General features: G+C 65.3%; 107 protein-coding genes, 12 tRNA genes and 1 other RNA gene (2 of these 120 running past the window's edge). 90 read left to right on the forward strand and 30 right to left on the reverse strand.

Annotated features, from left to right (window positions below; all coding sequences use genetic code 11):
* The 35 genes from rplL to EDF74_RS01160 all read left to right on the forward strand — a co-directional run.
* A protein-coding gene (gene rplL, locus EDF74_RS00990; RefSeq protein ID WP_019186119.1) for a 50S ribosomal protein L7/L12 crosses the window boundary here: on the forward strand, positions 1–122 show its end. Its footprint begins 247 nt before the window's first position; the window shows 122 of its 369 coding nt (coding positions 248–369); the start codon falls outside the window, past its left edge; it ends in the stop codon at positions 120–122.
* Positions 123–418: 296 nt separating this feature from the next.
* Positions 419–4,573: a DNA-directed RNA polymerase subunit beta gene (rpoB, locus tag EDF74_RS00995; protein WP_123728447.1), complete on the forward strand. Its 4,155-nt coding sequence runs from the start codon at positions 419–421 to the stop codon at positions 4,571–4,573.
* Between the two features lie 89 nt (positions 4,574–4,662).
* Entirely contained in the window at positions 4,663–8,913 is a 4,251-nt protein-coding gene (gene rpoC / locus EDF74_RS01000) for a DNA-directed RNA polymerase subunit beta' (protein ID WP_123728448.1), read from the forward strand.
* Between the two features lie 367 nt (positions 8,914–9,280).
* Complete coding sequence (gene rpsL / locus EDF74_RS01005; RefSeq protein ID WP_017356008.1) at positions 9,281–9,655, forward strand: 30S ribosomal protein S12; 375 nt, start codon at positions 9,281–9,283, stop codon at positions 9,653–9,655.
* A 12-nt stretch (positions 9,656–9,667) separates the two neighbouring features.
* Positions 9,668–10,135, forward strand: a complete 468-nt coding sequence (gene rpsG / locus EDF74_RS01010) for a 30S ribosomal protein S7 (protein WP_019186122.1) — start codon at positions 9,668–9,670, stop codon at positions 10,133–10,135.
* A gap of 136 nt (positions 10,136–10,271) precedes the next feature.
* Entirely contained in the window at positions 10,272–12,413 is a 2,142-nt protein-coding gene (fusA, locus tag EDF74_RS01015) for an elongation factor G (protein ID WP_123728449.1), read from the forward strand.
* Between the two features lie 52 nt (positions 12,414–12,465).
* Complete coding sequence (tuf, locus tag EDF74_RS01020) at positions 12,466–13,656, forward strand: elongation factor Tu (RefSeq protein ID WP_123728445.1); 1,191 nt, start codon at positions 12,466–12,468, stop codon at positions 13,654–13,656.
* A gap of 333 nt (positions 13,657–13,989) precedes the next feature.
* Positions 13,990–14,301, forward strand: a complete 312-nt coding sequence (rpsJ, locus tag EDF74_RS01025; RefSeq protein WP_010341589.1) for a 30S ribosomal protein S10 — start codon at positions 13,990–13,992, stop codon at positions 14,299–14,301.
* A gap of 11 nt (positions 14,302–14,312) precedes the next feature.
* Positions 14,313–14,963 carry a 50S ribosomal protein L3 gene (rplC, locus tag EDF74_RS01030; RefSeq protein WP_019186145.1) on the forward strand — a complete coding sequence of 217 codons (651 nt, stop codon included), beginning with the start codon at positions 14,313–14,315 and terminating at the stop codon, positions 14,961–14,963.
* Positions 14,964–14,975: 12 nt separating this feature from the next.
* Positions 14,976–15,581, forward strand: coding sequence for a 50S ribosomal protein L4 (gene rplD, locus EDF74_RS01035; RefSeq protein WP_019186146.1), 606 nt, complete (start codon positions 14,976–14,978; stop codon positions 15,579–15,581).
* Positions 15,578–15,877: a 50S ribosomal protein L23 gene (gene rplW / locus EDF74_RS01040; protein WP_019186147.1), complete on the forward strand. Its 300-nt coding sequence runs from the start codon at positions 15,578–15,580 to the stop codon at positions 15,875–15,877. Before rplD ends, rplW begins: the two co-directional genes overlap by 4 nt.
* 10 nt (positions 15,878–15,887) lie before the next feature.
* Positions 15,888–16,715 (forward strand): 50S ribosomal protein L2, encoded by an 828-nt coding sequence (gene rplB / locus EDF74_RS01045; RefSeq protein WP_038690292.1) that lies wholly within the window; start codon positions 15,888–15,890, stop codon positions 16,713–16,715.
* A gap of 6 nt (positions 16,716–16,721) precedes the next feature.
* Positions 16,722–16,991, forward strand: coding sequence for a 30S ribosomal protein S19 (rpsS, locus tag EDF74_RS01050; RefSeq protein ID WP_019186148.1), 270 nt, complete (start codon positions 16,722–16,724; stop codon positions 16,989–16,991).
* 12 nt (positions 16,992–17,003) lie between these two features.
* Complete coding sequence (gene rplV, locus EDF74_RS01055) at positions 17,004–17,339, forward strand: 50S ribosomal protein L22 (RefSeq protein WP_017355410.1); 336 nt, start codon at positions 17,004–17,006, stop codon at positions 17,337–17,339.
* Between the two features lie 17 nt (positions 17,340–17,356).
* On the forward strand, positions 17,357–18,091 hold the full coding sequence (gene rpsC, locus EDF74_RS01060) for a 30S ribosomal protein S3 (RefSeq protein ID WP_121042874.1): 735 nt from the start codon (positions 17,357–17,359) through the stop codon (positions 18,089–18,091).
* Between the two features lie 5 nt (positions 18,092–18,096).
* Positions 18,097–18,510, forward strand: a complete 414-nt coding sequence (gene rplP / locus EDF74_RS01065) for a 50S ribosomal protein L16 (RefSeq protein ID WP_019186150.1) — start codon at positions 18,097–18,099, stop codon at positions 18,508–18,510.
* The gene (rpmC, locus tag EDF74_RS01070; RefSeq protein WP_019186151.1) at positions 18,510–18,695 is read left to right on the forward strand and encodes a 50S ribosomal protein L29; all 186 of its coding nucleotides are present in this window, start codon (positions 18,510–18,512) and stop codon (positions 18,693–18,695) included. Before rplP ends, rpmC begins: the two co-directional genes overlap by 1 nt.
* Before the next feature lie 11 nt (positions 18,696–18,706).
* A complete protein-coding gene (rpsQ, locus tag EDF74_RS01075) occupies positions 18,707–18,976 on the forward strand; it encodes a 30S ribosomal protein S17 (RefSeq protein WP_121042876.1) in 270 nt (89 codons plus the stop codon).
* A gap of 13 nt (positions 18,977–18,989) precedes the next feature.
* A complete protein-coding gene (gene rplN, locus EDF74_RS01080) occupies positions 18,990–19,358 on the forward strand; it encodes a 50S ribosomal protein L14 (RefSeq protein WP_017355415.1) in 369 nt (122 codons plus the stop codon).
* A 16-nt stretch (positions 19,359–19,374) separates the two neighbouring features.
* Positions 19,375–19,692: a 50S ribosomal protein L24 gene (gene rplX / locus EDF74_RS01085; RefSeq protein WP_017355416.1), complete on the forward strand. Its 318-nt coding sequence runs from the start codon at positions 19,375–19,377 to the stop codon at positions 19,690–19,692.
* Positions 19,693–19,703: 11 nt separating this feature from the next.
* Positions 19,704–20,246: a 50S ribosomal protein L5 gene (gene rplE, locus EDF74_RS01090; protein ID WP_019186154.1), complete on the forward strand. Its 543-nt coding sequence runs from the start codon at positions 19,704–19,706 to the stop codon at positions 20,244–20,246.
* An 18-nt stretch (positions 20,247–20,264) separates the two neighbouring features.
* Positions 20,265–20,570, forward strand: coding sequence for a 30S ribosomal protein S14 (gene rpsN / locus EDF74_RS01095; RefSeq protein ID WP_121042878.1), 306 nt, complete (start codon positions 20,265–20,267; stop codon positions 20,568–20,570).
* Positions 20,571–20,812: 242 nt separating this feature from the next.
* Positions 20,813–21,211 (forward strand): 30S ribosomal protein S8, encoded by a 399-nt coding sequence (gene rpsH / locus EDF74_RS01100; RefSeq protein WP_019186156.1) that lies wholly within the window; start codon positions 20,813–20,815, stop codon positions 21,209–21,211.
* An 18-nt stretch (positions 21,212–21,229) separates the two neighbouring features.
* Positions 21,230–21,757, forward strand: coding sequence for a 50S ribosomal protein L6 (gene rplF / locus EDF74_RS01105; protein ID WP_123728450.1), 528 nt, complete (start codon positions 21,230–21,232; stop codon positions 21,755–21,757).
* Between the two features lie 31 nt (positions 21,758–21,788).
* Positions 21,789–22,142, forward strand: coding sequence for a 50S ribosomal protein L18 (gene rplR / locus EDF74_RS01110; protein ID WP_123728451.1), 354 nt, complete (start codon positions 21,789–21,791; stop codon positions 22,140–22,142).
* A gap of 158 nt (positions 22,143–22,300) precedes the next feature.
* Positions 22,301–22,840 carry a 30S ribosomal protein S5 gene (rpsE, locus tag EDF74_RS01115; protein WP_121042884.1) on the forward strand — a complete coding sequence of 180 codons (540 nt, stop codon included), beginning with the start codon at positions 22,301–22,303 and terminating at the stop codon, positions 22,838–22,840.
* Positions 22,833–23,024, forward strand: coding sequence for a 50S ribosomal protein L30 (rpmD, locus tag EDF74_RS01120; RefSeq protein ID WP_121042886.1), 192 nt, complete (start codon positions 22,833–22,835; stop codon positions 23,022–23,024). The genes rpsE and rpmD overlap by 8 nt, the downstream gene beginning before the upstream one ends.
* A gap of 4 nt (positions 23,025–23,028) precedes the next feature.
* Complete coding sequence (gene rplO / locus EDF74_RS01125) at positions 23,029–23,472, forward strand: 50S ribosomal protein L15 (protein WP_019186161.1); 444 nt, start codon at positions 23,029–23,031, stop codon at positions 23,470–23,472.
* Positions 23,473–23,475: 3 nt separating this feature from the next.
* Positions 23,476–24,831, forward strand: coding sequence for a preprotein translocase subunit SecY (gene secY, locus EDF74_RS01130; protein ID WP_019186162.1), 1,356 nt, complete (start codon positions 23,476–23,478; stop codon positions 24,829–24,831).
* A gap of 345 nt (positions 24,832–25,176) precedes the next feature.
* Positions 25,177–25,533: a 30S ribosomal protein S13 gene (gene rpsM, locus EDF74_RS01135; RefSeq protein ID WP_019186163.1), complete on the forward strand. Its 357-nt coding sequence runs from the start codon at positions 25,177–25,179 to the stop codon at positions 25,531–25,533.
* Between the two features lie 12 nt (positions 25,534–25,545).
* The gene (gene rpsK, locus EDF74_RS01140) at positions 25,546–25,935 is read left to right on the forward strand and encodes a 30S ribosomal protein S11 (protein WP_017355427.1); all 390 of its coding nucleotides are present in this window, start codon (positions 25,546–25,548) and stop codon (positions 25,933–25,935) included.
* A gap of 14 nt (positions 25,936–25,949) precedes the next feature.
* Positions 25,950–26,579 carry a 30S ribosomal protein S4 gene (gene rpsD, locus EDF74_RS01145; RefSeq protein WP_019186164.1) on the forward strand — a complete coding sequence of 210 codons (630 nt, stop codon included), beginning with the start codon at positions 25,950–25,952 and terminating at the stop codon, positions 26,577–26,579.
* Positions 26,580–26,633: 54 nt separating this feature from the next.
* Entirely contained in the window at positions 26,634–27,632 is a 999-nt protein-coding gene (locus tag EDF74_RS01150) for a DNA-directed RNA polymerase subunit alpha (protein WP_123728452.1), read from the forward strand.
* A 201-nt stretch (positions 27,633–27,833) separates the two neighbouring features.
* Positions 27,834–28,220, forward strand: a complete 387-nt coding sequence (gene rplQ, locus EDF74_RS01155) for a 50S ribosomal protein L17 (RefSeq protein WP_123728453.1) — start codon at positions 27,834–27,836, stop codon at positions 28,218–28,220.
* Between the two features lie 393 nt (positions 28,221–28,613).
* Positions 28,614–29,123 carry a disulfide bond formation protein B gene (locus EDF74_RS01160; RefSeq protein WP_123728454.1) on the forward strand — a complete coding sequence of 170 codons (510 nt, stop codon included), beginning with the start codon at positions 28,614–28,616 and terminating at the stop codon, positions 29,121–29,123.
* 117 nt (positions 29,124–29,240) lie between these two features.
* Here the strand turns inward: EDF74_RS01160 and EDF74_RS01165 are convergent, their stop codons facing one another.
* Positions 29,241–31,367 carry a TonB-dependent receptor gene (locus EDF74_RS01165; RefSeq protein ID WP_123728455.1) on the reverse strand — a complete coding sequence of 709 codons (2,127 nt, stop codon included), beginning with the start codon at positions 31,365–31,367 and terminating at the stop codon, positions 29,241–29,243.
* A 214-nt stretch (positions 31,368–31,581) separates the two neighbouring features.
* Between EDF74_RS01165 and EDF74_RS01170 the strand changes: the two genes are divergently transcribed.
* Together EDF74_RS01170 and EDF74_RS01175 are read left to right on the forward strand one after the other, a co-directional pair.
* Positions 31,582–32,970, forward strand: coding sequence for a class II 3-deoxy-7-phosphoheptulonate synthase (locus EDF74_RS01170; protein WP_123728456.1), 1,389 nt, complete (start codon positions 31,582–31,584; stop codon positions 32,968–32,970).
* A gap of 65 nt (positions 32,971–33,035) precedes the next feature.
* On the forward strand, positions 33,036–34,220 hold the full coding sequence (locus EDF74_RS01175) for a mechanosensitive ion channel family protein (protein ID WP_184997005.1): 1,185 nt from the start codon (positions 33,036–33,038) through the stop codon (positions 34,218–34,220).
* Positions 34,221–34,298: 78 nt separating this feature from the next.
* Here EDF74_RS01175 and EDF74_RS01180 read toward each other — a convergent pair whose 3' ends face one another.
* From EDF74_RS01180 to typA, 3 genes are read right to left on the reverse strand one after another with little or no spacing between them, the layout of a single operon-like run.
* Positions 34,299–35,915 carry an amidase gene (locus EDF74_RS01180; RefSeq protein ID WP_123728457.1) on the reverse strand — a complete coding sequence of 539 codons (1,617 nt, stop codon included), beginning with the start codon at positions 35,913–35,915 and terminating at the stop codon, positions 34,299–34,301.
* A gap of 55 nt (positions 35,916–35,970) precedes the next feature.
* Entirely contained in the window at positions 35,971–36,456 is a 486-nt protein-coding gene (locus tag EDF74_RS01185) for a DUF2127 domain-containing protein (RefSeq protein WP_121042900.1), read from the reverse strand.
* Between the two features lie 14 nt (positions 36,457–36,470).
* A complete protein-coding gene (gene typA, locus EDF74_RS01190; RefSeq protein WP_121042902.1) occupies positions 36,471–38,318 on the reverse strand; it encodes a translational GTPase TypA in 1,848 nt (615 codons plus the stop codon).
* Positions 38,319–38,588: 270 nt separating this feature from the next.
* On the opposite strand from typA, the gene EDF74_RS01195 reads away from it, so the two are divergent.
* The 5 genes from EDF74_RS01195 (at position 38,589) to EDF74_RS01215 (ending at position 44,016) form a co-directional block, all read left to right on the forward strand.
* Entirely contained in the window at positions 38,589–39,083 is a 495-nt protein-coding gene (locus EDF74_RS01195) for a peptidylprolyl isomerase (protein WP_121042904.1), read from the forward strand.
* 63 nt (positions 39,084–39,146) lie between these two features.
* Positions 39,147–40,133, forward strand: a complete 987-nt coding sequence (locus EDF74_RS01200) for a malate dehydrogenase (RefSeq protein ID WP_121042906.1) — start codon at positions 39,147–39,149, stop codon at positions 40,131–40,133.
* A 161-nt stretch (positions 40,134–40,294) separates the two neighbouring features.
* The gene (gene prpE, locus EDF74_RS01205; protein ID WP_123728458.1) at positions 40,295–42,172 is read left to right on the forward strand and encodes a propionate--CoA ligase; all 1,878 of its coding nucleotides are present in this window, start codon (positions 40,295–40,297) and stop codon (positions 42,170–42,172) included.
* A gap of 215 nt (positions 42,173–42,387) precedes the next feature.
* Complete coding sequence (locus EDF74_RS01210) at positions 42,388–42,882, forward strand: hypothetical protein (RefSeq protein WP_123728459.1); 495 nt, start codon at positions 42,388–42,390, stop codon at positions 42,880–42,882.
* Positions 42,883–42,954: 72 nt separating this feature from the next.
* Positions 42,955–44,016 (forward strand): suppressor of fused domain protein, encoded by a 1,062-nt coding sequence (locus tag EDF74_RS01215; protein ID WP_123728460.1) that lies wholly within the window; start codon positions 42,955–42,957, stop codon positions 44,014–44,016.
* 80 nt (positions 44,017–44,096) lie between these two features.
* Here EDF74_RS01215 and EDF74_RS01220 read toward each other — a convergent pair whose 3' ends face one another.
* The 5 genes from EDF74_RS01220 to EDF74_RS01240 all read right to left on the reverse strand — a co-directional run bounded on the left by EDF74_RS01220 (position 44,097) and on the right by EDF74_RS01240 (position 49,420).
* Entirely contained in the window at positions 44,097–44,708 is a 612-nt protein-coding gene (locus EDF74_RS01220) for a glutathione S-transferase N-terminal domain-containing protein (RefSeq protein WP_123728461.1), read from the reverse strand.
* Between the two features lie 89 nt (positions 44,709–44,797).
* Entirely contained in the window at positions 44,798–45,256 is a 459-nt protein-coding gene (locus EDF74_RS01225; RefSeq protein ID WP_088435200.1) for a cell wall hydrolase, read from the reverse strand.
* Positions 45,257–45,546: 290 nt separating this feature from the next.
* Positions 45,547–47,580 carry an NADPH-dependent 2,4-dienoyl-CoA reductase gene (locus EDF74_RS01230; RefSeq protein ID WP_123729675.1) on the reverse strand — a complete coding sequence of 678 codons (2,034 nt, stop codon included), beginning with the start codon at positions 47,578–47,580 and terminating at the stop codon, positions 45,547–45,549.
* Between the two features lie 104 nt (positions 47,581–47,684).
* Positions 47,685–48,296, reverse strand: a complete 612-nt coding sequence (locus tag EDF74_RS01235; protein ID WP_123728462.1) for a YczE/YyaS/YitT family protein — start codon at positions 48,294–48,296, stop codon at positions 47,685–47,687.
* Between the two features lie 98 nt (positions 48,297–48,394).
* Complete coding sequence (locus EDF74_RS01240; RefSeq protein ID WP_123728463.1) at positions 48,395–49,420, reverse strand: zinc-binding alcohol dehydrogenase family protein; 1,026 nt, start codon at positions 49,418–49,420, stop codon at positions 48,395–48,397.
* A 371-nt stretch (positions 49,421–49,791) separates the two neighbouring features.
* On the opposite strand from EDF74_RS01240, the gene EDF74_RS01245 reads away from it, so the two are divergent.
* The 4 genes from EDF74_RS01245 to EDF74_RS01260 all read left to right on the forward strand — a co-directional run bounded on the left by EDF74_RS01245 (position 49,792) and on the right by EDF74_RS01260 (position 53,177).
* Positions 49,792–50,883, forward strand: coding sequence for an OmpA family protein (locus tag EDF74_RS01245; protein ID WP_123728464.1), 1,092 nt, complete (start codon positions 49,792–49,794; stop codon positions 50,881–50,883).
* A gap of 477 nt (positions 50,884–51,360) precedes the next feature.
* Positions 51,361–51,870, forward strand: a complete 510-nt coding sequence (locus EDF74_RS01250) for a hypothetical protein (protein WP_123728465.1) — start codon at positions 51,361–51,363, stop codon at positions 51,868–51,870.
* Positions 51,871–51,889: 19 nt separating this feature from the next.
* Positions 51,890–52,741 carry a pseudouridine synthase gene (locus EDF74_RS01255; RefSeq protein ID WP_123728466.1) on the forward strand — a complete coding sequence of 284 codons (852 nt, stop codon included), beginning with the start codon at positions 51,890–51,892 and terminating at the stop codon, positions 52,739–52,741.
* Positions 52,742–52,832: 91 nt separating this feature from the next.
* Positions 52,833–53,177: a hypothetical protein gene (locus EDF74_RS01260; RefSeq protein WP_123728467.1), complete on the forward strand. Its 345-nt coding sequence runs from the start codon at positions 52,833–52,835 to the stop codon at positions 53,175–53,177.
* Between the two features lie 60 nt (positions 53,178–53,237).
* Here EDF74_RS01260 and kbl read toward each other — a convergent pair whose 3' ends face one another.
* Positions 53,238–54,449 (reverse strand): glycine C-acetyltransferase, encoded by a 1,212-nt coding sequence (gene kbl, locus EDF74_RS01265; protein ID WP_123728468.1) that lies wholly within the window; start codon positions 54,447–54,449, stop codon positions 53,238–53,240.
* Positions 54,450–54,642: 193 nt separating this feature from the next.
* Between kbl and EDF74_RS01270 the strand changes: the two genes are divergently transcribed.
* Positions 54,643–55,344: a TorF family putative porin gene (locus EDF74_RS01270; RefSeq protein WP_123728469.1), complete on the forward strand. Its 702-nt coding sequence runs from the start codon at positions 54,643–54,645 to the stop codon at positions 55,342–55,344.
* A gap of 186 nt (positions 55,345–55,530) precedes the next feature.
* Here EDF74_RS01270 and tdh read toward each other — a convergent pair whose 3' ends face one another.
* Positions 55,531–56,553 carry an L-threonine 3-dehydrogenase gene (tdh, locus tag EDF74_RS01275; protein ID WP_123728470.1) on the reverse strand — a complete coding sequence of 341 codons (1,023 nt, stop codon included), beginning with the start codon at positions 56,551–56,553 and terminating at the stop codon, positions 55,531–55,533.
* A 221-nt stretch (positions 56,554–56,774) separates the two neighbouring features.
* On the opposite strand from tdh, the gene EDF74_RS01280 reads away from it, so the two are divergent.
* The 7 genes from EDF74_RS01280 to EDF74_RS01310 all read left to right on the forward strand — a co-directional run bounded on the left by EDF74_RS01280 (position 56,775) and on the right by EDF74_RS01310 (position 65,499).
* Positions 56,775–58,937 carry a S46 family peptidase gene (locus EDF74_RS01280; protein WP_123728471.1) on the forward strand — a complete coding sequence of 721 codons (2,163 nt, stop codon included), beginning with the start codon at positions 56,775–56,777 and terminating at the stop codon, positions 58,935–58,937.
* Positions 58,938–59,241: 304 nt separating this feature from the next.
* Positions 59,242–59,886, forward strand: coding sequence for a histidine phosphatase family protein (locus EDF74_RS01285; protein ID WP_123728472.1), 645 nt, complete (start codon positions 59,242–59,244; stop codon positions 59,884–59,886).
* 51 nt (positions 59,887–59,937) lie between these two features.
* Positions 59,938–61,215 (forward strand): bifunctional tetrahydrofolate synthase/dihydrofolate synthase, encoded by a 1,278-nt coding sequence (gene folC / locus EDF74_RS01290; protein ID WP_123728473.1) that lies wholly within the window; start codon positions 59,938–59,940, stop codon positions 61,213–61,215.
* A 98-nt stretch (positions 61,216–61,313) separates the two neighbouring features.
* Positions 61,314–62,342, forward strand: a complete 1,029-nt coding sequence (locus EDF74_RS01295; RefSeq protein WP_123728474.1) for an SPOR domain-containing protein — start codon at positions 61,314–61,316, stop codon at positions 62,340–62,342.
* Positions 62,343–62,400: 58 nt separating this feature from the next.
* Positions 62,401–63,132 carry a CvpA family protein gene (locus EDF74_RS01300; protein WP_123728475.1) on the forward strand — a complete coding sequence of 244 codons (732 nt, stop codon included), beginning with the start codon at positions 62,401–62,403 and terminating at the stop codon, positions 63,130–63,132.
* A gap of 30 nt (positions 63,133–63,162) precedes the next feature.
* Positions 63,163–64,629 (forward strand): amidophosphoribosyltransferase, encoded by a 1,467-nt coding sequence (purF, locus tag EDF74_RS01305; RefSeq protein ID WP_019185825.1) that lies wholly within the window; start codon positions 63,163–63,165, stop codon positions 64,627–64,629.
* Between the two features lie 9 nt (positions 64,630–64,638).
* Positions 64,639–65,499: a ferritin-like domain-containing protein gene (locus EDF74_RS01310; protein ID WP_123728476.1), complete on the forward strand. Its 861-nt coding sequence runs from the start codon at positions 64,639–64,641 to the stop codon at positions 65,497–65,499.
* Here EDF74_RS01310 and EDF74_RS01315 read toward each other — a convergent pair.
* Positions 65,472–66,959, reverse strand: coding sequence for a T6SS phospholipase effector Tle1-like catalytic domain-containing protein (locus EDF74_RS01315; RefSeq protein WP_123728477.1), 1,488 nt, complete (start codon positions 66,957–66,959; stop codon positions 65,472–65,474). The genes EDF74_RS01310 and EDF74_RS01315 overlap by 28 nt on opposite strands.
* Before the next feature lie 235 nt (positions 66,960–67,194).
* Here EDF74_RS01315 and EDF74_RS01320 point away from each other — a divergent pair, with 235 nt between their 5' ends.
* Positions 67,195–68,451 carry a zinc-dependent metalloprotease gene (locus EDF74_RS01320; protein WP_123728478.1) on the forward strand — a complete coding sequence of 419 codons (1,257 nt, stop codon included), beginning with the start codon at positions 67,195–67,197 and terminating at the stop codon, positions 68,449–68,451.
* 43 nt (positions 68,452–68,494) lie between these two features.
* Here EDF74_RS01320 and lpxH read toward each other — a convergent pair whose 3' ends face one another.
* The 9 genes from lpxH to EDF74_RS01365 all read right to left on the reverse strand — a co-directional run bounded on the left by lpxH (position 68,495) and on the right by EDF74_RS01365 (position 81,849).
* Positions 68,495–69,238 (reverse strand): UDP-2,3-diacylglucosamine diphosphatase, encoded by a 744-nt coding sequence (gene lpxH / locus EDF74_RS01325; RefSeq protein ID WP_123728479.1) that lies wholly within the window; start codon positions 69,236–69,238, stop codon positions 68,495–68,497.
* Positions 69,239–69,325: 87 nt separating this feature from the next.
* Positions 69,326–69,859 (reverse strand): phosphatase PAP2 family protein, encoded by a 534-nt coding sequence (locus EDF74_RS01330; protein WP_123728480.1) that lies wholly within the window; start codon positions 69,857–69,859, stop codon positions 69,326–69,328.
* Entirely contained in the window at positions 69,840–70,979 is a 1,140-nt protein-coding gene (locus EDF74_RS01335; protein ID WP_123728481.1) for a glycosyltransferase family 4 protein, read from the reverse strand. The genes EDF74_RS01330 and EDF74_RS01335 overlap by 20 nt, the downstream gene beginning before the upstream one ends.
* 147 nt (positions 70,980–71,126) lie before the next feature.
* Positions 71,127–74,036 carry a TonB-dependent receptor plug domain-containing protein gene (locus tag EDF74_RS01340; RefSeq protein ID WP_123728482.1) on the reverse strand — a complete coding sequence of 970 codons (2,910 nt, stop codon included), beginning with the start codon at positions 74,034–74,036 and terminating at the stop codon, positions 71,127–71,129.
* Between the two features lie 229 nt (positions 74,037–74,265).
* Positions 74,266–75,792, reverse strand: coding sequence for an exopolyphosphatase (gene ppx / locus EDF74_RS01345; RefSeq protein ID WP_123728483.1), 1,527 nt, complete (start codon positions 75,790–75,792; stop codon positions 74,266–74,268).
* Positions 75,793–75,868: 76 nt separating this feature from the next.
* A complete protein-coding gene (gene ppk1, locus EDF74_RS01350) occupies positions 75,869–77,950 on the reverse strand; it encodes a polyphosphate kinase 1 (protein WP_123728484.1) in 2,082 nt (693 codons plus the stop codon).
* Positions 77,947–79,287 (reverse strand): phosphate regulon sensor histidine kinase PhoR, encoded by a 1,341-nt coding sequence (phoR, locus tag EDF74_RS01355; RefSeq protein WP_123728485.1) that lies wholly within the window; start codon positions 79,285–79,287, stop codon positions 77,947–77,949. Before phoR ends, ppk1 begins: the two co-directional genes overlap by 4 nt.
* 98 nt (positions 79,288–79,385) lie before the next feature.
* The gene (gene phoB, locus EDF74_RS01360; protein ID WP_123728486.1) at positions 79,386–80,075 is read right to left on the reverse strand and encodes a phosphate regulon transcriptional regulator PhoB; all 690 of its coding nucleotides are present in this window, start codon (positions 80,073–80,075) and stop codon (positions 79,386–79,388) included.
* A 133-nt stretch (positions 80,076–80,208) separates the two neighbouring features.
* Complete coding sequence (locus EDF74_RS01365) at positions 80,209–81,849, reverse strand: M48 family metalloprotease (RefSeq protein ID WP_123728487.1); 1,641 nt, start codon at positions 81,847–81,849, stop codon at positions 80,209–80,211.
* A gap of 142 nt (positions 81,850–81,991) precedes the next feature.
* Between EDF74_RS01365 and grxC the strand changes: the two genes are divergently transcribed.
* The 5 genes from grxC to EDF74_RS01390 all read left to right on the forward strand — a co-directional run bounded on the left by grxC (position 81,992) and on the right by EDF74_RS01390 (position 85,988).
* On the forward strand, positions 81,992–82,291 hold the full coding sequence (grxC, locus tag EDF74_RS01370; RefSeq protein WP_123728488.1) for a glutaredoxin 3: 300 nt from the start codon (positions 81,992–81,994) through the stop codon (positions 82,289–82,291).
* Positions 82,288–82,680, forward strand: a complete 393-nt coding sequence (locus EDF74_RS01375) for a carboxymuconolactone decarboxylase family protein (RefSeq protein ID WP_019185812.1) — start codon at positions 82,288–82,290, stop codon at positions 82,678–82,680. The genes grxC and EDF74_RS01375 overlap by 4 nt, the downstream gene beginning before the upstream one ends.
* Positions 82,681–83,085: 405 nt before the next feature.
* Positions 83,086–84,093, forward strand: coding sequence for an isocitrate dehydrogenase (locus tag EDF74_RS01380; RefSeq protein ID WP_121042973.1), 1,008 nt, complete (start codon positions 83,086–83,088; stop codon positions 84,091–84,093).
* Positions 84,094–84,302: 209 nt separating this feature from the next.
* A complete protein-coding gene (locus EDF74_RS01385) occupies positions 84,303–85,001 on the forward strand; it encodes a cysteine hydrolase family protein (protein ID WP_123728489.1) in 699 nt (232 codons plus the stop codon).
* A gap of 63 nt (positions 85,002–85,064) precedes the next feature.
* A complete protein-coding gene (locus EDF74_RS01390) occupies positions 85,065–85,988 on the forward strand; it encodes a LysR family transcriptional regulator (RefSeq protein ID WP_123728490.1) in 924 nt (307 codons plus the stop codon).
* A gap of 47 nt (positions 85,989–86,035) precedes the next feature.
* Here EDF74_RS01390 and EDF74_RS01395 read toward each other — a convergent pair whose 3' ends face one another.
* Positions 86,036–86,794: a Bax inhibitor-1/YccA family protein gene (locus EDF74_RS01395; protein ID WP_123728491.1), complete on the reverse strand. Its 759-nt coding sequence runs from the start codon at positions 86,792–86,794 to the stop codon at positions 86,036–86,038.
* Positions 86,795–86,972: 178 nt separating this feature from the next.
* Between EDF74_RS01395 and EDF74_RS01400 the strand changes: the two genes are divergently transcribed.
* The 17 genes from EDF74_RS01400 (at position 86,973) to EDF74_RS01480 (ending at position 97,772) form a co-directional block, all read left to right on the forward strand.
* Positions 86,973–87,049, forward strand: a tRNA-Pro gene (locus tag EDF74_RS01400).
* A 45-nt stretch (positions 87,050–87,094) separates the two neighbouring features.
* Positions 87,095–87,171, forward strand: a tRNA-Arg gene (locus EDF74_RS01405).
* 35 nt (positions 87,172–87,206) lie between these two features.
* Positions 87,207–87,283, forward strand: a tRNA-His gene (locus tag EDF74_RS01410).
* 80 nt (positions 87,284–87,363) lie between these two features.
* Positions 87,364–87,439 (forward strand) — tRNA-Lys (locus EDF74_RS01415).
* Positions 87,440–87,599: 160 nt separating this feature from the next.
* Positions 87,600–87,675, forward strand: a tRNA-Lys gene (locus EDF74_RS01420).
* 197 nt (positions 87,676–87,872) lie between these two features.
* Entirely contained in the window at positions 87,873–88,151 is a 279-nt protein-coding gene (locus EDF74_RS01425) for a hypothetical protein (protein ID WP_123728492.1), read from the forward strand.
* 109 nt (positions 88,152–88,260) lie between these two features.
* Positions 88,261–88,345: transfer RNA gene (locus EDF74_RS01430), tRNA-Leu, on the forward strand.
* Between the two features lie 233 nt (positions 88,346–88,578).
* Positions 88,579–89,871, forward strand: coding sequence for a trigger factor (tig, locus tag EDF74_RS01435; RefSeq protein ID WP_123728493.1), 1,293 nt, complete (start codon positions 88,579–88,581; stop codon positions 89,869–89,871).
* A 66-nt stretch (positions 89,872–89,937) separates the two neighbouring features.
* Positions 89,938–90,564 (forward strand): ATP-dependent Clp endopeptidase proteolytic subunit ClpP, encoded by a 627-nt coding sequence (clpP, locus tag EDF74_RS01440; RefSeq protein WP_121042979.1) that lies wholly within the window; start codon positions 89,938–89,940, stop codon positions 90,562–90,564.
* A gap of 126 nt (positions 90,565–90,690) precedes the next feature.
* Positions 90,691–91,980, forward strand: a complete 1,290-nt coding sequence (clpX, locus tag EDF74_RS01445; protein ID WP_019185803.1) for an ATP-dependent Clp protease ATP-binding subunit ClpX — start codon at positions 90,691–90,693, stop codon at positions 91,978–91,980.
* 142 nt (positions 91,981–92,122) lie between these two features.
* Entirely contained in the window at positions 92,123–94,588 is a 2,466-nt protein-coding gene (lon, locus tag EDF74_RS01450; RefSeq protein WP_123728494.1) for an endopeptidase La, read from the forward strand.
* 207 nt (positions 94,589–94,795) lie between these two features.
* The gene (locus EDF74_RS01455) at positions 94,796–95,068 is read left to right on the forward strand and encodes an HU family DNA-binding protein (RefSeq protein WP_019185801.1); all 273 of its coding nucleotides are present in this window, start codon (positions 94,796–94,798) and stop codon (positions 95,066–95,068) included.
* Positions 95,069–95,079: 11 nt separating this feature from the next.
* Positions 95,080–95,154 (forward strand) — tRNA-Val (locus EDF74_RS01460).
* A gap of 28 nt (positions 95,155–95,182) precedes the next feature.
* Positions 95,183–95,259: transfer RNA gene (locus tag EDF74_RS01465), tRNA-Asp, on the forward strand.
* A gap of 83 nt (positions 95,260–95,342) precedes the next feature.
* Positions 95,343–95,419, forward strand: a tRNA-Asp gene (locus EDF74_RS01470).
* Positions 95,420–95,509: 90 nt separating this feature from the next.
* Positions 95,510–95,586 (forward strand) — tRNA-Asp (locus EDF74_RS01475).
* A 212-nt stretch (positions 95,587–95,798) separates the two neighbouring features.
* Positions 95,799–97,772, forward strand: coding sequence for a peptidylprolyl isomerase (locus EDF74_RS01480; RefSeq protein WP_123728495.1), 1,974 nt, complete (start codon positions 95,799–95,801; stop codon positions 97,770–97,772).
* A gap of 116 nt (positions 97,773–97,888) precedes the next feature.
* Here EDF74_RS01480 and EDF74_RS01485 read toward each other — a convergent pair whose 3' ends face one another.
* Both EDF74_RS01485 and gloB read right to left on the reverse strand, forming a co-directional pair.
* Complete coding sequence (locus tag EDF74_RS01485; RefSeq protein ID WP_123728496.1) at positions 97,889–99,103, reverse strand: lytic transglycosylase domain-containing protein; 1,215 nt, start codon at positions 99,101–99,103, stop codon at positions 97,889–97,891.
* Positions 99,100–99,867 (reverse strand): hydroxyacylglutathione hydrolase, encoded by a 768-nt coding sequence (gloB, locus tag EDF74_RS01490; RefSeq protein ID WP_123728497.1) that lies wholly within the window; start codon positions 99,865–99,867, stop codon positions 99,100–99,102. The genes EDF74_RS01485 and gloB overlap by 4 nt, the downstream gene beginning before the upstream one ends.
* Positions 99,868–99,878: 11 nt before the next feature.
* Here gloB and EDF74_RS01495 point away from each other — a divergent pair, with 11 nt between their 5' ends.
* Genes EDF74_RS01495 through dnaQ form a run of 3 tightly spaced genes read left to right on the forward strand, consistent with a single transcriptional unit; the run spans position 99,879 to position 101,723 of the window.
* Positions 99,879–100,523, forward strand: coding sequence for a methyltransferase domain-containing protein (locus tag EDF74_RS01495; protein ID WP_123728498.1), 645 nt, complete (start codon positions 99,879–99,881; stop codon positions 100,521–100,523).
* A gap of 11 nt (positions 100,524–100,534) precedes the next feature.
* Positions 100,535–100,987: a ribonuclease HI gene (gene rnhA / locus EDF74_RS01500; RefSeq protein ID WP_121042991.1), complete on the forward strand. Its 453-nt coding sequence runs from the start codon at positions 100,535–100,537 to the stop codon at positions 100,985–100,987.
* Between the two features lie 4 nt (positions 100,988–100,991).
* Positions 100,992–101,723: a DNA polymerase III subunit epsilon gene (gene dnaQ, locus EDF74_RS01505; RefSeq protein ID WP_123728499.1), complete on the forward strand. Its 732-nt coding sequence runs from the start codon at positions 100,992–100,994 to the stop codon at positions 101,721–101,723.
* 45 nt (positions 101,724–101,768) lie between these two features.
* On the opposite strand, the gene EDF74_RS01510 is transcribed toward dnaQ, so the two are convergent.
* Complete coding sequence (locus tag EDF74_RS01510; protein WP_019185793.1) at positions 101,769–102,473, reverse strand: PP2C family protein-serine/threonine phosphatase; 705 nt, start codon at positions 102,471–102,473, stop codon at positions 101,769–101,771.
* A 165-nt stretch (positions 102,474–102,638) separates the two neighbouring features.
* Here EDF74_RS01510 and EDF74_RS01515 point away from each other — a divergent pair.
* A tRNA-Ser gene (locus EDF74_RS01515) sits at positions 102,639–102,729 on the forward strand.
* Positions 102,730–103,259: 530 nt separating this feature from the next.
* On the forward strand, positions 103,260–103,667 hold the full coding sequence (locus EDF74_RS01520; protein ID WP_019185792.1) for a DUF6165 family protein: 408 nt from the start codon (positions 103,260–103,262) through the stop codon (positions 103,665–103,667).
* On the opposite strand, the gene EDF74_RS01525 is transcribed toward EDF74_RS01520, so the two are convergent.
* Positions 103,646–104,701 carry a glycosyltransferase family 9 protein gene (locus EDF74_RS01525; protein WP_123728500.1) on the reverse strand — a complete coding sequence of 352 codons (1,056 nt, stop codon included), beginning with the start codon at positions 104,699–104,701 and terminating at the stop codon, positions 103,646–103,648. The genes EDF74_RS01520 and EDF74_RS01525 overlap by 22 nt on opposite strands.
* Before the next feature lie 21 nt (positions 104,702–104,722).
* Here EDF74_RS01525 and EDF74_RS01530 point away from each other — a divergent pair, with 21 nt between their 5' ends.
* Genes EDF74_RS01530 through EDF74_RS01540 form a run of 3 tightly spaced genes read left to right on the forward strand, consistent with a single transcriptional unit; the run spans position 104,723 to position 106,610 of the window.
* Complete coding sequence (locus tag EDF74_RS01530; RefSeq protein WP_088432881.1) at positions 104,723–105,472, forward strand: 3-deoxy-D-manno-octulosonic acid kinase; 750 nt, start codon at positions 104,723–104,725, stop codon at positions 105,470–105,472.
* Positions 105,472–106,239, forward strand: coding sequence for an MBL fold metallo-hydrolase (locus EDF74_RS01535; RefSeq protein WP_123728501.1), 768 nt, complete (start codon positions 105,472–105,474; stop codon positions 106,237–106,239). The genes EDF74_RS01530 and EDF74_RS01535 overlap by 1 nt, the downstream gene beginning before the upstream one ends.
* A gap of 2 nt (positions 106,240–106,241) precedes the next feature.
* Positions 106,242–106,610 carry a DUF4440 domain-containing protein gene (locus EDF74_RS01540; protein ID WP_123728502.1) on the forward strand — a complete coding sequence of 123 codons (369 nt, stop codon included), beginning with the start codon at positions 106,242–106,244 and terminating at the stop codon, positions 106,608–106,610.
* A 43-nt stretch (positions 106,611–106,653) separates the two neighbouring features.
* Here the strand turns inward: EDF74_RS01540 and ffs are convergent.
* Positions 106,654–106,750: signal recognition particle sRNA small type (ffs, locus tag EDF74_RS01545), an RNA gene on the reverse strand.
* 278 nt (positions 106,751–107,028) lie between these two features.
* Here ffs and EDF74_RS01550 point away from each other — a divergent pair.
* Entirely contained in the window at positions 107,029–107,346 is a 318-nt protein-coding gene (locus EDF74_RS01550; RefSeq protein WP_123728503.1) for a DMT family transporter, read from the forward strand.
* 90 nt (positions 107,347–107,436) lie between these two features.
* Here the strand turns inward: EDF74_RS01550 and EDF74_RS01555 are convergent, their stop codons facing one another.
* The gene (locus EDF74_RS01555; RefSeq protein WP_123728504.1) at positions 107,437–107,889 is read right to left on the reverse strand and encodes a GNAT family N-acetyltransferase; all 453 of its coding nucleotides are present in this window, start codon (positions 107,887–107,889) and stop codon (positions 107,437–107,439) included.
* Between the two features lie 315 nt (positions 107,890–108,204).
* Positions 108,205–108,297 (reverse strand) — tRNA-Ser (locus EDF74_RS01560).
* 136 nt (positions 108,298–108,433) lie between these two features.
* Here EDF74_RS01560 and dnaX point away from each other — a divergent pair.
* From dnaX to EDF74_RS01580, 4 genes are all read left to right on the forward strand, one after another.
* Positions 108,434–110,446: a DNA polymerase III subunit gamma/tau gene (gene dnaX, locus EDF74_RS01565; RefSeq protein WP_123728505.1), complete on the forward strand. Its 2,013-nt coding sequence runs from the start codon at positions 108,434–108,436 to the stop codon at positions 110,444–110,446.
* Between the two features lie 6 nt (positions 110,447–110,452).
* Positions 110,453–110,773, forward strand: coding sequence for a YbaB/EbfC family nucleoid-associated protein (locus tag EDF74_RS01570; protein ID WP_019185335.1), 321 nt, complete (start codon positions 110,453–110,455; stop codon positions 110,771–110,773).
* A 99-nt stretch (positions 110,774–110,872) separates the two neighbouring features.
* Positions 110,873–111,472 carry a recombination mediator RecR gene (recR, locus tag EDF74_RS01575; protein ID WP_123728506.1) on the forward strand — a complete coding sequence of 200 codons (600 nt, stop codon included), beginning with the start codon at positions 110,873–110,875 and terminating at the stop codon, positions 111,470–111,472.
* Between the two features lie 81 nt (positions 111,473–111,553).
* Positions 111,554–111,913, forward strand: coding sequence for a histidine triad nucleotide-binding protein (locus EDF74_RS01580; protein WP_123728507.1), 360 nt, complete (start codon positions 111,554–111,556; stop codon positions 111,911–111,913).
* 56 nt (positions 111,914–111,969) lie between these two features.
* Here EDF74_RS01580 and EDF74_RS01585 read toward each other — a convergent pair whose 3' ends face one another.
* Positions 111,970–112,402 carry the 3' portion of a Slp family lipoprotein gene (locus EDF74_RS01585; RefSeq protein ID WP_019185338.1) on the reverse strand. It continues 92 nt past the right edge of the window, so the window shows 433 of its 525 coding nt (coding positions 93–525); its start codon lies off the right edge, out of view; the stop codon is at positions 111,970–111,972.

A 112,402-nucleotide genomic window follows, 5' to 3' on the forward strand; every position in this document is an offset into this window, starting at 1 on the left:
TGAAGGAAGCGAAGGATCTGGCAGAAGCCGGCGGCATGATCAAGGAAGCCGCTTCGAAGGACGACGCTGCCAAGTTCAAGAAGGACCTGGAAGCTGCTGGCGCGACTGTCGAAGTCAAGTAAGCAGTTCCTTGCCTCGCCATCGAATCACGGCGATGCAGCCAAGGCTGGGGGCGTAAGCCCCCGGCCTTTGGTCGTTTCACGCAACACCCGAAATACGAGCCCAACACGGGCTGCCGTCATCCCCCGTCACAGCAGCGCCCAGGCGCGCGGGCAGGGGAGTGGATGCAGACGAGTTGGCAGTTGGAAGTAGCGGGAGAAGGCGTGCTGGTGCCGGCAATACCAGCGACTTCCAACTGACAATTTCAGTTTCCCCTCGGGTCGTGGACGCACGATCCGCACAGCCAAGGTGATACCTCATGACGTCTTATTCGTTCACCGAAAAGAAGCGTATCCGCAAGGATTTCGGCAAGCAGCGCTCGATCCTCGAAGTGCCGTTCCTGCTCGCCATCCAGGTCGATTCCTACCGTGAATTCCTGCAGGAAAACGTCGATCCGGCCAAGCGCACGGACCACGGCCTGCATGCGGCCCTGAAGTCGGTGTTCCCGATTTCCAGCTACAGCGGCAACGCCGCCCTGGAATACGTCGGCTACAAGCTCGGCGATCCCGTGTTCGACGAGCGCGAGTGCCGCCAGCGTGGCATGAGCTACGGCGCGCCGCTGCGCGTGACCGTGCGCCTGGTGATCTACGACCGTGAGTCGTCGACCAAGGCCATCAAGTACGTGAAGGAGCAGGAGGTCTACCTCGGCGAGATCCCGCTGATGACCGAGAACGGCACCTTCATCGTGAACGGTACCGAGCGCGTGATCGTCTCGCAGCTGCACCGTTCGCCGGGTGTGTTCTTCGACCACGACCGTGGCAAGACCCACAGCTCGGGCAAGCTGCTGTACAGCGCCCGCATCATCCCGTACCGCGGTTCCTGGCTGGACTTCGAGTTCGACCCGAAGGACGCCCTGTTCACCCGTATCGATCGTCGCCGCAAGCTGCCGGTCTCGATCCTGCTGCGTGCGCTGGGTTACAGCAACGAAGAGATGCTGGCCGAGTTCTTCGAGATCAACACGTTCCACATCAACCCCGATGAAGGCGTCCAGCTGGAGCTGGTGGCCGAGCGTCTGCGTGGCGAGACCCTGAACTTCGACCTGGCTGACGGTGACAAGGTCATCGTGGAAGCCGGCAAGCGCATCACCGCGCGCCACGTCAAGCAGCTGGAAGCCTCGGGCATCGCCGCCCTGGCCGTGCCGGACGATTACATCGTCGGCCGCATCCTGTCGCACGACGTGGTCGATGCGAACACCGGTGAGCTGCTGGCCCAGGCCAACGACGAAATCACCGACGAGCAGCTGCAGGCCTTCCGCAAGGCCGGTGTGGACGCCGTGGGCACCCTGTGGGTGAACGATCTGGATCGTGGCCCGTACCTGTCCAACACCCTGCGCATCGATCCGACCAAGACCCAGCTGGAAGCGCTGGTCGAGATCTACCGCATGATGCGTCCGGGCGAGCCGCCGACCAAGGATGCCGCGCAGAACCTGTTCCACAACCTGTTCTTCACCTTCGAGCGCTATGACCTGTCCACGGTCGGCCGCATGAAGTTCAACCGCCGTGTCGGCCGCAAGGCTGTCACCGGCGAAGCCGTGCTGTACGACCGCAAGTACTTCGGTGAGCGCAACGACGAAGAGTCCAAGCGTCTGGTCGCCGAGCACGCCGACACCTCCGACATCCTGGAAGTGATCAAGGTCCTGACCGAGATCCGCAACGGTCGCGGCGTGGTCGATGACATCGATCACCTGGGCAACCGCCGCGTGCGTTCGGTCGGTGAAATGGCCGAGAACGTGTTCCGCGTGGGCCTGGTCCGCGTCGAGCGCGCGGTCAAGGAGCGCCTGTCGATGGCCGAGTCCGAAGGCCTGACCCCGCAGGAGCTGATCAACGCCAAGCCGGTCGCTGCAGCCATCAAGGAGTTCTTCGGCTCCTCGCAGCTGTCCCAGTTCATGGATCAGAACAACCCGCTGTCGGAAGTGACGCACAAGCGTCGCGTCTCGGCCCTGGGCCCGGGCGGTCTGACCCGCGAACGCGCCGGCTTCGAAGTGCGCGACGTGCATCCGACCCATTACGGCCGCGTCTGCACCATCGAAACGCCGGAAGGCCCGAACATCGGCCTGATCAACTCGCTGGCCGTGTACGCCCGCACCAACCAGTACGGCTTCCTCGAGACCCCGTACCGCAAGGTTGCTGACGGCAAGGTCTCCGACGAGATCGAATTCCTGTCGGCCATCGAAGAAAACGAGTACGTCATCGCCCAGGCCAACGCCCTGACCGATGCCAAGAGCATGCTCACCGAGCAGTTCGTGCCGTGCCGTTTCCAGGGTGAGTCGCTGCTCAAGCCGCCGGCAGAAGTCCACTTCATGGACGTCTCGCCGATGCAGACCGTGTCGATCGCTGCCGCGCTCGTTCCGTTCCTGGAGCACGATGACGCCAACCGCGCACTGATGGGCGCCAACATGCAGCGTCAGGCCGTGCCGACCCTGCGTGCCCAGAAGCCGCTGGTGGGTACCGGTATCGAACGCGCCGTGGCCCGTGACTCCGGTGTGACCGTGAACGCCCGTCGTGGCGGCGAGATCGTGCAGATCGACGCCGGCCGCATCGTGGTCAAGGTCAACGAAGTGGAGATCACCGACGCGACCGACGCCGGCGTGGATATCTACAATCTGATCAAGTACACCCGTTCCAACCAGAACACCTGCATCAACCAGCGTCCGCTGGTGGAAGTGGGCAACGTGGTGGCGCGTGGCGACGTGCTGGCTGACGGTCCGTCCACCGACATCGGTGAACTGGCTCTGGGCCAGAACATGCTGATCGCCTTCATGCCGTGGAACGGCTACAACTTCGAAGACTCCATCCTGCTTTCCGAGCGTGTGGTGGAAGAGGATCGTTACACCACGATCCACATCGAAGAGCTGACCTGCGTTGCGCGTGACACCAAGCTGGGGCCGGAGGAAATCTCCGCCGACATCCCGAACGTCTCCGAGCAGGCGCTGAACCGTCTGGACGAGAGCGGCGTGGTGTACATCGGTGCCGAAGTCCGCGCCGGCGACATCATGGTCGGCAAGGTCACCCCGAAGGGCGAAAGCCAGCTGACCCCGGAAGAGAAGCTGCTGCGCGCGATCTTCGGCGAGAAGGCCTCGGACGTGAAGGACAGCTCGCTGCGCGTGCCGCCGGGCATGGACGGCACCGTCATCGACGTGCAGGTCTTCACCCGCGACGGTATCGAGAAGGACAAGCGCGCCCGTCAGATCGAAGAGTCTGAAATCAAGCGCGTCAAGAAGGACTTCGACGACCAGTTCCGCATCCTGGAAGGCGCCATCTACGCCCGTCTGCGTTCGCAGATCGTGGGCAAGGTGGTCAACGGCGGTGCCAACCTGAAGAAGGGCGACACCGTTACCGACGCGTACCTGGATGGCCTGAAGAAGGCGGACTGGTTCGCACTGCGCATGAAGGACGAGGACGCCTCCGAAGCCATCGAACGCGCCCAGAAGCAGATCCAGGCGCACGAGAAGGAATTCGAGCGTCGCTTCGCCGACAAGCGCGGCAAGATCACCGCGGGCGACGATCTGGCCCCGGGCGTGCTGAAGATGGTCAAGGTCTTCCTGGCCGTGAAGCGTCGCATCCAGCCGGGTGACAAGATGGCAGGCCGCCACGGCAACAAGGGTGTGGTCTCCAACGTGGTGCCGGTCGAAGACATGCCGTACATGGCCTCGGGCGAGACCGTGGACATCGTGCTGAACCCGCTGGGCGTGCCGTCGCGTATGAACATCGGCCAGATTCTGGAAGTGCATCTGGGCTGGGCCGCCAAGGGCCTGGGTCGCAAGATCCAGGGCATGCTGGAAGCCCAGGCTGCGATCAACGACCTGCGCAAGTTCCTGGACGAGGTGTACAACCACGACAAGACCCAGCACGCCAACCACGTCGACCTGACCCAGTTCAGCGATGAGGAGCTGCTGCGCCTGGCCGCCAACCTGACCGACGGCGTGCCGATGGCAACGCCGGTGTTCGACGGTGCGACCGAAGCCGAGATCAAGCACATGCTTGCCTTGGCCGACCTGCCGCTGAGCGGCCAGACCCAGCTGTATGACGGCCGCACCGGTGAGGCATTCGATCGCCACACCACCGTGGGCTACATGCACTACCTGAAGCTGAACCACCTGGTCGACGACAAGATGCACGCCCGTTCGACCGGCCCGTACTCGCTCGTTACCCAGCAGCCGCTGGGCGGCAAGGCGCAGTTCGGTGGCCAGCGCTTCGGTGAAATGGAAGTCTGGGCGCTGGAAGCCTACGGCGCGGCCTACACCCTGCAGGAAATGCTGACGGTGAAGTCCGATGACGTGCAGGGCCGCAACCAGATGTACAAGAACATCGTCGACGGTGAGCACGAGATGGTCGCGGGCATGCCGGAATCCTTCAACGTGCTCGTGAAGGAAATCCGCTCGCTGGCCATCAACATGGAACTGGACGGCAACTGATCGCGCAGGCGCGGCTGCCCCGGCAGCCGCGCCGCCACATCTGAACCGACAGCCCCATCGACAAGATTTCCTCCTTTCGGAGAAACACCATGAAAGACTTGCTCAACCTCTTCAACCAGCAGCGTCAGACGCTGGACTTCGACGCGATCAAGATCGCGCTGGCCTCGCCGGACCTGATCCGTTCGTGGTCCTTCGGCGAAGTGAAGAAGCCGGAAACCATCAACTACCGTACGTTCAAGCCGGAACGTGACGGCCTGTTCTGTGCCGCCATCTTCGGACCGGTCAAGGACTACGAGTGCCTGTGCGGCAAGTACAAGCGCATGAAGCACCGCGGCGTTGTCTGCGAAAAGTGCGGCACCGAAGTCACCCTGGCCAAGGTGCGCCGCGAGCGCATGGGTCACATCGACCTGGCCTCGCCGGTCGCGCACATCTGGTTCCTCAAGTCGCTGCCCTCGCGCATCGGCCTGATGCTGGACATGACCCTGCGTGACATCGAACGCGTGCTGTACTTCGAAGCCTACGTGGTGACCGAGCCGGGCCTGACCGCCCTGGAGCGCCGCCAGCTGCTGACCGAGGAACAGTACCTGCAGGCCCGCCAGGAACATGGCGACGACTTCGATGCCGCCATGGGCGCCGAGGCCGTGTACGAACTGCTGCGCACCATCGACCTGCAGTCGGAAATGATCCGCCTGCGCGAAGAAATCGCCAGCACCGGTTCGGAAACCAAGCTCAAGCGACTGACCAAGCGCATCAAGCTGGTCGAGGCCTTCCTCGAGTCGGGCAACCGTCCGGAGTGGATGGTCATGACCGTGCTGCCGGTGCTGCCGCCGGATCTGCGTCCGCTGGTGCCGCTGGACGGTGGCCGCTTCGCGACCTCCGATCTGAACGACCTGTACCGCCGCGTCATCAACCGCAACAACCGCCTGCGCCGCCTGCTCGAGCTGAACGCGCCGGACATCATCGTGCGCAATGAAAAGCGCATGCTGCAGGAATCGGTCGATGCGCTGCTGGACAACGGCCGTCGCGGCCGTGCCATCACCGGCACCAACAAGCGCCCGCTCAAGTCGCTGGCCGACATGATCAAGGGCAAGCAGGGTCGCTTCCGTCAGAACCTGCTGGGCAAGCGCGTGGACTACTCGGGCCGTTCGGTCATCGTGGTCGGTCCGTACCTGCGCCTGCACCAGTGCGGCCTGCCGAAGAAGATGGCGCTGGAACTGTTCAAGCCGTTCGTCTTCGCCAAGCTGCAGCGTCGTGGCCTGGCCACCACCATCAAGGCCGCCAAGAAGCTGGTCGAGCGCGAAGAAGCCGAAGTCTGGGACATCCTGGAAGAGGTCATCCGCGAACATCCGGTGATGCTGAACCGTGCGCCGACCCTGCACCGTCTGGGCATCCAGGCGTTCGAGCCGGTCCTGATCGAAGGCAAGGCCATCCAGCTGCATCCGCTGGTCTGCACCGCGTTCAACGCCGACTTCGACGGTGACCAGATGGCCGTCCACGTGCCGCTCTCGCTGGAAGCCCAGCTGGAAGCGCGTGCGCTGATGATGTCCACCAACAACATCCTGTCGCCGGCCAACGGCGAGCCGATCATCGTGCCGTCGCAGGACGTCGTGCTGGGTCTGTACTACATGACCCGCTCGCTGGTGAACAAGAAGGGCGAGGGCATGGCCTTCGCCAACATCGCCGAAGTCAAGCGCGCCTACGACAACCGCGTGGTGGAACTGCACGCACGCGTCAAGGTCCGCATCACCGAAGTGGTGACCGACGAGGAAGGCAACAAGCAGAACAAGACCTCGATCGTGGACACCACGATCGGTCGCGCCCTGCTGGCTGAAATCCTGCCGGAAGGCCTGCCGTTCGCGCTGGCCAACACCGAGCTGACCAAGAAGAACATCAGCCGCCTGATCAACTCCAGCTACCGTCAGCTGGGCTTGAAGGACACGGTCGTGTTCGCCGATAAGCTGATGTACACCGGCTTCGCCTACGCAACCCGCGCTGGCGTGTCGATCGGCATCGACGACATGCTGATTCCGGACGAGAAGCGCGGCATCCTCACCGAGGCCGAAGCCGAAGTGCTGGAAATCCAGGAGCAGTACCAGTCGGGCCTGGTCACCGCCGGCGAGCGCTACAACAAGGTGGTCGACATCTGGTCGCGCACCAATGAACGCATCGCCAAGGCGATGATGGACACCATCGGTACCGAGAAGGTGGTCAATGCCGAAGGCGAGACCATCGACCAGAAGTCGATGAACTCGCTGTACATCATGGCCGACTCCGGTGCCCGTGGTTCGCAGGCGCAGATCCGTCAGCTGGCCGGTATGCGTGGCCTGATGGCGCGACCGGATGGCTCGATCATCGAAACGCCCATCAAGGCGAACTTCCGTGAAGGCCTGAACGTGCAGGAGTACTTCAACTCCACCCACGGTGCCCGTAAGGGTCTGGCCGATACCGCGCTGAAGACGGCGAACTCGGGTTACCTGACCCGTCGTCTGGTCGACGTGGCGCAGGACGTGGTCATCACCGAGGTGGATTGCGGTACCACCGAAGGCCTGACCATGACCCCGATCGTGGAAGGCGGCGACGTCGTGGAGCCGTTGAAGGACCGCGTGCTGGGTCGTGTCGTGGCCGAGGACGTGTTCCTGCCGGGCAACGACGAAGATCCGATCGTGACCCGCAACACCCTGCTCGACGAGCAGTGGGTGGCCAAGCTGGAAGATGCCTCGGTGCAGTCGGTCAAGGTCCGTTCGACCATCAGCTGCGCCTCGCCGTTCGGCGTGTGCGCACACTGCTACGGTCGCGATCTGGCCCGCGGCCACATCGTCAACATCGGCGAAGCGGTCGGCGTCATCGCTGCACAGTCGATCGGTGAGCCGGGTACCCAGCTGACCATGCGTACGTTCCACATCGGTGGTGCGGCGTCGCGAGCTGCTGCGGTCGACAACATCACCGTCAAGACCACCGGTTCGGTGAAGTTCAACAACCTGAAGTCGGTCGAGCACGCCAGCGGTTCGCTGGTGGCGGTCTCGCGTTCGGGCGAAATGTCGGTGCTCGATGCCCACGGCCGTGAGCGTGAGCGTTACAAGCTGCCGTACGGCGCGACCATCACGTCCAAGGACGGCGATGCGGTCAAGGCTGGCCAGACCGTGGCCAACTGGGACCCGCATAACCACCCGATCGTGTCCGAAGTGGCCGGTTTCATCCGCTTCATCGACTTCATCGACGGCGTCACCGTCATCGAGAAGACCGACGAACTGACCGGCCTGGCGTCGCGTGAAATCACCGATCCGAAGCGTCGTGGTTCGCAGGCGAAGGACCTGCGCCCGATCGTGCGTATCGTGGACAAGAACGGCAACGATCTGACCATTCCGAACACGGATCTGCCGGCGCAGTACCTGCTGCCGCCGCGCTCGATCGTCAACCTGCAGGACGGCGCCGCCGTCGGCGTGGGTGACGTGGTCGCCAAGATCCCGCAGGAAGCGTCCAAGACCCGTGACATCACCGGTGGTCTGCCGCGCGTCGCCGATCTGTTCGAAGCACGCAAGCCGAAGGATCCGGCGATCCTGGCCGAGCGCTCGGGCATCATCAGCTTCGGTAAGGACACCAAGGGCAAGCAGCGCCTGATCATCAAGGACACCGATGGTTCCGAACACGAAGAGCTGATTCCGAAGTACCGCCAGGTGATCGTGTTCGAAGGTGAGCATGTGACCAAGGGCGAAACCGTCGTGGACGGCGAGCCGAGCCCGCAGGACATCCTGCGTCTGCTGGGTGTCGAGCCGCTGGCGGCTTACCTGGTCAAGGAAATCCAGGACGTGTACCGCCTGCAGGGTGTGAAGATCAACGACAAGCACATCGAGGTGATCACCCGCCAGATGCTGCGCAAGGTCGAGATCACCGATCAGGGCACCAGCAAGTTCCTGAATGGCGAGCAGGCCGAGCGCCAGCGCGTCATCGAGGAAAATGCCCGTCTGGCCACCCGCAACGAGCTGCCGGCCCGTTTCGATCCGGTCCTGCTGGGTATCACCAAGGCCTCGCTGGCGACCGAGTCGTTCATCTCGGCGGCGTCGTTCCAGGAAACCACCCGCGTGCTGACCGAAGCTGCCGTCCGCGGCACCTCGGACAACCTGCGCGGCCTGAAGGAAAACGTCATCGTCGGCCGTCTGATTCCGGCCGGTACGGGCCTGGCGTACCACGCCAACCGTCGTCGCAACGCCTCCGGGCTGACCGACTCGGAAATGCAGACCCTGTCCGGCAGCACGCCGGCGGTGGCTGAGGTGGCTGCTGTTGCCGCCGTGGCGGCCGTCGAGCCGACCGACGCCGAGCAGGCGCCGGGCAGCGACGAGTAATACGCAGGCCCGGCTCCGGCCGGGCCCGCGGCAGGGCAGGGCGCCGACCCCGGTCGGCCTCTTGCCTGGCAGGTCCGGCCGTGGGTCGGACCGGATCGGCAGCACCGGCCACTGGTCGGATGCCTGTCGATGAGGTAGGATGCCCGCCGGTCTTTCAAAGGACCGGCTTGACAACCTGAACGGGGGGCATGGAAAAGGCTCCCCTGTAACGGCCCGGGATCAGGGCTGGCTTGGCGCGTGCGCATTTGACTGCGTTTTCGCCGGGTTGCTACAATCGTCTGTCTCAGCAGGCCGGTCTTTCGCCTGCTCGCACATTTCCGCATTCATGGCCAGTCTTTTCATTGGCCTCTCTCAGAAGAACATACTGATGGCGACGATCAATCAGCTTGTCCGCAAGCCGCGGCAGGCAACCACTTATAAGAGTGCCTCCCCGGCCCTCGATAAGTGCCCCCAGCGCCGTGGTGTCTGCACGCGCGTGTACACCACCACTCCGAAGAAGCCGAACTCGGCGCTTCGCAAGGTTGCCAAGGTTCGCCTGACCAACCAGGAAGAAGTGATTAGCTACATCGGCGGCGAAGGCCACAACCTGCAGGAGCACTCCGTGGTCCTCATCCGTGGCGGTCGCGTCAAGGATCTGCCGGGTGTGCGTTACCACACCGTGCGTGGCTCGCTGGACGCCTCCGGCGTTGCCAAGCGTCGCCAGGGCCGTTCCAAGTACGGCGCCAAGCGTCCGAAGAGCTAAGGGAAAGTACACATGTCTCGTAAAGGTAATACGCCGCAGCGCTCTGTCCTGCCGGATCCGAAGCACGGAAGTGAAACCATCGCTCGTTTCATCAATATGGTGATGCTGAGCGGCAAGAAGTCGGTCGCTGAAAAGATCGTCTACGGTGCCATGGACGTGATCGGCGAAAAGAACCCGAATTCCGTCGAGCTGGTTCAGAAGGCTCTGGAAAACGTGGCTCCGTCGGTCGAAGTCAAGTCCCGCCGTGTCGGTGGTGCCACCTACCAGGTGCCGGTCGAAGTGCGTTCGTCGCGCAAGATGGCGCTTGCCATGCGTTGGCTGATCGACTCGGCGCGTAAGCGTGGTGAGAACACCATGCCGAAGAAGCTGGCTGCCGAACTGCTGGACGCCTCGGAAAATCGTGGTGGCGCTATCAAGAAGCGCGAAGAAACCCACCGCATGGCCGAAGCCAACAAGGCCTTCGCGCACTACCGCTGGTGAGTTTGACGGCCTTGCAAAACAGGCACGGCAGCACCATCTAGGTGCTGCCCCGCGGCACCTGGGGTGCCGCGCCAATCCGAAGGCCGCCGAAAGGCGGCGTTCGGCCATCCGAATTCCAAGAAATTGAGAGGCTCCCGTGGCCCGCACCACTCCCATCGAGCGTTACCGCAATTTCGGCATCATGGCCCACATCGATGCCGGCAAGACCACCACGTCCGAGCGCATCCTGTTCTACACCGGCAAGAGCCACAAGATCGGTGAAGTGCATGACGGCGCTGCCACCATGGACTGGATGGAGCAGGAGCAGGAGCGTGGCATCACGATCCAGTCCGCTGCCACTACCGCGTTCTGGAAGGGCATGGACAAGTCCCTGCCGGAGCACCGCTTCAACATCATCGACACCCCCGGACACGTCGACTTCACCATCGAAGTGGAGCGCTCGCTGCGCGTGCTCGACGGTGCGGTCTTCGTGCTGTGCGCCGTCGGTGGCGTGCAGCCGCAGTCGGAAACCGTGTGGCGCCAGGCCAACCGGTACAAGGTGCCGCGCATCGCGTTCGTCAACAAGATGGACCGTACCGGCGCGAACTTCACCAAGGTCGTTGGCCAGCTGAAGGCCAAGCTGGGTGCCGTTGCCGTCCCGATGCAGCTGCCGATCGGCGCCGAAGACAACTTCAAGGGCGTGGTCGACCTCATCAAGATGAAGGCCATCCATTGGGATGAAGCCTCGCAGGGCATGAAGTTCGAGTACCTGGAGATCCCGGCGGACATGCAGGCGGAGGCCGAAGAGGCCCGCACCTACATGATCGAAGCTGCGGCTGAAGCCAGCGAAGAGCTGATGGAAAAGTACCTGGGCGGCGAAGAGCTGACCGAGGCCGAGATCGTCGAAGCCCTGCGCGTGCGCACCCTGGCCACCGACATCGTGCCGATGTACTGCGGCTCGGCGTTCAAGAACAAGGGCGTGCAGGCCATGCTGGACGGCGTGGTGCAGCTGCTGCCGTCGCCGATCGACGTGCCGGACGTGACCGGTACCGATGTGGACGACGAAAGCATCGCCCTGAGCCGCAAGTCGGATGACAAGGCGCCGTTCTCGGCGCTGGCCTTCAAGATCATCACCGATCCGTTCGTTGGCGCGCTGACCTTCTTCCGTGTCTACTCGGGCACCCTGAATGCCGGCGACCAGCTGCTGAACTCGGTCAAGGGCAAGAAGGAGCGCATCGGCCGCATCCTGCAGATGCATTCCAACGATCGCGAAGAGATCAAGGAAGTGCTGGCCGGTGACATCGCCGCGGCCGTGGGTCTGAAGGACACCACCACCGGCGACACCCTGTGCTCGCAGGACCATCCGATCATCCTGGAGCGCATGGTGTTCCCGGAGCCGGTCATCTCGATGGCCGTCGAACCGAAGACCAAGTCCGACCAGGAAAAGATGGGTCTGGCCCTTGGCCGTCTGGCCCAGGAAGATCCGTCGTTCCGCGTCAAGACCGACGAAGAATCCGGCCAGACCATCATCTCGGGCATGGGCGAGCTGCACCTGGACATCATCGTGGATCGCATGAAGCGCGAGTTCAACGTTGAAGCCAACGTCGGCAAGCCGCAGGTTGCGTACCGCGAAACCATCCAGATGGCGGACGTGAAGTCGGACTACAAGCACGCCAAGCAGTCCGGTGGTAAGGGTCAGTACGGTCACGTCGTGATCGAGCTGTCGCCGATCACTGCTGAAGATCGTGCCGACCCGAAGATCGGGCCGCTGATCAAGGACGACTTCCTGTTCATCAACGACATCACCGGTGGCGTGATTCCGAAGGAATTCATTCCGTCGATCGAAAAGGGTCTGCGCGAAACCATCACCAGCGGTCCGCTGGCGGGCTTCCCGGTCGTGGACGTCAAGGTCAAGCTGGTCTTCGGCTCGTACCATGACGTCGACTCCTCGGAAATGGCGTTCAAGCTGGCCTCCTCGATGGCCTTCAAGCAGGGCTTCTCCAAGGCCAAGCCGGTCCTGCTGGAGCCGATCATGAAGGTCGAGATCGTGACCCCGAGCGACTATCAGGGTGACGTGATGGGCGACGTCAGCCGTCGTCGTGGCATGCTGCAGGGTTCGAGCGTGACCGGTGACGGTTCGGCCGAAATCATCAATGCGATGATTCCGCTGGGCGAAATGTTCGGCTACGCCACCTCGCTGCGTTCGCAGACCCAGGGTCGCGCAACCTTCACGATGGAATTCGACCATTACGAGCCGGCTCCGTCGAACATCGCTGAAACCGTGATCAAGAAGTCCTGAGCGTAAGCTCAGGCCTTCACCTCCTTATTTCTGACATCCAAGGTATACAACAATGGCAAAGGGTAAGTTCGAGCGCACCAAGCCGCACGTCAACGTCGGCACCATCGGTCACGTCGATCACGGCAAGACCACGCTGACCGCTGCACTGACCAAGATCGGTGCCGAGCGCTTCGGTGGCGAGTTCAAGGATTACTCCTCGATCGACGCCGCGCCGGAAGAAAAGGCACGTGGCATCACGATCTCGACCGCACACGTCGAATACGAATCCACCGAACGTCATTACGCCCACGTCGATTGCCCGGGCCATGCTGACTACGTCAAGAACATGATCACCGGTGCTGCCCAGATGGACGGCGCGATCCTGGTCTGTTCGGCTGCTGACGGCCCGATGCCGCAGACCCGTGAGCACATCCTGCTCTCGCGTCAGGTCGGCGTGCCGTACATCGTCGTCTTCCTGAACAAGGCAGACATGGTCGATGACGCCGAGCTGCTGGAACTGGTCGAGATGGAAGTCCGCGAGCTGCTGAGCAAGTACGACTTCCCGGGCGACGACACCCCGATCATCGCGGGTTCGGCCCGTCTGGCGCTGGAAGGCGACCAGAGCGAGATCGGCGTGCCGGCCGTGATCAAGCTGGTCGAAGCTCTCGACAGCTGGATCCCGACCCCGGAACGTGACATCGACAAGCCCTTCCTGATGCCGGTCGAAGACGTGTTCTCGATCTCGGGTCGCGGCACCGTCGTCACCGGTCGTATCGAGCGCGGCGTGATCAAGGTCGGCGAAGAAATCGAAATCGTCGGTATCCGTCCGGTCCAGAAGACCACCGTCACCGGCGTGGAAATGTTCCGCAAGCTGCTCGACCAGGGTCAGGCAGGCGACAACGCCGGTCTGCTGCTGCGCGGCACCAAGCGTGACGACGTCGAGCGTGGCCAGGTTCTGGCCAAGCCGGGTTCGATCAAGCCGCACACCACCTTCGACGCCGAAGTGTACGTGCTGTCCAAGGATGAAGGCGGCCGTCACACCCCGTTCTTCAAGGGCTACCGTCCGCAGTTCTACTTCCGTACCACCGACATCACCGGCGCTTGCGAACTGCCGGAAGGTGTGGAAATGGTGATGCCGGGCGACAACGTGAAGATGGTTGTCACCCTGATCAACCCGGTCGCCATGGATGAAGGCCTGCGCTTCGCGATCCGCGAAGGCGGCCGTACCGTCGGCGCCGGCGTGGTCTCCAAGATCATCGCGTAATCTGCTAGAATCTGCGCCCCGATGTTGCCTGGGTAGGGCATCGGGGCGTAACCAAACGGGAAAAGAGGCGCAGGATGCTCCTCGTGTTCCCCAGACCAGGAAGGGTCGCGCCATTCAGGCTTTGTCAATAGGTTTCCTGTTGACTGCCAACTTGTATGCGCGCTATACTTTTTGTCTGGGCAGATCGGGAGACCGGTCTGCCTCGATTTTTGAGGTCTATGGAAAGATCTTGTCGCCGCGCAGGAATGTGCGGCGTCTGCATTCAGGATATTCATGGGACAAGGCAACCCAGAGGCCTTGTCCGTCGCTCTTTTAACGAAGGAACCCACCGTCATGGCGGACCAAAAGATCCGGATTCGGCTGAAGGCGTTCGATCATCGTTTGATCGACCGTTCGGCCAGCGAGATCGTAGAAACGGCAAAGCGGACCGGCGCGCAAGTGCGTGGCCCGATCCCCCTGCCGACCAAGATCGAGCGTTACACCATTCTCGTCTCCCCGCACGTCGACAAAGACGCGCGTGACCAGTACGAGACCCGCACGCATAAGCGCGTGCTCGATATCGTTGACCCGAACGACAAGACCGTGGACGCGCTGATGAAGCTCGAACTGGCTGCCGGCGTCGACGTTCAGATCAAGCTGACCTGAGGACTACGACCATGACGAAGAAATATTCGTTGGGCTTCGTGGGCCGCAAGGCTGGCATGAGCCGCGTGTTCACCGAAGATGGCCAGGCCATCCCGGTAACCCTGATTGAAGCTACCCCGAACCGCATCGCGCAGATCAAGACCGTCGAAGCTGACGGCTACAGCGCCGTGCAGGTGACCGTCGGCGCGCGTCGCGCTGCCCTGGTCAACAAGCCGGAAGCCGGTCACTTCGCCAAGGCGAAGGTCGACGCGGGCCGTGGCCTGTGGGAATTCCGCGTTGAAGACGCGCAGCTCGGCGATTTCGCCGTTGGCGGCGAAGTCAAGGCGGACATCTTTGAAGTTGGCCAGAAGGTCGACGTCCAGGGTGTCACCAAGGGTAAGGGCTTCCAGGGCACCATCAAGCGCTACAACTTCCGTATGGGCGATGCAACCCACGGTAACTCGCTGTCGCATCGCGCGCCGGGTTCCTTGGGCCAGCGCCAGACCCCGGGTCGCGTTTTCCCGGGTAAGAAGATGTCCGGCCACATGGGTTCGGTGCAGCAGAGCACCCAGAACCTTGAAGTGGTGAAGGTCGATGTCGAGCGTGGTCTGATCGCGATCCGTGGTGCCGTTCCGGGCGCAGCGGGTGGTGACGTGATCGTTCGTCCGGCTAGCAAGGCATAAGGAGAGATGACGATGGAACTCGTTATCACGGGTAGCAACAACAAGGTCTCGGTCTCCGATGCCGTGTTCGGTCGCGATTTCAGCGAAGATCTGGTTCACCAGGTCGTCGTTGCTTACCGCAACGCCGGTCGCGCCGGCACCAAGGCACAGAAGACTCGCTCTGAAGTGGCTGGTACCACCAAGAAGTCGAAGAAGCAGAAGGGCGGCGGCGCGCGTCATGGCGCACTGACGGCTCCGATCTTCATCGGCGGCGGTGTCACCTTCGCGGCCAAGCCGCGCAGCTTCGAGCAGAAGGTCAATCGTAAGCAGTACCGTGCAGCCATGTGCGCGATCCTGTCCGAGCTGAACCGCCAGGGCCGTCTGACGATCGTGGAGTCCTTCGATGTCGAAGCGACCAACACCAAGTCGTTGATCGCCAAGCTGGCCGGCCTGGAAGTGGGCAAGCGTCCGCTGATCGTCACCGAAGATGCTTCCGAGCACCTGTACCTGTCGGCGCGCAACATTCCCTACGTGGAAGTGCGTGACGTGCAGGGCCTGGACCCGGTGTCGCTGGTCGGTGCCGACACGGTCGTCATCACCGCTGATGCGGTCAAGAAGGTCGAGGAGTGGCTGGCATGAGCAGCAACGAAAAAGTCTTCAGCGTGCTGCGCGCTCCGCGAGTCTCCGAAAAGACCGCGCGCCTGCAGGAACATTCCAACCAGTATGTCTTCGAAGTTTCGAACGAAGCCACCAAGGCCGATGTAAAGGCCGCGGTTGAGCAGCTGTTCGACGTCAAGGTCGAGTCGGTCAACGTGCTGAACGTGAAGGGCAAGAACAAGTCCTTCCGTAACCGCACCGGCCGCCGCGGCGATTGGCGCAAGGCGTACGTGCGTCTCGCCGATGGCCAGTCCATCGATGTAACGGCCAAGGCCTGAGGTCCATCCCATGCCATTGATGAAATTCAAACCCACTTCTCCCGGCCGCCGTTCGGCCGTGCGCGTGGTCACGCCCGATCTGCACAAAGGCGCGCCGCATGCTGCGCTGCTGGAGCCGCAGAGCAAGTCCGGTGGTCGTAACCACCACGGCCGCATCACCACCCGTCACGTGGGTGGTGGTCACAAGCAGCACTACCGTGTCATCGACTTCAAGCGCAACAAGGAAGGCATTCCGGCGCGCGTGGAACGCATCGAATACGATCCGAACCGCACCGCCCATATCGCCCTGCTGTGCTACGTCGACGGCGAACGCCGCTACATCATCGCACCGAAGGGCCTGAAGGCCGGTGACCAGGTGATCGCGGGTTCGGATGCGCCGATCAAGACCGGTAACACGCTGCCGCTGCGCAACATCCCGGTCGGTACCACTGTCCACGGCATCGAACTGAAGCCGGGCAAGGGTGCTCAGATCGCGCGTGCCGCCGGCGCTGCCGTGCAGCTCGTCGCTCGTGAAGGTATCTACGCCACCCTGCGCCTGCGCTCGGGTGAAATGCGTAAGGTGCCGGTCGAGTGCCGCGCCACCATCGGTGAAGTCGGTAACGACGAACACAACCTGGAAAAGCTGGGCAAGGCTGGCGCCAAGCGCTGGCGTGGTGTCCGCCCGACCGTTCGTGGTGCTGCCATGAACCCGGTTGACCATCCGCACGGCGGTGGTGAGGCGAAGGCCGGCCAGGGCAACCCGCATCCGGTCACCCCGTGGGGTGTCCCGACCAAGGGTTACAAGACGCGCAAGAACAAGCGCACCCAGCAATTCATCGTCCGCGATCGTAGGGGCTAATCGACCATGGCACGTTCACTCAAGAAGGGCCCGTTTGTCGATCACCACCTCATCAAGAAGGTGGAAGCCGCTGCGGGTAGCAAGAAGCCGATCAAAACCTGGTCGCGCCGTTCGATGATCCTGCCGGAAATGGTAGGCGTCACCATCGCCGTTCATAACGGTAAGAACCACGTTCCGGTGCTCGTCAACGAGAACATGGTCGGCCACAAGCTTGGCGAATTTGCCATCACCCGGACCTTCAAGGGTCACGGTGGTGACAAAAAGTCCGGCAAGTAAGGAGAGATGACAATGGAAGCGAAAGCAATCCTGCGCTCCGCGCGCATCTCTGCGCAGAAAGCCCGCTTGGTCGCTGACCAGGTGCGCGGCCTGCCGGCCGAGCGTGCGGTCAACCTGCTGAAGTTCTCGGACAAGAAGGCTGCCCACCTGATCAAGAAGGTGGTGGAGTCGGCTATTGCAAATGCCGAGAACAACCAGGGCGCCGACGTCGACGAGCTGAAGGTACAGACCATCATGGTAGATGAAGGTCCGACCCTGAAGCGTTTCATGGCGCGGGCGAAAGGCCGCGGCACCCGCATCCTCAAGCGCACCAGCCACATCACTGTGGTTGTGGGCGCCGGCAAGTAAGCGGAAAGGAAAACACCATGGGTCATAAAGTTCATCCGATTGGTATCCGCCTCGGCATTTCCAAGGACTGGAACTCCAAGTGGTACGCCAACAAGGCCGAGTTCGCTGGTTATCTGGCAGCCGACCTGAAGGTGCGGGAAATGCTGCGCAAGAAGCTTGCGCAGGCCGGCATCAGCAAGATCCTGATCGAGCGTCCGGCAAAGACCGCTCGCGTGACGATCCACACCGCCCGTCCGGGCGTGGTGATCGGCAAGCGCGGTGAGGACATCGAGAAGCTGCGCAAGGAAGTGAGCGAAATGATGGGCGTCCCGGCGCACATCAACGTCACCGAAGTGCGTAAACCCGAGCTGGACGCACAGCTGGTTGCCGAGTCGATCGCGCAGCAGCTTGAGCGTCGCATCATGTTCCGCCGCGCGATGAAGCGCTCGGTCGGCAACGCGATGCGCCTCGGTGCCCTGGGCATCAAGGTCAACGTCGGTGGCCGCTTGAACGGCGCAGAAATCGCCCGTTCGGAGTGGTACCGCGAAGGCCGCGTGCCGCTGCATACGCTGCGTGCCGACATCGACTATGGCTTCGCTGAAGCCAAGACGACCTACGGCATCATCGGCATCAAGGTCTGGATCTACAAGGGCGAAGTCTTCGATTTCTCCCAGGTTGGCCAGGAAAAGCAGGACGACTCCCCGCGCAACGATCGTAACGATCGCGGCGATCGCGGTGACCGTCCGTCGCGCCCGGCTCGTGAAGCGAGGTAACGACAATGTTGCAACCCAAGCGAACCAAATACCGCAAGGTACACAAGGGCCGTAACGATGGTCTGAGCTGGAGCGGCAACGCTGTCAGCTTCGGCGAATACGGCCTGAAGGCAACCGCTCATGGTCAGCTGACCGCGCGTCAGATCGAAGCGGCTCGCCGCTCGATCAGCCGCTACGTCAAGCGCGGCGGCAAGATGTGGATCCGAGTGTTCCCCGACAAGCCGATCACCAAGAAGCCCATCGAAGTCCGAATGGGTTCTGGTAAGGGCAACGTGGAGTACTGGGTAGCCCAGATCCAGCCCGGCCGCATGATCTATGAAATCGAAGGCGTCGCAGAAGACGTGGCACGTGAGGCGTTCCGCCTGGCTGCCGCCAAGCTCTCCGTGACCACCACTTTCGTGACCCGGACGGTGCTCTGATGGATATCAAACAACTTCGCGAAAAGTCGGCTGACGACCTGAAGAGCCACCTGATCGACCTGCGTAAGGAGCAGTTCTCGCTCCGTATGCAGCAGGTCACTGGCCAGCTGCCGAAGACCCACGAAACCCGCCGGGTTCGCCGCGAGATCGCTCGCGTCAAGACCCTGCTCGGCAGCACCAAGTAAGGATGGCCGCGATGAGCGATAACAACGACAGCAAGACGCTGCGCACGGTCGAAGGCCGTGTCGTCAGCAACAAGATGGACAAGACGGTCACCGTGTTGGTGGAACGCCTGGTCAAGCACGCCCTGTACGGCAAGTACATCAAGCGTTCGACCAAGCTGCACGCACACGACGCCGACAACACCTGCAACGAAGGTGATGTCGTTCGTGTGACCGAGATTGCTCCGATGTCCAAGACCAAGAACTGGCGCGTGGTGGAAGTCATCACGCGTGCGGTTCAATAAGGAGATCTGACTCATGATCCAGATGCAGAGCTACCTCGAAGTCGCGGACAATTCCGGTGCCAAGGAAGTGATGTGCATCAAGGTGCTCGGCGGCTCGAAGCGCCGCTACGCGCACATTGGCGACATCATCAAGGTGACCGTGAAGGATGCAATCCCGCGCGGCAAGGTCAAGAAGGGTGAAGTGTTCGACGCCGTCGTGGTGCGTACCCGCAAGGGTGTGCGTCGCGCCGATGGTTCGCTGATCCGTTTCGATGCCAACGCCGCGGTCCTGCTCAACAACAAGCAAGAGCCGATCGGTACCCGCATCTTCGGACCGGTGACGCGTGAACTTCGTTCCGAGAAGTTCATGAAGATCGTCTCGCTCGCTCCCGAAGTGCTGTGAGCGACAGGAGATAATCATGGCTAACCGTATCAAGAAGGGCGACCAGGTTGTCGTCAACACCGGCAAGGACAAGGGCAAGCAGGGCGAAGTCGTCCGCGTCGACGGCGATCGTGTGATCGTCGCCAACGTGAACATCGTCAAGCGCCACACCAAGCCGAACCCGCAGGCAGGCGTTGCCGGCGGCGTGGTCGAGCGTGAAGCGTCGATCCATATCTCCAACGTGAATGTGCTGAACCCGGCTTCGGGCAAGGGCGAGCGCGTTGGCTTCAAGGTGCTGGAGGATGGACGCAAACTGCGTGTGTTCCGCTCCAGCGGTGAGGCGCTCGACGCCTGAGGAATGAGCAGATGAATTCCCGTCTCGAAAAGTTTTACAAGGAAGAAGTGGTGCCGGCGCTGATGAAGCAGTTCGGCTACACCAATCCGATGCAGGTTCCGAAGCTGGTCAAGGTCACCCTGAACATGGGTGTCGGCGAAGCAGCCACGAACAAGAAGATCCTGGAAAATGCCGTCGCCGATATGGCCAAGGTCTCCGGTCAGAAGCCGATCGTGACCAAGTCCCGCGTCTCGGTGGCATCGTTCAAGATCCGCGATGGTTGGCCGATCGGCTGCAAGACCACGCTGCGTCGTGAAAAGATGTACGAGTTCATGGACCGTCTGATCAACATCTCGTTGCCGCGCGTGCGCGACTTCCGTGGTGTGTCGGGTCGTTCCTTCGACGGTCGTGGCAACTTCAACATGGGTGTGAAGGAACAGATCATCTTCCCGGAAATCGATTTCGACGCTGTCGACGCGATCCGCGGCATGGATATCGCCATCACCACCACCGCCAAGACCGATGCGGAAGCGAAGGCGCTGCTCGCAGCGTTCAAGTTCCCGTTCCGTAACTGATACGTCGAGGAATCCGAAATGGCAAAGACCTCCATGGTCAACCGCGACCTCAAGCGTGCGAAGCTGGCCGTCAAGTACGCCGGCAAGCGTGAAGAGCTGAAGAAGATCATCTCCAGCGCGACCGCGTCGTACGACGAAAAGGCCGAGGCCGTCATCAAGCTGCAGAAGCTGCCGCGCGACTCGTCGCCGAGCCGTCACCGCAACCGTTGCGAGCTCTCGGGCCGCCCGCGTGGCGTGTACAGCAAGTTCGGCCTGGGCCGTAACAAGCTGCGTGAAGCCACCATGCGTGGTGACGTGCCGGGCCTGCGCAAGGCCAGCTGGTAAGGGATTCGTCCCTTCAACTGTCCGGCGCCTTCACGGCGCAGGGCAGGGGGGAAGGGTCGGTTCTGCCGACCTTGAACCCGAATTGAAAGAGCCCGACGCAAGTCGGGCTCTTTTTGCCGTATACTCCCGCGTCTTGCTCGCCCGCAAGGCGTGAGCAGTGTGTGAAGACGGGCCCTGGCCCATTCCAGGTAGACACAAGATTTTCGCGAAAGCGGATATCGGTGCACTCAAAGGTATCGACTATGAGCATGACTGATCCCATCGCCGACCTGCTGGTACGCATCAAGAATGCGGCCGCGGTTGGCAAGCAGACGGTGAAAGCACCGTCGTCCAAGATCAAGGTGGCAATCGCAGAGGTGTTGAAGGCCGAAGGCTACATCACCGATCTGCGCGTGACCAAGATCGAGAACAACAAGGCCGAGCTTGAAATCGTCCTGAAGTATTTCGAGGGCAAGCCGGTCATCGAGACCCTGAAGCGCTTCTCGCGTTCGGGTCTGCGCCAGTACCGTGGCAAGTCCGAGCTGCCGAAGGTCCTCAACGGCCTGGGTATCTCCATCATCTCCACCTCCAAGGGCATCATGACTGATGCGCAGGCGCGCCAGTTGGGCGTCGGCGGCGAAGTCCTGTGCTTCGTGGCCTAAGGCGAGAAGGAACCAACTATGTCCCGCGTAGCCAAGAAGCCAGTCAACCTGCCCAAGGGCGTTGAACTGAACATCGAGCCGGAATCCGTCAGCGTGAAGGGCCCGAAGGGCACCCTGTCGCTTGCCAAGGTTGCTGGCGTTGAAATCACTGTCGACAACGGCGTTGCCACGCTGTCTGCCAACGATGCCTCGCTGGTCGCCCTCACCGGCACCGTGCGCGCCATCCTGGCCAACATGGTCAAGGGCGTCACCGAAGGCTTCGAGCGCAAGCTCGAGCTGGTCGGCGTCGGCTACCGTGCTGCCATGCAGGGCAAGGACCTGAACCTGTCGCTCGGGTTCTCGCATCCGGTCCTGTTCGTGGCGCCGGAAGGCATCACCATTTCGACCCCGACCCAGACCGAAGTGCTGGTGCAGGGCAACGACAAGCAGCGCGTTGGCGAAGTTGCCGCCAAGATCCGTGGCTTCCGTCCGCCGGAGCCCTACAAGGGCAAGGGTGTGAAGTACGCCGGCGAAGTCATCATTCGTAAGGAAGCCAAGAAGGCGTAACTCACGCCCTCAGCTTTCAAGGAAAAAGATCATGAACAAGAACATCGCTCGTCTGCGTCGTGCCAAGTCGACCCGCGCCCACATCCGTGTGCTCGGCGTGCCGCGTCTGTCGGTGCTTCGCACCGGTCAGCACCTGTACGCCCAGGTCTTCACCGCCGATGGCTCCAAGGTGCTGGCGTCGGCCAACACCACCCAGGCCGACGTCAAGGAAGGCCTGAAGAATGGCAAGAACAGCGACGCCGCCGTCAAGGTTGGCAAGCTGGTCGCCGAGCGCGCCAAGGCTGCGGGTATCGAGAAGGTCGCTTTCGACCGCTCGGGATACCGCTACCACGGTCGCATCAAGGCACTGGCTGATGCAGCCCGCGAAGGCGGCCTGCAGTTCTAAGGGATAAGGAAGCGGGGCTGGTCCCCGCTTCCGCCTGCCTGCCGGCGCGGGTTGCGCCGGGCGACGTCCTTCTTCTGCAGGGGCTCTCGAATCACTGCTCCATCTCACAGCTATAAGCGGCCCTGAGCCGTACATACTCAATCAATCAAGGAATCAACATGGCAGAAGAACGTCAGCAGCGGGGTCGCGATCGCGATCGCCGCGAAGAGAAAGTCGACGACGGCATGATCGAGAAGCTGGTCGCGGTCAACCGCGTCAGCAAGACCGTCAAGGGCGGTCGCCAGTTCACCTTCACCGCACTGACCGTGGTCGGTGACGGCGCAGGCAAGGTCGGTTTCGGTTACGGCAAGGCGCGCGAAGTGCCGGTCGCCATCCAGAAGTCGATGGAGCAGGCCCGCAAGAACCTGGCCAACGTCGATCTGAACAACGGCACGTTGTGGCACCCGGTGAAGTCCGGCCACGGCGCAGCCCGCGTGTTCATGATGCCGGCCTCCGAAGGTACCGGTGTGATCGCCGGTGGTGCCATGCGCGCCGTCCTGGAAGCCGTTGGCGTCAAGAACGTGCTGGCCAAGGCCGTCGGCTCGCGCAACCCGATCAACCTGGTTCGCGCCACGCTGAAGGGTCTGAGCGAAATGCAGTCGCCGGCCCGCATCGCGGCCAAGCGCGGCAAGAAGGTGGAGGATCTCAACCATGGCTAATGACACCACCAAGACCATCAAGGTCCGTCTGGTTGGCGGCCTGCGCGGCGCCCAGGCACGTCACCGCCTGTCGGTGAAGGCGCTTGGCCTCGGCAAGCTCAATAGCGTACGTGAACTGAAGGACAGCCCGCAGGTTCGCGGTCTGATCAACAAGGTCCACTACCTCGTCAAGGTTGAGGAATAATCCAATGACCATGCATCTCAATGAACTGAGCCCGGCACCGGGCGCGCGCAAAGAGCGTACCCGCGTCGGTCGTGGTATCGGCTCCGGCCTGGGCAAGACCTGCGGCCGCGGCCACAAGGGTTCGTTCGCCCGTAAGGGTGGCGGCAAGATCAAGGCAGGCTTCGAAGGCGGCCAGACCCCGATGCAGCGTCGTCTGCCGAAGGTCGGTTTCCGTTCCAAGATCGCCAAGGACACGGCTGAAGTGCTGTCCTACCAGCTTGAGCGTCTGGAAGCTGGCGAGATCGACTTTGCCGCGCTGCGCGCTGCCAAGCTGGTCCCGAGCACCGCTAAGCGTGCCAAGATCGTCATGAAGGGTGACCTGACCAAGGCATTCACCCTGAAGGGCGTCGCAGCAACGGCCAGTGCCAAGGCCGCGATCGAAGCTGCCGGCGGCAGCGTACAGGAGTAAGACATGGCGCAAGCTGGCATTGGTAACCTCGGCGGCGGGCTCGGCAAGTTCACGGAACTCCGCCAGCGACTGCTGTTCGTCATCGGGGCATTGATCGTCTACCGCATCGGCTGTTATGTGCCGGTGCCTGGCGTCAATCCCGATGCCATGCTTGCGCTCATGCAGGCGCAGGGCGGCGGCATCGTGGACATGTTCAACATGTTCTCGGGCGGCGCCCTGCACCGTTTCAGCATTTTCGCGCTGAACGTGATGCCGTACATCTCGGCCTCCATCGTGATGCAGCTGGCGGTCCACATCTTCCCCGCATTGAAGTCGATGCAGAAGGAAGGTGAATCGGGTCGTCGCAAGATCACCCAATATTCCCGCATCGGCGCCGTGTTGCTGGCGGTGGTGCAGGGCGGCAGCATTGCGCTGGCGCTGCAGAACCAGGTCTCCCCGGGCGGTGCCCCGGTCGTCTACGCACCGGGCATGGGCTTCGTGCTCACCGCCATCGTCGCGCTGACCGCCGGTACCATCTTCCTGATGTGGGTCGGTGAGCAGGTCACCGAGCGCGGCATCGGCAACGGTGTGTCGCTGATCATCTTCGCCGGTATCGTGGCCGGCCTGCCGGGCGCGGTCATCCACACCGTGGAAGCCTACCGCGACGGCAACATGAGCTTCATCGCCCTGCTGCTGATCGTGCTGGTGGTGCTGGCCTTCACCTACTTCGTGGTGTTCGTCGAGCGCGGCCAACGCCGCATCACGGTGAACTACGCACGTCGCCAGGGTGGCCGCAACGCGTACATGAACCAGACCTCGTTCCTGCCGCTGAAGCTGAACATGGCGGGCGTGATCCCGGCCATTTTCGCCTCGAGCATCCTGGCATTCCCGACGACGCTGGCCATGTGGTCCGGCCAGGCCAGTTCGGCCACGTGGCTGCAGAAGGTTGCCAACGCCCTCGGGCCGGGCGAGCCGCTGCACATGATCGTGTTCGCTGCGCTGATCAGTGGTTTCGCGTTCTTCTACACCGCGCTGGTGTTCAACTCGCAGGAAACCGCCGACAACCTGAAGAAGTCGGGCGCGCTGATTCCGGGCATCCGCCCGGGCAAGGCCACCGCCGACTACGTGGATGCCGTACTGACCCGTCTGACGGCGGCCGGTTCGCTGTACCTGGTGATCGTCTGTCTGCTGCCGGAAATCCTGCGCACCCAGCTCGGCGCCTCGTTCTACTTCGGCGGCACCTCGCTGCTGATCGTGGTGGTGGTGGTGATGGACTTCATTGCCCAGATCCAGGCGCACCTGATGTCGCACCAGTATGAGAGCCTGTTGAAGAAGGCTAACCTGAAGGGCGGCAACCGCGGCGGTTTTGCCCGCGGCTGATTGACCTGTTACACTAGTCTTCTTGTTGCGAAGGCCCTCCGGTTCCCGGACTGGCCTTCCAAATCGAAGGGCGGCCCCTGCAGCGGTTTCGGGTGGGGGTGTGATGTGGTGGTCCTGCGCGGGAGTAGCGCGGGCGGCGGCGGGGGCAACCTCTGCAGTCAACGACATCCGGCGCCGGAGCATGGGCACACTCCCCACGCCGGGTCCATGGAACCTCACGGTTCCACGGGCTTCCAAGTAAACCGAGACCTTGATAGAATCGCTAGTTCACTTTTTTGATCCATCCTGCCGGATTGGCGCGCCCATGGTGCGCTGTCGGCCATCACTCAGCTGGAGAACCGCGTCATGGCGCGTATTGCAGGCGTCAACCTGCCAGCCCAGAAGCACGTCTGGGTCGGGTTGCAAAGCATTTACGGCATCGGCCGTACCCGTTCGAAGAAGGTCTGCGACGCCGCAGGCGTGACCTCGACCACCAAGATCCGCGATCTGTCGGAGCCGGAAATCGAGCGTCTGCGTCTCGAAGTCGGCAAGTACATCGTGGAAGGCGATCTGCGCCGTGAAATCGGTATCGCGATCAAGCGCCTGATGGACCTGGGCTGCTACCGCGGTCTGCGTCACCGTCGCGGTCTGCCGCTTCGTGGCCAGCGCACCCGTACCAACGCCCGCACCCGCAAGGGCCCGCGCAAGGCGATCAGGAAGTAAGGGACCTAAGAAATGGCTAAGCCCGTCGCTAAGACCAAGAAGAAGATCAAGCGCGTCGTCACTGACGGCGTCGCCCACGTCCATGCTTCTTTCAACAACACCATCGTGACCATCACCGACCGTCAGGGCAACGCTCTGTCGTGGGCGACCTCCGGTGGCGCTGGCTTCCGCGGTTCGCGTAAGTCCACCCCGTTCGCTGCCCAGGTGGCTGCCGAGAAGGCCGGCCGTGCCGCGCTCGACTACGGCGTCAAGTCCCTGGAAGTCCGCATCAAGGGCCCGGGTCCGGGTCGTGAGTCGGCCGTGCGCTCGCTGAACAACGTGGGCTACAAGATCACCAACATCATCGACGTGACGCCAATCCCGCACAACGGGTGCCGTCCGCCGAAGAAGCGTCGCGTCTAAAGGAGCGATAAGAAATGGCTCGTTATATCGGTCCTACCTGTAAGCTCGCCCGCCGCGAAGGCGCCGACCTTTCCCTCAAGAGCCCGGCGCGCGCGCTGGACTCCAAGTGCAAGCTGGAGCAGAAGCCCGGCCAGCACGGCGCCACTGCCCGTAAGGGCAAGCTGTCCGACTACGCTACCCAGCTGCGTGAAAAGCAGAAGGTCAAGCGTATCTACGGTCTGCTGGAGCGTCAGTTCCGCAACTACTACAAGAAGGCCTCGACCAAGAAGGGCAACACCGGCGAGAACCTGCTGCAGTTGCTGGAAACCCGTCTTGACAACGTCGTTTACCGCATGGGCTTCGCAGTGACCCGTCCGGCTGCCCGTCAGCTGGTCTCGCACCGCGGTGTCACCGTGAACGGCAAGTCGGTCAACCTGGCTTCGTACCAGGTCAAGGCTGGCGACGCCGTCGCTCTGTCCGAGAAGGCTGCCAAGCAGCTGCGCGTCCAGGAAGCCCTGACCGTGTCTGCCACGCATGACCTGCGTCCGTCGTGGGTTGAAGTGGATTCCGGCAAGTTCGCCGGCATCTTCAAGGCCGTGCCGGATCGTTCGGACCTGCCTGCGGATATCAACGAAGCGCTGATCGTCGAGTTGTATTCGAAGTAATTCACATTGGAGAACCTCCGGGTCACACCGGAGGTTCGCAGGAGAACCCGCAACATGACGGTTACCGCCAACCAGGTTCTGCGTCCTCGCGGTCCGCAGATCGAACGCCTTACCGATACCCGCGCCAAGGTCGTCATCGAACCCTTGGAGCGTGGTTACGGGCATACGCTGGGCAACGCCCTGCGTCGCGTGCTGCTGTCGTCCATCCCGGGCTTCGCCATCACCGAAGTGGAAATCGATGGCGTACTGCACGAGTACACCACGCTTGAAGGCTTGCAGGAGGACGTGCTGGAAGTCCTGCTCAACCTGAAGGATGTGGCCATCCGCATGCATACCGGTGACAACGCTACGCTGTCGCTGTCCAAGCAGGGTCCGGGTGTCGTGACCGCTGCCGATATCAAGATCGACCATAACACCGAGATCCTCAATCCGGATCATGTGATCTGCCATCTCACCAAGGATGTGGCGATCAACATGCGTCTGAAGGTCGAGCGCGGTTTCGGCTATCAGCCGGCTGCTGCTCGTCGTCGTCCGGATGAAGAAACCCGTGCCATCGGCCGTCTGGTTCTGGACGCCTCGTTCTCGCCGGTCCGTCGCGTCGCCTATTCGGTGGAAGCGGCCCGCGTTGAACAGCGTACCGATCTGGACAAGCTGGTGCTGGACATCGAAACCAACGCCACGATCGATGCCGAGGAAGCCGTGCGCACTGCCGCCGACATCCTCAGCGATCAGCTGTCGGTCTTCGGTGACTTCACCCACCGCGACCGCGGTGCAGTCAAGCCGGCCAACAACGGCGTGGATCCGGTGCTGCTGCGCCCGATCGACGACCTGGAACTGACCGTGCGTTCGGCCAACTGCCTCAAGGCAGAGAGCATCTATTACATCGGCGATCTGATCCAGAAGACCGAAGTGGAGCTGCTCAAGACCCCGAACCTCGGCAAGAAGTCGCTGACCGAGATCAAGGAAGTCCTCGCACAGCGCGGTCTTTCGCTCGGCATGAAGCTGGAGAACTGGCCGCCGGCCGGTGTCGCCCAGCACGGCATGCTCGGCTGATCCAGCGCTACGCAAGATGCTTGACCCCGCACCTTCGGGTGCGGGGGCTTCACCGGCAACACCCCGCACCGACAGGTCGATAGCCTGCGGTGACGGCCAGCCAGGACGGCTGGCACCGGACCATCCGCAGTCCAAGCAACAACGCCAGGATGGCGACAGCGATATCCAACCGATCCAACATTCACTTCAGGAATCACCGTCATGCGTCATATGAAGTCCGGTCGTAAGTTCAACCGCACCAGCGCCCACCGCGAAGCAATGTTCAAGAACATGGCCGCGTCGCTGTTCAAGCACGAGCTGATCAAGACCACCCTGCCGAAGGCCAAGGAACTGCGCCGCGTTGCTGAGCCGCTGATCACCCTGGCCAAGGTTGATTCGGTTGCCAACCGTCGTCTGGCGTTCGCTCGCCTGCGTGACAACGAAGCCGTCGGCAATCTGTTCACCACCCTGGGCCCGCGTTACGCGACCCGTCCGGGCGGTTACCTGCGTCTGCTGAAGTGCGGTTTCCGCGCTGGCGACAATGCGCCGATGGCCTATGTTGAGCTGGTCGATCGTCCGGCTGCTGTGGCTGAAGCCGTCGAAGAGTAATCTTCGAGCTACACCCGTTATTCGGTGAAGAACCCGGCCTTGTGCCGGGTTTTTCCGTTTCTGGGGGTTGATAAGGGCCACGGCCACGGCCAAGGCCAAGGCCAAGGCCAAGGCCAAGGCAAGAGCATGGCGCTGCGGGTGAGGGGGGGGCGTCGTCGCGCGTGGGTTGGCGGGACACGCCGTAAATCCGTCCATGGAGGCTCATGTCGCGCCATCCATGGCGCTCATGGTCCCGCCAACCCACCCGCGCCAACGCCTGCACACATGGTCGGTGCGCATGGGGGCAAAGCGGAGGCTGCGCGCGGCATAGGTAGAGCCGGCCGTTGGCCGGCTGCGTGGCGGCGGGTCGCGGCCCTGTTAATCTTGGCGCCTGGACTTTCACGAGTGTTGGCAATGAATCCATTGCGTTGGAGTTTCCGCGCCCAGTTCCTGTTGGGGTTTCTGGTCTGCGCGGCACTGTTGGGGTATGCGATCTTCCTGCAGTTGAAGATGGGGCTGGAGCCGTGTCCGTTGTGCATTTTCCAGCGGATTGCGTTCGCGGCGCTGGGGCTGCTGTTCCTGATCGGGGCGCTGCATGGTCCGCGGGATCCGGCCGGGCGGAAGACGTATGGGGTGCTGGCCTTCATCGCGGCCGCGGTCGGTATCGGTATTGCCGGTCGGCATGTGTATGTGCAGTTGCTGCCGCAGGACATGGGCTCGAGCTGTGGGCCGCCGCTGAGTTTCCTCAGTGAGACGATGGGACCGTTCGAGGTGTTCCGCACCGTGCTGACCGGTACCGGCAACTGCGGCAACATCGATTGGCAGTTCCTGGGCCTGACGATGCCGATGTGGAGTTTGGTGTGGTTCGCGGCCTTGGCGGTGTGGGCGCTGGTGACGGCGTTCCGTTCGCGTCGTCGCCACTGAGGCGTTTCTCAACTCAGTGACCTCGGCCTGGCCACGCAACGCGTGCCAGGCCGGGTGCTGCGATCAGGTCTGGATGCTCTTGTGATGTGATCCAGTGGCAGGGCTTCCTCGCGAAGCTCAGAAGTCCTGCTGCAGGCTGAGGTAGGCGCCGCGGCGGGGACCCCACTGCGGGGCGAAGACGCCGATGCCGCCGCCGTCGCGCAGTTGGTAGCTGCGATCCAGTGCGTTGACCAGGGCGAGCTGCGCGTGCAGCGGGTGGCCGCTGTCGGCGTTGAAGTCGTGGCCGGCGCTGAGGTTGAGCTGCAGGTAGGCGGGGAGCTCGCCGCCGTTGGGGATGCCCTCGGCATCCGAGCGCAGGCCGCTGCCGAAGACGTAGTCCGCGCCCAGGCGGTTGTGGCCGGCGAAGGCGTAGCTGATACCGCCCGATGAGGTCAGTTTCTGGTCGTGGTCCAGATGGATCCAGTTGTTCTGGACGTAGGCCAGTGCCTCGGGATCCAGGTTGTACTGACCGGTGATGACCTGCTTGCCCGTGGCCTTGTTGTAGGCGGCGTTGACGTAGGCGCTGAGCGGGCCGTTGCTGTAGTCGGCACTGAACTCCACGCCGTGGATGTGGCCGAGGCGATAGTTGAACGTCGAGTAGATGTAGGCGGCGCCGAACTGGCCTTCGTCCTGCAGGCGGTCGACCTTGCGGTCGTAGGCGTCCAGGCCCAGGGTGAGGTGTTCGCCCAGCTGCTGGGAGACGCCGATGTCGTAGTAGTCGCTGCGCTCGGACAGCGGCGTGGTGCTGCCTCCGGCCGGTTGCTGGTTGGTGGTGCCGTCGTAGAGTGCGATGTCGCTGCTGGCCACCAGTTCGCTGGCCGGCGGGGTGAAGTAGCGCGAGTACCCGGCGTGCACGGTGGTGCTGTCGGTGGCGTTCCAGACCACGCCCACCCGCGGGCTGAGCTGGCCTTCAGTGCCACCGAACGCCTTGTAGCGGTCGCCGCGCAGGCCGTAGTTCACGGTCCAGTCGTCGCCGAGGCGCCATTCGTCCTGCAGATAGACCGCGGTGGTGGTGGCGTTGAAGGCACTCGCCTCCGGAATGCGCAGTGGCGTGGTGCTGGCCTGTCGGCCGTCGGCGTCGACCGGGAACACCCAGGTGTTGCTGCCGGCGCGGGCGTGTTCGGCGTTGACGTACAGGCCATAGCGCACGGTGTGGTTGCCGCCCAGCGGGGTGGAGAAATCGGCCTGCACGGTGTTGGCGCGGTTGCTGCGCTCCACCTGTGAGGCGACGCCGTTGAAGATCAGATCGCCAGCCAGGTCCGGGTTGAAGGACAGGTCGCTGTAGCGCTGCCCGGCCGAGACCTGGTAGGCGGTGTTGCCCAGCGCGCCCTGCAGCACCAGCATGCCGAAGCGGGTGGTCTCGCGCTGGGTTTCGTCCAGCGCGGCGGAGTCCGCAGTGACCGTATCCAGGTAGCCGAACTGCGGGGTCTGGCCGGGGTTGACCGGGATCTGGAAGCGATTGTTGGAGAACCCGGCGAACAGGCTCAGGCGCGTGTCGTCGTTGACCAGATAGGTCAGGTCGGCGAACGCCTTGCCCTGGTGGGTGTCATCGTGGTCCGGCGTACGCGAGGCGGTGGGGTTTTCCATGCCGACCTGATTCTGGTCGTAGTTGCCGGTCAGATACCAGCTCCAGCGGCCCTGGCTGCCCCACCACGAGGCGTTGGGATTGACCTTGCCGTAGGAGCCGGCAGTGAGGCCGGCGCTGCCGCCATTGCCCAGCTCGGCGCCGCTGCGGGTGGTGATGTCCACCACGGCGGCGGTGCGCTCGCCGAACTGCGCCGGCAGCGCCCCGTCCATCAGGCGGATGCTCTTGATCGCGCGGGCATCCAGGGTCTGGCCGAAGCCGGAGATCGATTCGGGCAGCAGGACGCCGTTGAGGCGGTACTGGAGGTTGGCGTGGTCGCCGCGCACGTGGACACCGCCGTAGGAGTCCTGGACCACGCCCGGGGCCTGCAGCAGCACCTGGTTCAACGGGGTGGAGGCGCCCAGTGGCAGGTTCTGGATGTCTTCGGCGGTGATCTGGTACTGGCTGCTGCCGATATCCGGCGACAGCGCATTGCGCGCCTGGTCGAGTTTGGCGCTGACCGTGACCGCATCCAGATCGGTCACCGCAGGGGCGGCGCTGGCGGGGGTGGCGGCGAGGGCGGGCAGGCCGGTCAGGGCCAGGGAAACAGCAATACCGGTAGCAAGCAGGGAGGGCTTCATGAGGATGGCTTGGCTGGGCGATGGGAGGAGGGGCCGGCCTGGCAAGTGTTACTCCGTAACAAATCATGCGCCTGTCCGATGCCGCTGGACCATGCGCGATCTGGCCGATCGCGGTGTCCTTTCTTCAGCGTTCAGCCTGCGGGCATGTGCCCGCCCCTTTGCGCCGGGGGCGCGCTCTGCGACCATGACCGGCCCCACACCCCGGAAGTCCGTGATGAGCCTGTCCGCCCCGCCTGTAGCCGATTCCGCCGCGACCGCTGTCGACGCTTGGTCGCCGGAGAGCTGGCGTGGCAAGCCGGCGCTGCAGATGCCGACCTACCCGGACCCGCTGGCGCTGGATGCCGCCTTGCACGAGCTCAAGCGGCTGCCGCCGCTGGTAACCTCCTGGGAGATCCTGGCGCTCAAGCAGCAGCTGGCCGATGCCCAGGAAGGCAAGCGCTTCCTGCTGCAGGGCGGTGACTGCGCGGAGAACTTCAGCGACTGCGAATCCACCACCATCTCCAACCGGCTCAAGGTGCTGCTGCAGATGAGCCTGGTGCTGGTGCACGGCATGCGCAAGCCGGTGATCCGGGTCGGGCGTTTCGCCGGGCAGTACGCCAAGCCGCGCTCGGCCGATACCGAAACCCGCGACGGCCTGACCCTGCCGAGCTACCGCGGCGATGTGATCAATGCGCCGGAGTTCACCGAGGCCGCCCGCCTGCCGGACCCGCGCCGGATGCTGCAGGCGCATGCGCACTCGGCGATGACGATGAACTTCGTGCGGGCGCTGATCGATGGCGGCTTCGCCGATCTGCACCATCCCGAATACTGGAACCTGGAGTGGGTGCGGCACTCGCCGCTGGCCGCCGATTACCAGAAGATGGTGTCCTCGATCGGCGATGCGGTGCGTTTCATGGAAACGCTGTCCGGCACGCAGGTGTACAACCTCAACCGGATCGATTTCTACACCTCGCACGAAGCGCTGCTGCTGCCCTACGAGCAGGCGTTGACCCGCCAGGTGCCGCGCCAGCAGGGCTGGTTGAACCTGAGCACGCATTACCCGTGGATCGGCATGCGCACCGCGGCCCTCGATGGCGCGCACGTGGAGTATCTGCGTGGCGTGCGCAACCCGATCGCAATCAAGGTGGGCCCGTCGGTGCAGCCGGATCAGCTGCTGCGCCTGATCGACGTGCTCAACCCCGAGGACGAGCCGGGCCGCCTGAGCTTCATCCACCGCATGGGGGCGGCCCAGATCGCCGAGAAGCTGCCGCCGCTGTTGAACGCGGTGAAGCGCGATGGCCGGCGCGTGCTGTGGGTGTGCGATGCGATGCATGGCAACACCGAGAGCACCAGCAACGGCTACAAGACGCGTCGTTTCGACAACGTGCGCGGCGAGGTCGAGATGTCCTTCGACCTGCACGCCGCGGCCGGCACGCGGCTGGGCGGCGTGCATCTGGAGCTGACCGGTGAGGATGTGACCGAATGCACCGGTGGCGCGCGTGAGCTGACCGAGCGCGATCTGGAGCGTGCCTACCGTTCCTCGGTGGATCCGCGCCTGAACTACGAGCAGTCGCTGGAAATCGCGATGGCGATCGTGCGCAAACAGGCGCACTACGCCGACTGATACCGGTGCGTGTCCTCGACACGCACCTTACATTCGCCTGACACCATGGTCATGGTGGCACCGGCATGCTGTGCACTTCCTTGCGAAGAACACAGGAGCGTGCAGTGACCGTGGACTGGCAGCAGGCAGCGCTGTATCTATGGCCGATCTCGATCGCCCTGGCGATCGGGATCAGCGGCTGGTGGTTGTTGATGGCGTTGACGCGGCGGCTGAAAGACCGCGACTACCGCCGCGCCCGCATCGCGCGCGTGATCAGCCGACCGCTGGCGTTCGCCCTGCCGCTGCTGCTGTTGATTCCCGCACTCGAAGCGACGCCGCTGCAGGAACACCGGCTTGAACAGGCGCTGCGGCTGCTGCACATCGGTGTGACCGGCTGCGTCATCTGGCTGCTGGTGCGGGCCGTGGCCGCGGGCGAGCAGGCGATCCTGCGCGACCATCCGATGGAGGTGGCCGACAACCTCGAGGCACGCCGCATCCAGACCCAGACCCGGGTGCTGAGTCGCGTGCTGATGGGCGCGATCATCCTGGTGGGCGTCTCGCTGATCCTGCTCACCTTCCCGATGGTGCGCCAGATCGGCACCGCGCTGCTGGCCTCGGCCGGCATCATCGGCCTGGTCGCCGGTATCGCGGCCAAGCCGGTGTTCGGCAACCTGATCGCCGGCCTGCAGATCGCCTTGACCCAGCCGATCCGGCTGGACGATGTGGTGATCGTCGAGGGCGAATGGGGTCGGGTGGAAGAGATCAACAGCAGCTACGTGGTGGTGCGGATCTGGGATGCGCGGCGCATGGTGGTGCCATTGACCTGGTTCATCGAACACCCGTTCCAGAACTGGACCCGGCGCAGCGCCGATCTGCTCGGCACCGCCTTCCTGTGGCTGGATTACACCGCGCCGATCCCGGCGATCCGCGCCGAACTGGAGCGCATCTGCAAAGGCGAGGCGCTGTGGGATGGCCAGGTCTGCGTGACCCAGGTGACCGAGACCAGCGAGCACACCCTGCAGGTGCGTCTGCTGGTGAGCGCCCGCAACTCCGGCGATGCCTTCGATCTGCGCTGCATCGTGCGCGAACGCATGCTCGATTTCCTCGCGCGCGAACATCCTCAGTCGTTGCCGCGCACCCGCGCCGAGCTCAATCAGGAGGTCGCGCCGACGCGCCGCGCGCGTTCGCAGCCGGCCGAGGACGTGCGCTCGCCCGGTGCCGAAGATGGTGAGCCGGCGGTCCTGCCAGACCCGGGTGACGCATCCCGGTAATGCCGGCCAGCGGCCGGCACTACCAACGCGGGGCGTACGTTATCGGGTAGGTACCGACCGTTGGTCGGTACACGCCCCTCAGGGCGCGACGCCGTTCGTCAGCAGGCTGTCGGTCTGGAACCGCGGGGGGCGACGCGCGCGGGTGCGCTGCTCGTAGGCGTAGCCCAGTTCGATCAGCCGTGGCTCGCTCCAGGCGGTACCCATGAACAGCAGTCCCAGCGGCAGCCCGTTCACGTGTGCCATCGGCACGGTCAGGCTGGGGTACCCCGCCACCGCGGCCGCGCTGTAACTCTCACCCGGGAAGTCATCGCCGCGGCCGGGCCGGATCGGCCAGGCCGCCCCGGTGGTCGGTGCCACCAGCGCATCGAGGTTCTGCTCGCGCAGCACCGCATCGATGCCGTCCGGACCGGCCAACCGGCGGGCATCGCTGCGCGCGCGGATGTACTCCGGGCTGCCAAGGCCGCCCATGGTGGCGGCGGTGTCCATCAGGTCCTGATCGAACAGCGCCAGCTCCTTGCCTGCATGCTGCCGGTTCCACGCGATGACGTCGTCCAGCGTGCGCACCGGCGCCTGGTAGGTGGTGAAGTAGCGCTGCAGCCCAGCCTTGAACTCATGCATCAGCACGATCTGCTCAGCCTCCTGCCACTGGCCCTGGGTCGGCAACTGCACCGGCACCACGGTCGCGCCCGCGTCGCGCAGCACGGCGACCGCATGCTGCAGGGCCGGGGCGATGCCCGGCTTCTGCACCAGGTCGCCATACAGCACGCCGATCCGCGCACCGCGCAGGCCATCGGCGTTCAAGCGTGAGGTGTAGTCGTACACGGCGCGTCCGGGCATGGTCGCGGTGGCCGGGTCGGCTTCGTCACGTCCGGCGATGGCGGTCAGCAGGGCCGCCGCATCGGCCACACTGCGCGTCATCGGGCCGGCAGTGTCCTGGCTGAAGGAGATCGGGATGATGCCTTCGCGGCTGACCAGTCCCACGGTTGGCTTCAATCCGACCACGCCGTTGACCGCGGCCGGGCAGACGATGCTGCCATCGGTTTCGGTGCCGATCGCGGCCACCGCCAGATTGGCCGAGACCGCCACCGCGCTGCCGCTGCTGGAGCCGCACGGGTTGTGGCTGAGCCGGTAGGGATTGCGCGTCTGGCCGCCGCGCGCGCTCCAGCCGGAGATCGATTGGCTGGAGCGGAAGTTGGCCCACTCACTGAGGTTGGTCTTGCCCAGGATCAGCGCACCGGCCGCGCGCAGCCGCTTGACCAGGAACGCATCGTCGGGGCGGAAGCCTTCCAGGGCCAGCGAGCCGGCGGTGGTATTCATCGGGCTGGCCCCGATGTTGTCCTTGAGCAGCAGCGGGATGCCGTGCAGCGGGCCGCGCAGCTGCCCTTGGCGGCGCTCGGCGTCCAGCTGGGCGGCCTCGCGCAGCGCATCGGGATTGAGCTCGATCACCGCACGCAGGCGCGGGCCGGCCCGGTCGAGGCGGGCGATCCGCTCCAGGTAGGCGCGGGTCAGGGTGACGCTGTCCAGCTCGCCGCTGGCCATGCGCGCTTGCAGCGCGCTGATGTCGGCCTCGGCATAGGCGAATGGCAGCGCTGCGGTCGGTGAGGGCGTGGGCGATTCGCGGGCATGCAGGGGCGCCGGGCCCGGGCTGCAGCCGGCCAGTGCGATGAGCATCAATGACGTCAGTGTCAGGCGCATGCCTGTTCCCCCGAACCGGCCGACAGGCTAACCAGCACAGGCGGCGCTTGGCAACTCAAGCCGCGTTGGCGATCGTGCCGTGGCGTTTTCGGATGTCGCGGGCGAGTACGCCGACCACGATCAGATTGATTACCAGCACCGACCACGAGGCCCAGCCCGGATGGCGGAGGATGGCGTAGATATCGAACGGCAGGTAGATGCCGGCGGTGACGCAGCCCAGCCAGGAGGCCCAGGCTTTGGCGCGCCAGAGGCCCCAGGCCTCGAACAGGTGCAGGACGCCGTAGGCGACCATCGCAGCAGCCGCCAGATGCACTGCATCGGGGCTGATCATGTTGAGCAGCGAGGGCAGGGTGCCGTGATCCGGGTCCAGGCTGAACCGGCGGATCAAGGCATTGACCGCATCGCGCAGGGGCTGCGGACCGAGCATTTCCAGCCCGGTCGCAGCCAATAGCGCCAGAACCGCCTTGCTGGCTTCCAGCAAGGCGATCAGGTGAAGCCCCGGATGCTTGTGAGGATCCGGGTTGTAGGGCTTGTCGATCACGACAATGGGTCCGATCAGCCGCCGCGCGAGGCCTTCTTGCGGTCGCTTTCGGTCAGGCCCTTCTTGCGAAGGCGGATTTCCTTCGGGGTGATCTCGACCAGCTCGTCGTCTTCGATGAAGTCCAGGGCCTGCTCCAGCGAGTACTTGATCGCCGGGGTCAGCTGGATCGCATCGTCCTTGCCCGAGGCGCGCATGTTGGTCAGCGGCTTGGTCTTGATCGCGTTGACGGTCAGATCGTTGTCCTTGGAGTGGATGCCGACCAGCTGGCCTTCATACACGTTGTCGCCTTCAGCAGCGAACAGCTTGCCGCGTTCCTGCAGCGGGCCCAGGGAGTACGCCGGGGTGGCACCCGGGGCATTGGCGATCATCACGCCGTTCTGGCGCTTGGCGATCGAACCCTGTTCCTTCGGACCGTAATGGTCGAACACATGGAACAGCAGGCCCGAACCCTGGGTCAGTGTCTTGAACTCGTTCTGGAAACCGATCAGGCCACGGGCCGGGATCTGGTATTCCAGACGCACACGGCCCTTGCCGTCCGGCTCCATGTTCTTCAGCTGGCCCTTGCGGGTGCCCAGCTTTTCCATGACGCCGCCCTGGTGCTGTTCTTCGATGTCCACCACCAGCTGCTCGATCGGCTCCATGGCCTGGCCGTCGATCTGCTTGATGATCACTTCCGGACGCGACACGGCCAGCTCGTAGCCTTCACGACGCATGTTCTCGATCAGCACCGACAGATGCAGTTCGCCACGGCCGGAGACCAGGAACTTGTCGGCGTCTTCCAGCTGTTCCACCTTCAGGGCCACGTTGTGGACCTGCTCGCGGTCCAGACGGTCCTTGATCTGGCGGCTGGTCAGGAACTTGCCACCGGACAGGTCCTTGTTGCCGGCGAACGGCGAGTTGTTGACCTGGAAGGTCATCGAGATCGTCGGTTCATCGACGGTCAGCGCCGGCAGTGCTTCCGGGGTATCCGGGTGGCACAGGGTGTCGGAGATGGTCAGTTCCGGAATACCGGAGATGGCGACGATGTCGCCGGCCTCGGCGGTGTCCTGCTCGATGCGCTCCAGGCCCAGGAAGCCCAGCACCTGCGCGACCTTGCCGTTGCGCTTCTTGCCTTCACGATCGATGACCGCGACCTGCATGTTCTTCTTCAGGGTGCCGCGCTGCACGCGGCCGATGCCGATCACGCCCACGAAGTTGTTGTAGTCCAGCTGGCTGATGCGCATCTGGAACGGACCTTCCGGGTCCACTTCCGGCATCGGCGCGTGCTGCATGATCGCTTCGTACAGCGGGGTCATGTCGCCGTCGCGCACGGTGTCTTCCAGGCCAGCATAGCCGTTCAGGGCCGAGGCGTAGACGATCGGGAAGTCCAGCTGCTCATTGGTGGCGCCGAGCTTGTCGAACAGGTCGAAGACCTGGTCGATCACCCAATCCGGACGCGAGCCCGGACGGTCGACCTTGTTGACCACGACGATCGGCTTGAAGCCCATCGCGAAGGCCTTCTGGGTGACGAAGCGGGTCTGCGGCATCGGGCCGTCCATCGCGTCGACGAGGATCAGCACGGTGTCGACCATCGACAGCACGCGCTCCACTTCGCCGCCGAAGTCGGCGTGTCCCGGGGTGTCGACGATGTTGATCCGGTTCTTGATACCGGTCTTCTTGTCTTCCCAGGTGATGGCCGTGTTCTTGGCCAGGATGGTGATGCCGCGTTCCTTTTCCTGGTCATTGCTGTCCATCACGCGCTCGGCGAGCACGGTGCGCTCGGAGAGGGTGCCGGACTGCTTGAGCAGCTGGTCGACGAGGGTGGTCTTACCGTGGTCGACGTGGGCGACGATGGCGATGTTGCGAAGATTTTCGATAGACATGCGAAAGGGGGCCAGTCGGCGCCGGATTTGGAAAAAGAAGTCCAACATTATACGGCCAAGATGACCAATCGCGAAAAGTACGTCGCAAGCCTTGCCGGACGGGCATTCAGGTAGTGCCGGCCGCTGGCCGGCAACCCCATGATCTCCGGCAGGTTCTGCCTGGCTGCCGGCCAACGGCCGGCACTACCGTCCTCCTTTTTGCAGGCCGCCCGCATACCACGGGTGTATCCTATGGGGCTAACGACAAACCCCCGTACCCCAAGGATTTGCATGTCCCTCATCGCCACTTTCGACACCACCCAGGGCCCGATCAAGGTCGAGCTGTTCGCCGACAAGGCCCCGCTGACGGTCGCCAACTTCGTCAACCTGGTCAAGCACGGCTTCTATGACGGCCTGGTCTTCCACCGCGTGATCCCGGACTTCATGATCCAGGGCGGCTGCCCCAAGGGCCAGGGCACCGGCGGCCCGGGCTACAAGTTCGAAGATGAAAAGAATGGCGTGAAGCACCAGGTCGGTTCGCTGTCGATGGCCAATGCCGGCCCGAACACGAACGGCAGCCAGTTCTTCATCACCCACATCAAGACCGATTGGCTGGACGGCAAGCACACCGTGTTCGGTCAGGTGCTCGACGGCCAGGCCATCGTGGACTCGGTCAAGCAGGGCGACGTGATCCATTCGATCACCCTGGAAGGCGACACCGACGCCGTGCTGGCCGCCCAGGCCGAGCGCGTGGCGGAGTGGAACAAGCTCATCCCCAGCGCCTGATCCGATCCCGACGGCCCCCTGTGAAGGGGGCCGTTTTTACGATTCTTAGCAGAGGAAATCCCCATGAAAGCACCTGTTCGTGTTGCCGTGACCGGCGCCGCCGGCCAGATCGGCTACGCCCTGCTGTTCCGCATCGCCTCCGGCGACATGCTGGGCAAGGACCAGCCGGTCATCCTGCAGCTGCTCGAGCTGCCGGTCGACAAGGCCCAGGCCGCCCTGCGCGGCGTGATGATGGAACTGGAAGACTGCGCCTTCCCGCTGCTGGCCGGCATGGTCGGTACCGATGACGCCGAAGTGGCCTTCAAGGATGCCGACATCGCCCTGCTGGTCGGCGCGCGTCCGCGCGGCCCGGGCATGGAGCGCAAGGATCTGCTGCTGGAAAACGCCAAGATCTTCACCGCCCAGGGCGCGGCGCTGAACAAGGTCGCCAAGCGTGACGTCAAGGTGCTGGTGGTCGGCAACCCGGCCAACACCAACGCCTACATCGCCATGAAGTCGGCACCGGATCTGAACCCGCGCAACTTCACCGCCATGCTGCGCCTGGACCACAACCGTGCGCTGAGCCAGCTGTCGACCAAGCTCGGCAAGCCGGTCGGTGGCATGGAGAAGCTGATCGTGTGGGGCAACCACAGCCCGACCATGTACCCGGATTACCGTTTCGCCACCGCCGAGGGTGCCTCCATCGCCGAGGCGATCAACGACCAGGAATGGAACGCCTCCACCTTCATTCCGACCGTGGGCAAGCGCGGCGCGGCGATCATCGAAGCCCGTGGCTCGTCCTCGGCGGCCTCGGCGGCCAATGCCGCCGTCGACCACATCCGTGACTGGGTGCTGGGCAGCAACGGCAAGTGGGTCACCATGGGTGTGCCGTCCGACGGCTCCTACGGCATCCCGGAAGGCGTGATCTTCGGCTTCGCGGTCACCACCGAGAACGGCGAGTACACCCTGGTCAAGGATCTGCCGGTCGACGACTTCAGCCAGAAGTACATCGACAAGACCCTGGCCGAGCTGGAAGAAGAGCGCTCCGGCGTCGCCCACCTGCTGGGTTGATCGCACGCCATGACAGTTGCCGGCCGTTGGTCGGTGCCTGATGGAAGAAACGCCGGGCATTGCCCGGCGTTTTTTTTGGTCTCCCTACGACCAAGGTCGTGCGGTCGGCCAACGGCCATCGGACTATGCTCGATCCCATGACTTTGTCTGGGAGGGCTGTCATGCGTTACGAAGATGTCTATCGACGTTCGGTCGATGAACCCGAGGCGTTCTGGGGCGAAGAGGCCCATCGCATCTATTGGCATACCCCGCCGCAGCAGATCCTCGACTACAGCAACCCGCCGTTCCGGCGCTGGTTCGTCGGCGGGGAAACCAACCTCTGCTACAACGCGGTGGACCGCCATCTGGTCGACCGTCCCGACCAGCTCGCCCTTGTCGCCATCTCCAGTGAAACCGGTGTTACCCGCGAGATCACCTACCGTGAGCTGCACCGCGAAGTGAATGCCTTCGCCGCCGTGCTGCAGCGGCTGGACGTGCAGCGTGGCGACCGCGTGGTGATCTACATGCCGAACATGGCCGAAGCGGTGTTCGCGATGCTGGCCTGCGCACGCATCGGGGCGATCCACTCGGTGGTGTTCGGCGGTTTCGCCGCGCACAACCTGGCACTGCGCATCGATGACGCCGAACCGAAGCTGTTGATCGCCGCCGACGCCGGCAAGCGCGGCGGCAAAGTGATTCCCTACAAGGCGATGGTCGATGCCGCCTGCGCCGAAGCCGCTTCGCCGCCACCGCACGTGCTGATCGTCTCGCGCGGTCTGGACCCGGCCGAGCCGAAGGTGCCCGGTCGCGACGTCGATTACGCCACGCTGCGTGCCGAGGTAGGTGACCAGGATGTACCGGTGGTGTGGCTGGAATCCAGTGAGCCGAGCTATCTGCTCTACACCTCCGGCACCACCGGCAAGCCGAAGGGCGTACAGCGTGATGTCGGCGGCTACGCAGTAGCGATGGCGCAGTCGATGGAGACGGTGTTCGACTGCAAGCCCGGCCAGGTGATGTTCTCCACCTCGGATGTGGGCTGGGCGGTCGGGCATTCCTACAACGTCTACGGCCCACTGATCGGCGGCTGCACCTCGCTGCTGTACGAAGGGCTGCCGACCCATCCGGACCCGGGCATCTGGTGGGCGCTGTGCGAACAGTACGGCGTGCGCACGCTGTTCTCCTCGCCGACCGCGATCCGCGTGCTCAAGAAGCACGATGCCGATTTCATCCGCCGCCACGATCTGGAAGCACTGAAGTACGTGTTCCTCGCCGGCGAACCGCTCGATGAGCCGACCGCGCACTGGATCAACGATGCACTCGGCAAGCCGATCATCGACAACTACTGGCAGACCGAAACCGGCTGGCCGGCACTGACCCTGCTGCCGGGCGTGGACATGAAACCGGTGCGCTTCGGCTCGCCCGGTTTCCCGAACCTCGGCTACCGGATGAAGGTCATCGACGAGAACACCGGCGAGACCGTCGCGCCGGGGCAGAAGGGCGTGCTGGTGATGATCCCGCCGCTGCCGCCGGGCTGCATGACCACGGTCTGGAAGGACGACGCGCGCTTCATCCAGAGTTACTTCAGCCACTTCAAGGAACTGCTGTACAGCTCGCTGGACTGGGCGATCCAGGACGAAGACGGCTACACCTTCATCCTCGGCCGCACCGACGATGTCATCAACGTGGCCGGGCACCGCCTGGGCACGCGGGAGATCGAAGAATGCATCGCCGGCCATCCGCTGGTGGCCGAGGCCGCCGTGATCGGGGTCAAGGACGAACTCAAGGGCCAGGTGCCGCTGGTATTCGTCACCCTCAAGCAGGCCCTGCAGGGCGACGGCAGTGCCGTGGCGGCCGAGATGATGCAGCGGGTGACCAATACCCTGGGCGCGGTCGCGCGGCCGGCGCACATCCATATCGTCAACGCGCTGCCCAAGACGCGTTCGGGCAAGCTGCTGCGGCGCTCGCTGCAGGCGCTGGCGGAGGAACGTGATCCGGGTGATCTGTCGACTCTGGACGACCCGTCCGCACTGGACGAGATCCGGCGCGCGCTGGGTTCCTAGGGCGCCAATAACCGCCTGCGCTCCCCGGGCCCGCCCTCTTCGGAGAGGCGGGCCTTTTCATGTCCGCCGCGCGCCGGCCGGCCCGTGCTGCAGCGCATTACAGCCGATGCGGAGGCTCGGGTAAGCTGCGCAGGTGATCGTTGCAAGGGGGCGCGCACGTAGCGGCGAACGGCCGGTGCCACGCGCGGTAATGCACCACGTGAAGGGGGGAGTACATGGCGTACATTCATGCCAAGACGGCCGCTGGCCGTCAGGAAATCGAGGATCGTGCGCGGCGCCTGCCGCCGGCGCTGCGTTCCATGCTGCTGATGGTCGATGGTCAGCGCGATGACACCGTGTTGACCGCTCTGCTGCCGGGCCTGCGCGCACCGGACGATGCGCTGGCGCAGCTGTCGGCAATGGGCTTGATCGAGATCGTCGGTGGCAGCGCCGCACCGGTGGTCGCCACGGCGCTGACTGCCGGGCGCGAGCAGGATCCGGAGCTGTACAAGCGGCTGTATGACTGGATGAGCGAATCGGTGCGCAGACACCTCGGTCTGAAGGGGTATTTCATGCAGTTGAAAGTCGAGCGCTGCACCGATGCCGGCGGCCTGGAAAAGCTGTGGCCGGACATGGCCGCCGCGATCAGCAAGGCGAAAAGCCCGGCACTGGCCAACCGCTGGCTTGAAGAAACGCACGCGCTGCTGCACACCGAGGCCGTGATCGCCTGAGGCGATACGTCGACGGCAGCCAGGCAGCACGCTGTTTAGAATGCGTGCTGTTTCGTGTGCGGGAGAATAGCGATGGTGGATGAGATCGAGGACGACGGCGCCCCTGGGTGGGAGGCCATCGATGCCGCGTTGAAGGCGGTGTATCCCACGCAGGCGCCGCAGCATTACGGCCCGGTGTTGCGGTCGCTGCTGGGGGGTGAGGATCCGCTGGACGGCATCAGCGCGTACTGGAACGATGCCCCGCTGCCGCACTGGCATTTCCTCAGCTATGGCTTCTCCGAGCTGTATGAAAAAGAGAGCGATGATCCGGCCACCAGTGGCTACGGCTTCGAACTGAGCTTCCGGATTGTCGCCGCGGCGGGCAGCGAGCCACCGCCGTGGGCGATGAACTTCCTGCAGAACCTGGCGCGCTACGTGTTCGCCAATGGCAAGGTGTTCCAGCAGGGTCACTACCTCAACGCAGGCGGGCCGATCGCCGCCGACACCGATACGCTGCTGCGGCACGTCGCCTTCATGCGCGACCCGCAGCTGCCGCCGCGCGAGACGCCCAACGGTTCGCTGGAATTCCTGCAGGTGATCGGGCTGACCGATGACGAGATGGAGGCGGTGAAGCGCTGGTCGACCACGGGCGTGCTCGAGGCGCTGCTGCCGAAGATGCCGCTGTGGATCACTGATATCGCGCGTGACTCGCTGCTGGACGATCCCGCACTGGCTGCCGCGGTCGCCGAAGGTGCGGCGCGCGAGGGCTCGCAAACGGCCTATCTGTTCCTGGAAAAGCTGGGCGGGTCGGTGCAGGGCGAGGGCGATGCGCAGCAGGTGAGCGTGACCCTGGGCGCGCGCCAGGTGGAATCGCTGCTCGCGTTGCTGCCGGCGCGGTTGCTGTTCGGCCAGCCATTGACGCTGGTCGGCAACGATCGGCAGATCACGCTGTCGCCGGCGGCCGTCAATGCGCTGGTGGTCGAGGGCGATGCGCTGGACTGCCAGTTGGCGCCGGCCACGGTGCAGGCACTGGTCGCCACGGTCCTGCCACGCCGTGGCACCTATGCGATCCCGGGTTGGCCGGCGCTGCAGGTGGTGGTGGAGCCGAGCGAACTGCGCGATGCCGAGGGCACTGTGCTGCGTACGATCGGGTAGAGCCACGCCATGCGTGGCTCCTTGTCCGGCCGGACGCGTGTGTTCTGGCCGGACCGCCTGCAGCCACCCATGGGGTGGCTCTACAGGAGGCCTTCGGCCTTCAGTACCGCCAGCACGCCGGCATCGGCGTCCATCCGCTGCTTGAAGGCAGCGATGTTGTCCAGGCCGCTCAGGTCGATCTTCGCGCCCGCGGCCCAGCGCAGGGTGATGTAGAAGTACGGGTCGGCGAAGCTGCGGAACCCAGCCAGCCAGGGGCGGTCGGCCAACTGTGCATCTGCGCGCTCGAACAGGCCGCGCAGGCGCTTGCGGGCGGTGGCGCGGAGCGCGTCGTACTGGGTGTCATCTTCGATGAAGGTGCCCGGCCCGAACAGCGGCTTGAATGCCGGGTGCAGGTCCGAGTTGACGAAGGACAGCCAACGGGTGGCTTCGGCGCGCTGCTTGGGGCTGCCGTCACCGGTCAGGCCGGCCTGCGGGTAGGTATCGGCGATGTAGCCCAGGATGGCCGCGTTCTGGGTCAGCACGAAATCACCATCGACGACGGCCGGAACCGAGCCGGCCGGATTGATGGCCAGGAAGGCGGGGGCCTTCAGGGTGTCCTTGTCGAGCAGTTCCACCTCGAACGGCTGGCCGGTCCACTGCAGGGCGATGTGGTCGGCGGTGGAGCAGGCTCCGGGCTTGCTGTACAGCTTCATGGGAACTCCGTTGCGGATGGGTGGAAGATCAGCCGCCCACTATTCCAGAGCTGGCCCCGCATCCTCAACGGTATGGCCGTAACAGATCGTTACGACGCGCGTGGCTTGAGTTTCTGCACGCGATAGAAGGTGTGATCACCGATCGTGGCCACCTGGTAGGCGTTGCGCCAGCTCGGGTTGGCGATCGCCAGGGCGGCGAAGTGGCTCGCACCCGGAACGATTTCCTTGCGCTCACCGGCCGGCAGGGCCCAGTTGCGCTCGGCGTCGAAGGCGACGGTCATCGCTTCCTGCCAGGCATCGGCGTTGCCGAGCTGGGTGCCGGGCGCGACGATGGTCGGGGCGAACTGCTTGCGGGCGGTCACCACCTGGCACATCGAGTCGCCCCACAGGCCGCTGTCCAGGCGGCGCAGGGCCACTTCCGCGACGGCTTGCTGGCCGCGCAGGGTCTGGTCACGCGCTTCGAGGTAGACGGTCGTGCTCAGGCACAACGAATCGGCGGCAGGCTGCGGCAACAACTGTGACAGCCAGAGAATCCAGGCCAGTTTCATAAATCTCCTTGCTCCGTGTGGGCCGCACCTGGCTGTTCCATCCGATCGTGCGGACGGGGCGTGGGTACGACTTGGCGTCATGGGGAGGCGGCCATCGGGGCCGCCCGGGGGCGGACCCGAATAGACGTGGGGTCCGCGCGCTCACTCGAACTGGGTGGTGAGCGGGAAAGTTGGCGCACGATAGGGGGGGATTTCCCAATACATCCTGAACCCGAAAGCTTGACATTCAGGTTCGGGGGTGGGGCTGAATCGGCGGTTCAGCCCCGTATTCAGGTCGGTTTTGACCCGGATCAGAGCGCGGCGGCGACCCGGCTGCCCTGATCGATCGCGCGCTTGGCGTCGAGTTCGGCGGCTACATCCGCACCGCCGATCAGCTGCGCATGGATGCCAGCGGCCTGCAGCGCGGCGTGCAGATCACGGCGCGGTTCCTGGCCGGCGCAGACCACCACATGGCTCACCGGCAGCAGCTGTTCCTGGCCATCCACGCGGATGCGCAGGCCGCTGTCATCCACGCCCAGGTAAGCCACGCCACCGAGCATGCTCACGCCCTTGGCCTTGAGCGTGGCGCGGTGGATCCAGCCGGTGGTCTTGCCCAGCCGCGCGCCGGGCTTGCCCGGACTGCGCTGCAGCAGCCAGACCTTGCGTGCGGGTGCCTCAGGCGCCGGCTTGGCGAGCGCGCCGCGGCCCTCGAACGACGGGTCCACGCCCCACTCGGCCATCCAGCGTGCCGGATCCAGCGCGGAGGAGGGCCCCTCGTGGACGAGGAACTCGCCGACATCGAAGCCGATGCCGCCGGCGCCGATGATCGCGACCTGCTCGCCTACCTGGACCCTGCCAAGCAGCACATCCAGGTAGGTAACCACCTTGGGATGGTCGGCACCGGGGAAATCGACCCGGCGCGGGGTGATGCCGGTGGCGATCACCACCGCGTCGAAACGGGCCAGCACGGCCACGTCGGCCACGGTATCCAGCTTCACCTCGACACCGGTCTCGTCCAGCTTGTGGCGGAAATAGCGCAGCGTCTCGTGGAATTCTTCCTTGCCCGGGATGCGCTTGGCGACATTGAACTGCCCGCCGATCTCGCTGCCGGCATCGAACAGCGTGACCGCGTGGCCGCGCTCGGCGGCGACCGTCGCGCAGGCCAGCCCGGCCGGGCCGGCACCGACCACGGCGATCCGGCGCGGGGCGGTGGTCGGGCGGTAGACCAGCTCGGTCTCGTGCACGGCGCGCGGATTGACCAGACAGCTGGCGGTCTTGTTCTCGAACACGTGGTCCAGGCAGGCCTGGTTGCAGGCGATGCAGGTGTTGATCGCCTCCGGGCGGCCGGCGCGCGACTTGTTGGCCCACTGCGGGTCGGCCAGCAGCGGCCGCGCCAGCGAGACCATGTCGGCAGCGCCTTCGGCAAGGATGCGCTCGGCCACGTCGGGCATGTTGATGCGGTTGGTGGCGATCACCGGCACGCGCACGTGCGGCTTGAGTTTGGCGGTAACCGCCGCGAAGGCGCCGCGCGGCACCGAGGTCGCAATGGTCGGGATGCGCGCCTCGTGCCAGCCGATGCCGGAGTTGATCAGCGTTGCGCCCGCCGCCTCGATCGCCTGCGCCTGCTGCACGATCTCGGCCCAGTTGCTGCCGTCGGGCACCAGATCCACCAGCGAGAGCCGGTAGATGATGATGAAGTCCGGCCCGCAGGCCTCGCGGATGCGGCGCACAATCTCCACCGCGAACTGCATGCGCTGGGCGGCGTCACCGCCCCAGCGATCGGTACGCTGGTTGGTGCGCGGGGCGATGAACTCGTTGATCAGATAGCCTTCCGAGCCCATTACCTCGACGCCGTCGTAGCCGGCCTCGCGGGCCAGCCGCGCGCTGCGCGCGTAGTCCGCGATGTGGCGCTCCACCCCGCGCGCGGACAGCGCCCGGGGCGTGAACGGGTTGATCGGGGCCTTCAGCTTGGAGGGTGCCACTGACAAGGGGTGGTAGGCGTAGCGCCCGGCATGCAGCAGCTGCAGGCAGATTTTGCTGCCGTTGTCGTGCACGGCCCCGGTGACCTGGCGATGCGGTCGCACCTCCCACGGCCAGGACAGCTTGCCACCGAACGGCTTGAGCCAGCCGACCACGTTGGGTGCGAAGCCGCCGGTGACGATCAGCCCGACGCCGCCAGCCGCCCGCTCGGCAAAATAGGCCGCCAGGCGCGGGAAATCGCGCGCACGGTCCTCCAGACCGGTATGCATGGACCCCATCAGGACCCGGTTGCGCAGCTGGGTGAACCCCAGATCAAGCGGAGTGAACAGATGCGGGTAGGCGGTGGATTCGGCGGCTGGCGACATATGGATACGCTTGCGTACGGAAGCCCGCAGGGTGCCGCGAATGCCCTTGAAGAGCAAGGGCATGTGTCCACCCGCTGCCGACCACGGGTCCGCACGGACGCCCGCTATGGCGTGGCAGCTGCCGGGCTGGGCTTGCGGATGCCGAACAGCGGCAGGGTGACGCCGCACAGCGGGCCGATCAGCAGCGCGAACGCGAGGGTGCCCACCCCGACATTGCCGCCGAGCCACCAGCCGATCAGCAGTACGGTGCCTTCGATAGCGCTGCGCACGATCCAGATCGGCCAGCCGGTGCGGGCGTGCAGGCCGGTCATCAGGCCATCGCGTGGGCCGGGGCCGAAGCGCGCGCCGATGTACAGGCCGGTGGCCAGCGCGACCAGCAGCAGGCCGCAGACGAACATCGGGATCTGCCAGGCCAGGCCATGCACCTCCGGCAGCAGCCACAGCCCGAACTGGGCACTCGGGCCGATCAGCAGCACGTTGAGCACGGTGCCCAGCCCCGGTTTCTGCCGGATGGGCCACCACAGCAGCAGCACCAGTGCGCCAATCACATTGGTGGCCACGCCGAAGGACAGCGGTGTCTGCAGCGCGATGCCCTGTGAGAGCACATCCCAGGGCGCCACCCCGATCGCTGCGCGGATCATCACCGCCGCGCCGAAGCCGTACAGGAACAGGCCGAGCAGGAGTTGCAGCAGGCGCAGGGGCAGGGACGTGGGCATGGCAGATTCACCGGAAGGGCCACTGACTGTAGGCGGCACGGCGTACCGCCGACAGATACAGATGCGCACGAAAGTGCGATGACACACCGGCGCGCGCGTTACTCCCAGCCGGACAGCACCAGCTTGCCGATCACGCCGCCCCCTTCCAGCCGGCGGTGTGCCTCGCGCAGGTTCGTCGCGTTGATCGCGCCCAGGTGCGTGTGCGCGGTGGTGCGCAGTTCACCGGCATCGATCAGGCTGGCCGCCCGGTTGAGGATGCAATGCTGCTCGATCATGTCCGCGGTCTGGAAGCGCGCGCGGGCGAACATGAATTCCCAGTGGATGCCGATGCACTTGGCTTTATAAGGATCGCCGATGCGCAACGGGCCGCGCGGCTCGACGATCAGCCCCACATGCCCCTGCGGCGCCAGCAGCTCACCCAGCGCTTCCCAGTAATGGTCGGTGTCGGCCAGATTCAATGCCACCTGCACCTGCGCAATCCCCAGTGCCTGCAACTGCGGCGCCAGCGGCTGGCGATGATCGATCACGTGGTCGGCACCCATCTTTACGCACCAAGCGCGGGTCGCCTCGCGCGATGCCGTGGCGATCACGGTGAAGCCCGCATGCCGCGCGAGCTGGATCGCGATGGAGCCGACGCCGCCGGCACCGCCGATGATCAACAGATGCTGGCCACGATGACGGCAGTCATCGAGCTGTAATGGCATCCGCTGGAACAGCAGTTCCCACGCGGTCAAGGTGGTCAGCGGCAACGCCGCGGCGTCGGCGAAATCCAGCGTGGTCGGTTTGCGCCCGACCAGGCGTTCGTCCACCCACTGATAGTGCGCATTGCAGCCCGGGCGTGTGACGTCGCCTGCGTAATACACCTCGTCACCGGGTGCGAACGCGGTCACCGCCTCGCCGACCGCTTCAACAACACCTGCGGCGTCGTAGCCGAGTATCCGCGCCGGGTTCTCATGCTGCGCACGCGGCGCGCGCTGTTTTGCATCGACAGGATTCACCGAGACGGCGTGGATGCGCACCAGCAAATCACGTCCTTGAGGTGCGCCCGGCGGCGCGATGCTCAGGTCCTGCAGGCTGGCGGGGTCTTCAATCGGCAGATACTGCGTCAATCCCACGGCTTTCATGGCGGCTCCGGATGGGGGAATCATCTTCATCATACGGATCACGCCGCCGCTGTTTCTGCGCTGAATCACGACGTGATCGCGATTTGAACCCTTTCGTGAAAAATGTGTCCCGACCTCGCCTGAATTAGGCAAAACCCTTGTCGCGTCTGGGTCTTGCGGAATTTCATCAACCTGTATAGGGTGCCACCAGCTGGACCCGGTAGAGGTCTAGTGGTCGTCTTCACATGTTACGGGACTGTTAACATCACCTTCACTCGCCTGAGCATAATGTTCGCGGCGGTGGCGTGCTGAATCGGCAGTCTGAAAACGACGCAGTAGTGCTGGCCCATGCCTCTACCGGTTTCATACCCCCGAAATAGGAGCTGTACTCAATGAACAAGAAGATCCTTACTGCCGCGCTGCTGGGCGGTCTGGCTTTCGCCCAGGCTGCATCGGCGCAGGATTTTGACGACCGCTGGTACCTGACCGGTTCGGCCGGCTTCAACTTCCAGGATAGCGACCGTCTGACCAACGACGCTCCGTTCGTTACCCTGGGCCTCGGTAAGTTCATCAGCCCCAACTGGTCGCTGGACGGCGAGCTGAACTACCAGAACCCGAACTTCGATGCCAACCAGGATCTGAACTGGAGCCAGTACGGCGCGTCCGTCGATCTGCGTCGCCACTTCATCCAGGAAGGCCGCGGCTGGAACCCGTACCTGCTGATGGGTCTGGGTTACCAGAAGTCGGAAGAAGAGTACGCAGCACTGGACAACAACGGTCCGCGTGAGCGCAAGGACGGCAACTTCGCCGCCAAGCTCGGCGTCGGCCTGCAGACCACCTTCGAAAAGCGCGTCGCCGTGCGTGCCGAAGTGGCCTACCGCGCTGACTTCGACGACAAGAGCGTTGCTGCTCCGAGCGAAGACTGGTTCGGCGACGTGCTGGCTTCGGTCGGTGTCGTGATCCCGCTGGGCCCGGCTCCGGTCGCTGCCGTGCCGGCTCCGGCTCCGGTTGCCCCGAGCTGCGCCGATCTGGATGACGACGGTGACGGCGTCAACAACTGCGACGACAAGTGCCCGAACTCCCAGCCGGGTCAGACCATCGGTCCGGACGGTTGCCCGGTCCCGGTGTCGATCGATCTGAAGGGCGTGAACTTCGACTTCGACAAGTCGAACCTGCGTCCGGATGCGGTTGCGATCCTGAGCGAGGCTTCGGAAATCCTGAAGCGTTACCCGGATCTGCGCGTTGAAGTGGCCGGTCACACCGATTCCAAGGGTACCGACGCTTACAACCAGAAGCTGTCCGAGCGTCGTGCTACCTCGGTGTACAACTATCTGACCCAGAACGGCGTTGACGCTTCGCGTCTGGTCGGTCCGATCGGTTACGGCGAGAGCCGCCCGATTGCGCCGAACGCCAACCCGGATGGTTCGGATAACCCGGAAGGCCGCGCCAAGAACCGTCGTACCGAGCTGAACGTCCAGAACTAATCCTTCTGGCAGTACAGTCTCAATAAGCAGGGCCCGGCATTGCCGGGCCCTGTTTTTTTTTGTCTTTTCTTACTTTGCCACGTGGGCTTCTCGCCCGCGTCACGCCTCGCAGCGACCGGTAGGCCCCTCGGCAAATGTCCCCCGGCCGCCGCCTTGCGGCGACGGCCTCCTCCTTGATTTTGCCCAGGGGCCTACCGGCCGCTACGGGGCTCGCCGTGCTGTAAGCCCACGTAAAACCTGGCCTTTCGTTGCAGCGCGGTCCAGCGCTCGACGCACCGGCCGCTGCGACTGAAAGCGTTCGGCGTTCGCTTCACAACTGCCTCGCCAATGAGACCCGCATTTCCGCGCATGCATTCGGGCAGAATCCGTGAAATCGACAATAAATCCAACAAGTTGCCGTATTCATTGAAAGTGGCGCTTGAAAGACGTTGTGGCGCTGTTAAACTCGCCGCGTCGACCCCTTCCTGGATGCATCTCATGCAGCGTTTTGCACTGGCCGCCGCGCTTGGCCTGGCCCTGGTTCCCGCCGCCCACGCTGCCGTGGACTGTTCGGCACCTGCCAGCGCATCGCCGCTGCCGCTGCCGGCCACCGCGATCGCGCCGGTTGCCGAAGAGCTGTACATCCGCAACGTCCAGTTGGGCATGCCTGCCGGCGTACTGACCTCCAGCTACGACCGCGAGCAGTCGCTGGACAGCGTGCTGCAGCGCCTGCGCATCGACGGCTGCCAGAACATCGCCAAGGCAATCCCCAGTGCACCGGTGATCAACCCGAACGATCCGGCCGCCTACAAGCCGCAGACCGAGTTCGACAACACGCCGTGGCGCTTCGACATGAGCCAGAACGGCAAGCGCATGACTGCCGAAGAATTCGACGCGTGGATGAAGGCGCGTGGCGTGCGCGTGGTCAAGGCGCGCCCGGTGCCGGCCGCCGTGCCGGCTGCCGCTCCCGAAGCACCGGCTGAGACCAAGCCGGCGGACAAGAAGTAAGCCGCCTGAGCGGAGCACGATGACGACACGCCGGCCACCCGCCGCGACCGCGTCCCGACCACGCCGCCCCGAGCGGCGTGCGAGCCCCGCAACAGGCGCCCGCACCACTGCGTCCAGCACGTCCCCGAGTGCACCGCGCCATGGTCTGGCGCGTGTGCTTTCCAAGGCCGGGCTGTGCTCGCGCACCGAAGCCGCGCGCTGGATCGCCGACGGCCGGGTCACGGTCGACGGCCGCGTCATCAACAACCCCGAATTTCCGATCATCGACGGTCGCCATCATGTGCGCGTCGATGGTCAGCCGCTGGATGCGCCCAAGCGCGTGCACCTGATGCTCAACAAGCCGCGCGGCCTGGTGACCACCGCGCAGGACGAGCGCGGCCGTGACACCGTGTACCGCTGTTTCGATGCTGCCGGGCTGCCGTGGATCGCGCCGGTCGGGCGCCTGGACAAGGCCAGCGAAGGCCTGCTGCTCTTCAGCAATGATCCGCAATGGGCCGCGCGCCTGACCGATCCGGCCACCGGACCGGACAAGACCTATCACGTCCAGATCGATGCGATTCCCGATGCCGCTCAGTTACAGGCGTTGTGCGCGGGGATCGAGGACGAAGGCGAGGTACTGCGTGCGCGGCGCGCCACGCTGCTGCGCAGCGGCGACAAGACCGCCTGGCTGGAAGTGGTGCTGGAGGAAGGCCGCAACCGGCATATCCGCCGCCTGCTTGCCGCGTTCGACATCAACGTGCTGCGCCTGGTGCGCGTGGCGATCGGCCAGCTGCCGCTCGGCGAGCTGGGCAAGGGCGCCTGGCGCGAGCTCAGCCCACACGATCTGGATCTGCTTTATGCCGTGGCCGACAGCGCCGCGGCTACACCGTGACCTTGTGGCCTGCCGGCATGTGGCAGGCCAATCGACCCGGGCAATGGATGGCCTTCGAAGGGACGTTCCGTTCAACACCGGGAGTAAGACCATGCACGTCAGTACCCTTAATCGTTCCCTGTTCCGCGGCGCCTGCCTGTTGTTGCCGGCCGCGCTGCTGACCGCCTGTGGCGGCCACAAGCAGATCGCCAAACAGGATCCGCCGGTGACCGACAAGGTGGTGGAGATCAAGATCCCCGAGCTGGATGGCCGCGGCAGCTACCGCTTCCTGATGAGCGATGGCGACAAGCGCATGAGCGCCGATGAGTTCGACGCCTGGATGAAGGCCAACGGCATCCGCGTGGCCAAGGGCAATGGCCAGGATGGTCCGGTTGCGGCACCGGTGGTGGTGGCCAGCAAGGAAGAGGCCAAGGACAAGAAGAAAAAGAAGAAATAAAAAAACGCCGGGCATGGCCCGGCGTTCTGTGGGGACGGCGCGCCAGGCGCCGCCGTCCGGTCAACCCTTGATCACGCCCAGTTCCAGGCCGATCCGGGTGAAGGCATCGATGGCACGGTCCAGGTGCGCGCGCGTGTGTGCGGCGCTGATCTGGGTGCGGATGCGGGCCTGGCCCTTGGGCACCACCGGGAAGAAGAAGCCGATCGCGTAGATGCCTTCCTCGAGCAGGCGCTCGGCGAACTTCTGCGCCAGCGGCGCGTCGTACAGCATCACCGGGCTGATCGGGTGCACGCCCGGCTTCACATCGAAACCGGCGGCGGTCATCTTCTCGCGGAAGTAGGCGGTGTTCTGCGCCAGGGTATCGCGCAGGTCATCGGCGGCGGCCAGCATCTCGAAGGCCTTGATGCCGGCGGCGACCACGTGCGGCGGCAGCGAGTTGGAGAACAGGTACGGGCGCGAGCGCTGGCGCAGCAGCTCGATCACTTCGGCGCTGGCGCAGGTGAAGCCGCCCAGTGCGCCGCCCATGGCCTTGCCCAGGGTGCCGGTGATGATGTCGATCTTCTCCAGCACGCCCTTGACCTCGGCCGAGCCGCGGCCCGTGGCGCCGAGGAAGCCGGTGGCATGGCATTCGTCGATGTGGACCAGCGCGTTGTACTTCTTCGCCAGCGCGGTGATCTCATCCAGCGGGGCGATGAAGCCGTCCATCGAGAACACGCCGTCGGTAGTGATCAGCTTGGTCTTGCAGCCGGCCGCATCGGCCGCCTGCAGCTGGGCTTCCAGATCGGCCATGTCGCAGTTGGCGTAGCGGAAACGCTTGGCCTTGCACAGGCGCACGCCATCGATGATCGAGGCATGATTGAGCGCGTCGGAAATGATCGCGTCGTGCTCGCCCAGCAGCGGCTCGAACAGGCCACCGTTGGCGTCGAAGCAGGCCGCGTACAGGATGGTGTCCTGCTTGCCGAAGAAATCGGCGATCTGCTTTTCCAGCTGCTTGTGCAGGTCCTGGGTGCCGCAGATGAAGCGCACCGAAGCCATGCCGAAGCCGTGGGTATCCAGCGCGTCCTTGGCGGCCTGGATCAGGTCCGGATGGTCGGCCAGGCCCAGGTAGTTGTTGGCACAGAAGTTCAGCACCGAACGGCCATCGTCCAAGGTGATCTCGGCAGACTGCGGGCTGGTGATGATGCGCTCGGACTTGAACAGGCCCTGGGCGCGGATCGCCTCCAGTTCTTCAACGTAGTGCTGGGTCAGCGAGGCGGTGGTGGCGTCGGTCATGGCAGGCAGTCTTCGGCACGGGAAACCCCGGATTTTACCTGCCGGGGGCCACGGCGGGGTTGCCGCCGGCGGTGGATGGGCGGGGCAGGGCGGAAGACGGTTGCAGACGTGATTGTTGCATCGCAATATCAATCAGGTTAAAAAACTGTAAACCGATGCCGTTCCGCCCACCCCACGTCTGGAGAGACCCCGCATGAACCACGCCACGCGCTGTACCGCCGCCGTTGTGCTCTGCGCCGCCCTGCTTGCCCCGTTTGCCGCCAGTGCCCAGGACGAGGCCGAATCGCCGTTCAGCTGGAACGTCACCGGTGTCTCGGATTACGTGTTCCGTGGTGTGTCCCAGACCGACGAGGATCCGACGATCCAGGCTGGCTTCACCTATACCTCGCCGGTGGGTCTGTACGCCGGTGTCTGGGGCTCGGGCGTGGATTTCGGTGATGGCGGCCCGGACGCCGAGGTCGATTACCTGATCGGCTACGCCTTCGACGTGACCGACAACGTCAACCTGGATCTGCTGCTCAACCGCTACACCTATCCGGGCTCGAGCGAGCTGGCCTACAACGAGTTCATCACCAAGACCACGTTCGCCGAGCAGTACAGCCTGACCGTGACCTACACCAATGACGTGTTCAATTCGGGCACCGATGCGTGGTACTACGCCGTGGGCGGCGAGTGGGCCTTGCCGCAGGACTTCACGCTGAGCGCGAACGTCGGCCGCAGCACCTTCGAAGAAGGCATCTCCAAGGATTACACCGATTGGAATGTCGGCGTCAGCCGCCAGTTCGGCCTGTTCAACCTGGGCCTGGGCTATTACGGCACCGATGGCAACGGCCGCGACAACTCCGGCAAGCTGGCTGACAACCGCGTGGTGTTCACGGTCGGCATCGGGCAGTAACCGGCACCCGACACCGCCGGCCACCTCGCGAACCAGAAAAGGCGCCCGGATGGGCGCCTTTTCAATGGTGGCCTCACACCGGAACCCTTGCTGGAGAGCAGCCCCCTTGTTGTTCAAGGGGGGCGCCAACGGCGCGGGAACAAGGTGGAATGGACACTTGATCATCTGTGCCGAAGGCACCGGTGATCAATTCCAGCTGAGCACGACCTTGCCAGCCTTGCCCTGTTCCATCAGATCGAAGCCCTTCTGGAAATCATCGATCGGCAGCTGGTGGGTCATCACCTTGCCGAGCGGGAAGCCGGACAGCACCAGCTGGGTCATCTTGTACCAGGTCTCGTACATCTTGCGGCCGTAGATGCCCTGCACGGTCAGGCCCTTGAAGATGATCTTGTCCCAGTCGCAGCCGGCGCCCTTGGGCATGATGCCGAGCATGGCGATCTTGCCGCCGTGGTACATGCAGTCGAGCATGTCGTTGAACGCGCGCGGATTGCCGCTCATTTCCAGGCCCACGTCGAAGCCCTCCATGTGCAGTTCCTTCATCACGTCCTTGAGCGAGGTGTTGGACACGTTCACCACGCGGGTGGCGCCCATGTCGGCGGCCAGCTTCAAGCGGAAATCGTTGACGTCGGTGACCACCACGTTGCGCGCACCGATGTGCTTGCAGATGCCCGCGGCGATGATGCCGATCGGGCCGGCGCCAGTGATCAGCACGTCCTCGCCAATCACGTTGAACTCCAGCGCGCAGTGCGCGGCATTGCCATACGGATCGAAGAACGCGGCCAGTTCGGAGGGGATCTGATCCGGGATCGGCCACAGGTTGCTGGCCGGCATCACCATGTATTCGGCGAAGGCGCCGTTGACGTTGACGCCGATGCCCACGGTGTTCGGGCACAGGTGCTGGCGGCCGCCGCGGCAATTGCGACAATGGCCGCAGACGATATGACCTTCGGCCGAGACGCGCTGGCCGATCTCATAGCCGGTCACGCCCGGGCCGATCTCGGCGATGCGGCCGACGAATTCGTGGCCGATGGTCAGGCCGGGCTTGATCGTGCGCTGGCTCCATTCGTCCCACAGGTAAATGTGCAGGTCGGTACCGCAGATGGCGGTCTTTTCCAGCTTGATCAGGACCTGGTTCGGGCCGGGGGTGGGGACCGGAACTTCTTCCAGCCAGATGCCCTTGGCGGCTTCGCGTTTGACCAGGGCCTTCATTGTTTGCTGCGCCATCGGGGTGGAACTCGTCTGGGGGGAAAGCGCGGATTATAGAGCCGCTGGCGGTTTTCCCATGTTGCAGCGCGGGTGGGCCGGGAGGTAGCCATGCCCCTCATTGCCGCACTGCGTGCGGCCAGCCGACCATGGGTCGGCTCTACCGGGCTTCGGGACGGCGCAGCGGCTGGGCTAGAATCGGCGGTTCTTTCACCAGGGGCTGCTCAATGCGCTCGAACCTGCTCGCTTTCTCCGTCGTCGCCAGCCTTGGGCTGGTCCAGGTCGCCCATGCCGCTGAAGGCATGTGGGTGCCGCAGCAGCTGCCGGAAATCGCCGGCCCGCTCAAGCAGGCTGGCCTGAAGCTGTCCCCGGAGCAGATCTCCAACCTGACCGGCGACCCGATGGGCGCGGTCGTGGCGCTGGGTGGCTGCACCGCCAGCTTCGTCTCCCCGCAGGGCCTGGTGGTCACCAACCACCACTGTGCCTACGGTGCGATCCAGCTGAATTCGACGGCTGAAAAGAACCTGATCAAGGACGGCTTCAATGCGCCGACCCTGAAGGACGAGCTGAGCGCCGGCCCCAACGCCCGCGTGTTCGTGCTGGACCAGATCACCGACGTGACCGACCAGGCCAAGGCCGCGATCGCCGCCGCCGGCAAGAACCCGCTGGCCCGCACCCGCGCGCTGGAGGCCTTCGACAAGTCCCAGACCGCCGCCTGTGAGGCCGATGCCGGCTTCCGCTGCCGCCTGTACAGCTTCTCCGGCGGCAACACCTACCGCCTGTTCCGCAACATGGAAATCAAGGACGTGCGCCTGGTCTACGCACCTCCGGGCAGCGTCGGCAAGTTCGGTGGCGACATCGACAACTGGATGTGGCCGCGCCACACCGGCGATTTCTCGTTCTACCGTGCCTACGTGGGCAAGGACGGCAAGCCGGCCGCCTTCTCCGCCGACAACGTGCCCTACCAGCCCAAGCACTTCCTGAAATTCGCCGACCAGCCGCTGGGCGCCGACGACTTCGTGATGGTGGCCGGCTACCCGGGCCGCACCAACCGCTACGCCCTGGCCGGCGAGTTCAATGAAACCGCCAGCTGGACCTACCCGACCATCGCGCGCCACTACAACGCGGTGCTGAAGATGATCGAGGAAGCCGGCAAGGCCGATCCTGACGTCAAGGTGAAGTACGCCGCCACCGCGGCCAGCATGAACAACGTGGCCAAGAACTACGCCGGTCAGCTGGAAGGCTTCAAGCGCATCGACGCGGCCGGCCAGAAGCAGGCCGAAGAAGCCGCCGTGCTGGCCTGGTTGAAGAAGCGTGGCGCCGCCGGCAAGCCGGCTCTGGCCGCACACGCGCAGCTGGTCCAGCACCTGGACACCAGCAAGAGCACGCGTGAGCGCGATCTGTTCGTCAGCCAGTTCAACAGCACCTCGGCGGTGGGTTCGGCGATCAGCCTGTATCGCCTGTCGATCGAGCGCAGCAAACCCGATGCCGAGCGCGAAGCGGGTTACCAGGAGCGCGATCTGCCTTCCATCGAAGGCGGCCTGAAGCAGATGGACCGCCGTTACGTGCCGCGCATGGACCAGCAGTTGCAGACCTACTGGCTGAGCCAGTACGTGGCCCTGCCGGCGGCCCAGCGCAGCAACGAAGTGCTCAACCAGTGGCTGGCAGGCAGCGATGCGGCGGCCGTGCAGGGTCTGGTCGGCAAGCTCTCTGCCACCAAGCTGGGCAGCCTGGATGAGCGCCTGACGTGGTTCAAGGCCGACCGTGCCGCCTTCGAAGCCAGCACCGATCCGGCGATTCAGTACGCGGTGGCGGTGATGCCGGCGTTGCTCAAGCAGGAAGAGCAGAAGAAGACCCGCGAAGGCGAGTCGCTGGTGTCGCGCCCGCTGTATCTGCAGGCCGTGGCCGACTACAAGAAGAGCAAGGGCGAGTTCGTCTATCCGGACGCCAACCTGTCGTTGCGCATCACCTTCGGCAACGTCATGGGCTACGGCAAGGACGGCGTGAACTACACCCCGTTCACCACCCTGGAAGGCGTGGCTGCCAAGGAAACCGGCGAAGACCCGTTCGATTCGCCCAAGGCGCTGCTGGAGGCGGTCAAGGCCAAGCGTTACGGCGGCCTGGAAGACAAGCGCATCGGCTCGGTGCCGGTGAACTTCCTGTCCAACCTGGACATCACCGGCGGCAATTCCGGCTCGCCGGTGCTGGATGCCAACGGCAAGCTGGTCGGCCTGGCCTTCGATGGCAACTGGGAGTCGGTGAGTTCGAACTGGGTGTTTGATCCGGTGATGACCCGCATGATCGCGGTCGACAGCCGTTACATGCAGTGGATCATGCAGGAAGTGGCGCCGGCGCCGCAGCTGCTCAAAGAACTGAACCTCAGCAAGTAAGCCGACACGTCGGTTTCCAGAACCCCGCAGCGACATCTGCGGGGTTTTTTTATGTGCGAATTACTGTCAAACGCGTGGCGTCTTGCTTTCTCCTGCGGGAGGCTACCCGGCCTCAGCCTGCGCGGGGCCGTCAGGCGCCATGCTTTACGAGCCATCCGCCACCAAGCCGCCGAGCAAGCAGATCACGTGTACCAAACAGCCACACAGCTTCACAGCCGCGACCGGGTATCATCCCTGTTCCGCGTGCTTTCACAGGATGTGAACGAAGCGCCGGAGCCTCCTCCCCCAAGGACCCCTTGTCCGCATGCGCATCCTGCTTGCCCGTCACGGCGAAACGCCGTGGAATGCCGAAGGCCGCTACCAAGGCCAGATCGATATCCCGTTGTCGCCGATCGGCGAAGCCCAGGCCAAGGCACTGGGGGAACGTCTGAAGTCCGTCGACATCACCCGCGCCGTTGCCTCACCGCTCTCGCGTGCCCAGCTCACCGCCCAGCTCGCCCTCGGTGCCGAACGTGCCCCGATGCTGCAGACCGAGCCGGACCTGCAGGAAATCGCCCACGGCGAATGGGAAGGCCTGCTGGCCAGCGAAATCCACGACAAGGATCCCTCGCGCCTGCGCGCCTGGCGCGAAGAGCCCGATACCGTCCTGATGCCCGGCGGCGAATCGCTGCGCCTGGTGCTCGAACGCAGCTGGCGTGGCCTGGCCCGTGCCGCCGAAGGCCTGGGCGAGCACGACACCCTGCTGGTGGTCGCCCATGACGCCGTCAACCGCGTGATCCTGTGCCGCATCCTCGGCCTGCCGATCTCGCGCCTGTGGACCTTCCGCCAGGCACCGACCACGCTGAACCTGCTCGAAGGCCCCGACCTCGATCAGCTCGACGTGGTCCGCCTCAACGACTGCGCGCACCACACCCCGTTCTTCGGCGAAGCCAAGCACCGCGCGCTGTAACGCACTGCGTCCCATCCTGCCGTCCGCCCCAACGATTCCGATCCAACGACCATGACCACCACCGCCCGCCCGCAGACCCTCTCCGATTGGCTCAGCTACATCGAGCAGCAGCACCCCGCCACCATCGACATGGGGCTGGATCGGGTGCGTACCGTGGCGCAGGCGATGGGGCTGGGCGCGCCGGCCGAGCGCAGCATCGTGGTCGGTGGCACCAACGGCAAAGGCTCCACCGTGGCCTTCATCGAGGCCATCGCACGCGCCGCCGGCTGGAAGGTCGGTGCGTACACCTCGCCGCACCTGTTGCGCTACAACGAGCGCGTGCGCATCGATGGCCAGGACGCCACCGATGACGCCCTGATGGCGGCCTTCAACGCGATTGAGGACGCGCGCGGCGACACCACGCTGACCTACTTCGAGTACGGCACGTTGGCCGCCCTGCAGCTGTTCGCGCAGGCGGGCCTGGATCTGGCCGTGCTTGAAGTCGGCCTTGGCGGGCGTCTGGATGCGGTCAACATCGTTGATGGCGACGTGGCGGTGATCACCACCGTCGACATCGACCACAGCGACTGGCTGGGCGAGGACCGTGAAGCGATCGGGACCGAGAAGGCCGGCATCATCCGAGGCTGGAAGCCGGTCATCCTCGGTGAAATCGATCCGCCCTCGAGTGTGCTCGCGCGTGCCTATCTGGTGGGTGCCAACGCTATCCGTGGCGGCAGCGATTTCTTCGCCGATACCATCGATGGCGAGCGCTGGCGCTGGCGCGATGTCGGCTTCCGTATCGAACTGCCGCACCCGACGCTGCGCGGTCCCATCCAGCGCGCCAATGCCGCGACGGCGATCGCCGCGCTGCGTGCGCTCGATCGCCCGCTGCCGCGCACCGCCTTCATCGAAGGCGTTGCCGCCGCGCGTATCCGTGGCCGTCTGCAGGCCTTTGATCGTGACGGCGTGGAGGTGCTGGTCGATGTCGGCCACAACCCGCAGGCCGCGCGCGAACTGGCCACCGCACTGAAGGCCAGTCGCGTCACCGGCGACACCATCGCGGTGTTTGCCGCCCTGCAGGACAAGGATGCCGCCGGGGTGGTCGATGCCTTGGCCGATCAGGTCCAGCAGTGGTACCTGGCCGGGCTGGAGGGGGCACGTGCGCAGAGCGCCGAGGAACTGCGGGCACGCCTGACCAGTACGGCGGCGGCCGGCGCTACGCCGCATGCCACCGTCGTGGATGCCCTGCAGCATGCCGTAGGGCAGGCCAAGGCCGGCGATCGCGTGCTGGTGTTCGGCTCCTTCCACACCGCCGCGCAAGCGCTGCAGACCCTCGATCCCGGTACCTGAGGGTGCTTTGCAGCGCCGTTCAGCCGCATCAGCCGCCGCACACGCGCGCACCCGTATAATCGCCGTGGCATTCCGCCGCGCCGCCTGCCTGCCTTCACGTGGATACTCCTCTGAAACAGCGACTGATTGGTGCCATCGTCCTGGTGGCGTTGGCCGTGATTTTCCTGCCCATGCTGGTCAAGGGTCCCGCACCTGACAGTGGTGTCGCCAACGTGCCGATCAGTGCACCGGCCGCGCCGTCGGATGGCCAGTTCGAAACCCGCGAGCTGCCGCTGGTCGCACCCACTGGTGGCGCCACCGGCCTGCAGAGCGGGGCATCCACCACCCAGCCGCTGGCCGACAGCGCTGCGGTCGCCGCCGATCCGGCGCCGGCAGACACCTCGCCGGCCGTGGCCGCGGGCAACTACGCCGTCAGCTTCGGTGCCTATGCCACCGAGGCCGATGCCGACCGCGTGATCGCCTCGTTGAAGAGCGCCCAGCTGGCCGGCTTCCGTGAGCCGGCCACGATCAATGGTCGCCAGGCCTGGCGCGTGCGCGTCGGCCCCTACGCCGATCGCGCGCTGGCCGAAGCCGGCCGCCTGCAGGCGGTGAAGGTGCGCAACGACGTCAAGGCCGAGGTCATCACCCTGGATGCCCGCGCCGATACCGCGGTTGCCGCCACGCCCGCCGCCACTGCCCCAGCCCCGTCGGCGGCTCCAGCCGCCTCCAGCGCTACCGCCGCGCCGTCGGGCAATGCCGTGAAAACCGAATCCCTGCCGGCCGAGCCGGTCGCGGCCGCCAAGCCGGAACCGAAGCCGGCCGCGCCCAAGCCCGAGCCCAGGCCGGCCCCGGCGCCCAAGCCCGAAACTGCTGTCGCGGCACCGGCTGCTCCGGCGGCGCCGGCCGCCAGCAGCGTCGGTTTCGCCGTGCAGCTCGGTGCCTTCGGCCAGGCAGCGGAGGCCAACGCGCTGCGCGACAAAGTCCGCGCCGCCGGCTTCAGCGCCTTCGTGGAGCAGGTCCGTACCGACAAGGGCACCCTCAACCGGGTCCGCGTCGGGCCGGTCGCCAACCGCGCCGATGCCGAGAACCTCAAGGCCCAGGTGGCCGCCAAGGTCGGCGTGGCCGGCATGGTCCGCCCGCACCCCTGATGCCTGATCCACGCCGCCCCGCACCCGCAGGACGGCCCGTAGCGCCCGGCCTGCCGGCATGATCGACATCGTCCTGCTGGTCCTGATCGGGGCCTCGGTCCTGCTGGGCCTGATGCGCGGCTTTGTCGGCATCGTGGTCAGCACGCTGTCCTGGCTGCTGGCCGGCTGGGCCGCGTTCCTGTTCGGCAATGACGCAGCCCACTGGTGGGCAGCGCCGCTGGAACCAGGCACCGGCCATTACGTTGCCGGCTACCTGGGGGTGTTCCTGATCGTCATGATCGCTGTTGGCCTGATCGGCATGCTGATCAAGGCCGCCGTGAAGGTCACCTGCCTGACCGGCGCCGACCGCCTGCTGGGCGGCGCATTGGGCCTGGTCCGCGGCGCCTTCCTGGGCTGCGTACTGCTGATGCTGGCCGCCTTCACGCCGCTGCCGCAGGAGCCGGCCTGGCGGACCTCGCAGGTGCGGCCGCTGCTGCAACCCGGCGTGCGCTGGATGCAGGCGCAGCTGCCCGAGATGGCGTTGCCGGAGGTGAATCTGCCGCAACTGCCGACGATGGATTTGGGCAAGCCGCTCGCGACAGGCGATAATGGCGTCCTTGGCGAAGTAGTGGCAGGGCGCGGATGGCCGCGTCCCGTTGACGAGGGGAGGGAGACGGCACCTGCCGACGCTGCGGCGCGCGGGCCGGCTTCCACACTGCCAGTCAATATCGAGCCGGCGCACCCGCGTCCGGACGACACCGCTCCGGCACGGAACGGTACCCCCGGCCAGGCACGGCCACCTTCACTGTAGATGGGCGCAGCCCAGCGGAGAATTCGCACCATGTGTGGCATCGTCGGAATCGTCGGCAACCAGAACGTCGCCGGGCAGTTGTATGACGGCCTGACCGTCCTCCAGCATCGTGGCCAGGACGCGGCCGGCATCGCCACCGCCGACGGCACCCGCCTGCGCGTGCAGAAGGCCAATGGCCTGGTGCGCGATGTATTCGATGCCAAGCGGATGTCCACGCTGGAAGGCCGCGTCGGCATCGCGCACGTGCGCTATCCGACCGCCGGTTCGGAAGGCATGGACGAGGCGCAGCCGTTCTACGTGAACTCGCCGTACGGCATCGCGCTGGCCCACAACGGCAACCTGATCAATACCGAAGCCCTGCGCCAGCAGGTGTTCGAGCAGGACCGCCGCAACGTCAACACCGATTCGGACAGCGAAGTGCTGTTGAACGTGTTTGCGTTCGAACTGGACGCGCAGCGCCAGCTGACCCCGGAAGCGGCGATCCGCGCCGTGGCTGCCGTGCACCGCCGCGTCAAGGGCGGCTATGCGGTGATCAGCGTGGTGCTGGGCCTGGGCCTGGTCGCCTTCCGCGATCCGCACGGCATCCGCCCGCTGGTGCTGGGCAAGCGCGCCCACGCCGAAGGCGACGAATACATCGTGGCTTCCGAATCGGCCGCTCTGGACGTGCTCGGCTTCCAGCGCGTGCGCGATGTGCGCCCGGGCGAAGCCCTGGTCATCACCGCGCGCGGCGAACTGTTCTCCGAAGTCTGCGCCGAGCCGGTCGAGCACAGCCCGTGCATCTTCGAGTACGTGTACTTCGCCCGCCCGGATTCGATGATCGACAACGTCTCGGTGCACAAGGCGCGCATGCGCATGGGCATCAAGCTGGGCGAGAAGATCCTGCGCCTGCGCCCGGACCACGACATCGACACCATCATCCCGATCCCGGACACCTCGCGCGATGCCGCGCTGGAGATCTCCAACACGCTCGGGGTGAAGTACCGCGAAGGCTTCATCAAGAACCGCTACATCGGCCGCACCTTCATCATGCCGGGTCAGGGTGAGCGGGTGAAGTCGGTGCGCCGCAAGCTCAACCCGATCCACCTGGAGTTCCGCAACCGCGTGGTGCTGCTGGTGGATGACTCGATCGTGCGTGGCACCACCAGCCAGCAGATCGTGCAGATGGCGCGCGACGCCGGCGCCCGCAAGGTCTACCTGGCCAGTGCCGCGCCGCCGGTGCGCTATCCGAACATCTACGGCATCGACATGCCGGCCGCTGAAGAACTGGTCGCGCACAACCGCAGCATCGAGGAAATCGAGAAGCACCTGGGCTGCGACTGGCTGATCTACCAGGACATCGAGGACATGGAAGCGGCGGTGAGCGAAGGCAACCCGGAGCTGAAGTCGTTCGATTCCTCGTGCTTCAACGGCGTCTACCCCACCGGCATCGAGCCGGGCTATTTCGAGCGCATCCAGCAGCTGCGTTCGGACGATGCCAAGCACAAGCGTCGCGCCTGAGGGCAGGGCATGAGTGACGTGTTGGACAGCGCGGCCGGCGATCTGCTGCAGGCCGCGCAGCAGTGCCTGGCCGAGCCGGATCCGTTGCGCAAGGTCGCGTTGACCCAGCACTACGCCGTGCAGTTCCGCGCCGGTCGCCTGAAGGCACCGGCCGATGCGCCGCCACCGGAGCCGATCCGGATGCCGGGCCGCCCGGCCAGGCCGACACTCGTCCACCCGCGCGATCTGCCGCGTCGTGGCCTGGGCAGCGTGGAAGGGCGTGCCGCGTTCGTGCACGCCATCGCGCATATCGAACTCAACGCGATCGACCTGGCCTGGGATGCGGTGTACCGCTTCCGCGGCCTGCCGACCTCGTTCCATGCCGACTGGGTGAGCGTGGCCGATGACGAATCGCGCCACTTCATGCTGCTGCACGATCGGCTGCAGGCCAACGGCTATGCCTACGGCGATTTCGACGCGCACAACGGCCTGTGGGAAATGTGCGAGAAGACCGCGCACGACGGGCTGGCGCGCATGGCGCTGGTGCCGCGCGTGCTCGAAGCGCGCGGGCTGGATGTCACCCCGGGGATGATCGTGAAACTGCGCGCCGGCGGCGACCATGCCACCGCCGATGTGCTGGAGATCATCCTGCGCGAAGAGGTGGCGCATGTGGCCGCCGGCTCGCGCTGGTATCGGTGGTACTGCACGCGTGAAAACGTCGAGCCGCGACCGCGGTTCATGGCGCTGCTGAAAGAGTACGCCGGCGGCTACCTCTATGGCCCGTTCAACCTGGAAGCGCGCCTGTTGGCCGGATTCGACGAAGAAGAACTGGCCGAGCTGATCGAACAGACCGAACTGCGCGGTCAGGTGTTGGCCAGCACCACGCGCTGACCGCTTTCGGTTGGCCGGTTGACGTAGAACAGGCCCGGCCCCGGCCGATACGGCAACTCCCGCGTGCCTTCATCGGCTGCATAGAGCAGGGCGGTATCGCCGAGCGCATCGAAGTTCCAGTGCGCGGACTGCATCAGGTAGTGCTGGCGCAGCGTGCGCTCCTGCGCGACATCCAGCGGTTGGCCGGCCAACAGCCGTTCCGCGATGGGCTGCAGCTGTGCAGGCAGTGCGAGCGCGGGCAGCGTGTCCGGCGAGGTCGTCCACGCGACACCTGCCGCAGCCGCCCGCTGGTGCAGCAGCCGCAAGGCGATGAACTGGTAGCGCGCATCGATTTCGCGGCGCAGCACCACCGCCGCGTACGCACGCAGGGTGAATTGCGGCAGGACGCTGCGGCTGCCGGCGACACGCTGCTGCTGCCAGTGGTGCCAGACGTCCACCCAGATCGCGTCATCTCCCAGTCCCAGCGCGCGTTGCCAGCGCCGACAGGTGGCCTGTGCGTCGCGGTACACCGTACTGGTGCGCAGCAGCGCCAGTGGTGGGACCTCGCCTGCCGCCAGTCCGGTGCCACGCAGCAACTGCCCCTGCGGGCGGCTCAGCAGCTTGGGTCCTTCGATGCGCTGGTCGTAGCCACCGCCGATGTTGGCATGCACGCCGGGCAGGACGATCTCCTCGTGCTCGGGTGCCACACTGGTCAGCGCGAAATGCTCGCGATGCTCATCGCGCGCGACCAGCTGCACCACCTTGTCCGCGCAGCCCGCCGGTAGCGCGACCACCGGCATTTCATCGCGATGCTGGCGGCCGATCGCCACCACGGTATCGAGCAGACCGACGAAGCGCACCCGCCGCGTCGGGCCCGGAAAACCCGGCGCCAGTGACCAGCCGCATCGCAGCAGTTGTTCGGCCAGCCAGGCGGCTGCCTCCGGTGCATTGAGAAAGGCCACCGCATCGCGCGCGCTGGCCGCGCCACGCGAGTAACCAAACAGGTCCACGTGCACACTGCCCACTGCGCGCCCGGGCTGCGCGTGGGCCAGCTGGCGCAGCGCGTCCGGCAACCGTTGCTCCAGCGCGCGGCGTCGCTTGGCGCGCACACCGGTTCGGCCGATCCCGAACGCCAGCCCCATCAGGTCGTCTTCTTCGCCAGTGCGTGTGCCCACGCCCTCGATGTAGATCGCCAGCGCCAGCGTATCGTCGGCCGGCGGCGTCTGGCGGTGATCCGGGTACAGCGCATGCAGCCGCGCGATGTTGGTCAGGCCGTTGCTGTAGCTGCTGGTCAGCCGGCTCTGGTACGGCGATGCATCGTCGGCCACCACGGCCGGCGCCCGCGGCACCGGGGTGGTGGCGCCTGGCGGGCGTGACGCACGCTGCAGGTTGTCGGCATTGTTGCGGGTGCCATCGAAGAACAGGCCGATGTGCAGTGACACCGTCGCCCCCGTTGTCGATTGGGTAGCTGCCACCGCCATGTCGTCCCTGTTTCCCCGAGGATGCCAGCCTAAGGTAGCGCGGAATCCGTTCGCCGCAAGCGCTTGCGGAAGCCGCCGTGACGTCGCTGAACCAAGGCGCAGTCGATCACAGTTCTGAAATCCCATCTGTAATTTCTATTGAATTCACAGGGGCAGGGCGCGCCAGATGGGCGTGCCGGCCCAAGGGCCGACGGCAACCCCGACTCCACTCCGTTTTTCACTCAAAGAGGGCGACATGATGTCCAGTTCGATGAGCAAGGCCGCAGGTGTGATTGCGTTGTGTCTGCTGGGGGCCGGTGGCGCTGCCGCCGCCCCGCTGTTCGAGCCGGTGACGGTGCTCAGCCGGGCCGGTACCGCAAACCAGCCGGCCTTGCAGGCGCTGATGGGTTCGCCCTCGACCAGCGCAGTGCAGGAGGTGCGGGTGGACGCAGCGGCGGTCTCGCCGGTGCAGAAACAACTGGAATTCGAGCTGTTGGGGCAGCCGGTGCAGGCCCTGCAGAGCAAGGTCGAGACGCTCGCCGATGGCGGCAGCATCTGGTACGGCCAGATCGGGACGCGTGCTGGCGCGCGCCTGATCAAAGCCGGCGCGCCGGATCCGATGAACTCGGTGATCCTGGTGCGTTCGGGCGACACGATCACCGGCTCGATCCGCAAGGAGGGTCAGCTGTACCGGCTGCGCCCGGTCAGCGACGGGCGGCATGTGCTGGTGGAAGTGGATGAGGCGCGCATGCCGGCCGACCATCCCGCCGATTACAACAGCCTGCCCACCATCGCCATGCCGCCCAGTGACCGCGCCGGCATCGCCGCAGCGTCCTCGGGCACGCCGGCCACCATCCGCGTGCTGGTGGTGGCCACCAACGGCGCAGTGGCGGCCTACGGCGGCAACATGCAGTCGCTGGTGCAGCTGGCGGTGGCCGAGTCCAACCAGGGCTACAGCAACAGCAATGTCGGCATCACCCTGCAGCTGGCCGGGTACGAGACCACCAGCTATGCCGAGTCCAGCAGCTTCTCCACCGATCTGGCGCGCTTCCGCAGCACCAGCGATGGGGTGATGGACAGCATCCATACCAGCCGCAACAGCACTCGCGCCGATGTCGCGGTGCTGGTGATCAACAACGCCAGCTCGTGTGGGCTGGCCTCGGGCATCGGCTCCACGGCGGCCACCGCGTTCGCGGCGGTGCATTGGGACTGTGCGACCGGGTACTACTCCTTCGCGCATGAGATCGGCCACCTGCAGAGCGCACGGCATGACATCGCCACCGATTCGAGCACCTCACCGTATGCCTATGGCCACGGCTATCGCTACGAGCCGGCCAGCGGCACCGGCTGGCGCACGATCATGGCCTACAACTGCACCCGCAGCTGCCCGCGCTTGAACTACTGGTCCAACCCGAACATCAGCTACAACGGGATTCCGACGGGCATCGCCAGCAGCGCCGACAACCAGCGTGTACTGGTCAACACCAAGGCGGCCGTGGCCGCGTTCCGCTGACCGATGTTTCCCGCGGCGGCCGCTGCGCCGCCGCGGGGTAGGTTCAGTTCGCCAGGGCGTCCAGCGTCCAGCCTTCGGGGGTGACGCGCAGTACCGAACCATGCTCGTACCAGTCGCCCAGCACGATGCGGGTGCAGTCGCGCCCGCCGGCCTGCAGCGTGTGGATGGCCGGGCGGTGGGTGTGGCCGTGGATCATCGTGTCCACCCCATAGCGGGCGAACGTGCTGTCCACCTCGGCCGGCGCCACGTCGGTGACGGTTTCGAACTGGGCACGGTCGCCCTGCTTCATTTCCGACTGGCGCGCCTGACTGGCATCGCGCGCCTTCTGCGCGAAGGCGATGCGCGCGGCCAGCGGCTGCGACAGGAACTGCGCCTGGAACACCGGGTCGCGGGTCTGCGTGCGGAACTGCTGGTAGGCGATATCGTCGGTGCACAACAGATCGCCATGCTGCAGCAGCACCGGGCGACCATACAGATCGATGACACTCGGGTCGGGCAGGATCGTGAACCCCGCGCGGCGCGCGTAGTCCTCGCCGACCAGGAAGTCGCGGTTGCCGCGGATGAAGTAGACCGGTACCCCGGCATCGGCGACGGCATGCAGCGCGACCGCGACTGCATCGGCGGCCGGGGAGGGCGTGTCATCGCCGATCCAGGCTTCGAACAGGTCGCCCAGGATGTACAGGGCCTCGGCCTGCATCGCTTCGTCGCGCAGGAAGGCCAGGAACAGGTCGGTGATGGCTGGACGACTCGGGTCCAGGTGCAGATCGGAGATGAACAGCGTGGTCATGGGCGCATTGTAAAACGGGATCACGGTGCCAGACAGCGCCACAGGGTGAAGCGCGCCCCTTGCGACAACGGCGCGCGGTCACAGCCGTTACAACGGCAGCCATTGCAGGCTGGCCGCCGCCAGCAGTGCGGCAATGCCCGTGGCAGCCAGCACGTCGCTGGGGTAATGCAGCCCCAGCACCACCCGCGACAGCCCGATCAGCACGGTGAAGGGCACCAGCAACGGGGCCAGCCACGGGTAGTAGGCCAGCGCCACGATCGTGAAGGAGACCGCGTGCAGCGTGTGCCCGGACGGGAAGCTGAACTCGTCCAGCGGCGCCACCCAGGCGCGGATGCGCAGGTCGGCGGCGAACGGCCGCGGGCGGCGCGTCCAGCGTTTGAGGCCCTTGTACAGCAGCAGTGCCATCAAGCCGGTGGCGGCCATGTGCAACGAAGCATGCAGGCCGTCGAAGCCGTCCAGCAGCACCAGTGCGGCCATCAGCGCGTACCAGGCCGCGCCGTCGCCAAGACGACTGATGACGGCAAAGGCGTGCCGCACCCGGCGGCGCCGGCAATAGTGGTTGGCGCGTCGGCACCAGCGCGTTTCGCGCCCGCGCAGGGCATCAAGCAGCATGGTCGGCATGTGGCCTCCGGGCCTGGGCCAGTTCGGCGAGCAGGGCATCGAACTCGGCCACCACGTGCTGGGGATGCAGCCGCTTCATCGCGGTGGCGGCATTGCGGCCGAGCCGGTGGCGCAGGGCGTCATCGCCGGCCAACTGCACGGCGGCGGTTACAAAGTCGTTGTCGTCATTCACGGCGATGCCGTTGTCATCGGTGCGCAGGTATTCGCGGGCGGCGCCGTAATCGAAGGCAACGGTCGCCAGGCCGCTGGCCATCGCTTCAAGGGTCACGTTGCCGAAGGTCTCGCTGCGGCTCGGGAACAGGAACAGATCGCCGCTGGCAAAGTGTCGCGCCAGCGCATCGCCGCGCTGCACGCCGCAGAAGATGAAGTCCGGGTTGTCGTGGGCCAGTTTGGCGCGTGATGGGCCATCGCCCACGAACACGAAACGCGCCTTCGGCCGTACCTGTTGCAGGCGGCGGAACGCTTTGACCGCCAGCCCGAGGTTCTTCTCCGGGGCGATGCGGCCGACGTAGATCGCGGCGAAGCCATTGCCATCGATGCCCCACTCCTCGCGCAGCGCCGGGTCACGGCGCTCGGGCTCGAACTGACTGCTGTCCACGGCGCGCGCCAGCAGGCGCACACGATCAAAGCCCTGCTCGCCGAGGAACTGCTGCAGCTCCTGGGTCGGCACCAGCGTGGCATCGGCCTGGTTGTGGAAGCGGCGCATCCAGCGCAGCGCGGCGGCCTGCAGCCAGGCCACGCCGTAGTCGGGCAGGTACTCGTCGAAACGGGTATGGAAGCCGGTGGCGACCGGGATCCCCATCCGGCGTGCGGTGCGCAGCGCCGACCAGCCGAGCGGACCCTCGGTGGCGATGTAGATCGCATCCGGTCGTTGATGCTGCCACTGGCGCGTCAATCGCGTGGGCGCCGGCAGGCCGAAGCGCAGGCCGGGATAGCGCGGCAGGGTGGCACCGGTGACCAGCACCGTGCTGTCTACCGCCTCGATGTCGGAGGGTTGCCGGGGCCGCACCAGATCGACCTGATGGCCGGCGGCACGCAACCCCAGTTCCAGGCCCTGCACGGTCAAGGCAACGCCATTGACTTCAGGGGGGTAGGTTTCGGTGACGATGGCATAGCGCATGGCGGGCCTCCGGTATGCCACGCATGCTGGGGCCGGGCGATGTAGCCGACATGACCGCCGTATGACGTTGGGATGACGCGCGCACCAGCAGTAAAAAGCCACGGCCCCGAAGGGCCGTGGCGAACAAGCGTTGTTACCCGGCGGCGATCAGAAGCGCTGCTGATATTTCATGTACATGAAACGCCCGATGTCGTAGCCACCGTAGTAGGAGAAGTTGGAGTTCGGCTGGCTGTACATGATCGGGCCGTACTTCTCGAACACGTTGTTGGCACCGACGGAGACGGTGGCATCCCAGGGCAGGTTGTAGCGGAACTGGACGTCGTGGAAGGTCACCGAGCCACGCTGGTTGTAGTCACGCGAGCCGGCGTACCACGGTGCCTGCACGCCCGGGTCGGAGCATTCGTCCGGGCGGGTCTTCGCATTGAGGCAGCGTTCCTTGACGCCGGAGTAATAGCGCGCGGTCCAGCTCACCCCGAAGTCGCCCACGTCCCAGCCCAGGGTCAGGTTGGAGCGCACCCGGAATCCGCTGCCGATGCCGTTTCTCGGTTCGGGGGCCACGTCAGCGTCGTTGGTGGTGCGCTCCAGGTAGGAGCTGACATAGGTGGTCGACCACCCGGTGGTCAACTTGCCGTAGTCCGTATCCAGATGGTGGCTCAGCTCCAGATCGTAGCCTTCCGTCTCCAGGAAGCCCGAGTTGCGCTTGCCGTACTTCAACGTGTCGACGATGCCGGTGACGGGGTCGCGGGTGAAGCCGGTGCAGCGAGACGCGATGCCCTGCTCATAGCAATCGCGCAGCATGTCGTTGGGGTGGTCACTGACGATGGTGTTGTCGATGCGGATCTTCCACCAGTCCAGTGCCACGTTGAGGTTGGGCACGAAGGTCGGGCTCCAGACCAGGCCCAGCGTACGGCTGGTCGAGGTCTCCGGCTGCAGGTCCGGGTTGGAGCCGTTGGTGAACGGCACCGGTGTTTGAGCGCTGCTGGAGGTGATCGGCACGCCACCCTGGCGCAGCTGGCGGTAGGTGTCGGCGTTGGCGATGGCGGCAGCGCACCTTGCGCGGACCTCGGCACTGCTGGCCGAGGCGCCGTACACGGTATCGCAGGGATCGCGGTAGTTGGTGGTGAAGGTTTCCGAACCACCGCCATACAGATCGGAAATGGTCGGTGCGCGGAAGCCCTGCGCCCAGGTACCACGCACCAGCAGCTGATCGATCGGCTTCCACTTGAAGCCGAACTTGCTGTTGAGGGTGGTGCCGAAGGTGTTGTAGTCCGAGTGACGGGTGGCGGCGCTCAGGCTCAGCTCACGCGCACCGGGCAGGTCGGCCAGGATCGGCACGCTGAGCTCGAGGTAGGCCTCGTTCACTTTGTAGCCGCCGCCGGTCGGGCCGGCGGCCAGATTGGTGGTGGCGCCGCTCTGGGCCAGCGGATCGGGAATGAATTCACCGGCCTCCTTGCGGGTTTCCACGCCGAAGGCGAAGCCCAGATCGCCGGCTGGCAGCGTCATGACCGTACCGGCGATGCTGGCGAAGGCGTTGCGGGTGGTGGTCTTGCCGCGGGAGACTTCCGGCGGGAACAGATAGTCGATCAGCGCCTGATTGCCGGTCAGACCATTGGGGTCGTTTGAGCCGTACGGCACCAGCGGATTCCACGGCATGCAGCCGGCAATCGGCGCGCCAGGAACGCCGCATTCCACCTTGCCCGTGGCGTCGTTGTAGTAGGACGGGCCGACCGCGTTCTTGACGCGCTCCTTGTTGAGGTTGCCCGTGGCGTGCTGCAGCAGTTCGCTGCGGTTGTATTGATAGCCCACTTCCCAATCGAAGTAGCGCTCGCCCACCTCGACGCTGCCTTCCAGCGCGGCCACGGCGCGCCAGGTGGTGAGGTCGCTGGTGCTCACCCGCGGCACTTCCCAGGTGCGGCGGTTCCACGCGATGTCGGTGGGCGTTTCATACCCGTGATGATTGCCGAAGGGATTGAACCAGCTGTCGGCCGACATCGGTCCGATGCCTTCGGTAGAGGACTGCAGGGGATAGCCGGCGATCTGCCGGGTCGAGGAACGTTTGTTGTAGCCCAACTGGGTGGTCAGGCGGATGTCATCGGTCAGGTCCAGGCGGCCATCCAGGAACAGCGAATCCCGCTTGAGCGGCGAGATCAGGTGCATCTGTTCCTGCGCGTTGCTGAGGTCGCCGGTAAACGGGGTCAGATCGCTGAGGTGATAGTTCGCCGGGTTGGTCGGATCGGTGCCCCGGTCCAGCGAATAGTTGCACCCCGCTGCGGCCGTGCAGCCCGGCCCCTTCAGGCCGTTGATCTGGCCCCATTGGCTGATCTGGGTCCAGCTGTCGCCCGGGTGGCGGGTGGTATTCGGGAACTGGCTGAACCAGCGATCACGTGCCCACACGCCCTTCTCTTCAGTGTGCTCGGCCGAGAAAGTCAGCGAGGCGCGGTCGTTGGACCAGCCGGCGATCACATCGACGCTGTTGCGCGCCCCATCGCCCTGGCTGTACTGGCCGTAATAGACGTTGGCGGTGACGCCGTCGACGTTGCTGCGGGTGATGATGTTGATCACGCCGGCCATGGCATCGGAGCCGTAGATCGCCGAGGCACCGTCCTTCAGTACTTCCATGCGTTCGATCGCCGAGACCGGCACGCTGGAGATGTCCTGGTAGCCGCTGGTGGCGATGCCCAGGCGCTTGCCGTTGATCAGCACCAGGGTGCGCTGCGCGCCCAGGTTGCGCATGTCGATATAGGTGCCGCCAGCGGTCTCGCCGGCACTGAGCACGTTGGATCGGCTCAATGCCGGGCTGCCGACGGCCGTCAGGTTCTGCAGGATGTCAGCGACCGAGCTGAAGCCCTGGCGCTCGATGTCGGCGCGGCTGATCGCCAGCACCGGCTGGGCGGATTCGACATCGACCTGGCGGATGCGCGATCCGGTGATCTCGATGCGGTCCAGAGTGGTCGGGGTAGCGTCCTGGGCGAGGACAGTGGTGGAAGCCAGGCCAGCGGTGCCGGCCACCAGGGCAAGGCGGATCGCCTGCCCCAACGGGGTGGTGGATGAAGACATGATCGACTCTCTCTCTTATCGGAACGACGTCCAAGAGGTCGGCGGACCCAAGTGCCGCCTTCCTCAAAATCCAGCCGTGTGAAGGCCGGTATCCCGAGAGTAGATCGATTGGTTAAGTTTCCATGAGGGAGATGTGAGGCTGTTCTCACAAATAATTCACGGGTGCGCCGTTCTGCGAATTCAGCCGAGAAATTGCTGCAGAGGCACGCTACGAAACAGGCAAAAAGCGTCAGGCGACGAAGGGTCGGAACTGCACCCCCAGCCCCGCCATGCCCTCGGTTTCGCCGATGAGATCGGCGCGCAGCAGCGGACGCGCATCGATGTACGCCTGCGGAAGGATCAGCGAGAGACGTCCATCATCCGCGGTCAGTTCCAGTGCCGGCATCGGCGTGTCTTCATGCGCGCGGTTGAGCAGGACCGCCAGCCGAAGCAACGCGGTCATGCGCCGTGCCGGCTGCAGCAGACGCTCGGGCAGCGCCTCGAAGGCGGACTTGGAGATGTTGCGGCGATGGCTGCGTACCAGCGCGGCGAGCAGCTGCTGTTCCTGCCGCGAGAAACCGGCGATGTCCGAGTTCTCCAGCACGTAGCTGCCATGCACGTGGTAGCCGCTGTGCGCGATCATCAGGCCGAGCTCGTGCAGGCGTGCGGACCAGCCGAGCATGCGGGCATCGTCCGGGTCCAGCTGCCAGCTTTCTTCCACCTGGGCGAGCAGGTACATCGCGGTATTTTCCACGCGATCGGCCTGCACGGTGTCGATGCCGTAGCGCTGGGTCAGTGCCGCGACCGACTCGTCGCGCAGGTCGTTCTCGCTGGCGCGGCCGAGGATGTCGTACAGGATGCCTTCGCGCATCGCCGCCTTGCTGACCAGCAGCTTCTGCAGCCCCAGCGCCTGGAAGGCGGCTTCGAGCACCAGGATGCCACCGGCGATGATCGGGCGGCGATCGGCCGACAGGCCCGGCAGGTCGATGTCCTCGATGCGCTTGGCCTTGAGCAGTTCATCGCGCAGCTGCGGCAGGGCCTCGGCTGTGATCGCGCCCTTGCTCAGCTTCATCGTGGCGCAGATTTCGCTGATCGCCTTGTGCGTGCCCGACGAGCCCAGTGCTTCGTGCCAGCCCAACGCGCGGTACTTGTTGGCGAACTGCTGGAACTCCGCGCCGATCTCGGTCAGGGCGTCCTTCCAGCGCTTCTTGCTGAGCTTGCCGCCGGGGAAGAAACGCCGCGTACTGGCGATGCAGCCGGCCTGCAGGCTTTCGCGTTCCAGCGTCTGCATGCCCTGGCCGATGATGAATTCCGTCGAGCCGCCGCCGATGTCGATTACCAGCCGGCGCTGGTCCGCCTTGGGCGGTTGCGCATGGGCCACGCCCAAGTAGATCAGGCGCGCCTCTTCGCGGCCGCTGACCACTTCGATCGCATGGCCGAGCGCGGTTTCGGCCGGCATCAGGAAGGCCTGCGGCGAACGCAGCTGGCGGACGGTGTTGGTGGCCAGTGCACGCACCCGCACCGAGGGGATCGCCCGGATGCGCTGGCCGAACCGGGCCAGGCATTCCAGCGCGCGCTGTCGGGCTTCGGCGGACAGGCCGCCTTTGCCATCCAGGCCATCGGCCATGCGCACGGTCTCGCGCAGGCGGTCGACCACCCGCAACTGCCCGAGCGTGTATCGCGCGATGACCATGTGGAAGCTGTTCGATCCGAGGTCGATGGCGGCGAGCAGGTCGCCATCCTGCAAAGCGGGCGGAGTCGTGGAGGTATGCGGCATGGGCGAATGTTAGCCGAAGGCAGGCCCCCCGCGTCACCGCACCGCCTTCACAGGGCATGCGACGCGGGGTCGCAGGCTACAGACCCTGCAGCAGCGCCATCTGCGCCGCGTGCGGCGGCTCGTCGTGCCCCGGCGTGCACTTGATGTAGCTGCCGTCGGCCTGCAGTTCCCAGGCGTTGAGGTTGTCGTCCAGGTAGTTCTGCAGCACGTCGCGGTAGACCTTGCGCGCCAGTTCCGGGTCCAGGATCGGGAAACAGGTCTCGACCCGGCGCAGCAGGTTGCGCTCCAGCCAGTCCGCGCTGGCGCAGAACAGTTCCGAGGCCCCATCGTTGCCGAACCAGTAGACCCGGCTGTGTTCCAAGAAGCGGCCGACGATCGAGCGCACCCGGATGGTGTCCGAGACACCGGGTACGCCGGGGCGCAGCGTGCAGGCGCCGCGCACGATCAGGTCGATCTGCACGCCCGCCTGCGACGCCGCGTACAGGGCCCGGATCATCTGCGGTTCGTTGAGGGCATTCATCTTGGCGATGATCCGCCCGGGACGACCACTGGCGGCCAGGCGCGTTTCGCGCTCGATCCGCTGCAGCAGACCCGGATGCAGGGTGAAGGGCGACTGCAGCAGGCGCTTGAGCTTCATCCGCGGGGCCAGCCCGGACAGCTGCTGGAACAACAGGTGCACATCGTTGCCGATGTCCGGATCGGCGGTGATCAGGCTCAGGTCGGTGTACGCCCGCGCGGTGCCGCTGTGATAGTTGCCGGTGCCCAGGTGCACGTAGCGGCGCAGCTTGCGGCCTTCGCGGCGCACGATCAGCAGCATCTTGGCGTGGGTCTTGAAACCGACCACACCGTAGACGACCTGCACGCCGGCTTCCTGCAGGCGGTCGGCCAGGCCGAGGTTGGCTTCTTCATCGAAGCGCGCACGCAGCTCGACCACGACGGTCACGTCCTTGCCGTTGCGAGCGGCCTGGATCAGCGCATCGACGATCAGCGAATCCTTGCCGGTGCGGTACAGGGTCTGCTTGATCGCCAGTACGTTCGGGTCGACCGCCGCCTGCTTGATCACATCCAGCACGGCGGTGAACGCATCGAAAGGATGGTGCAGCAGCACGTCCCGCCGCGCGACGATCTCGAAGATGCCGTCGCTGTCGCGCAGCACGCGCGGGCTCAGCGAGGGGTACTTCAGGTCCGGCCGCTGGATCACGTCGTACAGCTGGACCACGCGGTTGAGATTGACCGGGCCGTCGATGCGGTAGACCGCGTTCTCGGTCAGCCCGAAGTTCTGCAGCAGGGTACGCACGATGTCGCGCGGGCAGTCCTGGGCGATCTCCAACCGCACGGCCGGGCGGTAGCCACGGTCGACCAGCTCGTCGCGCAGCGCCAGGGCCAGGTTCTCGACTTCTTCCTCGTCCACCACCAGTTCGGAATTGCGGGTCACGCGGAACTGATACGCGCCCTGGACTTCCATGCCCGGGAACATCTCATCGACGAACGTGGACAGCACCGAGGACAGGAACACGAAGGTCTGCGGGCCGCCCAGTTTTTCCGGCAGCTGGATGATGCGCGGCAGCGAGCGCGGCGCGCGCACGATCGCCAGATGGCCGGCACGGCCGAACGCATCGGTGCCTTTGAGCACCACCACGATGTTCAGCGATTTGTTGAGGATCTTCGGGAACGGGTGCGACGGATCCAGGCCGAGCGGGGACAGCACCGGCATGATCTCGTTGCGGAAATAGGCCCGCAGCCAGCGCTTCTGGCGATGGTTCCAGGAGTGCCGGCCAAGCACATCGATGCCGGCCTCATGCAGTGCCGGGCGCAGGGTCTCGTTCCAGCAGCGGTACTGCTGGTCCACCAGTTGCGCGGCACGGTCGTGGATGGCGTTGAGGATCGCCTGTGGGGTCATGCCGTCCGGCGCGGGCGGCAGGCCGAATTCCTGCGCATGGCGCACTGCGGCGGCGCGGATCTCGAAGAATTCATCCAGGTTGGTGCAGGAGATGCACATGAAGCGCAGACGCTCCAGCAGCGGTACCTGCGGGTCCATCGCCTGGGCCAGCACGCGGAAGTTGAAATCCAGCTGCGACAGCTCGCGGTTGATGTACAGCGCCGGATCGCGCAGCGGATCGCCGTCCACAGGCACGGCGGCGGGAACAGGAGTGCTCATGCGGAAAAGTCTTCAGAAGAAGGAAGGGAGACGACCTCGTTGCGCGCACGCACCTGGTCGGCATCGAAATGGCACGAGAACGTGCTGCCTTTGCCGACCTCGCTCTGGATCTCCAGGCGGGCATGGTGCAGGCCGAGAATATGCTTGACGATCGACAGCCCCAGCCCGGTACCGCCGCTCTCGCGCGAGCGGCTGCTGGAGACGCGGTAGAAGCGTTCGGTCAGGCGCGGCAGATGGTTGGCCGGAATGCCATAGCCGGTGTCGCGCACCGACAGCACCACGCCATCGCCTTCGCGCGCGAACTGCACTTCCACGCGGCCACCGGCCGGGGTGTAGCGCACCGCGTTGGTAACCAGGTTGGAGAACGCACTGTGCAGTTCCTTGTTGGAGCCCTGCAGATCCACGCCGGCGGTATCGATGATGCTGATCTGGTGACGGCCCTGGCTGTGCGCTTCGGCCTCGCGGCGCAGTGTGGCCAGCATCGGCGTCATCGCCACGGCTTCGGCTTCGGTGTGTTCCTGCGATTCCAGCCGCGACAGGGTGAGCAGGTCTTCGACCAGCTGCGCCATGCGCTGGGATTGCTTGCGCATTTCCTCCAGCATCGGGCCGGTGCCGGGGAAGTCCTCCGGATCCATCATGTCCAGATAGCCGTGTACCACGGTCAGCGGCGTGCGCAGTTCATGCGAGACGTTGGCAACGAAGTCACGGCGTACCTGTTCCAGCCGCAGCAGCTTGCTGACATCGCGTGCGATCAGCAGCCAGTAGTCCGGTGAGTAGGGAATCAGGCGCAGGTTGAGGCGGATCGCCGGGTCGACCGGGGAGGGCACATCCAGGATCGGTTCGGCATTGCGGCCACCGGCCAGCCAGTGCGCCAGCGGCATCGGCTGCAGGCGTTCAACCAGCGCTTCGCCCAGATCGCCGGGGTGGTGCAGGCCGAGCAGCGAGGTCGCCGCTTCGTTGAACCACTGCACGCGCTGGCTGTTGCGGTCGACCACGACCACGGCATCGGGCAGGGCGGCGGCCGCGGCGCGATAACTGCGCAGCATGTCCAGCAGGCGCCGCTTGCGCGTGCGCATTTCCCACTGGTTGCGGTAGAGCAGGCGGTCCAGCTCGTTCCATACACCGGTGCCGTCACCCATGTCCCAGCGATGTCGTGCAGTGAGGCCACGCAGCACCCGGCGCAGCCGCCAGTAATGCCAGGTCAGTGCGCCGATGGAGGCCAGTGCGATGCACATCCAGACATGGCCGACCGCCAGGCCCAGCAAGCCGGCCGCGAGCAGCAGGGCGGCGAGGGTGGCCAGCGTTTTCAACCAGGCAGAACGGATGTGGCGGGGCATTGCGGTCTCGCAGAAAGTGCGGGCCTCGGAATCGATCCAAGGTTATAGCAGGAGTGGCCGGAACCGGGCATGCGCGCCCGGGACCGGCCCGACGAGACTCAGGTCGAGGTCGAGAACCGGTAACCGGCGCCGCGCACGGTCTGCACCATGTTCTCCGCAGCGAACGGCTCCAGCGTCTTGCGCAGGCGGCGGATGTGCACATCGATGGTGCGCTCCTCCACGTACACGCTGCCGCCCCACACGTGATCCAGCAGCTGGGCACGGGTATAGACGCGTTCGGGGTGGGTCATGAAGAAGTGCAGCAGGCGGTATTCGGTCGGACCGATCGGCACCGGCTGGTCGCCGGCGAAGACGCGGTGCGCGGCGCCATCGATGCGGATCGTACCGACCGCGACGCTGCCATCTTCGTCATCGTCGCGGGCGCGGCGCATGACCGCACGGATGCGGGCCAGCAGTTCGCGTGCCGAGAACGGCTTGACCACGTAGTCGTCCACACCGGCTTCCAGGCCACCGACGCGATCGTTTTCCTCGCCACGTGCGGTCAGCATGATGATCGGCACCTCGCGGGTGAGGGCTTCTTTGCGCCAGCGCCGGGCCAGGTCCAGGCCGCTGGTGCCCGGGAGCATCCAGTCCAGCAGGATCAGGTCCGGGACGCGATCGGCGATGGCGGTCTGTGCCTCGCGGGCGTCGCCAGCATGGATCGGGTCGTAGTCGCCCTTGCGCAGGGCAAAGGCGACCATTTCGCGGATCGCGGGTTCGTCATCGACGATCAGGATGCGTTTCTGCACGTGCCCACCGTATTGCTCATCAGATCGGGATTGAGCTCAGTAGACTACGGTTTCATGACAGGTTTGTGACGAGGCGGCCGTTCCCGTCGGTCACCGCCATCTGGCGGTCATGAGCGGGTTGGCGCAGACCGCCTCAGCGGCGGTCCAGGTCCGGGTCGTCGATCCCCTGCCGGCGCATTTCCAGCACGGTCGGGGTAATGCTCTCGATCCGGGCATCGACCCGGGCCCGGACCACGTAATCCAGGCTTGGCTGCCGCTTCAGCGCCTGCAGCTGGATCAAGGCCTGCTCGGGGCGGCCGCTCAGGAAGGCGGCCTCGGCGTAGGCCTCGCTGGCCCGGGTGGTATCGCCGGCCAGTTCGCTGGCACGGGCGAAGCGCTGCTGGAAGACCGGATCATTGCCGCTTTGCGACAGCATCGGGCGCAGCATCGCCTGCGCGCGCTGGCCGGCCTCGCGCCCGCCCTGCTCGTTGAGGATCGAGGCGTAGGTCAGCGCGACCGGGCGGCTGCCGGGATGCTGGCGCATCAGGCTCTCGAAGCGCGCATTGGCCTGCGCCTGCTGGCCCGAGCGCGACTCCGCCTCGCCCAGTGCCAGGGCCACCCAGACATTGTCCGGATGATCGCGCAGCAACTCGGTGAGGTCGCGGGTGGCCTGTGCCGCCGCACTGTTGCGCAGCCGGCCCAGCGCGAGCCCATACCGTTGCGGCTCGGTCAGCCCGTTCTTCTGCGCGCGCTGCAGGCTTTCGTACTCGCTGATCACATCGGCGGGGGTATCGGCGCTGAGCACGCGCAGGCGCTCGCGCGCCCACTCGAACTGGCCCGTGCTGCCGCGGCTGAGTGAATTGACCGAAATCTGCATCGAGGCCGGCAGCAAGGGGTTGCTCCGCCGCACCAGCGGATCGGACAACGCCGGGTCGGCCGGGTTCACCCGCTCCTGGCGCACCCCGCCCGGCACCTCGGTGGTGAGCAGCACCGTGTCCTTCTTCATCTGCTCGGCGCGGGCCTTTGCCTCGCTGATACGGGTGGTGGTGACCGGGTGGGTCTGCAGGAAATCCGGCACGCTGTAGCCGCCCTGATTGCCCCGCATCGAGGCCGACATGCGCTCGAAGAAACCGGCCATGGCATCCACGTCGTAACCGCTGCGGGCCAGGGTGCGGATGCCCAGGCGGTCGGCCTCGGACTCATTGGAACGGGTGTAATTGATCTGGCGCTGCTGCATCAGCCCCATGCCGGAGGTGATCGCGGCCATGGTGGCGTCACCGGAGGAGCTGCCCCCGGCCTGCTGCGCGGCCACGACCGCGGCCAGCATGCCCAGCAGGATCGGGATCTGGTCGCGCTGGGCGCGCTCCACCCCGCGCAGCACGTGCTGCTGGGTGACGTGGGCGATTTCGTGCGACAGCACCGCGGCCACTTCGTCCTCGCGTTCGGCAGTCAGCACCAGGCCCGCATTCACGCCGATGTAACCGCCCAGGGTGGCAAAGGCGTTGATCTGCCGGTCCTTGAGCATGAAGAACGTGTAGGACTGGCGCGGCTGGGCACTGTTGGAGCCCAGCCGGGCGCCCATGGTCTGCAACCAGTCGTCGACCAGCGGGTCGTCGAGCAGGAAGCCGTAGTTGCGCAGTTCGCGCAGCATCATCCCGCCATACTCGGCCTGCCGGGCCGGGGTCAGCAGCTCGCCGGCCGAGGATCCGATGTCCGGCAGCTTGCTTTCCTGGGCGCCGGCCAACGGCACCGCCAAGGCCAGGGTCAACGCGGCAGAGAGCAGCAAAGGGCGCAAACGGAGCTCCTGGGGGGATGACGGACGACAGCGTGACAGGGCCAGTGCAACCTGCGGTTAAACCACAGTGTTGCGGCGGTGACATGGAAAATCCAGCAGACCGCTACCATATACAGACCAACGTTCCGCTGTGGAGTTTCCCGTGAGCCAAGATGCTGTTACCCCCCCGGGTGGTGCGCCCGCCATCACCATCTACTCGACCGCGGTGTGCCCGTACTGTGTGGCCGCCAAGAACTTCCTGAAGAGCAAGGGCCGCGAGTGGACCGAGGTCCGGATCGACCTGGACGCCGCCGAGCGCGAGAAGATGATGGCCAAGACCCGCCGCACCAGCGTGCCGCAGATTTTCGTCGGCGAGGTCCATGTGGGCGGCTACGACGACATGATGGCGCTGCACCGCGCCGGCAAGCTGGAGCCGCTGCTGGCCGGGCAGGACCCGGCATGAGCGCGGCCGATGACGGCAGCAAGGACCGCATCGCCGAATTCACCGAGTTCCGCCAGCGCATGAACCAGCGCATCCTGGGCGAGCCCAATCAGGTCGTGCGCCGCTTTTTCGCGCTGGACACCCAGACCTACCAGGCTGGTGCGCTGGATGTGAAGACCAAGGAGCTGCTGGGCCTGGTCGCCTCGATGGTGCTGCGCTGCGATGACTGCATCAGCTACCACGTGGCCCAGTGCAAGGACGCCGGCGTGACCCGCGAGGAGTTCTTCGAGACCTTCTCGGTCGGCCTGGTGGTCGGCGGTTCCATCGTGATCCCGCACCTGCGCCGCGCCGTGGACTTCCTGGATCAGCTCGAAGGTGGCGCCGAAGCGCCGGCCGTTCACGAGCATTGAGCCGGGGCCGTGATGGCCCCGCCGCGGTAGAGCCGACCGTTGGTCGGCTGCTCCGGCACCCCGGCAATGGCGTCGCCCCCCGGTGGCGCACCGTTCAGGTGCGAGGCCATGTCCCCATCGACCAACCGTCGGTGCCTTTCCATGGTTCAGCACCCCCTGATTGCCGGCCAGCGGCCGGCACTACCGATCGCGTCTGGAGAGGAGCCCCCTTCTGTTGAAGGGGGCGCGCCAACGGCGCGGGGTAGAGGAGGCATGCGCGGGCAGTTCTGCCTTGCCCGCCTTGGACCAATGGCCTATTTGGGGTCCATTGGGCGGGTAAGGCATAATTGCCGATGAAACTTCCCTTGCGCCCGCGCTTCGCGCACCTCACGGATGGCGCTCCCCCTCGGTTCGGAATACACATCAATGACGCAGAAAATCACGGTCATCCGCGGTGACGGCATCGGCCCGGAGATCATGGACGCTACCCTGTTCGTGCTCGGCAAGCTGGACACCGGCTTTGAATACGAAGACGCCGACGCGGGCCTGGTCGCGCTGGAAAAGCACGGCGATCTGATGCCGGCCTCCACGCTGGAGTCGATCGCACGCAACAAGATCGCGCTGAAGAGCCCGCTGACCACGCCGGTCGGTGGTGGCTTCACCTCGATCAACGTCAGTCTGCGTCGCCACTTCGACCTGTACGCCAATGTGCGTCCGGCGGTCTCGTTCCCGAACACCAAGTCGCGTTTCGGCGATGGCGTGGACCTGATCACCGTCCGTGAGAACACCGAAGGCGCGTACCTGGCCGAAGGCCAGGAAGTGTCGGCCGATGGCGAAACCGCCTTCTCCGGTACCCGCATCACCCGCAAGGGCTCCGAGCGCATCGTGCGCTACGCCTTCGAGCTGGCCCGCAGCACCGGCCGCAAGAAAGTCACCGCCGTGCACAAGGCCAACATCATCAAGTCGACCTCGGGCCTGTTCCTGGCCGTGGCGCGCGAAGTGGCGGCCAAGTACCCGGACATCGAGTTCCAGGAAATGATCGTCGACAACTGCTGCATGCAGCTGGTGATGCGTCCGGAACAGTTCGACGTGATCGTGACCACCAACCTGTTCGGCGACATCATCTCCGACCTGTGCGCTGGTCTGGTGGGCGGCCTGGGCCTGGCCCCGGGCGCCAACATCGGTGAGAACGCGGCGATCTTCGAAGCCGTGCACGGCACCGCGCCGGACATCGCCGGCCAGGGCAAGGCCAATCCGTGCGCGCTGCTGCTGGCCGCCGCGCAGATGCTGGACCACGTCGGCCAGGTCGAGAACGCCGAGCGCCTGCGCAAGGCCATCGTGGCCACGCTGGAAGCCAAGGATTCGCTGACCGGCGATCTGGGTGGCACCGGCAACACCATGGGCTTTGCCCAGGCCATCGCCAGCCGCCTGTAAGCGCGCGGGTCGGTTGTGCAGAAAGCGGGGCGCTTCGGCGTCCCGCTTTTTTGTTGTCTGTTCAATGCCGGGTTCAATGGCGATCCGTAGGGAAGGTCATCCATCAATCTGTGCGAAATATGCACAGATGGTGTTCGGGTAGCTGGCTGTTGGTGCACGGATCCGGCGCGCACCATGCACGTCATCCCAACCACAGCAGGAGCTTTCCCATGAACTTCGCCTCCCTGATCAGCCTGGCCGGCATCCTCGGTGTCGCCACCGCGTCCGCCCAGCCCGCCGCCGAGCCGGCTCACCCGACCATCCGCCACATGGCTGGCGCGCAGGACACGAGCGCATTGCCGGCTGGCAAGACCGCGTTGGTGGTGATCGATTTCCAGAACGAATACTTCGCTGGTGGCCGCATGCCCATCCCTGATGGCGATGCCGCTCTGGCCCAGACCCGCCGCCTGGTGGACTTCGCCGATGCCCACAAGATCCCGGTCATCCACGTCCAGCACGTCCTGCCGGCCGGGGCGCCGCTGTTCGCCGAAGGCCGCCGCACGGTCCAGTTCCACCCGCAGATGCAGCCGCGCAAGGGCGAGCAGGTGATCGCCAAGGACAACGTCAGCGTGTTCGCCGGTGCCTCCGGCCCGGTGCTGGAGCGGGCGCTGAAGGACGCCGGGATCGACACGCTGATCATCGCCGGGTTGCAGACCCATGCCTGTGTCGCCGGCGCCGCCCGTGATGCCGCGCCGAAGGGCCTGAACGTGATCGTCTCCTCCGATGCCACCGCGAGCCGCACTCTGGATCTGCACGATGGCCGCCAGGTCGGCCACGCCCTCCTGCACGCCGCAGCCCTGGCCAGCATCGAGGACACCTACGGCACCGTGCTGGCCACCGATCAGATCCTGGCGCTGCCGGTCCGCTGAGCTGCACCGGCCTTGTTATGCTGCCGGCACCGCCACAGGGGCCGGCCGCTGCACGGGAGCGAGATGGACCAGTTTTCCGCGATGAAGGCATTCCGCAGCATCGTCGATGCGGGCAGTTTCACCGCCGCCGCCGAGCGTCTGGACACCACCCATTCGTCGATGTCGCGGCAGCTGCGCCAGCTGGAAGCGCACCTGGGGTCACGCCTGCTGGATCGCAACAGCCGCCGGCTGACATTGACCGAAGCCGGGCGGACCTACTACCAGGACTGTGTGGATATCCTGGACCGGCTGGAGGTGGCCGAGCAGCGCCTGCAGGCCGATCACGACGCACCCAGCGGGTTGCTGCGGGTCAGTGCACCGCTGGTGATCGGCACGCTGGAACTCTCTCAATGGTTGCCTGCCTTTCTGGACCAGTACCCCGGCATCGCGCTGGATCTGTCCTGCGATGATCGCCAGGTCGATCTGATCGGGGGTGGTTACGACATGGCCCTGCGCATCGCCGGGCCATTGGCCGACAGCACGCTGGTGGCGAGCGAACTGGCTGTGACCGACATGGTGCTGGTGGCAGCGCCGCGCTACATCGCGCAATGGGGGCTGCCGCGCCAGCCAACGGATCTGGCCCGACATGCGCTGATCGGGTTCGCTGGCGCGCGTGGGCCGGTGGCGTGGTCACTGACCTCCGCACGAGGCGTGCAGAGCGAGATCCAACCGCAGGGGCGGCTGCGCGTGGATGCGATCCCGGCGCTGTACGCGGCCGTTCTGGCGGGGCAGGGCATCGCTGCGTTCACCCGCCTGACCGTGCAGGACGATCTACTGCATGGTCGTCTGGTGCGCGTTCTTCCGCAGCATCATGCCGGGCGCCGGCACTACTACGCGGTGTACCCACACGCACGCCAGCTGGCGCCCAAAGTGCGCGCGCTGGCCGACTTCATGGCCCGGCACTACACCGCGCTCCAGCAGTTGCGCGCAGTCGTACCGGAGGCATGAAAAAGGCGCCTCGCGGCGCCTTCGTCATATCGATGCGGGTGTGGGGCTCAGCGCTGCTGGATCTTGGACAGCAGGCGCAGGAATTCCACATACAGCCACACCAGCGTGACCATCAGGCCGAACGCGCCGTACCACTCCATGAACTTCGGTGCGCGTGCCTCGGCGCCGGTTTCGATGAAGTCGAAATCCAGCACCAGGTTCAACGCGGCCACCACCACCACGAACAGGCTGAAGGCGATGCCCATCCAGCCGCCTTCGTGGATCATCGGCACGTTGATGTTGAAGAAGCTCAGCACGAACGAGGCCAGGTACAGCAGCGCGATGCCGCCGGTTGCCGCCACCACGCCCAGTTTGAAGTTCTCGGTGACCTTGATCAGGCCGCTGCGGTACACCGCCAGCATCACGAACATCGTGCCGAAGGTCAGCATCACCGCCTGCATCACGATGCCGGGGAACTTGGCATTGAACATCGCCGAGATCGCGCCGAGGAACAGGCCTTCCACGAGTGCATACATCGGTGCGGTGACCGGCGACCATTCCTTCTTGAACACGGTCACCAGGGCCAGTACCAGGCCGCCGATCGCACCAACCAGCGTGTACAGCATGGCGCTGGAGGTGGGCAGGCCGTTCGCATCGACCGACTGGCTCCACGCGAAGGCGGCCGTCAGCACGGTCAGCAACAGCAACACGCCGGTCTTGTTGACGGTGCCGTTGATGGTCATCGCCTGGTCGGGGCGGGCCACGACCGAGCCGCTGGCCAGGTCGAGGAAGGTGGACTCGGAAAGTGCGGGATTGCCGCTGCGCATTGCCAATCTCCTTGATGGGGTAGGGGTTCGGCCCTCCGGCCGCTGCCCCGAGCATAGCCGAAGCCGCCATCGGCAATGACGACATGTGAATTGATGTGTGAAAACCGTTGACAGATGCCATGCCGATTCCCACAATAGGCGGCTCTTTCGGGGGGAACCCCGGAGGGAAACAAACCGCCGGGGTATAGCGCAGTCTGGTAGCGCGCCTGCTTTGGGAGCAGGATGTCGGGGGTTCGAATCCCTCTACCCCGACCAAGCCCGCTGCTCAAATCGGGATTGGAGTGCGACAATCCGGACCGAGCGCCCGTAGCTCAACTGGATAGAGCACCGGCCTTCTAAGCCGGCGGTTACAGGTTCGATTCCTGTCGGGCGCACCATCCGGTGCAAGCGGTAGGAGACAAGGTTTTCAGTGGTGGCTGTAGCTCAGTTGGTTAGAGTTCCGGATTGTGATTCCGGTGGTCGGGGGTTCGAGTCCCCTCAGCCACCCCACTGATTCAAACTGGTTCACCGAAAGTGAATCAGGGTTGCAAAAGGCAGCACACACGCTACAATGTGCGCCTGAGTTTTCAGGGCTGTTAGCTCAGTTGGTAGAGCAGTTGACTCTTAATCAATAGGTCCAAGGTTCGAATCCTTGACAGCCCACCAAGACAGAAGCCATCGGGTCCGCCCGGTGGCTTTTTTCTTGATTGAATGTGGTGTGGAGCAGATGGATTGTTGAGCGTTTACGGACGCCATTCGCCATCCATTCAAACAAAACGCTTGCGTCGCGCGCAGGAAATCCTGCATAATTCGCCTCCCGATTTTCGGGCTGTTAGCTCAGTTGGTAGAGCAGTTGACTCTTAATCAATAGGTCCAAGGTTCGAATCCTTGACAGCCCACCAAGACGAAAGCCGCCTGGTCCGCCAGGCGGCTTTTTTCTTGTCTGCGCCCAAGGGCGCCTGGCTGAAATCCCCCTGAAACCAGCGCCGATCGCGTCATGCCACTTGCTCAAGCTGCGTCCCAGCGCACGGATCGCACGACGCGATAGCGTTCCACTGATGTCTCCGCGCCATCGGCGCATAGCGAGAGACGCCCCGCCATGAAATACATCACCTTGTCCGCGCTCGTGCTGGCAGCATGCGCGACGACCGCGACCGCGACCGCGGCCGCGGCGCCTGCCCACGAACTCACTGCGCTGCATCCCGCAGACATCGCTGCTCGCGCCACCACTGTCGTGCGCGGCGATCTGGTTCCCGGCCACGTGCGCCCCGTGCAACCGCTTGCCAGGGCGCAGGCCGATGTACGCCTGCCGACGGTGGTCCACACCCACATGCTCGACCGGGAACTCCAGCCGGCGCGTCCCGTAGACGAACACTGAAAGCCGGGCGGAGAGAGGCAATGCGCCGCTCTCCGCCTCGTTAAGCAACATGACGACCTTCCGCTTTCCGGCCGCGCCTGCAACAATGCGCGCCTGAGCTTGCAGGCTCGCGAAAGTGGCGGAATTGGTAGACGCCCTGGATTTAGGTTCCAGTGCCGCAAGGCGTGGGGGTTCGAGTCCCCCCTTTCGCACCAGTGCAGGGCGTTTTCGCCGGCACCATGACCATGGGCACGTCCCCGATCGGGGAGACGGCCACATGCTGGCCCTCTGTCGGCCCCGAGCGTTCTCGGCCCGCGCTGGCGGCGCTGGCGTTTATCGGCGAAACTACAGGGCTGCGGCGGGCATGTGCGTCCACGACCCCGCGTCCAAAACCCGTTTCATCCATCACATCGTGCCGGGGCCCATGCCGCCGGTGGCAGGAGTCAACATGCAAGCTTCGATCGAATCCACTGGCAATCTGGAACGCCGCCTGACCTTCTCGCTGCCGGAAGACCGTCTGCAGACGCACATCAGCGGCCGTCTGGGCGAAATCGCCCGCACCACGCGCATCAAGGGCTTCCGCCCGGGCAAGGTGCCGGCCAAGGTGATCGAGCAGCGTTTCGGCCAGCAGGTCCGCAGCGAAGCCGTCGACGGCCTGCTGCGTGAGACCTTCGATGCCGCCCTGCGCGAGCACGAGCTGCGCATCGCCGGCACCCCGCGCATCGACAAGGGTGAGGGCGAGCTGTCCTTCGTGGCCACCGTCGAGCTGGTGCCGGACTTTGGCGACGTGGACGTCAGCAAGTTGACCGTAGTCCGCCACACCGCCGAGATCAACGACGCCGACATCGACCAGATGATCACCAACCTGCGCGAACAGCGCCGCAGCTGGAGCCCGGTCACCCGTGGCGCCCAGGACGGCGATCTAGTCGCCCTGGAAACCTGGTCGCAGGCCGGCGATGAGCGCCTGCCGGCCGAGGGCACCGAAAAGGGCAGCGTGATCGTGGGCCAGGGCATGATGTTCGAGCAGATCGAACAGGGCCTGGTCGGTCTGACCGCCGGTGAAGAAAAGACCCTGGACGTCGAGTTCCCGGCCGATTGGCGCGTGCCCGCGCTGGCCGGCAAGCAGGTCAAGGTCACCGTCAAGGCGGTGGACGTGTCCGCGCCGGTGCTGCCGGAAGTCGATGCCGAGTTCATCAAGAGCTTCGGCGTGAAGGGCGGCGACGTGGAGCAGTTCCGCAAGGACATCCGCGCCAACCTGGAGCGTGAGCTCAAGGGTGCGCTGATGAACCGCCTGCGCCGCGAAGTCGGCGAGCAGCTGATTGCCGCCTACGCCTCGGTCGAAATGCCGCCGCGCCTGGTCGAGAACGAAGCCCGCGCCATGCTGGCCCAGCAGATCGATCAGATCCGCCGCAGCGGCCGCAACCCGGGCGACGTCCCGGCTGACGCCCATGAAGGCTTCAAGGACGCCGCTGCCAAGCGCGTGCTGGTCGGCCTGCTGGTCGGTGAAGTGGCGCGCAAGAATGACCTGCGCCTGGACCCGAAGCGCCTGAATGAAACCATGCGCCTGATCGCCTCGACCTACGAAGAGCCGGAGCAGGTCATTGAGATGTACCGCAATGACCCCCAGCTGATGACTGGGCTGCAGAATCGCGTGATGGAAGAGCAGGTGATCGATTGGATCGCCGAGCGCGCCCAGCACACCGAAGAGAAGCTGTCGTTCCAGGACGCGATCCGCCAGTAAGCGGCCCGCGTTTTACGCCCCGCGCCCCGGCGCGGGGTCGTTCCCCCCAAAATAGGTGCCTCACTAATGGACAACCGAACCACAGCCCTGAACATGGTTCCGATGGTGGTCGAACAGACCAGCCGCGGCGAGCGCGCCTATGACATCTATTCGCGCTTGTTGAAAGAGCGTCTTATCTTCCTCGTGGGCCCGATCGACGATCACATGGCCAACGTGGTGGTGGCGCAGCTGCTGTTCCTGGAAGCGGACAACCCGGAAAAGGACATCAGCATCTACATCAACTCGCCCGGTGGCGTGGTCACCGCCGGCATGGCGATCTACGACACCATGCAGTACATCAAGCCGGACGTGAGCACCATCTGCGTCGGCCAGGCCGCCTCGATGGGCGCCCTGCTGCTGGCGTCGGGCGCGGCTGGCAAGCGGTATGCCCTGCCGAACTCGCGCGTGATGATCCACCAGCCGCTGGGCGGCTTCCAGGGCCAGGCCACGGACATCGACATCCATGCCCGTGAAATCCTGACCCTGCGTTCGCGCCTGAACGAAGTGCTGGCCAAGCACACCGGCCAGTCGCTGGAGACCATCGCCCGGGATACCGAGCGCGACAACTTCAAGAGCGCGGTCGATGCGGTGGCCTACGGCCTGGTCGACCAGGTCCTGGAGCGTCGTCCGGAAGAGTCGATCCAGCCGGCGTAAGGTTGTGCCAAGCCGGGAAACCGGCTTGTTTCCACCGGGTCGGGCAGGACTGGCGTCCTCCTGACCCTGTGCTATTCTCGAATCGAACCCCCGTTCAGTCGGGTGGGGTAACTGGGTAAGCGAAGCATGAGCGAAGACCGCCAAGGTCGTTCCACGGACACCGGCAAGATCCTCTACTGCTCTTTCTGCGGAAAGAGCCAGCATGAGGTGCGCAAGCTGATTGCGGGTCCGAGCGTGTTCATCTGCGATGAATGCGTCGAGCTGTGCAACGACATCATCCGTGAGGAGCTGGAGGAGAAGGCGCAGTCGGCCCGCAGTTCGCTGCCCAAGCCGCGCGAGATCCTCGAGGTCCTGGACCAGTACGTGATCGGGCAGAACCGCGCCAAGCGGACCCTGGCCGTGGCCGTATACAACCACTACAAGCGCATCGAGAGCCGCCAGAAGAACGACGAGGTCGAACTGGCGAAGTCGAACATCCTGCTGGTCGGTCCGACCGGTTCGGGCAAGACGCTGCTGGCCGAAACCCTGGCCCGCCTGCTCAATGTGCCGTTCACCATGGCCGACGCCACCACGCTGACCGAAGCCGGTTACGTGGGCGAAGACGTGGAGAACATCATCCAGAAGCTGCTGCAGAAGTGCGACTACGATGTCGAGAAGGCACAGCAGGGCATCGTCTACATCGATGAAATCGACAAGATCTCGCGCAAGAGCGAGAACCCGTCGATCACCCGCGATGTGTCCGGCGAAGGCGTCCAGCAGGCCCTGCTGAAGCTGATCGAAGGCACCGTGGCCAGCGTGCCGCCGCAGGGCGGTCGCAAGCACCCGCAGCAGGAATTCCTGCAGGTGGACACCAAGAACATCCTGTTCATCTGTGGCGGCGCGTTTGCCGGCCTGGACAAGGTGATCCAGCAGCGTTCGAACGATTCGGGCGGCATCGGGTTCGGTGCCAAGGTGAAGAGTTCCGAGCGCAAGCAGGAAGTGGGCAAGATCCTGGCCGAAGTCGAGCCGGAAGATCTGATCAAGTTCGGCCTGATTCCGGAGTTCGTCGGCCGCCTGCCGGTCGTGGCGACGCTGGAAGAGCTGGACGAGGCCGCCCTGGTGCGCATCCTCACCGAGCCGAAGAACGCCATCACCAAGCAGTTCAAGAAGCTGTTCGAGATGGAGCACGTCGAGCTGGAGTTCCGTCCGGACGCACTGGCCGCCATTGCCCGCAAGGCGCTCAAGCGCAAGACCGGTGCCCGCGGCCTGCGTACGATCGTCGAATCGGTCCTGCTGGACACCATGTATGACCTGCCCTCGGCAGAGAACGTCAGCAAGGTGGTGGTGGACGAATCGGTGATCGAACACAAGTCCGAACCGTACCTGATCTACCAGACGCCACCGGCGCCTGAACAGAAGGCGGCTGGCGCTGAATAATCAGTTCAAGTAATTGAATTGATAGAATTTTTTCAGAACAGCTTGCATCTAGAAGCCGATGGCCCCATAACGAGGCCATCGGCTTTTTTTGTATCCGGGCGAGGCGCCCGGAGGCCATCCCCACTGTTCCACTGGAGCCCACATGGCCCGTTCCCCAACTGAGACTCTCGACCTGCCGGTACTGCCGCTGCGTGACGTGGTGGTGTTCCCGCACATGGTCATTCCGCTGTTCGTCGGCCGTGACAAGTCCATGCATGCGCTGGAGCAGGCGATGGAAGCGGACAAGCGCATCCTGCTGCTCGCGCAGAAGTCCGCCGAGACGGATGATCCGTCCGCCGCCGATCTGTACCAGGTCGGCACGCTCGCGCAGGTCCTGCAGCTGCTGAAGCTGCCCGATGGCACCATCAAGGTGCTGGTCGAAGGCCTGTCGCGCGTCAACGTCACCGACGTGACCGAGCGCGATGGCTCGCTGCACGGCGTGGGCATGGAAATCGAATCGGACGAATCGCGTGAGCCGCGCGAGATCGAGGCGATCGCCCGTTCGTTGATGTCGCTGTTCGAGCAGTACGTCAAAACCAACCGCAAGCTGCCGCCGGAGCTGCTGCAGACCCTGGCCGGCATCGATGAGCCCGCGCGCCTGGCCGATACCATCGCCGCGCACATCAGCGTGCGCCTGGCCGACAAGCAGCGCCTGCTGGAAACGCTGCAGATCGGCGACCGCCTGGAAATGCTGGTCGGCCTGGTCGATGGCGAGATCGACGTGCAGCAGATGGAAAAGCGCATCCGCGGCCGCGTCAAGTCGCAGATGGAAAAGAGCCAGCGCGAGTACTACCTCAACGAGCAGATGAAGGCCATCCAGAAAGAACTGGGTGACCTGGATGACGCACCCGGCGAGATGGACGAACTGGCCCGCAAGATCGCCGAAGCGGGCATGCCCAAGCCGGTGGAGACCAAGGCCAAGGCCGAGCTCAACAAGCTCAAGCAGATGTCGCCGATGTCGGCCGAAGCCGCCGTGGTGCGCAACTACCTGGATTGGCTGCTGGGCGTGCCGTGGAAGAAGCGCAGCAAGGTCCGCAAGGATCTCAAGGCCGCGCAGGACACGCTGGATGCCGATCACTTCGGTCTGGACAAGGTCAAGGACCGCATCCTGGAATACCTGGCGGTGCAGTCGCGCGTGAAGCAGATGAAGGGCCCGATCCTGTGCCTGGTCGGCCCGCCCGGCGTGGGCAAGACCTCGCTGGGCCAGTCCATCGCCAAGGCGACCAACCGCAAGTTCGTGCGCATGAGCCTGGGCGGCGTGCGCGACGAGGCCGAGATCCGCGGGCACCGTCGTACCTACGTCGGCTCCATGCCGGGCCGCATCGTGCAGAACCTCAACAAGGTCGGCAGCAAGAACCCGCTGTTCGTGCTCGATGAGATCGACAAGATGTCGATGGACTTCCGTGGCGATCCGTCGTCGGCGCTGCTGGAAGTGCTCGATCCGGAGCAGAACAACGCGTTCAACGATCACTACCTGGAAGTGGATCTGGACCTGTCCGAAGTGATGTTCGTGGCGACCTCCAATTCGCTCAACATCCCCGGCCCGCTGCTGGACCGCATGGAAGTGATCCGCATCCCCGGCTACACCGAGGATGAGAAGCTCAACATCGCCATGCGCTACCTGGTGCCCAAGCAGATCAAGGCCAACGGCCTGAAGCCGGAAGAGCTGGAGATCGAGGCCGACGCGATCCAGGACATCGTGCGCTACTACACGCGCGAATCCGGCGTGCGTAACCTCGAGCGCGAAGTCGCCAAGATCTGCCGCAAGGTGGTGAAGGAGATCGCGCTCGCCGGTCCGGTCGCCCCGGCCAAGCCGGCCAAGGCCACCAAAAAGGCCAGTGCGAAGAAGAAGGCGCTGGTGGTGGTCAACGGCAAGAACCTGGACAAGTACCTGGGCGTGCGTCGCGTCGATTTCGGTCGTGCCGAAGAGCAGAACGAAGTGGGCCTGGTCACCGGCCTGGCGTGGACGGAAGTCGGCGGGGATCTGCTGCAGATTGAATCCACACTCGTCCCGGGCAAGGGCCAGCTGATCCTGACCGGCCAGCTCGGCAACGTCATGAAGGAATCCGCCTCGGCGGCCCTGTCGGTGGTGCGTTCGCGTGCCGAGCGGCTGGGCATCGACAACGAGTTCCTGCAGAAGCACGACGTTCACGTGCACGTACCCGATGGCGCCACCCCGAAGGACGGCCCCAGCGCGGGTATCGCCATGGTCACCTCGCTGGTGTCCACGCTGACCAAGGTGCCGATCCGGGCCGAAGTAGCGATGACCGGCGAGATCACCCTGCGCGGTCGTGTCACCGCCATTGGCGGCCTCAAGGAGAAGCTGCTGGCGGCGCTGCGTGGCGGCATCACCACGGTCATCATCCCCGAGGAAAACCGCAAGGATCTGGCCGATATCCCCGCCAATGTCACCCGTGATCTGAAGATCGTGCCGGTGAAGTGGATCGAGGAAGTGCTCGACCTGGCCCTGGAGACGCCGCTGACCGCACCGAAGCCCAAGAAAGATGGGCAGCGTGTCACGGTACGTGGCAAGTCCAAGACAGCTTCCACCACGCGCGTCAAGCATTGACGCGCGCTGTCCAAGTGCCCGAAACCCGCGTCGTTATTGGCTTTTCAGCTTGCGCGGGTAGGGGGGCACTGGTATAAAAGCACCACTCGTGAGTCAGCGTCATGCTGAATTCGGCGAACAGAGAACTTCACTGGCATCCGGCGGCGTATCGTCCTCGGGTGTCTCAATGTTGAATCCGCGGAATCCCCGCCAAAGGAGCTGTAGAGAATGAACAAGACCGAATTGATCGACGCCGTTGCTGAAGCCGCCGACCTGACCAAGGCCGAGTCCAGCCGCGCCGTTGATGCCGTCATCGCTTCCGTCACCAAGGCCCTGAAGGGCGGTGACGCGGTGACGCTGGTGGGCTTCGGCACGTTCCAGGTCCGCGACCGCGCTGCCCGTACCGGCCGCAACCCGAAGACCGGCGACACCATCAAGATCGCTGCGTCGAAGAATCCGTCGTTCAAGGCTGGCAAAGCCCTGAAGGATGCCGTAAACTAAGCGGCTTGCTGGGGTGCTTAGCTCAGCGGTAGAGCGTCTCCTTTACACGGAGAGGGTCGGGGGTTCGAAACCCTCAGCACCCACCAGGCACTGCCAGTAAAAGTTTTGAAATGTGGAGCGGTAGTTCAGCTGGTTAGAATGCTGGCCTGTCACGCCGGAGGTCGCGGGTTCAAGTCCCGTCCGCTCCGCCAGTTTCAATAGGGCCCCTGAGCGATCGGGGGCCTTGTTTTCTCCAGCGACGCAGGTCGCGGTGGAAACAAAAGCGGTTTAGTGCGGAGCGGTAGTTCAGCTGGTTAGAATGCTGGCCTGTCACGCCGGAGGTCGCGGGTTCAAGTCCCGTCCGCTCCGCCAGTTCTAAAAAAACCTCGAAAAAAGCAGTATTTCGGGGTGGGCAATCTGAATATCTTCGGATAGAATGAGCGCCTGCAAAGTTTCAAGTGCGGAGCGGTAGTTCAGCTGGTTAGAATGCTGGCCTGTCACGCCGGAGGTCGCGGGTTCAAGTCCCGTCCGCTCCGCCAATCTTTGAAGAGCCCTTGGTGAAAACCAAGGGCTTTTTTTTGTTTTCAATTCAGCGCATCGATCAACGGCGCGCGACTGACCGTGCATCCGTTGCCATGGCCGGGCGTGGGAGCCTCTGGATCTGGCCGGGGCGGCCGATGCGGGCACTTTTGGAGCCTGCCGCGAAGCGGGTTACACTGCCGGGCTCGCCAATCAGGCCTTGATTTTTCCCATGCTGCAGAAACTTCGCGACAAGACCTCGGGCTGGATCGTTACCGTGATCCTGGGGCTGCTGATGATTCCGTTCCTGTTCGTGATCGACTCCAGCTACCTCGGTGGCGTCGGCTCGCAGAACGTGGCCAAAGTGGCCGCCCCGCCGACCTGGTGGAAGTCCGCCCCGTCGTGGTGGCCGGTCTCGTTCCTGTGGCAGCACCATGAAATCAGCTCCAACGATTTCCGCGTGCGCTTCGAGCAGGCGCGCCAGCAGGCACGCCAGGAACAGGGTGAGGATTTCGATCCGCGCCAGTTCGAAAGCACCGAAAGCAAGCTGGCCGTGCTCGATCAGATGATCGATGAGCAGGTGGTGCGCCTGGCCGGCGAACAGTCCGGCATCGTGATCGGCGATGGTGCCGTGCGCGAGTACATCGCCTCGATTCCGGCCTTCCTGGATGCGGACGGCAAGTTCAACCAGGACAACTACCGCATCGCGCTGGCCAGCGGTAATCCGCCGCGCACGCCGACGCAGTTCGAAGCGCTGGTGCGCGAGAGCATCCAGCAGTCGATCATCCCGTCGGCCCTGCAGCGTTCGGGGTTCACCACCCAGAGCGAAGCCGAGCGCCTGATGAAGCTGCTCGGTGAAACGCGTGACGTGGAGCTGGCCGCGCTGCCGGAAACGCCGGCCGATACCGCCGAAGTGACCGACGCACAGATCAAGCAGTGGTACGACAGCCACACCAAGGATTTCCGCCAGCCGGAAACCGTGTCGCTGGAATACGTCGAGATCAACGGCGCAAACCTGCCGGCCGCAGCCGCGGCTGACGAAGCCACGCTGCGCAAGCGCTACCAGGATGAGAAGGCACGCTTTGCCACGCCGGAACAGCGTCTGGCCTCGCACATCCTGATCACCGCCGATGGCAACGATCCGGCCAAGCTGAAGGCAGCCGAAGAAAAGGCCACGCGCATCGCCGCGGAAGCCAAGGCGCCGGGTGCCGATTTCGCCGCGCTGGCCAAGGCCAACTCGGAAGATCCGGGTTCCAAGGACACCGGCGGCGACCTGGGCTGGGTGGAACACGGCGCGATGGTGAAGCCGTTCGAAGACGCGCTGTTCGCCATGAAGACGGGCGACGTGGTTGGGCCGGTGAAGACCGAGTTCGGCTACCACGTGCTCAAGCTGCGCGAGACCAAGGGTGGCGAAGGCCGCGCGTTCGAGGACGTGCGTGACCAGCTGGCTGCCGAACAGCTCAAGGCCGATACCGATCGCGTGTTCACTGAGCTGAGTGGCCGCCTGGTGGATCTGGTCTACAAGAACCCGACCTCGCTGGAAGGCCCGGCCAAGGACATGAGCCTGCCGGTGCAGACGATCGGTCCGTTCACCCGCGCCACCGCCAGTGGCATCGCGGCCAACCCCGCGGTGCTGCGTGCGGCGTTCTCCGACATCCTGACCCAGGATGGCACGGTGAGCGACCCGATCGAGCTGGGCCCGAACCACAACGTGATGATCCGCGTGACCGAGCACAGCCCGGAGCAGGCGCTGCCGCTGGCCAAGGCCCGTGAGCAGGTCATCGCTGCGATCCATGCCGACCGCACCCGCCAGGCTTCCGAGAAGGCCGTGGACGCCGTGCTGGCCAAGCTGAAGGCCGGGCAGACCCTGCAGGCGCTGGCGACCAGCGACCAGCTGCAGATCAGCCCGCTGCCGGGCCTGCCGCGTACCCAGCCGGTACCGACCCCGGAAATCAACCGCGCCGTGTTCAGCGCGCCGCTGCCGGCCGAAGGCAAGCCCAGCTACGGCAAGGTCGCCGTGCAGGGCCGCTACGTGATCTACGCGGTCAACAAGGTCACCCCGGGCAACGTGGCCGAAGTAGATGCCGCCCAGCAGCAGCAGCTCAAGGAGCAGCTGAGCCAGATCGACGGCATGGCCGCCGCCAAGGCCTACGTCGAAGCGATGCGCAAGCACTTCAAGGTGCAGACCGAAGAAGCCAACCTGTAACCGGGTCGGCGTCTGCTGGACAACAAAAAGCCCGGCCATGCCGGGCTTTTTGTTGAAAACGACACTGCCCGGCGGAACCGGGCAGTGTCGTTACCAGCAATAGGATCCGCGCGCGCTCAGTCTTCGACGCGCAGCACCGCTCCCGGCTTGAGCACACTGCTGCCACTGAGCCCATTGAGCGACAGCAGCGCCTTCAGCGGCATGCCGTAGCGGCGGGCGATGGTCCAGGGCGACTCGCCATCGCGCACGGTGTGGCGGCGGCTGCGCGGGCGGTCCGCGCTGGCCACGGTACGGGTGGCCACCGGGCCGGGCACCGTACGCGCCGCCGTGGTGTCGGCCGGTGCGCTCGGCGCCACCGCAAGGGCGGCCACGCTGGCACTGGCATCCACCGGGGCATGCGCGGTCGGGGCCAGAACCGTCACCTGGCCGCTCGGACGGCCCTTGCCGCTGGCCAGCGCCGGATTGAGGCGGGCGATCCGGGCGGGGTCGAGAGCGCGCTGCTGGGCCCACTGCTGGACGCTGGTGCCGGCCGGCAGGGTGTGCCCCTTCAGCACCGGCACGGTGCGGTCCAGCGAGGCCATCACCGCCGGCTCGGTTTCCGCGTCTTCCAGGACGCAGGCCAGCGCATGCAGCTTCTCGACATAGGCATAGGTGACCGGCGACAGCCCGGGCAATTCCGCCGGGCGCGCGTTCTGTGCGTTCATGCCGGCCTTGCGCAGCGATTGCAGCACGCGGTACTCGCCGGCGTTGTAGGCCATGGTGGCCAGTCGCCAGTCGCCGCCGAACATGCCGTGCAGGGTCTTGAGGTAGCGCACCGCGGCCTGGGTGGAATCCACGGCAGAGAGGCGGCCGTCATAGCCCGGGGTCATCTGCACGCGGTGGTTCTTGGCGGTGGTGGCGATGAACTGCCATAGGCCAGCCGGGCCGCTGCCATTGCGGGCGTTGGGCCGGTAGCCACTTTCCACGAAGGGAATCAGCGCGAATTCGGTCGGCAGATTGGAGTTGCGCAGCTCTTCGACCACATAGCCGAACAGCACCAGGGCGTCATCGTCCTGGTTGGCCAGCCGCGAGGGGGCATGCGCGAACTGCTTCTGCCAACGCGGGCTGGTCGCCTCGGCGTCGCAGGTGGGTTCGGCCAGGCCATCGCGGAAGCTGGCAAAGATCTCCTGCCCGTTGCGCACCGAGGCCGGCGGCAGGGCCGCAGCGGTCAGGGGAAGGGAGGACAGGCCGGCCACGTTCTGCGACATGCCGGCGGTCAACGACTGGGCGCCCGCGCTGCCGGCCACGGCGATCGCCAGGCCAAGCGCGAGCGGCAACAATCGCCGACTCATGTTCGAAATCCGTCTTTCCAGTGTCGCAGGCCTGCGACAACATCGACTTCATCGGTAACGGGACGCCCGAGATGGGCGCTGACGGCCGCCTGGATGGCGGGGGTGTTCGTACGCAGGAACGGGTTGCATTCCAGCTCGCTTGCCAGTGAAACCGGCAGCGTGGGCAGGTCATCGCGGCGCATGGCCAAGGCCTCCTCATGGCGCTGCGACAGCGCAGCGTTGGTGGGGTCTACATGCCGCGCGAAGACGGCATTGGACAGGGTGTACTCGTGGGCGCAACAGACCATCAGTTGCGCTGGCAGGGACGCCAGCTTCCGCAGGGATGCCAGAAGCTGGGGAGGCGTACCTTCGAACATGCGCCCACAGCCCAGGCTGAACAACGCATCGCCACTGAAAAGGTGTTCAGCGGTGTGAAACGCAATATGGCTCCGGGTGTGCCCGGGCACGGATACTACGTGGAACCCGAGCCCCAATGCCTGAACGCATTCACCTTCAGCCACCCGATGGGCAGGGACCGCGATGCGCGGTTCCACCGGTGCGTAGACCTCCACCGCGGGAAAACGGGCCTGCAGCTCGGCCACGCCGCCGATGTGGTCGTCGTGGTGGTGGGTCAACAGAATGCTGTGGGGAACCCATCCCTGCTGCGCTGCGGCGGCCAGAACGGGGTCGGCCTGGCCGGGGTCGACGACCACGGCGCGGCCGTCGTCGGCGACCAGCGCCCAGATGTAATTGTCCGCAAACGCGGGTAGGGCGGTCAGTCGCATAGAATTGGACCATGCCCCTCGTGCCGAGCCCCCGTCAAGCGACAGTCGCATCCTGGTTTGATACTGAACCGGCACAAGCGTTGCGCCGTCTGGAATCGGAGCGGTTGCGCAGCCTGCTCGCCGAGCGCCCGGTGAACCCGTGGCTGTGGGTGGCACCGACGCCCGGCTGGCTGGAGTGTGTGGATCTGCCGGGCCGCGGCCTGCGCCTCCACCGGGTCGGGGCGACCTATGCCGGGGACGTGCAGTGCGCGCTCCCACTGCCGCTGCCGGACGAGAGCGTCAACGCCATCGTGCTGCAGCACGTCACCGCCCGTGACGCCGAGCAGCTGATCGCCGAGTGCGCGCGCGTGCTGATGCCCGGCGGCCGGCTGTGGCTGTCCACCCTCAACCCGTTCAGCCCGTACCGCCGCCAGTGGCGCCATCACGGGCTGGTCGTGCGCAGCCCGCAGCGGCTGCGGCACACCCTTACGCAGGCTGGCCTGAGCTGCGAGGACCTGCACTACCTCGGCCCGATGTGGCGCGACCGTTCGCCGACGCGGCGCGATCTGGCCCCGCTGCGGGCCGCCTGTCTGTTCACCGCTGAAAAACGCACTCTGGCATTGCCGGGACCGACGCCCGTGGCCGTGCCACGTTGGCACGGCACGGTTGCCACCTGATCTGGAATGGAATGAAGACGATAGAAATCCACACCGACGGTTCCTGCCTCGGCAATCCCGGCCCTGGCGGCTGGGCGGCGTTGCTGCGCTACAACGCGCACGAGCGCGAACTGAGCGGTGGCGAAGCACATACCACCAACAACCGCATGGAGCTGATGGCCGCCATCTCGGGGCTGGAAGCCCTGACCGAGCCGTGCAACATCGTGCTGTTCACCGATTCGCAGTACGTGCGCCAGGGCCTGACCGAGTGGATGCCCGGTTGGATCCGCAAGAACTGGAAAACCGCTGGCGGCTCGCCGGTCAAGAACCGGGAGCTGTGGGAGCGCCTGCACGCGGCCACGCTCAAGCACACCATCGACTGGCGCTGGGTGAAGGGGCATTCCGGCGACCCGGACAACGAGCGCGTGGATCAGCTGGCGCGCGACGCCGCGATCCGGATCCGCGCCGCTGGCCCGGTACACTGAGCCCATGCGTCAGATCATCCTTGATACCGAAACCACCGGCCTGGAATGGCGGAAGGGCAACCGCATCGTCGAAATCGGCTGTGTGGAACTGCTCGAGCGCCGCCCCAGTGGCAACAACTACCACCAGTACCTCAAGCCGGACTGCGAGTTCGAACAGGGCGCGCAGGAAGTCACCGGCCTGACCCTGGAGTTCCTGGCCGACAAGCCGGACTTCGCCCAGGTCGTTGACGACTTCCTCGCCTACATCGATGGCGCCGAACTGATCATCCACAACGCGGCGTTCGATCTGGGCTTCCTGGACAACGAGCTGTCGCTGCTGGGCGACCACTACGGCAAGATCACCGACCGCTGCACGGTGATCGATACGCTCAAGATGGCGCGCGAGCGATTCCCCGGCCAGCGCAACTCGCTGGATGCACTGTGCCGGCGCCTGGGCGTGGACAATGCCCACCGCCAGCTGCACGGCGGCCTGCTCGATGCGCAGATCCTGGGCGATGTGTACATCGCCCTGACCTCGGGCCAGGAAGAAATCGGCTTCGGCTCGGCCGATGACCAGAAAACCGGCAGCGCCCACGCGCAGACCTTCGACACCTCGCGCCTGCTGCCGCGCCCGCGCGTGGTGGCCACCGCCTCGGAGCTGGAAGCGCACGAAGCGCGCCTGGCCAAGCTGCGCAAGAAGGCCGGCCGCGCGATCTGGGATGGTGAACCCGAGGCGGCGGAAGCGGTCAGCGCCTGAGCGCCCGACCCCGGTAGGTCCCGACCGTTGGTCGGGATGCCTGCCTCAGTGGCATCGCACCAGAATCACGGTGATGTTGTCCGAGCCGCCGCCATCGAGCGCGGCGGCGACCAGGGTATCCACGCATTCCTGCGCACTGGCATCGTCGAAGGCGAGGGTGCGGGCGATGCCCTTGTCCTCGACCTCTTCGGTCAGCCCGTCACTGCACAGCAGCAGCTGCATGCCCGGGCGCAGCTCACCGGTGGTGGTCGCCACATTCAGATGTGCCGGATCGGTCACCCCAAGCGCCTGGGTCACCACATTGCGATGCGGATGCGCCCGCGCCTGCTCGGCGGTCAGATTGCCTTGGGCGACCAGTTCCTGGACCACGCTGTGATCCTGGCTGAGCTGGGCCAGCTTGCCGTCGCGCCACAGGTACGCGCGGCTGTCGCCGACCCACGCCACCTCATACCGATTGCCCTGTACACGGGCCGCCACCACGGTGGTGCCCATCGGCAGGCTGTCGTTGCGGCGGCGCGAGGTGCGGATGATTTCCTCATCGGCGATCCGGATCGCATGCGCCAGCGTCGCCCCGCGGCGGATCTCGCGCACGATGGTCTCGCGTGCCAGCGCACTGGCCACCTCACCGCAGGCGTGCCCGCCCATGCCATCGGCGACCAGCCACAGCGCCAGTTCGCCATCCCCGTAATACGTATCCTCATTGAGGTCACGGCGCAGGCCGGGGTGGGTCAGGTGTCCGAATTCGATCATGAAGGCGCGTGCCGGTGAGGATTGCGAGGGATAACGGCATGATCGCGGCCCGCCGGACATCCGGCAAGGCATCCATACAGAAGAAATTCACTTCTTTGCACGCAATGACTTGTCGCCAGCGCGTCCTGCCCGTATCATTCGCGTCCCGGTTCGCCGGGACCATCTGGAGAGGTGGCAGAGCGGTTGAATGTACCTGACTCGAAATCAGGCAGGCGTTTATAGCGCCTCGGGGGTTCGAATCCCCCCCTCTCCGCCAGATAAAAAGAAAAGGGCTGCCTATCGGGCGGCCCTTTTCTTTTTATCCGGCCTGATGGGCGGACGAGAACCCCCGACCGGGGGTTCGACGGATCTGCAGGAGCAGATCCGGACAGACGAACGTCTGGCCCTGGAGCGCGCAAGCGCGGAAGGGCTGGGTGCATGGATGCACCCAGCAATCCAAATAAAGCGGCCACCCTGCTTCCGGAGCCCCAAGCGTCATCACCGACATACCCGGGCGCGTGGCGACGCGTTCATCCCATCGGCGTATCCAACTCCAGGCGGCGCGGCCCTGGAGCGCGCAAGCGCGGAAGGGCTGGGTGCATGGATGCACCCAGCAATCCCGGCAACGAAGCGGCCATCCCGCAAGCCACGCGACGTCATCGCGGTAGAGCCACGCCATGCGTGGCTGCCTCCCGATCACCGCGCAGCCACGCATGGCGTGGCTCTACCCGAGGGCCGCACCCTCAGGCCACACCCCTCCAACATGCGCTCCGCTAAACTGCCCACCTCACGTAACGGATCCCCACCATGACCGCTGAAATCCTCGTCCCCGTGTCCTTCGGTGAACTGCTCGACAAGATCTCGATCCTGCAGATCAAATCCGAGCGCATCAGCGACGAGGCCAAGCTGGCCAACATCCGCACCGAGCTGAGCGCGCTGGAAAAGACCTGGATGGCGCACCCGGCCGGGGTCAAGGACATCGCGCGCCTGCGCGCCGAGCTCAAGGCCGTCAACGAGCGCCTGTGGGACATCGAAGACAACATCCGTCTGCAGGACAAGGCCCAGGCCTTCGACGATCATTTCGTCGAACTGGCCCGCAGCGTCTACCAGCAGAACGATGAGCGTGCCCGCATCAAGAAGGACATCAACCTGGCGCTGGGCTCGCTCTACGTGGAAGAGAAGTCGTACAAGGATTACGCCCCGCGCGGCGCGTAATCGGCGACATAGCGCTCGAAGGCGGCAATGCCGTCCTCGACCGTGATCAGCTGCATCACGTCGTCGAATTCGACCTTCGCGCCCCATTTCAGTTCGCTGGCCGGCTTGCCCAGGAATCTGCGTGCCGCATCGTCGTAGCGGTCCACGCAGTAGCGGCGGTCGGAGTAGGGGCCGCTGCGGTGCGGGTTGCTGGCCGCGTGCAGGCCGAGCACCTTGGTGCCCATCGCGTTGGCGATATGCATCGGGCCCGAATCGGGCGTCATCACCAGCGCGGCGCGCGCCAACAGCGCCGGCAGTTGCTTGAGGGTGTCCTTGCCGACCAGATCCAGCGCCGGGGTGGTCAGCTGCGCCTGGATGGCATCGGCCATGCCGCGCTCCAGATCGCTGCGCCCACCGCACAGCACCACCCGCCAGCCGCGTGAGGTGGCGTGGTTGGCGACGGCCGCATAACGGTCGGCATACCAGTTGCGACGCACGTGGCTGGAGCAGGGCGAGATCATCAGCACCGGGCGGCCGTCGTCGGCCCACTGGGCATTGGCCCACTCGAACGCGGCCGGCGGCACGGCCAGGTCCCAGCTGACCTCGGTCTGCTTCAGGCCCAGCGGCTCGCAGAAGCTGCCGATCGCATCCAGCACGTGGATGCCGGGGCGGTCGGGGATGCGCTCATTGATAAACAGCCCGTGAAGGTCTTTTGAGCGCGATTTGTCGTAGCCAATGCGGCGCTTGGCCGGCACGAAGGCAGACAGCACGTTGGCGCGGAAGGCCACCTGCATCTGCAGCAGCGCATCGAAGCGCCCGGCAGGGAGGCTCTCGCGCAGGGCGCGCATGCCGGCCAGGCCGGTCTTCTTGTCGAAGCTGTGGAAGGTCACGCCCGGCAGCCCATCGAGCAGCTTGTGGCCGGCCTTGTCGATGATCCAGTGCAGGCAAACGCCGGGATCGGCCTGTTGCAGGGTGCGCACCAGCGGCACCACATGGGTCACGTCCCCCAGCGCGGACAAACGCAAAAGACACAAGGAAGAGGACGTTGGTGCCATGGTGTTGTTAGACTCGAAGGAATGGTCGCATTCGACGCCACTGAAGCGCTGACGCCCTGCCGCGATGGACGCGGTATCGGTGCCATTCTGTTCGACCGCGAAGCCTTGCGGCAAGCCGAGATGAGCCTGTTCGCGCCGGCCCACTGGGGCGAGCGGGCGCGACCGGTCGGCGATGGCGGCCGCGGCGGCGCTTGGTTCGTCGATGCGCCCTTCGGTCATGCCGTGCTGCGCCAGTACCTGCGCGGCGGCCTGGCGGCCAAGCTCAGCCGGGACCACTACATCTGGCGTGGCGCCAACCGCACCCGCAGTTTTGCCGAGTTCCGGCTGATGCGTGCCCTGCGCGCGCAGAAGCTGCCGGTGCCGCGACCGATTGCCGCGTTCTACATGCGCGAAGGCCTGCGCTACAAAGCGGCGATCCTGATGGAGCGGCTGGAGGGCGTGCGCTCGCTGGCCGACCGCGCGCTGGTCGCCGGGCGCGGCGCCCCCTGGGAAGAGACGGGCCGGCTGATCGCGCGCTTCCACCGCGCCGGGCTGGACCATGCCGATCTCAACGCCCACAACATTCTGTTCGACGCCAACGGCCACGGCTGGCTGATCGATTTCGATCGCGGTGTGCTGCGCATTCCCGCCACCCGCTGGCGCGAACGCAATCTCAAGCGGCTGCTGCGCTCGCTGATCAAGCTGCGCGGTGAGCGCAGCCATGACGACGTCGAAAAGGACTACGCACGGCTGCGCCGCGCCTACGATCTGGCCTGGAACCGGGGCTACTGATGGACTGGGCACTGCGTTTCATGGGGGTCGGCAATGCGTCGGCCGTGCAGCTGGGTTCGCCGATGGCGGTGATCGAGCGTGATGGCCGCCCGTGGCTCACCATCGATTGCGGCGGGGAAGGGCTGACCGCCTTCCAGGCGCACTACGGGCATGTGCCGCAGGCCCTGTTCGTCACCCATGTGCACCTGGACCATGTGGCTGGTTTCGAACGTCTGTTCGTGGATGCCTATTTCTCGCCGCAGCGTCGTGGGCGCATCCGCCTCTACGTGCCGGCGACGGTCGTGCCGCTGCTGCACAAGCGCGTGGCCGATTACCCGAACGTGCTGGCCGAGGGCGGCGCGAATTTCTGGGATGCCTTCCAGCTGATCGTGGTCGGCGATGCGTTCTGGCATGACGGCGTGCGCCTGGAAGTCTTCCCGGTGCGCCATCACTGGCCGGAAACCGCCTATGGTCTGCGCCTGAAGGGCGCGGTCACCTGGAGTGGTGATACCCGGCCGGTTCCGGAAATGCTGGCGCGCTACGCCGACGACAACGAACTGATCGCCCACGACTGCGGCCTGCACGGCAATCCCTCCCACACCGGTGTGGATGACCTGGAGCGTGAGTACACGCCCGAGCTGCAGGCGCGGATGATGCTGTACCACTATGCCAGCGAGAGCGACGGCGAAGCGCTGCGCCAGCGTGGCCATCGTGTGGCGCATCCCGGCGAGCGTGTGGCGCTGGCCACGCCGACCGCGATGCATGTGCTGGCCCAGGATCCTCCCTGAGCATGGGCGACGCGCTGGCCGCCCATCTGCAGGCGCTCGAACGCGCGTTGCATGCGCCAGCGGTCCGCGGAGATGTCGCGCAGCTGGCGGCGCTGTTGGATGACGACTTCCGTGAGATCGGCAGCTCGGGCGCCTGTTTCGACCGTGCGACCGCGCTGGCCGAGATCCCACGCGAGCGTGCGCAGGTGGAGATCGTGTCCAGCGATTACGCCGTCGTCCTGCTGGCCCCGACGCTGGCGCAGGTGCGCTACCGCAGTTGGTATGTGATCGAAGGGGTGCGTCAGCGCGAGGTGCTGCGCAGTTCGCTGTGGCGACTGCATGGCGAGGCGTGGAGGGTGGTGTTCCATCAGGGCACGCCCGCAGCGCCTTGATCGGCAGCATCGCGAAGGAAACAGGGGACCCAAAAAGGTGGCGGCCCCGCCGGCTGACCTCGGCGCCCGCGTCGATCGATACCGTTGCTGCCTTCCGGCCCTGGCGGGATTTTCGACCTAGCGTCGCGAGGGGCCGACGGGGCCACCATAGAGACGTTCCGGCTGCAGGGCGATCAGGGATCAGCCGGCCGCAGGCGGAAGGTGCACCGCAGGAACAGGTCCGGCAGTGCAGTCGCGCATTCTAGCGCATGCGCGGCATGCAGTACCAGACGCGGAGGCTGAATCCTGTGTAGCCCGATGCCGTCAGTAGCGGCTATTGCGCGGGTGGGGCGGTAAAATACGCGGCACAGGAGGAACGGCCTCCCCCATTTCGGGAACCACTGACCAGGACGGCCTGGCCCCCATCAAGGAGGGCCGCATGGCCTGGATCTATCTGTTGGCAGCCGGTGTACTGGAAATCGTCTGGGCGTTCTCGATGAAGCAATCCGAGGGGTTCAGCAAGCTCACCCCCTCGATCATCACTCTCGTCACCATGATCGCCAGCTTCTGGCTGCTGTCACTGGCGATGCGCACGTTGCCGCTGGGCACCGCGTACACGATCTGGACCGGCATCGGCGCGGTCGGTGCGTTCGTGATCGGTATTACCTTCCTGGGCGAACAGGTCAGCGCGATGCGGATTGCCGCAGCGGTGCTGATCGTGAGCGGGTTGGTGTTGATGAAGTTGAGCAGCAGCTGAGGCGTTCAAAACGCACGCTGCGCGCTCCGGGGTAGAGCCACGCCATGCGCGGCTGATGTAACCCTGGCGCACTCCGATCACTGGCGCCGCTCAACGCGGCGCCAGTTCGAGCACCATCTCCACCGCATCCAGCCCGGGGCCGTGTCCATCAGGGGTGATGTGGGTGACGACGAAGCCGAGGCCGGCGTAGAAATCCTGTGTGTGCTGACTGGTGCTGAGCGTCACGCACTCGGCGCCGAGTGTTCTTGCGTGGGCCAGGCGTGCATGAGAGAGCTGCGTGCCCAGGCCTTGGCGATGCCGGGTGCGGTCGACCATGCCCCAGCAGAAGGCCGCGCTGTGTTCGTTGTCCAGGGCGAGGCCGCCGCAGGCGACGAGGTGGCCGTTGTGGTGGATCACCAGGTAGTCGTGGGCGCGGTCTGGGTGGAGTAGATAGTTGGCGAAGTCGTGGCGTTCGTGTGGGGCGAAGTAATGCGGCACGTTGGTATCGAACAGTGCCAGGCAGGCGGGGGCGTCTGTTGGGGTGTAGGGGCGCAGGGTGGGCATGGGGGGACTTTGGCATGGGTTGGCTGCGAGAAGAGCAGCCGACCAGCGGTCGGCTCTACCGTTAGCGGTGGTGACGGTTTGCGTGGCGCAAGCGGTGGCGGCGCAGACGCTTCGGATGCAGGGTGGCCGCTTCATTGGGATTGCTGGGTGCATCCATGCACCCAGCCCTTCCGCGCTGACGCGCTCCAGGGCCAGCCGTTCGGCTGTCCGGATTCGCTCCCGGCGAATCCGTCGAACCCGTTGGGGTTCTCGTCCCCCATGCTGTCCGTCGCACAAATAAAAAGGCCGCCCCTGAGGGCGGCCTTTTTATTTGTGTGGCGGAGAGAGGGGGATTCGAACCCCCGAAGCGCGGTTTAGACGCTTACACACTTTCCAGGCGTGCTCCTTCAACCGCTCGGACACCTCTCCGGACCTGCTGCGATAACCCGCTGCAGGGGCGCAGATTCTAGCGGGGGAATTGGAATCGCACAAGCGGTTCGTCACGAAGGGCAGGGGGGCTGGACAGGCGTGGCACAATGGTCGTCCCGATGAAGACGGTGGCCTGATGTCCTATCTCGTCCTTGCCCGCAAGTGGCGTCCGAAGCGTTTTGCCGAGCTGGTGGGCCAGGAACACGTGGTCCGTGCGCTCAGCAATGCGCTGGACAGCGGCCGGGTGCACCATGCGTTCCTGTTTACCGGCACCCGCGGGGTCGGCAAGACCACCATTGCCCGTATTTTCGCCAAGTCGCTGAACTGCGAGCAGGGCACCAGTGCCGATCCATGTGGCCAGTGCCCGGCCTGCCTGGATATCGACTCCGGCCGCTACATCGATCTGCTCGAGATCGATGCTGCGTCCAATACCGGTGTGGATGATGTCCGTGAGGTGATCGAGAACGCCCAGTACATGCCCTCCCGGGGCAAGTACAAGGTCTATCTGATCGACGAAGTGCACATGCTGTCCAAGGCGGCGTTCAATGCGCTGCTCAAGACGCTGGAAGAGCCGCCGGAGCATGTGAAGTTCCTGCTGGCCACCACCGATCCGCAGAAGCTGCCGGTGACGGTGCTCTCGCGCTGCCTGCAGTTCAACCTCAAGCGGTTGGACGAGGACCAGATCCAGGGCCAGATGACCAAGATCCTGGCGGCCGAGGAGATCGAGTCCGACCCGACCGCGATCGTGCAGTTGGCCAAGGCCGCCGATGGCAGCCTGCGTGACGGCCTGTCGCTGCTGGATCAGGCGATCGCCTATGCCGGCGGTGCGCTGCGCGAGGATGTGGTGCGCGCGATGCTGGGCACGGTCGACCGCACCCAGGTCGCTGCGATGCTGGATGCGCTCGCCGATGGCGATGGTCCGCGCCTGCTGCAGACCGTGGCCCTGCTGGCCGAGTTCTCGCCGGACTGGAGCGGGGTGCTCGATGCCCTGGCCCAAGCCCTGCACCGGATCCAGGTGCAGCAGCTGGTGCCGGGCGCCGCGACGGCGGGCGAGGGGATCGATGCCGAGGCCTTCGCCCAGCGCCTGCGCCCGGAAGTGGTCCAGCTCTGGTACCAGATGGCCCTGGGCGGCCGTCGTGACCTGCACCTGGCCCCGAGCCCGCGCGCCGGGTTCGAGATGGCCGTGCTGCGCATGCTGGCGTTCCGTCCCGCCGCCGCGGTACCGCCGGTGCCCCGCGATCCGGGCACCGGGACCGACGTGAACAGTGGTGGCCAAGCCAGCGGCCAAGGCACCGGCATGGCCGCTGCGGCAGCGAGCGCGGCGTCTGCATCGGTCGTGGCGCCGGTCAAGGCGAGCGCCCCCGTCGCTCAGCCGGCCCCGGTGGCGCCCGTGGTTGCTTCCGTCTCCGCGGCGCCTGAGCCCGCACCGCCGGCACCGACACAACCTGTCCCGGCCCCGCCCCCGGCCGCCGCCGAGCCGGTCAAACCGTCCAAGCCCGCCGTCACAGCGCCCGCTGCCGACGACGATCTGCCCCCGTGGCACCACGAGAGCGATGCCGCCGATCGCGACGAAGCGCTGGCGGCCGAAATGGCCACCCCGGATGCGGCCATGGTCGCCCCGTGGGAAGCACCGCCCGAGCGCGCGGTGGCACCTGCTGCTCCCGCGCCTGCACGGGAAGCCTCCGCCCCGGTGGCCCGTCCGGAGGGCATCGCCATCGCCCCCTCGGAGCCGGATACCGCGCCCTCTGACGTTCAGGGCGACCTGACCGCCGATGCCTGGCTGGAACTGGTGGCCGGCAGCCAGCTCAATGGCCCGTCCAAGCAGCTGGCCGCGCACTCGGCGTTCATCAGCTACCAGCACGGCGTCTTGAAACTGGCGATTTCGCCCGGATTTGAATACTTGAGTTCGGACCGCTCGCAGGCGGCGCTGATCGCGGCGTTGACCGGCCCCTTGGGGCAGGCCCCGCGCCTGGTGATCGATACCGGTGCAGCCGGTGCCGAGACCCTGCATCAGCGCGCTGACCGTCAGCGTGGCGAACGCCAAACAGCGGCGGAAGCCGCTTTCATGGCCGATCCTTCGGTGCAGTTGCTGGTCCAGCAACACGGTGCCCGGGTCGTCGCCGATTCCATTCGTCCTTTTGAAGAGTAAAGACCCATGCGCGGCAATATCGCCCAACTGATGCAGCAGGCCCAGAAGATGCAGGAAAACCTGCAGAAGGCCCAGGAAGACCTCGCCAAGCTGGAAGTGACCGGCAGTGCCGGCGGCGGCATGGTCAGCGTGACCCTGACCGGCACCAAGGAATGCCGCAAGGTGCGCATCGATCCGTCGGTGCTGTCCGATGCGGAAATGACCGAAGATCTGGTGGCCGCCGCGTTCAACGATGCCTCCAACAAGATCGACGCCGAGTCGAAGAACCGCATGGGTTCGGCGACCGCCGGCATGCAGCTGCCCCCGGGCATGAAGCTGCCGTTCTGACCCACCGCCTGCGCCGGGTGTCTGCCTGACGCGACCGTGGTGACCGCGCCGCGAAGCCTCCGGGCTTCGCGCGCTTGTTTCTGAGATGAGCGATCCGCCATGAGCCTGCCCCTGCTCGAACAATTGATCGAGGCCTTCCGCGTGTTGCCAGGCGTAGGCCAGAAGACCGCCCAGCGTATGGCGTACCACGTGCTGGAGCGCGAGCGCGAGGGCGGCCAGAAGCTGGCCGAGCTGCTGGCCAAGGCGATCGAGCGGATCGGGCATTGCGAACAGTGCCGGGATTTCAGCGAGACCGAGATCTGTGCGGTCTGCGCCAACGGCAGCCGCGAGCGCCAGCAGTTGTGTGCAGTGGAATCACCGGCCGATCGCCTGGCGATCGAAACGGCCACCGGCTTCCGCGGGGTGTACTTCGTGCTGCAGGGGCGGCTGTCGCCACTGGACGGCATCGGCCCGCGCGAGCTGGGCCTGGATCAGCTGGAGGCGCGCCTGAAGCAGGGTGAGGTCAACGAGTTGATCATCGCCACCAGTGCCACCGTGGAAGGCGAAGCGACCGCACATTACCTGGCGCAGATGGCGCGCAGCTACAAGGTGCGGCCCAGCCGCCTCGCGCAGGGTCTGCCGCTGGGTGGCGAACTGGAATACGTGGATCGCGGCACGCTGTCGCACGCCTTTGGCACGCGTACCGAAGTGCAGGAATGACGCTGCGCACCGCGCGGCAATGATCGAAACCGGGGGCGCATCCGCGCTACTCTCCAAGGCCCTGTTCCACGAGGTGCCCTCATGAGCCACGACACTCTGTTCGGCAAGATCATCCGCCGCGAAATTTCCGCCACCATCGTCTACGAAGACGAGGAGGTGCTCGGCTTCAAGGACATCGCCCCGCAGGCGCCGGTGCACGTGCTGTTCATTCCCAAGCACGAGGCGATTCCCACCCTCGATGATGTGCAGCCGGAGCAGGCACACCTGATCGGCAAGCTGGCGATGGCCGCCGCGGATTACGCGCGCCGCGAAGGCCTCGCACAGGACGGCTACCGCATCGTCATGAACTGCCGTGAGCATGCCGGGCAGACCGTGTTCCATATCCACCTGCATCTGCTGGCCGGTGCGCCGCTGGGCCACTTCGGCACGCCGAACGGCTGAGGCGGCCAGGTGCAAACAAAAACGCCGCCCGGGGGCGGCGTTTCTGCGTCAGCGTGTTACCACCAGCCCCAGCCGCGGTAGCCCCAACCCGGACCCCAGCCCGGGCCCCACGGGCCATACGGGTAGGCGGGCACCACATCCACCTGGCGCTGTTCCGGCCACAGGTAGATGACATCGGCGTCCAGCTTCGGCAGGCGGTAGTCGTACTCGCCGATCCGGGTGTTCTCGTAACCGCCGATCTTGCCGATGAAGGTCACATCGCGGCCCGGCTCGAACACCGCCGGATCATAGAAGCCGGCGCGGCAGGCGATGAAGCGGCCGTCACTGGCGTCGGCCGAGGTGGTGCTCGGGCGGCCACTGCCGTTGAGCGGGCGCGAAATCATCTGGAAGCAGGTCTGGCCCTGGCCCGGATTGGTCTCGATGATGCGACCACCCCAGCGCACCGGGGTGCCCACCTGCTGGGTGGGAACCGCGTCGCGCGGGCTGACC

Source organism: Stenotrophomonas rhizophila, from assembly GCF_003751305.1.
Lineage (GTDB): Bacteria > Pseudomonadota > Gammaproteobacteria > Xanthomonadales > Xanthomonadaceae > Stenotrophomonas > Stenotrophomonas rhizophila_B.

Bases quoted from the DNA above. Each gene is read 5' to 3' on its own strand.
- rpoB (WP_123728447.1), top strand. From the start codon at position 419: ATGACGTCTTATTCGTTCACCGAAAAGAAGCGTATCCGCAAGGATTTC.
- rpoC (WP_123728448.1), top strand. From the start codon at position 4,663: ATGAAAGACTTGCTCAACCTCTTCAACCAGCAGCGTCAGACGCTGGAC.
- rpsL (WP_017356008.1), top strand. From the start codon at position 9,281: ATGGCGACGATCAATCAGCTTGTCCGCAAGCCGCGGCAGGCAACCACT.
- rpsG (WP_019186122.1), top strand. From the start codon at position 9,668: ATGTCTCGTAAAGGTAATACGCCGCAGCGCTCTGTCCTGCCGGATCCG.
- tuf (WP_123728445.1), top strand. From the start codon at position 12,466: ATGGCAAAGGGTAAGTTCGAGCGCACCAAGCCGCACGTCAACGTCGGC.
- rpsJ (WP_010341589.1), top strand. From the start codon at position 13,990: ATGGCGGACCAAAAGATCCGGATTCGGCTGAAGGCGTTCGATCATCGT.
- rplC (WP_019186145.1), top strand. From the start codon at position 14,313: ATGACGAAGAAATATTCGTTGGGCTTCGTGGGCCGCAAGGCTGGCATG.
- rplD (WP_019186146.1), top strand. From the start codon at position 14,976: ATGGAACTCGTTATCACGGGTAGCAACAACAAGGTCTCGGTCTCCGAT.
- rplW (WP_019186147.1), top strand. From the start codon at position 15,578: ATGAGCAGCAACGAAAAAGTCTTCAGCGTGCTGCGCGCTCCGCGAGTC.
- rplB (WP_038690292.1), top strand. From the start codon at position 15,888: ATGCCATTGATGAAATTCAAACCCACTTCTCCCGGCCGCCGTTCGGCC.
- rpsS (WP_019186148.1), top strand. From the start codon at position 16,722: ATGGCACGTTCACTCAAGAAGGGCCCGTTTGTCGATCACCACCTCATC.
- rplV (WP_017355410.1), top strand. From the start codon at position 17,004: ATGGAAGCGAAAGCAATCCTGCGCTCCGCGCGCATCTCTGCGCAGAAA.
- rpsC (WP_121042874.1), top strand. From the start codon at position 17,357: ATGGGTCATAAAGTTCATCCGATTGGTATCCGCCTCGGCATTTCCAAG.
- rplP (WP_019186150.1), top strand. From the start codon at position 18,097: ATGTTGCAACCCAAGCGAACCAAATACCGCAAGGTACACAAGGGCCGT.
- rpmC (WP_019186151.1), top strand. From the start codon at position 18,510: ATGGATATCAAACAACTTCGCGAAAAGTCGGCTGACGACCTGAAGAGC.
- rpsQ (WP_121042876.1), top strand. From the start codon at position 18,707: ATGAGCGATAACAACGACAGCAAGACGCTGCGCACGGTCGAAGGCCGT.
- rplN (WP_017355415.1), top strand. From the start codon at position 18,990: ATGATCCAGATGCAGAGCTACCTCGAAGTCGCGGACAATTCCGGTGCC.
- rplX (WP_017355416.1), top strand. From the start codon at position 19,375: ATGGCTAACCGTATCAAGAAGGGCGACCAGGTTGTCGTCAACACCGGC.
- rplE (WP_019186154.1), top strand. From the start codon at position 19,704: ATGAATTCCCGTCTCGAAAAGTTTTACAAGGAAGAAGTGGTGCCGGCG.
- rpsN (WP_121042878.1), top strand. From the start codon at position 20,265: ATGGCAAAGACCTCCATGGTCAACCGCGACCTCAAGCGTGCGAAGCTG.
- rpsH (WP_019186156.1), top strand. From the start codon at position 20,813: ATGAGCATGACTGATCCCATCGCCGACCTGCTGGTACGCATCAAGAAT.
- rplF (WP_123728450.1), top strand. From the start codon at position 21,230: ATGTCCCGCGTAGCCAAGAAGCCAGTCAACCTGCCCAAGGGCGTTGAA.
- rplR (WP_123728451.1), top strand. From the start codon at position 21,789: ATGAACAAGAACATCGCTCGTCTGCGTCGTGCCAAGTCGACCCGCGCC.
- rpsE (WP_121042884.1), top strand. From the start codon at position 22,301: ATGGCAGAAGAACGTCAGCAGCGGGGTCGCGATCGCGATCGCCGCGAA.
- rpmD (WP_121042886.1), top strand. From the start codon at position 22,833: ATGGCTAATGACACCACCAAGACCATCAAGGTCCGTCTGGTTGGCGGC.
- rplO (WP_019186161.1), top strand. From the start codon at position 23,029: ATGACCATGCATCTCAATGAACTGAGCCCGGCACCGGGCGCGCGCAAA.
- secY (WP_019186162.1), top strand. From the start codon at position 23,476: ATGGCGCAAGCTGGCATTGGTAACCTCGGCGGCGGGCTCGGCAAGTTC.
- rpsM (WP_019186163.1), top strand. From the start codon at position 25,177: ATGGCGCGTATTGCAGGCGTCAACCTGCCAGCCCAGAAGCACGTCTGG.
- rpsK (WP_017355427.1), top strand. From the start codon at position 25,546: ATGGCTAAGCCCGTCGCTAAGACCAAGAAGAAGATCAAGCGCGTCGTC.
- rpsD (WP_019186164.1), top strand. From the start codon at position 25,950: ATGGCTCGTTATATCGGTCCTACCTGTAAGCTCGCCCGCCGCGAAGGC.
- EDF74_RS01150 (WP_123728452.1), top strand. From the start codon at position 26,634: ATGACGGTTACCGCCAACCAGGTTCTGCGTCCTCGCGGTCCGCAGATC.
- rplQ (WP_123728453.1), top strand. From the start codon at position 27,834: ATGCGTCATATGAAGTCCGGTCGTAAGTTCAACCGCACCAGCGCCCAC.
- EDF74_RS01160 (WP_123728454.1), top strand. From the start codon at position 28,614: ATGAATCCATTGCGTTGGAGTTTCCGCGCCCAGTTCCTGTTGGGGTTT.
- EDF74_RS01165 (WP_123728455.1), bottom strand. From the start codon at position 31,367: ATGAAGCCCTCCCTGCTTGCTACCGGTATTGCTGTTTCCCTGGCCCTG.
- EDF74_RS01170 (WP_123728456.1), top strand. From the start codon at position 31,582: ATGAGCCTGTCCGCCCCGCCTGTAGCCGATTCCGCCGCGACCGCTGTC.
- EDF74_RS01175 (WP_184997005.1), top strand. From the start codon at position 33,036: ATGCTGTGCACTTCCTTGCGAAGAACACAGGAGCGTGCAGTGACCGTG.
- EDF74_RS01180 (WP_123728457.1), bottom strand. From the start codon at position 35,915: ATGCGCCTGACACTGACGTCATTGATGCTCATCGCACTGGCCGGCTGC.
- typA (WP_121042902.1), bottom strand. From the start codon at position 38,318: ATGTCTATCGAAAATCTTCGCAACATCGCCATCGTCGCCCACGTCGAC.
- EDF74_RS01195 (WP_121042904.1), top strand. From the start codon at position 38,589: ATGTCCCTCATCGCCACTTTCGACACCACCCAGGGCCCGATCAAGGTC.
- EDF74_RS01200 (WP_121042906.1), top strand. From the start codon at position 39,147: ATGAAAGCACCTGTTCGTGTTGCCGTGACCGGCGCCGCCGGCCAGATC.
- prpE (WP_123728458.1), top strand. From the start codon at position 40,295: ATGCGTTACGAAGATGTCTATCGACGTTCGGTCGATGAACCCGAGGCG.
- EDF74_RS01210 (WP_123728459.1), top strand. From the start codon at position 42,388: ATGGCGTACATTCATGCCAAGACGGCCGCTGGCCGTCAGGAAATCGAG.
- EDF74_RS01215 (WP_123728460.1), top strand. From the start codon at position 42,955: ATGGTGGATGAGATCGAGGACGACGGCGCCCCTGGGTGGGAGGCCATC.
- EDF74_RS01220 (WP_123728461.1), bottom strand. From the start codon at position 44,708: ATGAAGCTGTACAGCAAGCCCGGAGCCTGCTCCACCGCCGACCACATC.
- EDF74_RS01225 (WP_088435200.1), bottom strand. From the start codon at position 45,256: ATGAAACTGGCCTGGATTCTCTGGCTGTCACAGTTGTTGCCGCAGCCT.
- EDF74_RS01230 (WP_123729675.1), bottom strand. From the start codon at position 47,580: ATGTCGCCAGCCGCCGAATCCACCGCCTACCCGCATCTGTTCACTCCG.
- EDF74_RS01235 (WP_123728462.1), bottom strand. From the start codon at position 48,296: ATGCCCACGTCCCTGCCCCTGCGCCTGCTGCAACTCCTGCTCGGCCTG.
- EDF74_RS01240 (WP_123728463.1), bottom strand. From the start codon at position 49,420: ATGAAAGCCGTGGGATTGACGCAGTATCTGCCGATTGAAGACCCCGCC.
- EDF74_RS01245 (WP_123728464.1), top strand. From the start codon at position 49,792: ATGAACAAGAAGATCCTTACTGCCGCGCTGCTGGGCGGTCTGGCTTTC.
- EDF74_RS01250 (WP_123728465.1), top strand. From the start codon at position 51,361: ATGCAGCGTTTTGCACTGGCCGCCGCGCTTGGCCTGGCCCTGGTTCCC.
- EDF74_RS01255 (WP_123728466.1), top strand. From the start codon at position 51,890: ATGACGACACGCCGGCCACCCGCCGCGACCGCGTCCCGACCACGCCGC.
- EDF74_RS01260 (WP_123728467.1), top strand. From the start codon at position 52,833: ATGCACGTCAGTACCCTTAATCGTTCCCTGTTCCGCGGCGCCTGCCTG.
- kbl (WP_123728468.1), bottom strand. From the start codon at position 54,449: ATGACCGACGCCACCACCGCCTCGCTGACCCAGCACTACGTTGAAGAA.
- EDF74_RS01270 (WP_123728469.1), top strand. From the start codon at position 54,643: ATGAACCACGCCACGCGCTGTACCGCCGCCGTTGTGCTCTGCGCCGCC.
- tdh (WP_123728470.1), bottom strand. From the start codon at position 56,553: ATGAAGGCCCTGGTCAAACGCGAAGCCGCCAAGGGCATCTGGCTGGAA.
- EDF74_RS01280 (WP_123728471.1), top strand. From the start codon at position 56,775: ATGCGCTCGAACCTGCTCGCTTTCTCCGTCGTCGCCAGCCTTGGGCTG.
- EDF74_RS01285 (WP_123728472.1), top strand. From the start codon at position 59,242: ATGCGCATCCTGCTTGCCCGTCACGGCGAAACGCCGTGGAATGCCGAA.
- folC (WP_123728473.1), top strand. From the start codon at position 59,938: ATGACCACCACCGCCCGCCCGCAGACCCTCTCCGATTGGCTCAGCTAC.
- EDF74_RS01300 (WP_123728475.1), top strand. From the start codon at position 62,401: ATGATCGACATCGTCCTGCTGGTCCTGATCGGGGCCTCGGTCCTGCTG.
- purF (WP_019185825.1), top strand. From the start codon at position 63,163: ATGTGTGGCATCGTCGGAATCGTCGGCAACCAGAACGTCGCCGGGCAG.
- EDF74_RS01310 (WP_123728476.1), top strand. From the start codon at position 64,639: ATGAGTGACGTGTTGGACAGCGCGGCCGGCGATCTGCTGCAGGCCGCG.
- EDF74_RS01315 (WP_123728477.1), bottom strand. From the start codon at position 66,959: ATGGCGGTGGCAGCTACCCAATCGACAACGGGGGCGACGGTGTCACTG.
- EDF74_RS01320 (WP_123728478.1), top strand. From the start codon at position 67,195: ATGATGTCCAGTTCGATGAGCAAGGCCGCAGGTGTGATTGCGTTGTGT.
- lpxH (WP_123728479.1), bottom strand. From the start codon at position 69,238: ATGACCACGCTGTTCATCTCCGATCTGCACCTGGACCCGAGTCGTCCA.
- EDF74_RS01330 (WP_123728480.1), bottom strand. From the start codon at position 69,859: ATGCCGACCATGCTGCTTGATGCCCTGCGCGGGCGCGAAACGCGCTGG.
- EDF74_RS01335 (WP_123728481.1), bottom strand. From the start codon at position 70,979: ATGCGCTATGCCATCGTCACCGAAACCTACCCCCCTGAAGTCAATGGC.
- EDF74_RS01340 (WP_123728482.1), bottom strand. From the start codon at position 74,036: ATGTCTTCATCCACCACCCCGTTGGGGCAGGCGATCCGCCTTGCCCTG.
- ppx (WP_123728483.1), bottom strand. From the start codon at position 75,792: ATGCCGCATACCTCCACGACTCCGCCCGCTTTGCAGGATGGCGACCTG.
- ppk1 (WP_123728484.1), bottom strand. From the start codon at position 77,950: ATGAGCACTCCTGTTCCCGCCGCCGTGCCTGTGGACGGCGATCCGCTG.
- phoR (WP_123728485.1), bottom strand. From the start codon at position 79,287: ATGCCCCGCCACATCCGTTCTGCCTGGTTGAAAACGCTGGCCACCCTC.
- EDF74_RS01375 (WP_019185812.1), top strand. From the start codon at position 82,288: ATGAGCGCGGCCGATGACGGCAGCAAGGACCGCATCGCCGAATTCACC.
- EDF74_RS01380 (WP_121042973.1), top strand. From the start codon at position 83,086: ATGACGCAGAAAATCACGGTCATCCGCGGTGACGGCATCGGCCCGGAG.
- EDF74_RS01385 (WP_123728489.1), top strand. From the start codon at position 84,303: ATGAACTTCGCCTCCCTGATCAGCCTGGCCGGCATCCTCGGTGTCGCC.
- EDF74_RS01390 (WP_123728490.1), top strand. From the start codon at position 85,065: ATGGACCAGTTTTCCGCGATGAAGGCATTCCGCAGCATCGTCGATGCG.
- EDF74_RS01395 (WP_123728491.1), bottom strand. From the start codon at position 86,794: ATGCGCAGCGGCAATCCCGCACTTTCCGAGTCCACCTTCCTCGACCTG.
- EDF74_RS01425 (WP_123728492.1), top strand. From the start codon at position 87,873: ATGAAATACATCACCTTGTCCGCGCTCGTGCTGGCAGCATGCGCGACG.
- tig (WP_123728493.1), top strand. From the start codon at position 88,579: ATGCAAGCTTCGATCGAATCCACTGGCAATCTGGAACGCCGCCTGACC.
- clpP (WP_121042979.1), top strand. From the start codon at position 89,938: ATGGACAACCGAACCACAGCCCTGAACATGGTTCCGATGGTGGTCGAA.
- clpX (WP_019185803.1), top strand. From the start codon at position 90,691: ATGAGCGAAGACCGCCAAGGTCGTTCCACGGACACCGGCAAGATCCTC.
- lon (WP_123728494.1), top strand. From the start codon at position 92,123: ATGGCCCGTTCCCCAACTGAGACTCTCGACCTGCCGGTACTGCCGCTG.
- EDF74_RS01455 (WP_019185801.1), top strand. From the start codon at position 94,796: ATGAACAAGACCGAATTGATCGACGCCGTTGCTGAAGCCGCCGACCTG.
- EDF74_RS01480 (WP_123728495.1), top strand. From the start codon at position 95,799: ATGCTGCAGAAACTTCGCGACAAGACCTCGGGCTGGATCGTTACCGTG.
- EDF74_RS01485 (WP_123728496.1), bottom strand. From the start codon at position 99,103: ATGAGTCGGCGATTGTTGCCGCTCGCGCTTGGCCTGGCGATCGCCGTG.
- gloB (WP_123728497.1), bottom strand. From the start codon at position 99,867: ATGCGACTGACCGCCCTACCCGCGTTTGCGGACAATTACATCTGGGCG.
- EDF74_RS01495 (WP_123728498.1), top strand. From the start codon at position 99,879: ATGCCCCTCGTGCCGAGCCCCCGTCAAGCGACAGTCGCATCCTGGTTT.
- rnhA (WP_121042991.1), top strand. From the start codon at position 100,535: ATGAAGACGATAGAAATCCACACCGACGGTTCCTGCCTCGGCAATCCC.
- dnaQ (WP_123728499.1), top strand. From the start codon at position 100,992: ATGCGTCAGATCATCCTTGATACCGAAACCACCGGCCTGGAATGGCGG.
- EDF74_RS01510 (WP_019185793.1), bottom strand. From the start codon at position 102,473: ATGATCGAATTCGGACACCTGACCCACCCCGGCCTGCGCCGTGACCTC.
- EDF74_RS01520 (WP_019185792.1), top strand. From the start codon at position 103,260: ATGACCGCTGAAATCCTCGTCCCCGTGTCCTTCGGTGAACTGCTCGAC.
- EDF74_RS01525 (WP_123728500.1), bottom strand. From the start codon at position 104,701: ATGGCACCAACGTCCTCTTCCTTGTGTCTTTTGCGTTTGTCCGCGCTG.
- EDF74_RS01530 (WP_088432881.1), top strand. From the start codon at position 104,723: ATGGTCGCATTCGACGCCACTGAAGCGCTGACGCCCTGCCGCGATGGA.
- EDF74_RS01535 (WP_123728501.1), top strand. From the start codon at position 105,472: ATGGACTGGGCACTGCGTTTCATGGGGGTCGGCAATGCGTCGGCCGTG.
- EDF74_RS01540 (WP_123728502.1), top strand. From the start codon at position 106,242: ATGGGCGACGCGCTGGCCGCCCATCTGCAGGCGCTCGAACGCGCGTTG.
- EDF74_RS01550 (WP_123728503.1), top strand. From the start codon at position 107,029: ATGGCCTGGATCTATCTGTTGGCAGCCGGTGTACTGGAAATCGTCTGG.
- EDF74_RS01555 (WP_123728504.1), bottom strand. From the start codon at position 107,889: ATGCCCACCCTGCGCCCCTACACCCCAACAGACGCCCCCGCCTGCCTG.
- dnaX (WP_123728505.1), top strand. From the start codon at position 108,434: ATGTCCTATCTCGTCCTTGCCCGCAAGTGGCGTCCGAAGCGTTTTGCC.
- EDF74_RS01570 (WP_019185335.1), top strand. From the start codon at position 110,453: ATGCGCGGCAATATCGCCCAACTGATGCAGCAGGCCCAGAAGATGCAG.
- recR (WP_123728506.1), top strand. From the start codon at position 110,873: ATGAGCCTGCCCCTGCTCGAACAATTGATCGAGGCCTTCCGCGTGTTG.
- EDF74_RS01580 (WP_123728507.1), top strand. From the start codon at position 111,554: ATGAGCCACGACACTCTGTTCGGCAAGATCATCCGCCGCGAAATTTCC.